The following is a 115,039-nucleotide window of genomic DNA, read 5'->3' on the forward strand; positions in this document are numbered from 1 at the left end:
AGGGATGTCGTTGCGGTTTACGGCCTGCCGGAGCAGGGTGAGCCGTTGGTGCTGAGCGAGCGGGGTCGGGTTGCTGGTGGAGCGGTGCGGAATGGCGGCGTTGATGACGGCCGTGGCGGAGGACGGCATCTCGGTGGTGTTCTCCTCCCACGTCGTTGCGGAGCTGGAGTTCGTAGTCGATCTCCGAGTAGCCGCAGACCTCGCGACTGAGTGCCTCGGCCTCGTCCAAGGTGGCCGTCGACAAGATGGCGCGAGCCAGTTCGTTGCGGCTCAGAGCGTCGTCCAGGTCGACTTCGTGGACGGTCGGGCCCTCGTCCGTGAGCGGGATGGGGAGTCCGGCGTCGGGGACTTCGCAGATGCGATCACGATGGACAGCAAAGAGGCCCGGGCCTCTGACCTGGGCCTTCTCCATGGAGCGGGTGACGAGAATCGAACTCGCGCTCTCAGCTTGGGAAGCTGATGTTCTACCATTAAACTACACCCGCGTAAGACGCCATACCGATTCGGCTGGTGTCCGAACGCTCGCTCACTGTACCTCATGTCGGACCCCCGGTGTCGCAGCCGTGGGGTCCGCTGTCGTTCCGGGGTGTGGATGGGGCTGCGAGGGGCGGGAGTTGGGGCTACGGTGAGGGAAGTGGAGAGGGGGCCAGTGCGGTCGGAGTGCCGCCTGGAGAGCCGCGCCTTTGATCCCGTAATGTGGCTTTCGTCGTCCGTCGCAGACGTGAGACGAAGGCTCTTGGGGAAGGGACTCAGAGGACTTGATGGAGCGCACCGTCGTCCGATGTGCCGAGGGGCACGTGTTCAGTACCGCTTCGTTCCCGATGCAGCAGGCCGAGCGCCTCGGACCCGGTCGGCTCGTCCGGTGTCCGCGTTGTGCCCGGCTCCGCAGCGCGGTGCCGGTGGCCTTGGAGAAGCAGTAGCGGTAGGCGCTGAGGGCGCGTGGAGTCGTCACGATTGGGGCGAGTCCACGCGCCTTGCGTATTCTCGGGACGTGCTTCTCTCAGACAAGGACATCCGGACCGAGATCGACAAGGGCCGGGTCGTGATCGACCCGTTCGATCCGACCATGGTGCAGCCCTCGAGCATCGACGTGCGGCTTGACCGCTACTTCCGGGTGTTCGAGAACCACAGATACCCGCATATCGACCCCTCGATCGAGCAGGTCGACCTGACCCGGCTCGTCGAGCCCGAGGGCGACGAGCCGTTCATCCTGCACCCCGGGGAGTTCGTGCTCGCCTCGACGTACGAGGTCATCTCGTTGCCCGACGATCTTGCGTCGAGGCTTGAGGGGAAGAGCTCCCTCGGGCGGCTGGGGCTCGTGACCCACTCCACCGCCGGGTTCATCGACCCCGGTTTCTCCGGGCATGTCACGCTCGAGCTGTCCAATCTCGCCACCCTGCCGATCAAGCTGTGGCCGGGCATGAAGATCGGGCAACTGTGCATGTTCAAGCTCAGCTCGCCGGCCGAGTACCCGTACGGCAGCGAGCGCTACGGCTCGCGTTACCAGGGCCAGCGCGGACCCACCGCCTCCCGCTCCTTCGTCAACTTCCATCGGACCCAGGTGTGAGCAGGACATGACCAACATACGGGAAAACCTGACCTACGAGGCCTTCGGGCGGGCCGTCCGCGAGCTCGCCCAGACTGTCGCCGACGACGGCTACGAGCCGGACATCGTGCTCACCATCGCGCGCGGCGGTGTGTTCGTGGCAGGCGGCCTCGCCTACGCCCTCGACTGCAAGAACATCCACCTGGTGAACGTCGAGTTCTACACCGGGGTGGGTACGACGCTCGAAATGCCGGTCATGCTCGCCCCCGTCCCCAACCTGATCGACTTCACCGACAAGAAGGTGCTGATCGCCGACGACGTGGCCGACACCGGCAAGACCCTGAAGCTGGTCCGCGACTTCTGCGTCGAGACCGTCGCCGAGGTCCGCTCAGCGGTGATCTATGAGAAGTCCCACTCGCTCGTGAAGTGCGAGTACGTGTGGAAGCGCACGGACGATTGGATCAACTTCCCGTGGAGTGTCCTGCCTCCTGTCGTCTCCCGGGCGGGGCAGGTCCTCGACGCCTGAGGGACGCGGGTGGCGCCGGTGGGCGGACCCCTGCGGTACGCGGAACGAGACGCGAGGAGGCCTCGTCGCCTGGGGCGACGGGGCCTCCTTCATGGGCTCGGGGGCGCCGGACGCGGTGCCGGCTAGAACGTGCCGAGCTTCACGATCGACAGGATCGCGATCAGCTGGATCGCCGACGCGCCCAGCGCCTTCGGCCACGGCAGGTCGTGGGACTTGGCGACCATCAGGGTCAGCAGCGCCCCCGCCGCCACCCAGGTCGCCCAGCCCAGGAGCTGCACGAAGGGGGCGTTGCCCCCGAAGAACATCGCGACGACCAGGCGCGGCGCGTCCGTGATGGCCATGATCAGCATGGAGAGGCCCACCGTGGGCTGCCAGGCGCCGTCGCCGCCGAGCTGGCGGGCCAGGGTGTGGGTGACCACGCCGAGGACGAAGGAGCTGACGACGAACGCCACGGCCGTCGTCAGGACGATCGGGATCGCGTTCGACAGCGCGGCGTTGATCACGTCCTGGCGTGCGCCGTCGAAGCCGAAGACCGCCAGCAGGCCGTAGAGGAAGGACACGATGAGGGCCGGGGCCCACATCGTGTAGTCCCGCATCTGGAGGAAGGTCTGGGTCGGGGAGAACACGAGGCCCCGCAGCAGGTCCTTCCAGTGCAGACGCGGGCCGATGGGCGGCGCCGGGGACTGGCCCGCGCGGTAGGTCCCGCCCTGGTTGTACGGATCCTCGCCGACGGAGAACGCCTGGGTGTGGCCCGGATTGTCGGCCGCGTACGGGTCCGGTGTCAGGGGATGGCCCTGACCGCCGCCGTCCCCGAAGTACTCCGGCTCGCCCTGGCCCTGCGGTGCACGCCACTGAGGCTGACCGCCGTAGGGCTGTGCACCGCCGTACTGCTGCTGCGGCGCGGAGGGGTAGCCGTACGACGGGCCCTGCGGCGCCTGCTGTCCGTACGGGGGTTGTTGCGGTCGCGCTTGAGGAGCGCCGTTGTCCCGGCCGCGTCCGTTCCTGAATCCAGCCACGTCTTCGAACGTACCTGGTCCCGGAGAGTGACATGCCGGGCCCGGCCCGACGGGACCGGCTTTGCTGCCGAGCTGTGACATCCCCTAAGGGGTCCTCGGGCGGGGAATCCGGGGAATCAAGGGGGCGCGGGAGGGTTACGGCATCGGGAGGGCCAGGGGGATCGGGAGGACCGGGGGGATCGGGGGGACCGGGAGAAATACGGGATCGCACCCGCCGTCCTCACCGAGCCCGAGCCCGCCCCCGCGCCCAGTGCGCGGCCGTGAGGGCGATGAACCGGGTGTTGCCCACGGCGTAGCGCAGGAACATGCGGCGTGGCTCCTGGGCCAGGCGGTGGAACCATTCGAGGCCGGTCCGCCGCATCCAGCGCGGTGCCCTGCTGCGCACTCCCGCCACCACGTCGAAGGAGCCGCCGACGCCGACGACCAGGGCACAGCCCAGCTCCTGCTGCCGGTGGGCGAGGAAGTACTCCTTGCGCGGGCTCGGCACGGCGAGGAACAGCAGGTCCGGGCGGGCCTCGCGGACGGCCGCCACCACCTCCGGCTCCTCGGTCTCGTCCCAGTAGCCGTCCCGGTGTCCGACGACGTCGACGCCCTGCCGGGCGGCGATGCGCGCGGTCTCCCGGACCACCTCCGGCTCCGCGCCCAGGAGGTAGACCCGGTATCCGCGGCGCGCGGCGCTGCGCCACATCGCCAGCATGAAGTCGATGCCGGCGACCCGCTCGGGCAGCACGCTGCCGAGGAGGCGGCCCGCCCACACGACCGACTGCCCGTCGGCGTTGACGAGCGCGCAGGAGCGGATGATGCCCGCGAGTTCGGGATCGTCGTGCGCCTGGACGATCTTGGCGGCGTTCAGCACGACATGCTGGTGGGGGCCGCCGTTCGCGATCAGCGCCTCGGCGGCCGCCACCGACTCCTCCAGGGTGAGCGGGTGGACGGGCAGCCCGCACACTGTCACCGTCCGGCCCGGACCCGTCGGTCCGGCCTGCGCTTTCTCGTGCACGAGCGGGGTCGTGGGCACGCCGTGTCTCCGTTCCGTCAACGATGCCGGGCCAGGCCCAGGTTCTGCCAGAACCGTACGAACTCCTCGGTGACGCGGCCGGGTTCGTACTGCGGGCGCAGTTCCTCCCAGGCTTTCTGCTGGCGTCCTCGGATGTCGTCGATGTCGTCCGCGCACGCCTTGAGGAACCCGGTCACGGACTCCACCGTCGGCCCGACCTGCTCCACGCAGCTCTGGCCGAACAGCTCGGCGCTCCCCGGCGACGGGGTCGCCGCGACGGCGCAGCCCGCCTGGAGTCCTTCGAGCAGGACGAAGGGAAGGCCCTCGACCCAGCGGGCCGGCAGGACGAACACGTCGGCCTTCGTCCAGAACGACAGGGCCTTGGAGAGGTCGAGGACCCCGAGGTCCTCGTCCACGCACGCCATCTGGCCGAGCGGTACGTCGTGCCGCATCCCGGCGACCCGGAACTCGACCGCGAGGCCCTGCCTCTTCAGCGCCTCGACCGCGCCGCACACGAGGTCGAACCCCTTGACCCGGCTCATCGTGCCGATCCAGCCGACGCGCAGCGTCCGGGACGGGGCGGAGTCCCGCGCGCGGGGGGCCGCCGGGGGTGCGGGGTTGCGCAGCACGGTGACCGACGCCGTACGGCAGCGGCTGGCCCGCACCTGCGCCGCCACCGCCTCGCTGAGCACGATCCAGTGGCATCCGCCCAGCGACGCGCGCAGCACCCTGCTCGCGGCGAGCCGGGCGGGCAGTTGCGCGCCATGGAGGTGCAGGACCGTGGTCGAGCCGGCCAGTTTGGCGAGCAGGACCAGGAGCACGTCGCGCAGCAGGGGCAGGCCCCACTGGGAGACCGGCAGATAGACGGCGCTCGGTGCCGTTCCGATCAGCAGGCAGGCGGCCTCGCCGAGGGCCGCGACGGTGGCCGAGGCCTTGGCGGACCAGGAGGCGGCCAGCCGGTCGGAGCCGGCTCGGCTCGCGGAGAGCGAGATGACCGCCCGCACCTGGCAGCGGCTGGTGAGAACGGGCGTGAAGAACTCGGCCGCCCGGCCCATTCCACCGAGACGCGGACTGTGTCGGAAAACGAGGACGGTCGGCCCGGCGGACTGCCGCCGAAAACGTGGAAGGACGGGAAACATTCCCTGTCTCCGGTCATGGGGTGCGGGATGGCGCGGCTCGGGTGAAAGGGCAGCGAATCAACCGAAGCACCTGCCCTGCGGGGAAGTCCAGTGCAACACGTCGGCACGCTTTCTTCATACGGTATCCGGGACCGGACTCATGGGGCGCGTCATCGCGCGGATCCGGTATTCCGGACCGGCGTGATATGAATCGACGGAGTTGGCGAAAGGGAGGGCTGTGAGCTTTTTCAACTCCACTCCTCAGTTTTATTCCGACTTCGCCGCGGTATGTGCCGCCGTCTGTGTCGTCTCCGTTCTGGCGCTGGCGGTGTGCCTGCGCGGGGCGGGCTGGCTGCTCTGGGCGGCCTGTCTCGTGCCGCTCTTCCTGCTGGGCAGGACGTATGCGACGGTGGGCGTCGCCCCGTTCTACGCCATGGATGTCCTGGCCGCCTTCGCGCTGCTCGCGACCCTGCACACCTGGGGGCCGCGGGTGTTCTCGGAGAAGCGGCTGCGCTGGTTCCGTGCCGCTGCCGTGGGCCTGGCGGTGATGACGTGCCAGGCGGTGTACCGGGGGATGGGTGCGGGGTATCCCGAGGCCCTCAAGGGCCTGATCCTGGGCCTGTATCCGGTCCTCGGGTGGTGTGCGGCGACCTGGTTCCTCACCCGGCCCGTGGACGAGGCCGTACGGTGGCGGTGGGTGCTGTACGTGCCGACCGCAGGGGTGTTGCTGACGTGGCTCCTCGACACCCCGCTGCCCGCCGCGGCCTGGGGCCTCTACCTGGCGATCGCCGGTGCGTTCGGTGCGCAGCTGAGGCTGCGGGGGAACAGCCGGCTGCTGCTGTGGACGCTGGGCGGAGCGGCCCTGATGACCTCCATCGCGAGCAAGCGGGGCCCGCTCCTGGCGGTGGTGGCGGCGATCGCGGCCACCACGGTGGCGGGGCGGGTGCACCGGGGGCGGGTCGTCCGCCTGCCGGTGCTGTCGTGGAGCATCGCCACGGTCGGGGTGCTCGGCGTGCTCGGATTCACCCTCTCCGGGCAGGACGTCTCCGGTATGCCCGTGGTCGGCGGTCTCGCGACCCGGGTGTCGCGGTCCCACGACGCCAGCACCGAGGCGGGCGCGAACGTCGAACTGCGGCTGGAGATGTGGCGGGAGGCCTTCCGGTCGGTCCGGGAGGACCCGCTGCTGGGCGCGGGGGCCGGACATCCCATCGAGGTGGTCGGACACGGCAGACACCTGAACGCCCCCAGAGCCGGCCCGCACAACTCGTTCGTCGGATACGTCTACTACCTGGGCTGGCCCGCGGGCATCGCCGTGGTCCTGCTCGTCGCCGCGACCCTGTGCCGGACCTGGCGGGCCCGGCGCCACCCCGCGGCCGCGTCCTGGTTCGGGGCGACGGTGGGGGTCGCCCTCACCGCGTCCACCAACGTCGCCTTCGAGACCACGTACATCGGTCTGCCCTCGTGGCTGGTGCTCGCCTGCGCCTACGCGCTGGTCGGCGTCCCACGCAGGGACGGGGAGGCCGTCGGCGGCTCCCGGGTCACGGTGCCGGCCGGCCGCGAAGTCCGGGCCGGCCGCCCCCGCCCCGGCAGGGGACTCCCATGGCCCGTGTCCCCGGCGGTGCCGGAGGTGCCCGCCGGGTCCGCGCACCCGGCGGTGCCTGTCTCCTCCTGAACCGGCGCACCCCGCCACACCGCCGCCGAGCCGCGCACGGAAATACCCGCGAACCCCGGTGAATACGGCCGCACGGGGGATGTGCGGCCATGACCGTGAGGGGATTGAGGAAATATTTCCCTAGGCTGTGCTCGGGGGAGGCGCGAACCGGCCGCCCGGAAAGGGAAATGAAAATACGGTCGGCCGCCGAATCGTCCCGCCTCACCACAGGGAGTGTGTGTGACAGTCAGAAAGGCGCTCATCACCGGGATCACCGGCCAGGACGGCTCCTATCTCGCCGAGTTGCTCCTGGAAAAGGGTTACATCGTTCACGGGATCGTCCGGCGTGCCTCCACATTCACCACGAGCCGTATCGAACACCTCTACCAGGACCCGCATGATCCGAAGGCCCGGCTGTTCCTGCACTACGGCGATCTGACGGACGGCAGCAGGGTCGCGGGCCTCCTCGAACGCGTGCGGCCCGACGAGGTGTACCACCTGGCCGCCCAGTCGCATGTGCGCGTCTCCTTCGACGAGCCCCTCTTCACCGGGGACACCACGGCGCTCGGCACCACCCGGCTGCTGGAGGCCATCCGCACCACCGGCCTGCCCTGCCGCTTCTACCAGGCGTCCAGTTCCGAGATGTTCGGCGCCTCGCCCCCGCCGCAGCATGAGGGAACCCCGTTCCACCCGCGCTCCCCGTACGGGGTCGCGAAGGTCTACGCGTACTGGATCACCCGCAACTACCGTGAGGCGTACGGTCTCCACGCGGTCAACGGCATCCTCTTCAACCACGAGTCGCCGCGCCGCGGACCCACCTTCGTCACCCGCAAGATCGCCGCCGCCGCGGCCCGGATCAAGGCCGGACTGCAGGACACCCTGTATCTGGGCAACCTCGACGCGCGACGGGACTGGGGCTACGCCGCCGAGTACGTCGAGGCGATGTGGCGGATGCTGCAACAGGACGAGCCCGACGACTACGTCGTCGCCACGGGCAGCAGCCACAGCGTGCGCGACTTCGTCGCGTACTCCTTCGCCCACGTCGGCCTCGACTGGCGCGCGCATGTGCGCTTCGACGAGCGGTATCTGCGCCCCAGTGAGGTCGACGACCTCGTCGGCGACGCGTCGAAGGCCGCGCGCGTTCTCGGCTGGCGGCCCACCGTCCGGGCACCGGAGCTGGCACGGCTCATGACCGACGCGGAACTCGACGTCCTGCGGGGCGGCGAACGGCCCCTGGCGGCGACGGTTCCCGCGCCGGCCCAGGCGCCGGCCGTCCACGGGCGTCAGGCGGGAGCGCCGTGACAGTCCCGCGCCCGCCGCGCGACCTGAGCCCGGCCGGGCGGCCGTCCGGGGCGGCGCAGGTTCCCGCGGCCCGCGCGCCCGAGGGCGCGGACGGCGCGCGCAGGCCGCGTTTCGCCGGTTCCGTCGTCCGGTCGGTCGGCGCGCGAGCCGTGACCCTCCCGGTCACCGCCGTGACCAACCTGGCCCTCGCGCACACCGTGGTCGGCGCGGTCGGGGTGCCCGGCTACGCGCAGTTCGCCCTGGTCACCACCCTGCCGGCGGTGCTGCCCCTGACGGACCTGGGTGCGGGAGCCGCCATCACGGAGGCCGTGGCCCGTGACACCTCGCGCGAACGGCGGCTGGTGCGCGGCGCGGTCCTCACGGCGGCGCGCAATCTGATGTGCGCGGGAGCCGTCATCGCCGTCCTGGGGGTGACGCTGGCCCTGTTCGGGATGTGGGGCACGCTGCTGGGGGAGGCGGCGCAGCCGGGGTCCGACCTCACGGTGGCCGTCGCCTCGGTGCTGTTCGGGTGCAGTATGCCGCTCGGGCTGAGCCGGTCCGTCCTGCTGGCCGTGAACCGCAACGACGTCGCGTTCCTGCTCCAGGGCGCCGGCAGCGCGCTGCTGTTCGCGCTCGTGCTGCTCGCCGCCCGACTGGGCGCTCCCACCGGCGCGTTCGTCGCGGCGGCCTTCCTGTCGCAGTGTCTGGTGAGCGCTGCCGGCGGGGTGCTCGCCGGCCGGTACGCCGGGATGCCGCTGCTCGGTATGACCGTGGGCAGCGTCCGGGCGTCGGCGGTGCGGGACCGGGTGCGGATCGCGCATCTCGCCCTGCCCATGACCGTCGTCACCGCGGCGACGGCCGTCGCCTACGCCACCGACCGGCTTGTCCTCAGTCATACGGCCGACGCGGCGGCGGTCGCCGGTTATTCGGCCGGTGCCCAGTTCTTCGCGCCGGCGAGCAGCCTGCTGGGCGCGGCCGGGCTGCCGCTGTGGGCCCTGTTCGCCCGCCGCAGGCGCGCGCCGGGCGCGCCCCGGCGGCAACTCGCCGGGTTCACCGTCTGCTTCGCGGCGGGCAGTCTGGTCGTGGGCGCGGGGATCACCGTGCTCGGGCCGGTCGCGGGCACCTGGATGATGCACGGGCGCATCCAGGTGGGCACCGGCCTGATGGCCGCGTTCGCCGCGCTGCTGTTCGTGCAGGCGGCCGCCTACCCGGCCACCATGTGGGCGACGGACGAGGCGGGGCTCCGCTTCCAGGCGGTCGCCTGCACGCTGATGGCCGCGGTGAACCTCGCCGTGTCCATTCCCCTGGCGCGGCTGGGAGCGGAGGGCCCCGTCATCGGCTCGGTCGCCTCCTACGCCGTCTTCGTGCTCGTCCCCACCCTGTTCCGAGCCTTCCGCCCCTGGACGGCGCCGCCGTCGGCGCGAGGGCACCACCGCGTGTCGCCGCAGAGGTCCTCACCGTGATCAAGCTGATCAAGTCCGCCTTCCACCGCGAGGCCGAGACCCGGCGCGCCCTCGCCGAGTTCGTGCTCCGCGGAGACGTGCTGAGCATGAACGAGCAGTGCCGGGCGTTCGAGCAGGCCTTCGCCGCCCGGCAGGGGCGGCGCCACGCCGTCTTCGTCGGCAACGGCAGCGTGGCCAACCTGCTGCTGATCCAGGCCCTGCTGAACGAGGGCCGGCTCCGCCGGGGAGACCGGGTCGGCTTCTCGGCCCTGACCTGGCCGACCAACGTGATGCCGCTCATCCAGCTCGGTCTTCAGCCGGTGGCGGTCGACTGCGAGCTGGACACGCTCAACGTCTCGCCGGGCACCCTCGAGCCGCATGTCGCCGGCCTGCGGGCGCTGTTCCTGACCAACGTCCTCGGGTTCTGCGACGATCTGCCCGCGCTGCGGGTGATGTGCGACGACCACGGCGTCCTGCTGCTGGAGGACAACTGCGAGGCCCTCGGGTCGCGTACGGCGGGCACGCTGCTCGGCAACTTCTCGCTCGCCGCCACGTTCTCCTTCTTCGTCGGCCACCATCTGTCCACCGTCGAGGGCGGGATGGTCTGCACCGACGACGAGGAACTGCACGAGCGGCTGGTGATCTCCCGGGCACACGGCTGGGACCGCGACCTGTCGCCGGAGCGGCAGGCGAGGCTGCGGGCCGACGCGGGCGTGGACGACTTCCACGCCCGGTACACGTTCCACGATCTGGCGTCGAACTTCCGGCCCACCGAGCTCAACGGGTTCATCGGCAACCGGCAGATCCGGTACTGGGACGAGATCGTGGACGCCCGCGCGGCCCACTTCGCGCGCTTCAGGCAGGCCATGGCGGGCAACGGGGACGTCCACCAGTACGACCTGTCCCACATGGACCTCGTGTCCAACTTCGCGATGCCGGTGGTCTGCCGGACGCCGGAGCTGGCCCGGAAGTACCGTGCCGAGTTCGAGGCGGCGGGGGTGGAGATCCGCCCGGTCATCGCGGGCGACATCACCCGGCAGCCGTTCTACCGCCGCCACGTCCGCGACTCGGCCGCGCGTCCGGTGGCCGGTCTCGTCCACACGGGCGGCTTCTACTTCGGCAACAACCCCGACCTCACCGAGGACGAGGTGGCCACGCTGTGCGAGCTGCTGGGCGGATGAGCGACGTCATGGACCGGCGAGCACGGATCTACGTGGCCGGGCACACCGGCATGGTGGGCGCCGCCGTCGTCCGGCGGCTGCGCGAGGAGGGGTACGACAACCTGGTGCTGCGCACCCGCGCGGAACTCGACCTCACCGACCAGGCGGCCGTACGGGACTTCATGGCGGCGCACCGGCCCGCGTACGTCGTCGACTGCGCGGCCAGGGTCGGCGGCATCAAGGCCAACATGACCCGTCCCGCGGAGTTCCTGTACGAGAACCTCCAGATCCAGAACAACCTGATCTGGTCGGCCCGGGACGCGGGGGTGGAGACGTTCCTCTTCCTCGGCAGCTCGTGCATCTACCCCCGGGGATGCCCGCAGCCGATGCGGGAGGAGTACTTCATGACGGGCCGCCCCGAGCCGACCAACGAGGCGTACGCCTACGCCAAGATCGCCGGGATGAAGCTGTGCGAGTACCTCCACGAGGAGTCCGGCAGGAACTTCGTCTCGTGCATGCCGACCAACATCTACGGCGAGGGGGACAACTTCGACCCGGAGACCTCCCATGTGATCCCGGCACTGCTGCGGCGCGTGCACGAGGCCCGCGAGGCGGGGGCGCCGGAGGTCGTGATCTGGGGGACCGGGGACAGTCGCAGGGAGTTCCTGCACGTCGACGATCTGGCCGACGCGGTGCTGTGGCTGCTGGGCCACCACCGCGCGAAGCGGTTCCTGAACGTGGGCACGGGCCAGGACATCTCCGTACGGGAGCTGGCGGAGCGGATCCGGCGCCTCGTCGGGTACGAGGGCGCGCTGGTCTTCGACGCGGCCAAGCCCGACGGCATGCCGAGGAAGGCGCTGGACGTGTCGGCGCTGCACGCGGCCGGCTGGCACCACCGGATCGGCTTCGAGGAGGGCCTGCGCCGTACGTACGACTGGTACCTCGCCCAGGTGGCCCGCACCGGGGTGCCGGCGTAGCCGGGGGCGGCGGCCGTGCCGGGCGCTGTCCCCCGGCGGGCGCTCGGAGCGGGGTCAGCAGCCCTGGGGGGCGCGTCGGCGGCCGGGCAGGCCGGCGGTGCGGCGTGCCGTGGCCTCGATCAGACCGGATCGCGTCGTCGCGCCCCACGCCTTGCTGACGACCTGCGCCAGGGGCCACCAGCACGACTCCAGGCGCAGCGCGGTGGGGCCCAGATAGCGGCGCATGACGCGGCGCCCCTCGTCGTCCGGGCTGGCGCAGGTCACCGTGAGGGAGGTGGAGTGGATCCGGAAGCATCCGAGGACCCGGGGCAGATACACCATGCCGCCGCCCTGCCGCAGCCGCAGATGCAGGTCGAAGTCCATGGCGTAGCGCAGTTCCGGATCGAGCATGCCCGCCTGCCGTACGGCGTCGCGGCGGTAGAGGGAGCCGGGCTGGCCGACGAAGTTCTGGCCGTACCGGGAGAGCCAGGAGGCGAAGGCGCCCGGGCGCAGCGTGTAGAGGGTCCGGTCGTCGGCGTCGATGACCCTCAGCCGCCCGTAGGCCATGGCGGCCCGGGGAGCCCGGTCCAGCGCCTCGCAGGCCGCGGTCAGGCTGTCCCCGGTGAGCAGGTCGTCGTCGCCGAGCCAGGCCAGATACTCGGTGGTGGCGCCCCGCCAGCCCTGGTTGACCGCGTTGCTGAGCCCCCGTCCCTCCTCCACGAGGAAGCGGCACCGGTGGCGTCGCGCCGCGGCGCGCAGGGCGCCCTCCGCGCGGGCGGGGCCGACGAGGACGACCTCCACGGCCTCGCGCTGCCGTCCGACGGAGGCGAGACACTGGTCCAGGTACGCGGGCCGCTCCCCGTTGGACGGCACCACCAGCCGGACTCGCGGAACGGTTCGGGAATTCATTTCCTCTGCGCCCTTTTCTGCTTGGCTTTTCTGCACGACCTGCTGCCGCTGTGCATACGTAGAGCTACACCGGATCGGACGGCCCGTGCGGCCGACACGGCCTGTGCCCGCCGAAAACGATGCGGTCGGAACATGCGCGGCGCGTTGGCGCCGGAAGGGGCGAGGGGCCGGGTCATCCTGTCCGATGCCTTTTCGTTTTCCGTGGCAGACCCTCAGTCAATTCACCTGCGGCACATTTCCGGAAAGGATTTCCACTGGTGTTCTCCACCGTGTGTGTGATCGGCCTCGGCTACATCGGACTGCCCACCGCCGCCGCGCTCGCCACGAACGGGATCGACGTCGTCGGCGTCGACGTGAACCCGTCGACCGTCGACCTCATCAACGCCGGCCGTGCCCCCTTCGTCGAACCGGACCTGGCCGTGGCCGTCAGCGGCGCCGTGGCCATGGGGCGGCTGCGTGCGACGGGGGCGCCCGAGCCCGCGGACGCCTTCATCATCGCCGTACCCACCCCGCTCCAGGACGACCACACGGCGGATCTGTCCTACGTACGGGCGGCCGCGGCCTCGGTGGCGACCGTGCTCAAGGCGGGTGACCTCGTGATCCTCGAGTCCACCTCGCCGCCCGGCACGACGGTGGAGCTGTCCCGGTGGCTCGGCAAGCACCGGCCCGATCTGTCGTTCCCGCACGAGTGCGCCGACGCGCCCGATGTGCGGGTCGCCCACTGCCCCGAGCGGGTGCTGCCGGGCCGCACGATGATCGAGATCGTCACCAACGACCGGGTCGTCGGCGGGGTCGGGGAGGGCTGTGCCGAGCGGGCGCGGGCGCTCTACGAGGTGTTCACCAAGGGGGAGTGCCTGCTGACCGACGCGACGACGGCGGAGATGGCCAAGCTCAGCGAGAACGCCTTCCGGGACGTCAACATCGCCTTCGCCAACGAACTGTCCATGGTCTGCGACCACCTCGGCATCGACGCCGGCGACGTCATCGCCCTGGCCAACCGCCACCCCCGGGTCGACATCCTGCGTCCGGGGCCCGGCGTGGGCGGGCACTGCATCGCCGTGGACCCCTGGTTCATCGTCGGCACCGCGCCCCGGCAGTCCCGGCTCATCCGCCTGGCCCGCGAGGTCAACGACGGCCGGCCGGACTATGTGCTCGGCGAGGTGGTCCGCACGGCCGCCCGGTTCAAGGACCCCGTGATCGCCTGCCTCGGCCTGGCCTTCAAGGCGAACATCGACGACCTGAGGGAGAGCCCCGCCCTGCACATCGTCACGCAACTGGCCGAACGCCAGGTCGGACGGCTGCTCGTCGCCGAGCCGCACATCAGGGAACTGCCGGACGCGCTGGCGCGCACGGGCACCGTCGGGCTCGTCGACGTCACCACCGCCGTGCGGGACGCGGACGTCGTGGTGCTGCTCGTGGACCACGACGCCTTCCGCGGCGTCAAACACACCGCGCTGCGCGGCAAGGCGGTGTTCGACACCCGCGGCTTCTGGCGCTGACGCCCGCCCGCCCGGGCGGGGGTCCGGCAGGGGCTGGGTCTCGCGGGGCCCGCGTCGGGGCGGCCCCGCGCACTCGGACGCGGGCCGGGTCGGGCGGGGGCGAGCCCCGGGCCGACCGCGCGGGCCGGACGTGGAGCCCGGGCGGGGTCCGGCGGGGGAGCGGACTGTGCGGGGGCGATCTACGTCAGGTCCGGCGCGGGAGCGGATCGCTCCGAGGGCCCCGGGGCCGGGCGGAACTCCGTGGGGGGCGGGCACAGCCCCAGCCAGTGCCCGACGGCCCGTACGGTGCGGTCCGCGGCGTGTCCGTCGCCGTACGGGTTGACGGCCTTCGCCATCGCGGCGTAGGCCGCCCGGTCGTGCAGGAGCCGGCGCACCTCCTTCACGATGCGCTCGCGGTCGGTGCCCACCAGCCGGGAGGTGCCCGCCCGCAGGGCCTCGGGACGTTCCGTGGTGTCCCGCATGACCAGCACCGGCTTGCCCAGCCCCGGCCCCTCCTCCTGGATGCCGCCGCTGTCGGTCAGGACGAGGTGCGCGCGGTTCATCAGCCGGGCGAAGGCACCGTACGGCAGCGGCTCGGTGAGACGTACGCCCGCAAGGCCCGCCAGGTGCGGCAGGATCGCGGCCCGTACCACCGGATTGGGGTGCAGCGGCAGCACGATGAGCAGGCCGGGCTCGCTGCGGGCGAGATCGGCCAGGGCCCCGCCGATGGACTCCATGCCGCCGCCCCACGACTCCCGGCGATGGGCCGTCACCAGCAGGACCCGGCGGGGGAGGTCGTCGAGGTCGGCGAGGGCCGGGTCCCCGTAGTGCGCCGTGCGCCCGACCGCCCAGCGCAGGGCGTCGACGACGGTGTTCCCGGTGACCACGACCGACGACGGCGGGACGCCCTCGCGCAGCAGGTTGTCCCGCGCGTGCGCGGTGGGCGCCAGATGGAGGGACGCCAGTCGGGTCGTGAGCCGGCGGTTGATCTCCTCGGGGAACGGCGCGTACCGGTCGTCGGTGCGCAGCCCCGCCTCCAGGTGCACCACCGGAATCCGGTGGTAGAAGGCGGCGAGCGCCCCGGCGAACGCGGTCGTGGTGTCCCCCTGGACCAGCACCGCGTCCGGCCGCTCCCGCTCCAGCACGGGGCACAGCCCGGCCAGGACCCGCACGGTGATGTCGGCGAGGGACTGGCGCTCGCTGAGGATGTCGAGGTCGTGGTCGGCGCGGATGCCGAACAACGCGTGCACCTGGTCGAGCAGTCCGCGGTGCTGGGCGGTCACCGTCACCGTCGGCCGGAAGAGCGGCGACCGGTCGAGGGCCTCGATGACGGGGGCCATCTTGATGGCCTCTGGTCTCGTTCCGTAGACGACCATCAGTCGTTTCACACCCGAGTCTCCTTCCGCACGGCGCCGGACCGCTGCCGGGACGGCACTGCACCGGCGGCCGGACCGCCCCGGAGCGGAAGAAGCGCTCATCGGGCACCAGCGAATCGCTGTTCCACGGCGCCGCCCGCCATGCCGGGGGCGTGTTCACCCGGTCGAATGGAGATGTTCGGCTGTCTGGTCCGCTCGGCGGGAGGGGGAACACGCTCCGTCACATCGCGTCCCTACAGTGCGCCGTGGCCCACGTACCGCTCCCGTGGCGGGCGTTTTCCCTCCCGTAAAGGCAGGAAATGAAAACAGTCCTCCTGTCCCCGCGCACCGGTGCCATCACGGTGGGAGACATTCCCGCCCCCGAAGCGGCCCCCGGGACGGTGGTGATCCGCAACGAGTGGTCGCTCATCAGCGCGGGTACGGAGCGGGCCACCGTCTCGACCGGCGCGCAGAGCCTGATCGGTAAGGCGCGGCAGCGCCCGGACCAGGTGGCGCAGGTGATCGACAGCGTGCGGCGCACCGGCCTCGCCGAGACCTACCGGACCGTCAGGGAGCGCCTGGACCGCCCGGTGCAGCTCGGCTACTCCTGCGCGGGCACGGTCCTCGGGACGGGCGAGGGCGCCCATGACATCCGTCCCGGGACGCGGGTCGCCGCGGCCGGGGCCCGCTACGCGTCGCACGCGGAGATCGTCGCCGTGCCCCGCAACCTCGTGGTCCCCGTGCCGGACGGGGTGGACACCCGGTGGGCCGCCTTCGCCACCGTCGGCGCGATCGCCCTCCAGGGCATCCACCAGGCGGAGGCGGTGCCGGGGTCACGGATCGCCGTCATCGGCCTCGGGCTGGTCGGCCAGATCACCCTTCAGCTGCTGCGCGCCTACGGCTACGACGCGGTCGGCATCGACCCCGACCCGGCCATGGTGGCGCTCGCCGGATCGGCGGGACTCGTGGCCTTCCCGCGCGGCGCGGACGGCCTGTCCGGCGCCGTGGTCCGGCACTGGGCGGGCGCCGGCGCGGACGCGGTGCTCATCACCGCCGCCACGGCCAGCTCCGACCCCGTGGAGTTCGCCGGTCAGCTCGCCCGGGACCGGGCCACCGTGGTCGTGGTCGGCGATGTGGGCGTGGCGCCGCCGCGGTCGTCGTACTACCACAAGGAACTGTCGATCCGTTATGCCCGCTCCTACGGCCCCGGCCGCTACGACCCCCGCTTCGAGGAGGGCGGCCACCCCTACCCCGAGGGGTATGTCCCGTGGACGGAACGCCGCAATCTCGCCGAGGTGCTGCGGCTGACGGCGGCGGGGGCGCTGGACCTCTCCCTGCTGAAACCGCGGATCTTCCCCGTCGAGGACGCGGCCGACGCGTACGAGGCGCTGAAGCCGTCGCCCGGCGGACGCGGTGTCGCCCTGCTGCTGCGCTACGCAGGGACCGCCGAGCTGCCGCCCCGGCCCGCCGCCCCGCCCGGCTCCGGCACCTGGACCGCCCCCCGGGGCACGCTGCGCCTCGCGGCGATCGGCGCGGGCAACTTCGCCACCAGGACGCTGTTTCCCGAGCTGAAGCGGGAACCCGGCGTCGCCTTCTCGTGGGTCGCGGGCGGACGGGGGCTGTCCGCCGCTCACCAGGGGCGGCGGTGGGGTTTTCGCACCGTCGCCGAGAGCGTCGAGGGCGCTCTCGCCTCCGGTGACGCCGACTGCGTGATGGTGCTCAGCCGCCACGACAGCCACGGCCGGTACGCGGCCCGGGTGCTGCGCGGCGGCGCCGCCCTGTACTGCGAGAAGCCCCTCGGCCTGACCGAGACGGAACTGGAGGACGTGGCCGACGCCTGGCTGGACTCGGGCGCCCCGGCGATGGCCGGGTTCAACCGGCGCTTCGCCCCCGCGGTGCGGGACCTGCGCGCCGCGCTCCCCGCCGGGGCGCCCCTGCAGGTGGTCTACCGGGTGTTCGCGGGCCGGCTCCCCGCCGACCACTGGTACTTCGACCCCCGGCAGGGCGGACGGCTGCTCGGCGAGGTCTGCCACTTCATCGACACGGCGGGCTTCCTCGTGCCCGGGGGACCGGTCGCGGTGCGGGCCGTCGGCGTGGACGGGAGGGACGCCGCGACCGCGCAGAGCGTCACCCTCCAGCTCACGTACGACGACGGCTCGGCCGCCTGTGTCGTGTACGGGGGACTGACCCCGCCCGGCGCCCCCAAGGAACTGCTGGAGGTCGCCGCCGACGGGGTGGCGGCCAGGATCGACGACTTCCGCTCGCTGACCGTGTGGAAGGGGGGCCGGGCGGCCACGACGGCCTACCGCGGCGGGCCCAAGGGGCACGCGGCCGAGATGCGGAGCCTCGTTGGGCTGGTACGGGGCGAGGTGCCGGGCGAGGCGGCGGCCGCCGCCGACTTCCCCTCGGCGCTGTGGAGTTCCCTGGTGGCCTGTCGCGCGGTCCGCTCGCTCACCGAGGACCGCGTCGTGGACACGGCCCCCGCCACACCCGCGCTGGCCCGGGCGCTGGGCTGCCCGGCGCCCGGTGCGGCGGCCGTACCGAAACCCGGCGGCCCCGCCGAGGCCACGGCGGCGCCCTGATGTGCGGCTTCGTCCTGCTGCTGAACCGGGCCGCGCGCCACCGGCCGCCGTCGCGGCCGGACCCGTGCGCGGTGCTCGCGCACCGCGGGCCCGACGCCGACGGCCATCTGGCGCTCGACGGGGGCGACTGGCGCGCGGAGCTGCACTTCCGCCGGCTGGCGGTGGTGGACCTCGACCCGCGCAGCGACCAGCCCTTCGGCATCCCCGAGCGGGGGGCGCTGGTCTACAACGGCGAGATCTACAACGCGCCGCGGCTGCGTGAGCTGCTGCGCGGGCGCGGGGTGGCGTTCACCACCGAGGGCGACACCGAGGTCCTCTACGAGCTTCTGCTGCAACCGGACGCCTCCCGCCTGCTCGACCAGGTGGACGGGATGTTCGCCTTCGCCCTCGTGCTGCCCGGCGGCGAGGTCCGCTACGGGCGCGACCGGCTGGGCGTCAAACCGCTGTACGCGGCGACGGACGCGGGGGGCCGGCTGGCCGCGCTCGCCAGCGAGATCGAACCGCTGCGGGCCGCCGGTCTGGCCGGTGACGCCGATCCGGTCGCGGTGGCCCAGGGCGCCATGTTCCTGTGGACACCGCCGCCGCGGACGGGCTGGCAGCGGGTGCGTGCCGTACCGGCCGGGACGGTGCTCGCCGCGCGCGCTCCCGGATATGACGAGGTGTCCGTGCACTGGCGGGCGGGTGCCGCCGCGCCCGCCGCGGACATCGGCGCCGCGGTCCGCACCTCGGTCGCCCGGCAGCTGCACGCGGATGTGACGGTGGGTCTGCTGCTGAGCGGGGGCCTGGACAGCACCTGGCTCGGCGTGGAGATGGCCCGGCACGGCTTCGCGGGGCCCTCCTTCGCCGCGCGGCCCCGCACCCCGGCGGCCGGCGCGGAGCCGTTCGAGGACGACGCGCCCTACGCGGCCCGGGTCGCCCGCCGGCTGGGCCTGCCGCTGACGTGGGTGGACCTCGACGTCGATGTGCTGCGCCGGATCCCGGACCTGGTCGCCACCACCGAGGTGCCCTTCGGGGATCCCGCCGCCGTCGCCCTCATGCAGCTCTCCCACGCCGCCCGCGGCGAGGCCACCGTGCTGCTGTCGGGGCTCGGGGTGGAGGAGCTGTTCCTCGGGTACGAGCGCTACCAGGCCGTCTGGCTGCTGCAACGCTTCCCGGCGTGGGCGCGCCCCGCCCTCGGCGCCACCAGCGCGGTCCCGGCGCCCCGGCGCTACCGGGGCCGCGCGGACAAGTTCGGGCGGCTGCTCCAGCTCGGCGCGCTCGACTGGTCCTGGGCGACACAGGCGTACTACTCCGGACGGGAGTGGGCGGCGCTGTCGCCGCTCGTCGGCCTCGACGCGGTCACCGAGCGGCACCGCGAGGTGGCGGGCGGCGTCCTGGACGCGGGCGGCACGCCGCTCACCGCGCTCGCGGAGTGCGACCGGCGGCTGTTCCTGCCGGGGCTGAACCTGCTGTACGCCGACCGGGCGTCGATGCGGGCGAGCGTGGAGCTGCGGGTGCCCTTCCTGGGGGAGCCGGTGGTGGCCGCCGCGCTCGGCGCCGTCGCCGAGGACCAGGTGCGGCTGGGCGACGGCAAGGCGCGTTTCCGCGCGGCGGCGGTGGCGTCCGGGGTGCCCGAGTTCGTCGCCCGGCGTCCCAAGACGGGGTTCGGGGCGCCGGTGCGGTCGCTGCTGCGGGAGCACGGAACCCGGCTGTGGCGGGAGGTACGGCGCTCTCCGCTGTTCGACGACGTCTTCGACCGGCGTACCGCGGACCGGCTGGTCGCCGAGCACGTCCAGGGCCGGCGGGACCGGGGGCTGGCGGTGTTCGGCCTGCTGTGCGCGGCCGTGTGGTGGGAGCGGAACGCGGTGGCGGGACCGGGACGGACCGCGGACGTCCTGTCGGGCTACGAGGCGGCCGCCGTCGGCTGATCCCCGGAGGCCGCCAGTCGCGGTCCGCCGCTCAGGGCGCGGTGCAGGGCGGTCAGCGCGTCCAGCAGGGGTGCGGCGCTCCAGCGCGGCGACTCCCACAGGGCCCGGTTCCTCCGGGGGCGCCCGGCCCGCCGGCCGGGGCCGAGGCCGGGATAGCGGTCCACGACGGCCGTCAGCACGGCACACGCGAAGCCGGGGGCGGCGAGGCCGCGTTGGGCCGCCCAGGCAGCCATTCGTACCGCCGTCGCGTCGTTGTTGGGGTCCCGGCGGGGCCGGCCGTTCGCGAAGTAGCGGGGCAGGGGCCCGTCGAACAGGTCCCGCAGATAGTGCCGCACCCCTCGGTCGAGAGGGGTCCGCACGTCCGTCCCGAGCCGTGTTCCCGCCTGGTGCAGGCGCAGCAGCACATATCCGGTGTGGAAGCCGTCCACCCAGTCCAGGTTCGGGCCCTCACCGTACGGCCAGGAGCCGTCGGCGCGCTGGCCCGCCAGGCCGACCTCGACCGCGTCGCGGGCGGCGGCGGCCAGGCGGTCCGCGAGGGCGTCCGGCAGGCTGCCGGTGCGGGACAGGCGGGCGGCGAGCGCGGCGCCCATGAGGTTGGCGTTGTGGACCAGGACGCCGCTGGTGGGGGTGTAGGTGAAGAACTCCCCGTTGTGCAGGTGCTCCAGCAGTGCGCGGGCGAGCGCGAGCACGGCCTTCTCGTCGAGCGTCCCGGTGTCCAGGCAGCCGTCCGCGCAGAAGGTGGTGGCGACCAGGTTGGGGACGGAGGCCGGGTAGTGGGCCCAGCGGGTCTGCACGTCGAACTCGTAACGCCACAGCCCGGCGTGGCGCCCGGAGAGCTGCTCGGCCGCCGTGTGCCGGCCCAGCCGCAGGGCGCGTTCCCGCCAGGCGGGGGAGCCGGCGAGCCGGGCGCAGGCGCTCGCGGCGGTGCCGGTGGCCGTCGCGGTGCGCAGCGGACGGATGCCGAGGGCGGGGCGCAGGTCGAGCGGGCTGCGCTTGACGGTCTGCAGCAGGCCCTGCCGGAGCACTCGGTGCACGGCCGCCCGTCCGAGCGGTCCGGTCAGCCCGTCGTACGGGTCGGGGCCCGCCCAGCCCCGGCTGTCGGCCCAGGCGAAGAGCCGTTCCGCGAGGGCGTGCACGTCCGCGCTGTCGTATCGGGGTGCGTCCGCGCTGTCGTACGGCGTGAGGAGTCCGGCTTCCGCGGCGGGCAGGCCGCGCCTCGGGGCGTCGGCGGAGGCGGTGGTCGACGGCATGGGCCCTCCCGGGTGGATCGCCGGTGCGGTGATGGGTGTCGATGCCGCTGTTCGGAGCTCTTAGTAGGCGCCGGTGCCCGCGAGCACGGCGCGCACCGTCCGCACGAGCACTCCGACGTCCACGGACAGCGACCAGTTGTCCACGTATCCGAGGTCCAGGGCGACGGTCTCGTCCCAGGACAGATCGGAGCGTCCGCTGACCTGCCACAGGCCGGTGAGCCCGGGTCTGACGGCCAGCCGGCGCAGTTCCATCTCGTCGTAGCGGGCGACCTCGTCGGGCAGCGGCGGCCTCGGGCCGACCAGGGACATGTCCCCGCGGACGACGTTGAACAGCTGGGGCAGCTCGTCCAGGGAGTAGCGGCGCAGCACCCGGCCGACCCGGGTGACCCGGGGGTCGCGGCGCATCTTGAACATGCGGCCGTCGTTCTCGTTGGTCTGGGCCAGCCGGTGTCTGAGCCGCTCCGCGTCGGCGACCATGGTGCGGAACTTGGCCATGGTGAAGGGCACCTGGCCGCGGCCGATACGGGTCTGCCGGTGGATGACGGGGCCCGGCGAGTCCAGCCGTACGGCGAGGGCCACCGCCGCGAACACCGGGGAGAGCAGCAGGATCAGCAGCGCCGCGCCCAGCCGGTCCGTCGCCGCCTTCAGCAGTGCGCGCGGTCCCCGGCCCACCGGCGGGGCCACGTTCAGCAGGGTGAGTCCGGCCACGGAGGAGACCCCGACCCGGCGTCGGGCCACCTCGGTCAGGCCCGGCACGACCACGAGCGGGCACTGGGCGCCGTGCAGGGCCCACGACAGCCGCCGCAGCCGGGCTCCGGTCAGGTGCGGTCCCGGTACGACGACGACCACGTCGACGCCGAGCCGCCGGGCCGCCTCGAGCACCGGTGCGGAGTCGGCCGACATGTGCGGCGGTGCCTGTCTGCGCAGCCGGGCGGCGACCGGGGCCAGGTCGTGCGGGTCCTCGTCGCCGATGGGGCACACCCCGACGACGACGAACTCGTGGTCGGTCCGTTTCGCGAGGTGGCTCACCAGACCGTCGACGGCCTCCGCCTCCCCGATCACCAGGGCCCGGCGGACGGCCTGGCCCGAGCGGCGCCGGATCAGCAGATGCCGGTGGATCAGCGTGTGCACGGCGGCGCTCGCCGGGGCGCACGGGACGAGGGCGGCCAGGGCGAGGAGGAAGGGGGACTCCTCGCCCGTCGCCGCCCGTACCACCGCGAGCAGTCCGACCAGCACCAGCCAGTCCTGCAGCGCGGGGCCGGCGGTGTCGCCCTCGCCGAGCCGGCGTTCGGCGTAGCGGTTCCGCGCGGCGCGCACCAGCAGCCAGGCCAGGGCCGCCACCGTCGCGTACGCCATCGCGTTCCTGCCGTCGGCCGGGGCGAAGGCCGCCCACACCGGTGCCCCGGCGGCGGTCGCGTCGCCGAGGACGGCCGCGGGCGCGTACCAGGCGGGCTTGCCGGTGGTGCGGCGCCCGGCGGGTGGCTGCTCCCGGATGACCTGCGTCCGTGCGGGTCTCGTCATTGGTGCGTGGGGCATTGTCTCCCCGAACAGCCACATGCGCCCTCCAAGAGGAGCGGAACGGACGAATCGAGTGTGTACGGCGGTCTGTGGGGGAGCGGGGCACGACGCGGGGGACGGGGAACTCTCACCCGATGAGCAGAACGTCGGGCCCGGTGCGCGGACGCCGGGGCACGCACGAGGGGCCGGGGTCGCCCGCTGGCGGCCCCGGCCCCTCGTCGGCGTTCGTACGCGGGCTACTTCACCGGCTCGGGCTCCGGCGCGTTCTCCGTCTCCGCCTCGCCCGCCGGGTCGGCCGGCGTCCTGACGGAGTCGAGCAGGAGCTGGGCCACGTCGACGACCTGGACGGACTCCTTGGCCTTGCCCTCGTTCTTCTTGCCGTTGACCGAGTCGGTCAGCATGACGAGGCAGAACGGGCAGGCCGTGGAGACGATGTCGGGGTTGAGGGAGAGGGCCTCGTCGACGCGCTCGTTGTTGATGCGCTTGCCGATCCGCTCCTCCATCCACATCCGGGCGCCGCCGGCGCCGCAGCAGAAGCCGCGCTCCTTGTGGCGGTGCATCTCCTCGTTGCGCAGGCCCGGGACCTTGCCGATGATCTCGCGCGGCGGCGTGTAGATCTTGTTGTGGCGGCCCAGGTAGCACGGGTCGTGGTAGGTGATGATGCCCTCGACCGGCGTGACCGGGACCAGCTTGCCCTCGTCGACGAGGTGCTGGAGGAGCTGGGTGTGGTGGATGACCTCGTAGTCGCCGCCGAGTTGCGGGTACTCGTTGCCGATCGTGTTGAGGCAGTGCGGGCAGGTCGCGACGATCTTCTTCGCCGACTTCGGCTTCTTCGACTCCGCCGTGACCTTGCCCTCGTCGTCCAGTTCCTCGCCGAACGCCGTGTTCAGGGCCATGACGTTCTCCATGCCGAGCTCCTGGAACAGGGGCTCGTTGCCCAGGCGGCGGGCGGAGTCACCGGTGCACTTCTCGTCGCCGCCCATGATCGCGAACTTCACGCCCGCCATGTGCAGCAGCTCGGCGAAGGCCTTCGTGGTCTTCTTGGCGCGGTCCTCCAGGGCGCCGGCGCAGCCGACCCAGTACAGGTACTCGACCTCGGTGAGGTCCTCGATGTCCCGGCCGACGACCGGCACCTCGAAGTCGACCTCCTTGGTCCACTCCAGGCGCTGCTTCTTCGCCAGGCCCCAGGGGTTGCCCTTCTTCTCCAGGTTCTTGAGCATCGTGCCCGCCTCGGACGGGAACGCGGACTCGATCATCACCTGGTAGCGGCGCATGTCGACGATGTGGTCGACGTGCTCGATGTCGACCGGGCACTGCTCGACGCAGGCGCCGCAGGTGGTGCAGGACCACAGGACGTCCGGGTCGATGACGCCGTTCTCCTCGACGGTGCCGATCAGCGGCCGCTCCGCCTCGGCGAGAGCCGCGGCGGGCACGCCCTTGAGCTGCTCGGCGGAGGCCTTCTCCTCGCCCTCCGCGGTCTTGCCGCCGCCGGCCAGCAGATAGGGGGCCTTGGCGTGCGCGTGGTCGCGCAGGGACATGATCAGCAGCTTCGGGGAGAGCGGCTTGCCGGTGTTCCAGGCCGGGCACTGCGACTGGCAGCGGCCGCACTCGGTGCAGGTGGAGAAGTCCAGCAGGCCCTTCCAGGAGAACTGCTCGACCTGGGAGACGCCGAAGACGTCGTCCTCGCCGGGGTCCTCGAAGTTGATCGGCTTGCCGCCGGAGGTCATCGGGAGCAGGGCGCCCAGGGAGGTCGCGCCGTCGGCGTTGCGCTTGAACCAGATGTTCGGGAACGCCAGGAAGCGGTGCCAGGCGACACCCATGTCGGTCTTCAGGGCGACCGTGATCATCCAGATGAAGGAGGTCGCGATCTTCAGGCCCGCGAAGAAGTAGGTGAGGGTCTGGAGCGTGGAGGTGTCCAGGCCCTCCAGCCAGGACACCACGGGGTACGAGAGGAAGAACGAGGCCTCGTAGCCGTCCACGTGGTGCTGGGCGCCCTCCAGCGCGTGCAGCATGAAGATGCAGACGCCGACGATGAGGATGACGGCCTCGACGAAGTACGCCTGACCGAAGTTGGAGCCGGCGAAGCGGGACTTGCGGCCCGGTTTGTTCGGCTTGCTGAGCTGACGGATCACGATCAGGACGGCGATGCCGAGCACCGTCATCGTGCCGATGAACTCGACGAAGACGTTGTACGGCGCCCACTCGCCGATGGCCGGCAGGAGCCAGTCGGCCTTGAACAACTGGCCGATGGCGTTGACGATCGTCAGCAGCAGCGAGAAGAAGCCCACCGCCACGAACCAGTGCGCGATGCCGACGATGCCCCAGCGGTTCATGCGGGTGTGGCCGAGGAACTCCCGGGCCACGGTGACGGTGCGCTGGAGGGGCTCGTCGGTGCGGGTGCCCGCGGGCACGTTCTGGCCGAGCCGCGTGAAGGTGTAGATCTGCAGGAGGGCGCGGGCGAACAGGGCCACGCCGACCACGATCAGGACCAGCGACACGATGATCGCGGCGAGTTGCATTTGGGGGCTCCTCGGGCCTGCGAGGGGGGCCTTTCGATGTACGTCCTGTGTACGCCGAAGGCGTGATTACTAAGCGGTAACTTATGGAGTCCGTCTGAGACTACCCACTTCTGTTGCCGCACTGTAGTGGCGTACGCGGTGATCTGCGTCGCTGTGGCCCTGCCGCCCGGACTCAGAGCTCAGTGGCCCGCGCCGCCGACCGGGGCGAACGTCACACGGAACATTCTGGGCCAGTACTTCCCGGTGATGAGGAACTGGTCCGTTCCGGGAACGGCCGCGATGCCGTTGAGCACGGCCCCGGCGGCGAGGGTGTCCGCCCGCACCAGCCCCGAGGCGTCGATGTCCGCGGTCACCGTGCCGGTGGCCGGGTCGATCCGCACGATCCGGTCGGTGGAGAACACATTGGCGTACACGGCGGCGCCGGCGCACTCCAGCTCGTTGAGCCGGGTCAGCGCGGCGCCGTCCTCGGTGACCGTGACCCGGCCCCTGGCCGCGAGCGTGCGCGGGTCGCGGAACGTCAGCCGGGCCGATCCGTCGCTCGTCACCAGCCGGTTGTGGTCCTTCTGGAAGCAGATCCCCCAGCCCTCGTCCGGGTAGCGGACGCGGCGCAGCTCCTTCAGGGTGGTGGCGTCGCGCTCGACGGCGATCCGGTCCCGCCAGGTGAGCTGCCACAGGGTCCGGCCGAGCACGGTGATCCCCTCGCCGAACAGGGGCCTGGACAGTTTCGCGCGCACCGTGGGCCCCCGGCCCGGGGGCCCTGCCTGCACCCAGGAGCCGCCGGAGATGCCGGTGCCCTCGTAGAGCGTGCGGCCGGCCAGTTCGAGGCCCTCGGTGAACGCCCCCGAATCGTGCGCGAGGACCTCCAGCACCTTGACCCGCAGACGCTCGGCCCGGTGCGCGGCGGGCGCTCCGGCGGCCGGCCGCGGGGGGTGGCCGCCGGCACGGTCCCCCGCGGCGCACGACACCGGCAGCAGCGCCGCCAGCAGCAGGGCCGCCCCGGACAGGACCGGTCTCGGGTCACGCATGGCAGGCACCGCCCGGTTTCAGGACCGCCCGCAGGGGTGTCACCAGGGGCTGGCGCAGCAGCGTGGGGGTGCGGTCGGCGTGGGGTTCCAGCAGATGCAGGACCAGGGTGCGCCGGGAGCGGGCGGGCAGCTCCAGGTCCAGCGTGAACACCGAGTGGCCGCGTTCGTCGGCGGGCGAGACCAGCACCGGGCGGCCGTCCAGCTCGGCGCCGGTGAGCAGGGCGCCGACACCCGCGTAGTACGAGACCAGGAGCCGGTTGTCGCCCGGCCGGGTGCGGTAGGGCGGGGAGTCCTCCCGCAGCGTGACATAGCCGGGCAGGCCGCTCGTCGGGGCCCGGTTGGCCAGGGTCACGGTGACGGTGACCGGGCGGTCGCCGCCGGGGCAGCCGTCCCCTTCCGCCTTCCACACCAGGCTCCGGTCGAGGTAGTAGTCCAGCTTGGAGCCCGCCGCGTTGTTCACCACCAGGCCCGCGAAGGGGCCCGGGGTGTCCGGGAGGGTCCCGGCGTACGGGCGTGACTGGAGGAGCCGCTGCTCCTGCGCGTGGGCGCTCCACACCTTCAGCCGTCCGTCCCGCTGGGCGTCGTGCGCGGCGAGCAGCAGTGCCGGCAGCATCCGGGGGTCGTCGGCCGCGGCCATCAGCCGCCCGGCGGCGGCCCGGGCCGCCTCCACGAAGAACGCCTTGCGCCGGGTGATGTCGTCGTAGCGCGCGTAGCTGGTCCGCTCGGTGAGGTCCACGACGTTGCCGGCGGTCAGCTCGGTGCCGTCGGCCGTCCGGGCGGGCCCGGTGACCTTCAGGAAGCGGCTCAGGGTGACCGGGTCGACGGCGATCACGCCGTCCACCCGCTCCCCGGTGTGCCCCTGCCAGGCCGCCGCCCAGATGCGGGCGGCGTAGGGGAAGTGCGGGCTCATGTTGGAGTTGGCCCACACCCGGGTGGGTGCGGCGCCCTGGTAGCGGGCCGTGAACTCGGGCCCGAGGTCGAGGTCCGCTGTGGCCGTGGTCATCTCGGTGTTGTTGCCGAACCGTTCGAAGGACAGCCGGCCCCGGTCGGCCCGCAGCACGGCGAAGGCCCCGGGCACCCCTCCGGTGCCGCGTGCCTCGGCGATGTTCTGGAAGGCGAGGAAATAGCGCCGCTCTCCCCGCGCGCCGAGCATGGGCGGCAGGACCCGGGCCGCCACGGAGACGTCGGTCATCACGGGTGCGAGGCGGTCGAGCTGCCGGGCGAGTTCGGCGCGGGCCCGGTCGGCGGCGGGCAGCCAGGTGGTCCCGGGCAGCCGGCGCACGTCGGCCCGTACCTCGGCCGTGACCTGTGCCGCCCGTACGAGCCGCGGCGCGTGCTGCCCGAGGGCGGTGAGGGCCTTTGCCATCCCGCCGCCGTGGCCGCCGGGGGCGGCCGTCGGCAGGACGCCCGCCAGCGGCGTCAGCACCTCGCCGGCCAGCCGGTCCGCCGCGTACGCGGCCCCGCGCACGGTGCTGACCGGCTCCCCGGCCACCGGCAGCAGGGTTGCCGCGTACCAGGCCGGGCCGCTGGTCAGGCGATGCGCCCGCGCGGCGTGCACGGCCGCGGAACGCACCGCCGCCAGCCGCTCCCGGGCGGAGCCGGAGGCCTGTGCGGACGCCGCCGACCGGCGCAGCGCGTCCAGGTCCCGCTGGGCCGCGACCAGCTCGGAGCGGGCGAAGACTCCGGTGACCCCGATCCAGACGGCGGCGGCCACCGGGAGCGCGACGACGGTCAGCAGGGCGGTCCTGAGCACGCGCCGGCGGACCCGGGCCGCCGTGCCGTCGGGGCCGTCCCCGGGCGCACGGACGCGGACGGCGTCCCGGCGGGGGCCGGGACGCCGTGGTGCCGCGGTACGGGTGTGCTCGTCCGTCATGAACTGCGGCGACGGCGTACGGCCAGCACCGTGCCGCCGCCGGCCGCGATCAGACCCGCCGCGGTGCCGCCGACGGCCAGGGCCTTCTCGCTGCCGGTGGCCGCGAGGCCCGGGCGGTGCTCGGAGCGTCCCGCAGCGTCGTGCCGGCCGGAGCCGCCGTGCCAGCCGGAGCCGCCGTGCCAGCCGGAGCCGCCGTGCCAGCCGGAGCCGCCGTGCCAGCCGGAGCCGCCGCCGAGCCGGAGCACCACCCGTAGACGGGTCCCGGCACTGCGCTGGGGGTCGCGCTCGACGACGCGGAACATGTGCCAGCCGGGGTGGACTCTCCACGGGATGGTCACGGTCCCGTCCACCGTTCCGTCGGCGTTGACCCGGTAGCGCCTGAGCACGATCGGACGCGACTCGATCTGCACCGTGACGAACCGCCCAGCGTAGAAGCCCGTGGCGTGGAAGGTCACCGTCCCTCCGATCGGCACCGTCGTCACGTTCAGAGTCAGGGTGGGGGGCGGCGGCGGATACTGCGCGTGGGCGGTCTGCGCCCCCACCAGCGGCGCGGCCACGAGCACAGCAGCCGATACTGCGGATGCCAGTGCGCACCGCCATCTGGGCGATGACGTCATTGTCTTCACTCTCCTCGGCTTCGGTCCGGGCCAGGCGGCTGCTGCGTCGGCCGTCATCAAGACCTAGATACATCGAATAAATGAGACATTTGGCCCCGACGGACCTGGTGCTGCCCAGAAGTCACCGGATGGGGGACCGCTCGTTCCCCCATGGCCCACGCGATCGTGCCGATGGGGTGACGGGGCGGGGGGTGTCGCCAAGGTCGTTCGCCGGGCCGATATGCGGTGCCTCCCCCGGTTGGCGCGCGCGAGTCCCTATCTTCGGCTGTGCGCACAGGGAACAGAACGCCTCAATCCGGGTGTTTCCCTTGGTTCTATGAGGGGTGCAGGTTGGATCTCCACGGATTCCTGAAGGCTCTTGCCCGACGCTGGCTGACCGTCGTGGTCTGTCTGGTGGCCGCGATCGGGGCGGCGCTCGCCGCGACCGCCCTGAGTGCGCCCGTCTACGAGGCCCGGACCCAGCTCTTCGTCGCCACCCGCACCGGCGACGACACCGCCCAGCTGAACCAGGGCCAGAGCTTCTCGCAGGCGCGTGTGCAGTCGTACGCCGCGATCGTGACGACCCGTCAGGTGACCGGGCCCGTGGTGAAGGAGCTGCACCTGCGCACCACGCCCGAGGAACTGGCGTCCCGGATCACCGCCAGCGCTCCGCTCAACACCGTGCTGATCGACATCACCGTCCGGGACACCGAGCCCCGGCGCGCGGCGCGCATCGCCAACGCGGTCGCCGAGCGGTTCGGCGATGTCGTCGAGCGACTGGAGACGCCGAGGCGCATGGCCGGAGCCGAGCGGTCCGGGAGGTACTCCTCGCGCGGCGACAGGGTGCCCGCCTCCCCCGTCTCGCTGGGCGTGACCCAGGAGGCCGTCCGTCCGGCCGCCCCCGTCTCGCCCCGCCCGGTGCTCAACCTGACCGCCGGGGTGCTGGCCGGTCTGCTGCTCGGTGCCGGGCTCGTCGCCGTGCGCGAGAACCTCGACACCACCCTCAAGACGAGCGGGGCGCTGGGCGAGTTCACCGCGCTGCCGGGCCTCGGCAGCATCCCCTACGACAAGAACGTGCCCAGACAGCCGCTGGTCAGCGCCGATGTGCATTCCGAGCGCGCCGAGGCCTTCCGCAAGCTGCGCACCAATCTGCAGTTCGCGCAGGTCGACGACCGCCCGCGGATCATCGTGGTGACGAGTTCCGTGCCCGGCGAGGGCAAGACCAACACCGCGGTGAACCTCGCCCTCTCGCTCGCCGAGGCGGGGGTCTCCACCTGCCTGGTCGACGGCGATCTGCGCCGTCCCTGCGTGGCCGGGGCCTTCGGCCTGGTCCAGGACGCCGGTCTGACCACGGTGCTCATCGGGCAGGCCCGGATCGAGGACGTGATGCAGGAGGCCGGCGGCCGGCTCGCGGTGCTCACCAGCGGTGCCCTGCCGCCGAACCCGACCGAGCTGCTCGCCTCGGCGCGTATGAAGGAGGTGCTGCGCGAGCTGGCGGACAGCTACGAGGTCGTGATCGTGGACACCGCGCCACTGCTGCCGGTCGCCGACACCGTCGGGCTCGCCTCGCTCGCCCAGGGCGCGCTGCTCGTCGTCCGCGCGGCGAGGACCGGCCGGGACCAGGTCCGCTCCGCCACCGAGTCGCTGGAGCGGGTGGGCGTCCGTGTCCTCGGCACCGTCTTCAACATGGCCCCGGCCCCCAAGGGCGACCACGGCGGCGCCTACGGGCGGTACGGCGAACTGCCCGGTCCCCGCACGTCGGCCCACCGGGGCGGCGCCGGTGCTCCCCCGGTGGGGCGGGGCGTGGGCGGACCGTGATCGCGGACGGTGGGACATGACCCGGGTCCTGTTCGTCTGTACGGGCAATGTGCACCGCTCGGCGCTGGCCGAGCGGCTGCTGGCCGCGCGGCTGCGGCCCGGCTCGGCCGTACGGCCCGAGAGCGCGGGCACCCAGGCGTGGCCCCGGCGCGATATGGAGCGCTCCACCCGGGCCGTGCTGGAGGAGCTGGGCGGTGACGGCTCGCGCTTCGCGGCCCGGCCGCTCACCCCGGGGCTGGTCGCGGACGCGGCGCTGGTCCTGGGGCTCGCCCGCGAGCACCGGGAGGCGGCGGTGAGGCTCGCCCCGGTGGCGCTGCGGCGCTGCTTCACCCTGAAGGAGTTCCTGCGGCTGGCGGCCGGGGCGGGCGTGCCGCCGGGGGCCGGCCGGATCGACGGCGTGGTGGCGGCCGTGGCCGCCCGGCGGGGCCGCGTCGCCCCGGTCGCGCCGCACGAGGACGACATCGCGGACCCCTGGGGCAGACCGCACACTGAGCTGTACGGGTGTGCCCGGGAGATCGACGGGCAGGTGACCCGGCTCGCGCGGCTGCTGGAGGGCGGCGGCGCGGACGCCTGAGCGCGGCCCTGTTTCGCTCGCCATCCCGGCCCTGACCTGCGACGTTCCCAGTATTGCCGTACTGCGGAGATGAAAGTTGAGTCGGCGTGACTCAGGTCTATTGACACCGCGCGATTCCTGATGCATCCTTGAGCCTGTTCCACTCAAGTCAGCAGGAGGAATCAAAATGGCACGTGCGGTCGGCATCGACCTGGGCACGACTAACTCCGTCGTCAGCGTTCTGGAGGGCGGCGAGCCCACCGTCATCACCAACGCCGAGGGTGCCCGGACCACGCCGTCCGTCGTCGCCTTCGCCAAGAACGGCGAGGTGCTGGTCGGTGAGGTGGCGAAGCGTCAGGCGGTCACCAACGTCGACCGGACCATCCGGTCCGTGAAGCGCCACATGGGCACCGACTGGAAGATCGAGCTCGACGGCAAGGTCTTCAACCCGCAGCAGATGTCCGCGTTCATCCTGCAGAAGCTGAAGCGGGATGCCGAGGCGTACCTGGGCGAGAAGGTGACCGACGCGGTCATCACCGTCCCGGCGTACTTCAACGACTCCGAGCGTCAGGCCACCAAGGAGGCCGGTGAGATCGCGGGTCTGAACGTCCTGCGCATCGTCAACGAGCCGACCGCGGCCGCGCTGGCCTACGGCCTCGACAAGGACGACCAGACCATCCTCGTCTTCGACCTCGGTGGCGGCACCTTCGACGTGTCCCTGCTGGAGATCGGCGACGGCGTCGTCGAGGTGAAGGCCACCAACGGTGACAACCACCTCGGTGGTGACGACTGGGACCAGCGTGTCGTCGACTACCTGGTCAAGCAGTTCCAGTCCGGTCACGGCGTGGACCTGAGCAAGGACAAGATGGCCCTCCAGCGCCTCCGCGAGGCCGCCGAGAAGGCCAAGATCGAGCTGTCCTCGTCCACCGAGACCTCGATCAACCTGCCGTACATCACCGCGTCCTCCGAGGGCCCGCTGCACCTGGACGAGAAGCTCACCCGGGCTCAGTTCCAGCAGCTCACGGCCGACCTGCTCGAGCGCTGCAAGACGCCGTTCCACAACGTCATCAAGGACGCCGGCATCTCGATCAACGAGATCGACCACGTCGTCCTCGTGGGTGGCTCGACCCGTATGCCCGCCGTCGCCGAACTGGTCAAGGGCCTGACCGGCGGCAAGGAGGCCAACAAGGGCGTGAACCCGGACGAGGTCGTCGCCATCGGCGCCTCGCTCCAGGCCGGTGTCCTCAAGGGCGAGGTCAAGGACGTCCTGCTCCTCGACGTGACCCCGCTGTCCCTCGGCATCGAGACCAAGGGCGGCATCATGACCAAGCTGATCGAGCGCAACACCACGATCCCGACCAAGCGGTCCGAGATCTTCACCACGGCCGAGGACAACCAGCCGTCCGTGCAGATCCAGGTCTACCAGGGCGAGCGCGAGATCGCGGCCTACAACAAGAAGCTCGGCATGTTCGAGCTGACCGGTCTGCCCCCGGCGCCGCGCGGCGTCCCGCAGGTCGAGGTCGCCTTCGACATCGACGCCAACGGCATCATGCACGTCACGGCGAAGGACCTCGGCACCGGCAAGGAGCAGAAGATGACCGTCACCGGCGGCTCCTCGCTCCCGAAGGACGAGGTCGACCGGATGCGCCAGGAGGCCGAGCAGTACGCGGAGGAGGACCACCGCCGCCGCGAGGCCGCCGAGAGCCGCAACCAGGGCGAGCAGCTCGTCTACCAGACCGAGAAGTTCCTCAAGGACAACGAGGACAAGGTCCCGGGCGAGGTCAAGACCGAGGTCGAGTCCGCCGTCGCCGAGCTGAAGGAGAAGCTCAAGGGCGAGGACACGACCGAGATCCGCAGCGCCACGGAGAAGGTCGCGGCCGTCTCGCAGAAGCTCGGCCAGGCCATGTACGCCGACGCCCAGGCCGGTCAGGCGGCCGGCGCGGGTGCCTCCGAGGCCAGGGCCGACGACGACGTGGTCGACGCCGAGATCGTGGACGACGAGCGCAAGGACGGTGCCGCGTGACGGAGGAGACCCCGGGCTTCGAGGAGAAGCCCGACGTCCCCTCCGGCGCCACCCCGAAGGACGCCGAGCCGCAGGCCGCTTCTTCCTCTTCGGAGGAGGCGGCGGCCCCGGCGGGGGACGCAAGCGCACAGAACACCGGCCTGGTGGCGCAGTTGGACCAGGTGCGCACGGCGCTCGGTGAGCGCACGGTGGACCTGCAGCGCCTCCAGGCGGAGTACCAGAACTACCGCCGCCGGGTCGAGCGCGACCGGATCGCGGTCAAGGAGATCGCCATCGCGAACCTCCTGACCGAGCTCCTGCCCGTGCTCGACGACATCGGCCGCGCACGGGAACACGGCGAGCTGGTCGGTGGTTTCAAGTCTGTCGCCGAGTCGCTGGAGACCGTCGCGGCGAAGATGGGTCTGCAGCAGTTCGGCAAGGAGGGCGAGCCCTTCGACCCGACGATCCACGAGGCCCTGATGCACAGCTACGCACCGGACGTCACCGAGACGACGTGCGTGGCGATTCTGCAGCCCGGTTATCGCTTCGGCGAGCGCACCATCCGCCCCGCGCGGGTGGCCGTGGCCGAGCCGCAGCCGGGGGCGCAGACGGTCAAGGCCGAGGAGAGCACCGAGGCGGCCGACGACAAGGAGAACGGTGGCCCGGACGAGGGCTGACGTACACCACCAACACGTAGGGAAGGAGGGGCGTCGGGGATGAGCACCAAGGACTTCATCGAGAAGGACTACTACAAGGTCCTCGGCGTCCCCAAGGACGCCACCGAGGCCGAGATCAAGAAGGCGTACCGGAAGCTCGCCCGCGAGTTCCACCCGGACGCCAACAAGGGCAACGCCAAGGCGGAGGAACGTTTCAAGGAGATCTCCGAGGCGAACGACATCCTCGGCGACACCAAGAAGCGCAAGGAGTATGACGAGGCCCGCGCCCTCTTCGGCAACGGCGGCTTCCGTCCCGGCCCCGGGGCGGGAGGCTCGTTCAACTTCGACCTCGGCGATCTCTTCGGCGGCCAGCCCGGCGCCGGAGGGAACTTCGGCGGGGGTCTCGGTGACGTCTTCGGGGGCCTGTTCAACCGTGGCGGCGGCGCGGGAACGCGTACGCAGCCACGGCGCGGCCAAGACATCGAGTCCGAGGTCACACTCAGTTTCATGGAGGCGGTGGACGGCGCGACGGTGCCGCTCCGCATGTCCTCGCAGGCGCCCTGCAAGGCCTGCTCGGGCACCGGCGACAAGAACGGCACGCCGCGTGTGTGCCCGACCTGTGTCGGCACCGGGCAGGTGTCGCGGGGCTCGGGCGGCGGCTTCTCGCTGACCGACCCCTGCCCCGACTGCAAGGGCCGCGGTCTGATCGCGGAGAACCCCTGCGAGGTCTGCCACGGCAGCGGCCGGGCGAAGTCGTCCCGGACGATGCAGGTGCGCATCCCCGCGGGAGTCTCCGACGGGCAGCGCATCCGGCTCCGTGGCAAGGGCGCGCCCGGCGAGCGGGGCGGCCCGGCCGGCGACCTGTACGTCGTCGTGCACGTGAACGCGCACCCGGTCTTCGGCCGCAAGGACGACAACCTGACGGTGTCCGTTCCGGTGACGTTCGCGGAGGCGGCGCTCGGCGCCGAGGTCCGGGTGCCCACCCTGGGCGGGTCCCCGGTGACCCTGAAGCTGCCTCCGGGCACGCCCAACGGGCGTACTCTGCGCGCCCGTGGCAAGGGCGCGGTCCGCAAGGACGGCACCCGCGGGGACCTGCTGGTCACCGTCGAGGTGAATGTCCCCAAGGACGTTTCGGGCAAGGCTCGTGACGCGCTGGAGGCGTATCGCGAGGCGACCGCGGGCGATGACCCGCGGGCGGAGCTGTTCCAGGCCGCGAAGGGAGCATGAGGAGATGGACGGCCGTCGACGTAACCCGTACGAACTGAGCGAGGACACTCCGGTCTACGTCATCTCGGTGGCGGCCCAGCTCTCCGGACTGCACCCGCAGACGCTGCGCCAGTACGACCGCCTGGGGCTGGTGTCCCCGGACCGCACCGCGGGCCGGGGCCGGCGCTACTCGGCCCGTGACATCGAACTGCTCCGCCAGGTGCAGCAGTTGTCGCAGGACGAGGGCATCAACCTGGCCGGCATCAAGCGCATCATCGAACTGGAGAACCAGGTGGCCGCGCTCCACTCCCGCGTGACGGAGCTGCAGACCGCGCTGGACGGCACCGCGGCGACGATGCGTCAGCGTGAGGCGGCGGTGCACGCCTCGTACCGCCGCGACCTGGTGCCGTACCAGGAGGTGCAGCAGACCAGCGCGCTGGTGGTGTGGCGGCCGAAGCGGCAGCAGCAGGCGGACTGACCCGCACCGGCCTGTCCCGCCTCCTGTCATGCTCCTCTCATGCCGAAGGGGCGGTACCGGATTCGTTCCGGTGCCGCCCCTTCGGCATGCGGTCAGAGCCAGGAGTCCCAGATGCCGTAGGCCTGGGACCGCGTGGCCGCCTCGGCGCCCGAGGAGTCCGTGTAGACGACGCGGTAGTAGTACAGGCCCAGCCGGTCCTCGTGCACGGTGGTGTCGAGGTAGCCGGCGCGGTCGCCGACCGTGCCCGAGGTGAGCACGGTCCACGCGCCCTGGGCGGGGTCCCAGCGCTCGACGCGGTAGCCGGCCAGGACGGAGCAGTCGCCGAGGCCCGAGCTCTCGGAGCAGTCGACGGACAGGTCCGGGTACTGGTCCTCGCGGATCCCGGTGCCGCTCCAGCCGGGCGGCCGGGTGTCGGGCAGGGTGACCGAGACCTCGGCGGTGTGGAAGAAGTCGGGGCCCTCGCGGTCGTACAGGCCGGAGCCGTCCGTGGCGGCCACCCGGTAGACGTGGGTCGCGCCGTCGGGGACCGTCGGGCAGAGGATCTCGGTCCTGGCCAGGGAGCTGCCGGTCCAGCAGTTCCTCCTCCAGACCGTCTCACCGGTGTCCGGGTCGGTGGTGCCCTGCCAGACGTAGTAGCCGGTGACGTCGTCGTCGGCGGGCGGCGTCCAGGTCAGGCGGACACCGAGCGGGATCCGCTCCGCGGTCAGGTTCTCGACCGCGGCCGGGCGCCGGGTGTCCGGCGTGGTCTCGGTGGCGGCCGGGCCGGGCTGTGCCTCGTGCCCGTACGGGTCGATCGTCACGATCCGGTACTCGTACGTCGTCTCGGACTCGCCCGAGACGTCCCAGCAGGTGCCGTCGATCTGTGTGCGGCCGGCGTACGCGGGGGCGTCGCTCCCCGCCCACGTCCGGTACGTCGAAGGGGGCTGGAGCGGCTCGTCCCACGGGCTGTTCGGCTTGCACGCGTCCACGACGGTGCTCCGGCCGGTCGCCGGGTCGGTACGGACGATCCGGTACGTGAGCAGCGGGCCCTCGTCGAAGGTCCACGGGTCGGTGCTGCTCCACGCGATCATCACGCCCTCGCCGAACCGGCTCGCGGTGGTCCGGAACACGGGGACGGCCTCGGGACGGTCGGCCATCGACAGCCTGATCTCCACCGGGGCGGCGGCGTTGCCCTTCGCGTCCAGCGCACGCACCGCGTACCGGTAGGTGTCGGCGACGGCGACGAGCTGCCGCGGTACGACGTCGGTGTCCGTGGTGGTGCCCTTCGCGGGCAGGGCGTCGAGATAGCCGCCGGTCGCCGGGTCGTACTGGAGGACCTGGTACGAGGCGGCTCCGGCGACGGGCGACCACACCAGGTGGGGCAGGCCCGAGCGGTACTCGACCCGGGCGTCGGCGGCGGTCGCCGGCGGCGTCAGATCGAAGGTGGTGAACGTGGTGGCGGCCGAGTACGCGGACCAGTTGCCGGCCGCGTCCCGGGCGCGGCCCCGGTAGGTGACCTTGCTGCCGTCGGCGGGGTACCCGGTGTCGCAGGTCGCGCCCTTGGTGCCGGTGTACACGGTGGTCCAGGTCTTCGTGGCGGGGTCGAGGCGCTGTAGCTCGTACCGGGCGATGTCGGCCGCGTTCTGTGCGGTGGTGACGAGCTCGGGGGCCGCGTAGGGCTGGTTGTCCGGGCAGAGGTCCATCTCGAGGAAGGGCGCGGCCGGCGGGGTCTTGTCGACGGTGGTGACGGAGGGGCCGGCGGTGCCGCCCGACTCGTTGCCCGCCTTGTCGTGGGCGCGGACCTCGTAGGAGAAGACCTGGCCGGTCGCCGGGGGCGCGTCGGTGTACGTCGCCGACGTCGTCGTGGTCAGCCTCGTCCAGGCGGTGCCGCCCTTCGCGCGGCGGTAGACGCGGTAGCCGGCGAGGTCCATCTCCTTGTTCCTCGTCCAGGAGACCTTCGTCCTGCGGGTCGTCCTGTCGTAGGCGGTCGTGACGCCGGCCGGGGCCAGCGGCTTGACCTTGTCGACGGTGGCGGAAGTCCTCGGGGCGTAGGTGAACTTGACGGTGGCCTTGCCGGTCCAGTTCACGTAGTCGATCCGCAGGGTGTGCGTCCCCCTGGGGACCGTGAGGTTGAGGGTCTTCGCGCGCGAACTCCCGGTGTCCGACCAGAGGTTGATCTTCCGGACGCCGTCGAGATGGACGCGGATCCCGTCGGTTCCGGAGGCGGTGAAGGCGAAGGGGCCGCCGGAGCCGAAGTCGCGGGTGACGGTCCAGCGGACGCCGAAGCGGTCCGCCGGCAGCCCGGAGGCCGGGGCGCCGCTCCAGCTCTGGTCGATGGCGCTGTCGCAGTCGGTCCTCTTCGGGGTGCCGGTCAGGCCGGTGTTCGCGAAGAACTGCCGTTTGTACACCGGGGAGGCGCAGGAGACGGCGGCGGAGGCGGGAGCGGCGGCGGTGAGCAGACCGCCCGCGGCGGCGAGCACCACGGCGGTGGCGGCCGCGGCGGTGGTGCATCGTCTGGCTGGGTTCATTCGGCCCTCTGATCGGATCAGGACGCGGAAAGGCGTTCCTGATCACGACACGTGAGGCACGCAAGAGGTTGTACAGATATTTACGACCTGACTACCTCTCCTTTGCCCGGGGTGTCCGTGGCGTCCGGAGGTCCGGTGGCGGACTCGGTGGACCCCGGCGCTGTCGTCGGCCGGGGGATGCGCGGCAAGGGCGAGCCGTCGCGAGGGGAGCGGCCGGCGACCCCTGTGCGCGTGACGCAGATCACGTTTGACTTCATGGCTGAACACCACCTGGGCGTATGGAAGTTGACGGAACATTGGGCGCTGAATCTCCGCAGGTGGCAGCCGGAACCTCCACCGCGCAAAGGTTTGGCGATGACCCTCGCGGGACACTTCCTTGGTCTTCACTTGACTTCCACTCAGATGCTGTTGCCATCTCGTTAACCGGTACTTCTTGACGCTGGACACCGTCGCCGCGTTGGCTTTCAGCCACCAGGGGCGCAATGCTGCTCCCCCGCCCGGAAGGCACCTGATGTGAACGCTCGTACCACCCGTAGGACTGCTGTGCGTCGAACCGCCATAGCCCTGGCCGCGTCCGTGGTGGGCGTCTCTCTCACCGCGTGCGGCGTCATCGACGGGGTCGGCGGGAGCAGCGGCTCCGCGTCTCCCAAGAAGGGCGACGACATCACGGTGGGCCTCCTTCTGCCGGAGAAGGAGAATCCGAGGTACGACAAGTTCGACTACCCGATCATCAAGGACCAGGTGCGCTCCCTCACCCACGGCAAGGGCAAGGTCGTCTACGCCAACGCCGACGCCCAGGCGGCCAAGCAGAGCGAGCAGCTCGACCAGATGATCGCCGACAGGGTGGACGTGCTGCTGGTGGACCCGGTGGACGCCAAGGCCATCGCACCGGGCGTGCAGAAGGCCAAGGACGCGGGCATCCCGGTCATCGCCTACGACCGGCTCGCCCAGGGGCCGATCGACGCGTACATCTCCTTCGACAACGAACTGGCCGGCCAGGTGCAGGGCCGCGCCCTCGTCGAGGCGCTCGGCAGCAGGGCGGCGACCAGCAAGATCGTCATGATGAACGGCTCGGTCACCGACCCGAACGCGGCACAGTTCAAGGACGGCGCGCTCAACGAACTCCAGGGCAAGGTCAACATCGTCAAGTCCTACGACACGAAGGACTGGAAGCCGGAGATCGCCAAGGCGAACATGGACGAGGCGATCCGGGCCGTCGGCCTGAGCAACATCGCGGGCGTCTACGCGGCCAACGACGGCATGGCCGGCGCCGTCATCGAGGCGCTGAAGGAGGCGGGCGTCGGCAAGGTCCCGCCGGTGACCGGGCAGGACGCGTCGCTGGACGCCGTGCAGCGGATCGTCTCGGGCGAGCAGTACATGAGCGTGTACAAGTCGTACCCCGAGGAGGCGAGCAACGCCGCGGAGATGGCGGTGTCCAAGGTCCAGGGCCGCTCGATCGAGTTCGACGCGCTGACCCGGGACAAGGTCGACAGCCCGACGGAGAAGCGGATCCCGTCGATGCTGATGCCGGTGGTCGCGCTCACCAAGGCCAACATCTCGGACACCGTGATCCAGGACAACATCTACACCGTCCAGGACATCTGCACCGCCCCGTACAAGGCGGCCTGTGCGGCGATCGGTCTGAAGTAGCGGGGGCCGCGGGAGCGTTCCCGAGTTTTCCGTGGGGCCGGCCATCCCCGGCCCCTGTCACCTGGGTGCGACCGGAACTTCCGGAGGGAGGGAGAATCCCGGACGTTCCCGGCAAGAGCGGGCGTTGGGGCGGCAAAGCCTTGTTGCGGAGGCGGGCCGGTCCGCGCATAGTTGCGCTGCAAAGACGCAGCAGGACGCTGGAGCCGGGAGTTGGAGCCAGGGGTGGAAGATGGCCGGGCACGGGACGGACGCGCATCCGCATGGCGCTGACCGGCTCTGCGAGTGGGGGAACCGGGTGTACTCCCGGGCCGTGCGCCGGGGCAGGGTGCCCCGTGCCGACGCCGCGTCGGTGCCCTGTCTGCTGGAACTCGCGCTGCTGCACCCGGACCCCGACGACATGGACTGGCTGGTGCCGACCTCCCCGCAGGAGGTCATGACCCGGCTGCTGCGCGGCGTCCACGAGGAGGTCAGCGCGAGCCAGGCGCGGGTCGGGGCGGCGGTGGCCGCGGTCGAGTGGTACGCCGGGCTCGACGGCCGTGAGCAGGGCCCCGCGGAGGGCGTGGCGATCCGCGTCCTGGACGGGCTGCCGCGGATCCGTGCCGCCATGGACGAGGCGACGCAGCGGTGCATGCGCGAGGTGCTGGCGGTGCAGCCGGGCGGCATCCGCCGCGAGGACGAACTCGCCGAGGGCCTGCACCGGGCGCTGGAGATGCGCCGCAGGGGCGTGCGCATGCGCGATCTGTACACGCACGTCGCCCGGCACGGCCAGGGGCTGCGCACCTACATGGAGCTGATGGGCGAGGCGGCCGAGGCCCGCACCCTGGACGAGGTGCCCGAGCGCCTGATCGTGTTCGACCGCGCGGTCGCGTTCATCCCGGCGAACTCCGACCGCACCATCGCGCTGGAGCTGCGCCACCCGGCCCTGGTCGACTATCTGGTGACCGTCTTCGAGCGTCTGTGGCGGCTGGCGATCCCGCTCTCGTCCCCGCTGCCGGAGACCGGCATCGACGGCATCACCCACCGGGAACGCTCGATCGCGGCGCTGCTCGCGGAGGGCCACCAGGACGCCGTGATCGCCGAACGGCTCGGCATCAGTGTGCGTACCTGCCGGGCGCACATCGCCCGGCTCTGCGAGACCCTGGGCGCGGCGAGCCGTACCCAACTGGGCGTCCGCATCGCCCAGGCGGGTCTGGACGGGCCCCCGCACGCGCCGGAACTGCAGCCGCTCACCGCTCCCGGCGCCCCGGAGTCTCCTGCCGGGCTATGAGCCCCCGTCACCGTGGGGTGCCGGGGTGCCTTCCGGTACCGGGTGGCTCTGGTCCTGGCTCTGGCTCTGGCTCAGGATCCCCGACTTCGCTATGAGATAGCCGAGCTGGGCGCGGCTGCCGCTGCCGAGGGCCGTGGCCAGCTTGGCTATGTGGGCGCGGCAGGTGCGTACGTTCATGCCCAGGCGGCGGGCGATGGCCTCGTCGACATGACCCTCCACCAGGAGTTTGGCGATGGAGAGCTGGATGTCCGTGATGCCGTCCGGATCGGTCTCGTAGGGGGTGCCCGCTCTCAGCGGCACCGCCCGGCCCCACATGAACTCGAAGACCTTCACCAGGTAGCGGACGAGGCCCGGGTGACGCAGCTCCAGGGCGACCTGGCGGTCGTCGCTGACGGGGATGAACGCGACGGTCTCGTCGCAGATGATGAGCCGCTCGACGAGTTCGTCGATGGTGCGGTACTCGGCCTTGCCGGCGCTGAACTGGTCCACGTAGGCCAGCCGTTCCGGGCTGTAGCGGGCCGTGTGCTGGTAGAGGGTCCGGATGCGCACCCCGCGCTCGATCAGCAGCCGGTCACGCTCCAGGCCCTCGATGAGCCGGCGCTCGGGGCGGTGGCCGCTCGGCTGGACCGTCATCATCTCGTTGCGGCACTGGGCCGTGGCCAGGTCGAGTGCCGCGTTGATCCGGTCGAGCCCCTCCAGCACCGTGATCGAGTGCGTGGGTGCGGTCGCCTGCGCGCTGAGGGCCATGAACGGCTCGAAGGTTTCGGCCAGGTCGGTCGACAGCCGCCTGCGCTCCGATATCTCACGCTCTATCGGGTTCAGCCGCTGGGCCAGGGCGACCGAAGGGGGCACGGGGCGCAGCCAGTTCGCATCGTCCGGATCGGGATGCAGGAGGGCGAACTCCATCAGGCACGGAGCCTCCTCCGCGTCCACGCGGGCGACACGTCCTGTGCACAGGGCGTTCGCGTACAGGCGCGCACCCTCCGCGCACAGTTCGGTCAAGGCGTGGGGATGTGTCGCTTTAGCCCGAATAGTTGTCAAATCTCCACCCCCCAGGGTCCTGAACATGCAGGAACATGATGCACCGATTGTGTGGCCATGACGTGCCCGAATGAGCCATCGTCTTACTCGAACGGGGGAAGAGGGGACCTTCACGTGAGGACGAAGCCGACTATGAGTAAGAGAATGCTTCGCTCGGTGCTTGTCGCCACCTTCTCCGCCGTTGTGGCCTTCGGAGCACTGAGTGGCCTCTCCGGCACGCAGAAGGACGTGCGAGCGGACAGCGTCTGGTCGTTGACACCCGCGTCGTCGGCGTCCGGCGATACGCCCGTCAGCCCGGATGACAGCGTGTGGAGCTGATGTGACCACTCCACCGGACGACCGCACCTTTCGTCGCGAGATGGCCACGGCCTACCGCTCCGGCTGGCACTTCATCGACCTGGTCACCGCCCTGCCGCACAGGGGTGACTCGCTGATGGTGACCGTGTTCGGGGAGCCCGTGGTCGTCACCCGTGACGACGACGAGGATGTGCGGGCCTACCGGCTTCTGCGGCGGCCTCGGGGGGCGCCGCAGCCTGTCCGGTGCGCCATACGGTACGGAATGATCTTTGTGAACCTGGACCAGCGTGACCACCGGCTGGTCGAACCGGAGGTCCCGGCCACGCGGACCGTCTCGGCCACCCCCCGCAGTGCCTGACGCGATTCCCCCGTCGTAACAGATCGCTCAGGTACTTCCCCCCCGCAGCGGCGTCACCGTGACCTGAACACGGTGACGCCGCTGCAGTTTGCGCGGAAACTCCGGGTGTGCCCCGATGTCACGGTGGCTTGAATCAGTCGTTACCCGAGGTTCGCCTGGTCCCTCTGAGGGCGGTCGTCCACCGTTCGTGACGGTTCGGCCGCCCGTCGTAGCCCGCCGTGGGCCCGCCGAGCGACGGGTGCGCCCCTCCCTGCCGCGTGCCGCCGCCCACGGCGAGCGAGCCGCCTGCTCGCCCGGCCGCTCCCCGGCCAATTCCCGGCCTCCCTGCCCGGAGGTGTCAGGACGTGTTCGATCGTCGGCGGATCCGGTGATCAAGAAGAGGCCTGATGGGCTGTCAGCAGCGGGGACCGTCCGTGATCCGGATCTTGTCGACGGTTCCGATGGAGCGCAGATCGTTGCGCGAGTCGCCGGGTCCCAGGCACACCTGTTTGCCGTTGGTGAAGTGGAGCAGAGCCCCGTCGTCGTTGCGCGTGTTCCAGGCTCCGGTGGCATTCTTGCTCGAGGTCAGGGTCTGCCAGCCGGAGGTGATGTCGGCGAAGGACCCGGTGCGTTCGTAGCCCTTGAAGAAGCACACTGCCGGGTAGGTGCACGCCCATTCGTCGGCGTGGGCCGTGGGCGCGGCCAGCGCGGCCAGTCCGACGGTCGTGAGCGCGGCGGTGGTGACCAGGCTCAGTGATCGCTTGAGGTTCATCGTGTTTCCGCCTTCCTTGCCTGTCGTTCAGGGCACAGTTGGAGTGTCGGCTGCCGTCAGCAGCGGGCGTGGTAGGAGTAGGCGTCGTTCAGGCGGGCCCACGTCTTCGGGCCGATGACGCCGTCCTTGGTCAGCCCGCACTGCGCCTGGAACTTCTTGGTTGCGTTCTGCGTCGCGCTGCCGAAGGCGCCGTCGATCGTGAGGCCGGCACCGATGACGCCGTTGAGTTCGCACTGCGCCTGCTTGACGATGGGCCCCGAACTCCCGTACGAGATCGTCGGTCGGTCACCGTAGAAGTAGTCGCACACGACATCGGAACGCGTGTGTGCCGCGGCGAAGGCCGTCCTTGGAGGGGCGGCGGATGCGTCGGCGCCGGTGGACACAAGAGCACCGGCCAGGGCCAGCCCGACGGCGACCGCGGTGGCTTTCGGGCGATTGCTGATCAGATTGCTGATCACGTTCACGGACTCCTTGGGGTCGCCGAGCTCAGTGCACGTAGAGCGTGCGGGGATCGGGGTAACTGGCCTGGAGGTCGCGGAGCGCACGAATGTCGGAGGGCTTGAGCTTGATGCAGCCGTTGGACTTGTAGTCGCTGGCGCCGTCCCACCGGTACGGCTCGGAGCTGCCCGCGCTCCCGCTGGGGAGCATCTCGCTGTGGATGAACAGGTCGGTGCGCCAGTGGCCGCTGTGGCACCTGTGGTCCCCGAGGTACCAGGCGATGCCGTTGACGCCGTGAGGCCCGCCGTTGTGATGCGGGTAGAACGCCTTGATGCTGTAGCTGCCGTTGGGCAGCCATCCGGCGTTGCTCGCGCAGGTGTTCTTGCTGCCGTTGCCCGAGCCGGCCCGCCAGCTGCCGACGGTGTGGCTGTGGGGGTGGTCGGGATTCGAGGCCTGTACGTAGACGAAGTACAGACGCGAGTTCTGCGGATTCGACCCCTTCTTGAACTCCAGGTAGCTGTAGTTGGCGCTCGCGGCCCGGGCCGAGGTGTGACCGGCGCTCGGCCCGGCCGCGGGAAGTGCCGTCGACTGGGCCTGAGCCTGCGGAACGGCCGTCAGGCCGCCGCTCAATGCCGCGGCCGCCGCGCACAGCAGGATGCGGCTCTTTCGTGTGGTCATGGATCTCACTCCTGTCGTGGTGAAGCCCGAGCGCGGCCGGCGGACGAACCGGTCGTGGGGCGGTAATCCATCGTGCCGAGGCGGACAGGGACGGAGACAGGACAGGGCGGCAGGACGGGCAAAGGCGGGACGTCAAGGCCCTGACCTGCTGTTCTTCGGTGACCGTTGACGCATCTCTGGGACGTCTCTCACCTGCCGATGACCGAAAACGGCACCGGAAAGCGCACACCGAATCGGGGCTCGTGCGCCATCGTGGGGAGGGAGACCACCGCATGCCAGGGGGACAGCATGGGACAGTGGAAGCCGTTGGCCGGCGAACTCGAACCGGCGATGCGCCGGTTGGCCGTCCGGCTACGGCAACTCAAGGACCAGATGGGTGTCAGTACCACGACTCTGGCGACCAAGACCGCATACAGCAGGTCGTCATGGGAGCGGTACCTCAACGGCAGGGCGCTGCCGCCGCGTCAGGCCGTCGAAGCCATGGGCAGGGTGTCCGGAACCGACATGGCACAACTGCTCGCCCTGTGGGAACTGGCCGAGCACGCACGGACGCAGGAACAGCAGGCCGACGAGCCCTCGCGCGACGGACACCGTCCGCGCCGTCCGCGCACCGCCGTGATCGCGGTCGTCGCCACGGCGACGCTGGCCGTGTCGGCCGTGGCCGTCTGGAAGACGGCACGCGTCGACTCCTCATCGGCACCGCCCGGAAAACAGCAGACGCGCGCCGCCGTACAGCCGTCCGGCCTCGCCTGCCATTACACCCGGCGAAACGGCCGTCTCCTCGCGGGCCACAGTGCGACCGATCCGCTCGTCGTGCTGAACGCCGGTGGCGAGCAGGTGGTCGAGGTGCAGTGTTTGCTCGCCCACCACAAGTATTCACCCGGCCGGATCGACGGTCTCTTCGGTGAGCACACGGAACAGGCCGTCAAGGAACTCCAGCGCGCCGGTGGAGCTGCCGTCGACGGGAAGGTGGGCCCGCAGACCTGGGCCCTGCTGCGGGCGTGAGCGGTGCCCCCCGGCGGCCGCTGCCGCCGTCCCTCGATCCGCAGACCGCCTATCTGGTCGGGGTGCTGCGGGAGCTGAAGGACCGCACCGGACTCAGCCTGACCGCCCTGGCCGCCCGGACGCCGTACAGCAGGTCGTCATGGGACCGCTACCTGGGAGGGGTGAAGTTCCCTCCGCGGGACGCGGTCGAAATGCTCGGCCGGCTCGCCGGAGAGCCGACCGAGCGGCTGGTGGCGCTGTGGCAGCAGGCCGAGGCCAGGTCGAGCGGGCGTGATGCCCGACCCGCGACCGGCGCGGACACACCGGCGAACACCGCACGACAGGACGCTGCCGCGCCGCGGCCTGTCTCCGGCGCCGGGGGCCGTTCCGCGGTCACCCACCGGTTCCGTCTCGGGGTGATCGTGGCGGCGGTCGTGGCCGCGGTGGCCTGGGCCTGCGCACAGGTCTTCGGCCCGCCGCCGGACCCCGCGCCGTCTGCCGGGTCCGGGCCGTTCAAGCCGGTCCCCCTGACCGTCGGTTGCCGGGGTGACCAGTGCAGGGGCCGGGAGGCGAGCGCGATGGCGTGTGACGTGGACGCGGCTTCGTACGCCGACCTGCGGATAGGCCGGAGTCGCGTGGAACTCAGAATGAGCCCCAACTGCGCAGCGGCCTGGGCGCGCGTTTCGTACTCCTCCGTCGGCGACCGGGTGACGGTGCAGGATCGCGCAGGGCGTGGCGAGACCGCGACCGTCAGCGACGAGGCGTCGACTGAGCAATACGTCGTCACTCACATGCTCCCCGTCCACTCACCCACCCAGGTGCGCGCCTGTTGGCAGCCCCGCGCGGGCGGCCGCCGCTGCACTCCCTGGGGCCGAACGCCGCCTCCGTGACCCGTAGCGGCAGGCCCTCCCCCGGATCTTCTTCAGCTCGGCGTTCAGCTCCCGCATCAGGGGAAACGAGGACCAGGGATCACACAGCGCATCCCTCTCCCATTCCACGCCTTGAGTGGAATAGACTCAACTTTATGTACGTTGCTCTCGGCAGAGTGACGGATTGACGAAACTGAGCGCGGTCGACGCAAGGAGGAGATCGGGAACGTGGACGCCGAGCTGACCAACAGGAGCCGGGACGCGATCAACGCGGCCGGCAGCCGGGCCGTCGCGGACGGTCACCCGGACCTGACCCCTGCCCATCTGCTCCTCGCGCTGCTGGAGGGGCAGGACAACGAGAACATCATCGACCTGCTGGCCGCCGTGGACGCCGACCAGGCCTCCGTGCGGGCCGGCACCGAGCGCGTGCTCGGCGGTCTGCCCAGCGTGACCGGGTCGACCGTCGCACCGCCCCAGCCCAACCGCGAGCTGCTGGCCGTGATCGCCGACGCGAACAAGCGCGCCAAGGACCTCGGCGACGACTTCCTCTCCACCGAGCACTTGCTCATCGGCATCGCCGCCAAGGGCGGCGCCGCGGGGGAGGTCCTGTCCCGCCAGGGCGCGGACGCCAAGAAGCTCCTCGACGCGTTCCAGAAGACAAGGGGAGGACGCCGGGTGACGACCCCGGACCCGGAGGGCCAGTACAAGGCCCTCGAGAAATTCGGCACCGACTTCACCGCCGCCGCCCGTGACGGCAAGCTGGACCCGGTCATCGGCCGGGACCAGGAGATCCGCCGCGTGGTGCAGGTGCTGTCCCGCCGCACGAAGAACAACCCGGTCCTCATCGGTGAGCCCGGCGTCGGTAAGACCGCCGTCGTGGAGGGGCTCGCCCAGCGGATCGTGAAGGGCGACGTGCCCGAGTCCCTCAAGGACAAGCGGCTGGTCTCGCTGGACCTCGGAGCCATGGTCGCGGGCGCCAAGTACCGCGGCGAGTTCGAGGAGCGCCTGAAGACCGTCCTGGCCGAGATCAAGGAGTCCGACGGCCAGATCATCACCTTCATCGACGAGCTGCACACCGTGGTGGGCGCCGGTGCCGGCGGAGACTCCGCCATGGACGCCGGCAACATGCTCAAGCCGATGCTGGCGCGCGGCGAGCTGCGCATGGTCGGTGCGACGACCCTCGACGAGTACCGCGAGCGGATCGAGAAGGACCCGGCGCTGGAGCGCCGCTTCCAGCAGGTGCTGGTCGCCGAGCCGACCGTCGAGGACACCATCGCGATCCTGCGCGGCCTCAAGGGCCGCTACGAGGCTCACCACAAGGTGCAGATCGCGGACAGCGCGCTGGTGGCCGCGGCCACCCTCTCCGACCGGTACATCACCTCCCGCTTCCTGCCGGACAAGGCCATCGACCTCGTCGACGAGTCCGCCTCGCGGCTGCGCATGGAGATCGACTCGTCCCCGGTCGAGATCGACGAGCTCCAGCGTGCCGTGGACCGGCTGCGCATGGAGGAGCTGGCGCTCAGCAAGGAGACCGACCAGGCCTCCAAGGAGCGGCTGGAGAAGCTGCGCCGCGACCTCGCCGACAAGGAGGAGGAGCTGCGGGGCCTGACCGCCCGCTGGGAGAAGGAGAAGCAGTCCCTCAACCGCGTCGGTGAGCTGAAGGAGACCCTCGACGACCTGCGCGGTCAGGCCGAGCGTGCCCAGCGCGACGGCGACTTCGACACCGCCTCCAAGCTGCTGTACGGGCAGATCCCGGGCGTGGAGAAGGAGCTGGAGGCCGCCTCGCAGGCCGAGGAGGAGGCCGCCAGGGGCACCATGGTCAAGGACGAGGTCGGCCCCGACGACATCGCGGACGTCGTCGCCGCCTGGACGGGCATCCCCGCCGGACGCCTCCTGGAGGGCGAGACGCAGAAGCTGCTGCGGATGGAGGAGGAGCTGGGCCGGCGCCTCATCGGCCAGACCGAGGCCGTACGGGCCGTCTCCGACGCCGTGCGCCGCAGCCGGGCCGGTATCGCCGACCCGGACCGCCCGACCGGCTCGTTCCTCTTCCTCGGCCCGACGGGCGTCGGCAAGACCGAACTGGCCAAGGCGCTCGCCGACTTCCTCTTCGACGACGAGCGGGCGATGGTCCGCATCGACATGTCGGAGTACGGCGAGAAGCACAGCGTGGCCCGGCTGGTCGGCGCGCCGCCCGGATACGTCGGCTACGAGGAGGGCGGCCAGCTCACGGAGGCGGTGCGCCGTCGCCCGTACAGCGTGGTGCTCCTCGACGAGGTGGAGAAGGCGCACCCGGAGGTCTTCGACATCCTCCTCCAGGTGCTGGACGACGGCCGTCTCACGGACGGGCAGGGCCGCACGGTCGACTTCCGCAATGTGATCCTCGTGCTGACCTCGAACCTGGGCAGCCAGTTCCTGGTCGATCCGGTCTCCACCGAGGAGGAGAAGAAGCAGCAGGTCCTGGAGGTGGTCCGCGCCTCCTTCAAGCCGGAGTTCCTGAACCGGCTCGACGACCTGGTGGTCTTCTCGGCGCTGAACAAGGACGAGCTGGGCCGTATCGCCCGGCTCCAGATCGACCGCCTGGCCAAGCGGCTGGCCGAACGGCGCCTCACCCTGGAGGTCACGCCGGAGGCCCTGGCCTGGCTCGCGGAGGAGGGCAACGACCCGGCGTACGGCGCCCGTCCGCTGCGCCGTCTCGTCCAGACCGCCATCGGCGACCGCCTCGCCAGGGAGATCCTGTCGGGCGAGGTCAAGGACGGCGACACGGTCCGGGTGGACACCTTCGGTGAGGGGCTCCTCGTGGGTCCGGCGTCCGGCAAGACGCTCTGACCGCCGGTCCGCCGGCAGGGCTTGGTCGGCCCGGGTAGGTACCGTGGTGGACGAGGGCGGTGTCCCCGTCCTCGTCCACCCCGGTCGGTTCGACCTCGTCGACTCCGGCCGGCGTCGACCGGGCAGATCAGGTCAGCCCCGGCGGACACGACCCGTGCAGGGTTGCCACCCCCCTCCCCGGATGAGGGAGGATGGCGGAATCCGTACGAAGGGAAGAACACGGTGAGCATCGACCCGTCCTCGATTCCGAACTTCGGGGGCCAGCCCGAGCCGCAGCCGCCGGCCGGCCCCGTGGTTCCGGATCAGGACCTCGTGAAGCAGCTCCTTGACCAGATGGAGCTCAAGCACCTCGTTGACGAAGAGGGAGACCTCGTCGCACCGTGGGAGCAGTTCCGTACGTACTTCATGTTCCGCGGCGAGGACGACCAGGCCGTCTTCTCCGTGCGGACGTTCTACGACCGTCCCCACCAGATCGACGAGAAGCCGCAGCTGCTGGAGTCCATCGACGACTGGAACCGGCGCACCCTGTGGCCCAAGGTCTACACCCACACGCACGACGACGGCACCGTCCGCCTCATCGGTGAGGCCCAGATGCTGATCGGCACCGGCGTGAGCCTGGAGCACTTCGTCTCGTCGACCGTGAGCTGGGTGCGCGCCGCCCTCGAGTTCGACCGGTGGCTCGTCGAACAGCTCGGCCTCACGGAGGACGTCGACGACGCGGAGAAGCCCGAGGACGACGGAGAGTAGACCCGGCCGGCTAGAGGGGCGAACGGGCCAGTACCACCAGATACGCCCCGTAGACGAAGGAGAGCCCGGCCAGGGCGCTCGCCACGATGGTGGCGTGCCACGGCCGGGCTCTCGCCGTCCGTACCAGCGCTCGCGCCACCACGATCAGCAGCGGGAACGCCGGCAGCAGGAAGCGCGGCTTGGACTCGAAGAACCCGGAGCCGCCGAGCGCGATCACCAGCAGCACGCCGCTGTAGACGACGAGCGGCAGCGGGGCGCGGTCCGCGATCAGCAGGGCGAAGAGCACGCTGCTCACCCCGAGGATCACCAGGGCCATCGGGAACAGCAGCCGGGTGCCGTGCAGCAGCATGTGCACGGTGAAGAGCAGCGCGCCGTGCCCGAAGTCGAACCGCGAGCCCCACAGGCGCTGCACGGTGAAGTAGCCGCCGAGCGGATCGCCCCTGCGGTGGCCGACCCACAGCACGTAGCCGCCCCACCCGAGGGGCGCCAGCGCCGCGCCCGTCCACAGCCTGTGGGAAACTCCGTGCCCGCGCGCCCGCCACCCCTCGTGCGCCGCCGCCGCGAGGACCGCCACGGCCACCGAGCAGCCGTTGGGCCGGGACAGCCCGGCGAGCGCCGCCAGCGTCCCCGCCCACACCCAGCGCCGGGTCAGGACCGCGTACAGCGACCAGGCGGCGCACGCCGTCAGCACGGGCTCCGTGTAGGCCATCGACAGCACGACGGAGTGCGGCAGCAGCCCCCAGAGCGCGACGAGGACGGTGGCCACGGCGGGGCCGTGCAGCCATGCGCCGAGCAGGTAGATCCCGTACGCGGCGACCGCGGCGGCCGTCCACGACACCAGCAGGCCCGCCTTGACGCCATCGAGCGGGGCGAGGGTGGTGACCGCGCGGACCAGCCCCGGGTAGAGCGGGAAGAACGCCAGGTCGCTGTGGATGCCGGTGCTGTTGCGCAGGGTGAGCCCGTAGCCGTGCGCGGCGATCCGCAGATACCAGACGGAGTCCCAGGAGTGGCCGAGCAGAAGCAGGGGGTGCTTGCCCACGGACCGGGCGACGAGGGCGAGCACGAGGCCGCCGCACAGCCGGGTGACGAAGAACAGCCCGAGGGCCCCCACGGCCGTCGTCGGCAGCCGCCGGCCGGCCCCGGCCGGACGGACACGGTCGCTGTGCCCCGGACCCCGCGCGGTGGGGGCCGAGACGGTCCTGGCGTCGGTCACACCGGAACCATGCGTCCATCGCGCCCGATGTGCGAACATTGTGCGGCCATTCGGGTGTGAATTCCCGCGTGGGGGCGCCGCCGGACGATGGAACCGGGCGCGCCCCGCCCCTGCATGGCGGCCGACGTGCTCGACGAACTCCGACCTATACGGCCGTCGATGCCTCGACGGGCACCTCTGCCCATACCGTCTTGCCCACGGGCCGGCGGGGCGCCGACCCCCAGCGCACGGCCAGGACGTCCACCAGGAGCAGTCCTCGGCCGGACTCACCGTCGGGGTACGACGACGGCGGAGCCGTGGGTGGCCGCTTCGCGGAGTCGGCGTCCGCGACCTCGATACGAACCAGGCCCGCAGCCGCGTCGAGGGCGAGCCGGAGGCCGAAGTCCCGTCCGGGGACTCGGCCGTGCTGCACGGCGTTCGCCGCGAGTTCGCCGACGACGAGGGCCACCGCGCACGACGCGTCCGAGGACGGCGAGTGGCCCCACTCCTCCATGCACCGGACGGCGAGACGACGGGCGAGCTGCGCACCTCGCGGTGAGGAGACGAACTGCTCCGCGAACGCGGGAAGTTCGCGTGTCCTGTCGGCGAGCGGGACGGTTTGCACCGCAAGGGGCGCGGTGCTCCGCCGTGGCTCGTCTCCCGGGGTGGTCGTTCCTGTCGGCACGGCTTGTCCGTCCTTGTCTGTCGAGCGCGAGGAATTCCATGACGTAAGCGAGTCATCACGTTCCGTACTCAAGGATCGTCTGATCGCCCTACGCCCAACAGGTGACACAGCCTTACTTTTCAGCCCGTAAGGAACGGAAGTGACGCTTTGGCCAAAGGAATTGACCCCAGTACGTCGATGGCGGCGCTCTTCGGCGCGCGGGTGCGCAGGCTCCGCGTGGCGAAGGGACTGACCCAGGCCGAACTCGGGGACATCACGCACGTGGTGAGCACGCGGATCACACAGATCGAGCGGGCGTCCGGAGCGAAGCCGACACTGGAGCTGGCACGTGCGCTGGACGTGGCTCTCGGTGCGGACGATCTGCTGGTCGAGTTGTGGCCGTACGTGTACCGGGAGGCGTTTCCGGACTGGTCGCGGACGTTCATGGAGTACTCGGAGCGGGCGGTGGCCATCAGGCAGTACGCGGCTCATGTGGTGCCGGGTCTGTTGCAGACGGAGGACTACGCGCGGGCCGTTCTCAGCCTGGACGCTCTGTTGGACGGCGAAGACCAGATGGAAGAGCGCGTCACAGCCCGATTGGGACGGCAGGAACGCCTGAGTTCGCCTGATCGGCCGGAGCTGTGGGTGATCCTGGATGAGGCGGTACTGAGGCGTCCGATCGGCGGCCATGCCGTGATGCGTCAGCAGTTGGCACGACTTCTCGATGCGGCAGCGGAACGTCATATCACCGTGCAGGTGCTGCCGTTCGATCAAGGCGGGCACGAGGCGATGGGCGGCTCGCTGACGATCCTGGCCCTGCCGGACGGCTCGGAAGTGGCCTACACAGAGGGTTCGGACTACGGCCAACTCATCGAGGAACCGGCCAACGTCAGTCGCTACAAGGTGATTTACGATCGGCTACGGGCGGCAGCCCTGCCCCCGCTCATGTCACTCGACATGATCCGGTCCACGATGGAGGGCAACTACCGTGGCGCGAATCTCCCGTCCCGATCTGAACGGCGCCGCCTGGCGCAAGAGCAGTTACAGCAATCAGGCGGGGGGCGACTGCGTGGAGGTGGCCGACGGATTCCGGGCCGTCGTCCCCGTCCGTGACAGCAAGGTCCCGCACGGTCCGGCGCTGTGCTTCGAAGCGGCCGCCTGGGCCGCTCTCATAGGCGAGTTGAAGGCTGGGCACCACCGTCCCTGAGGTGACCGTCCGTCTTCCGGGCTCACCGGGCCCTTGTCCGCGAGGGCCCGGCGCGCCGCTGATGATTCGATCCGTGATGGAGGACAACCACCGTGGAGCGAACGTCCCGTCCCGATCTGAACGGCGCCGCCTGGCGCAAGAGCAGTTACAGCAATCAGGCGGGGGGCGACTGCGTGGAGGTGGCCGACGGATTCCGGGCCGTCGTCCCCGTCCGTGACAGCAAGGTCCCGCACGGTCCGGCGCTGTGCTTCGAAGCGGCCGCCTGGGCCGCTCTCATAGGCGAGTTGAAGGCTGGGCACCACCGTCCCTGAGGTGACCGTCCGTCTTCCGGGCTCACCGGGCCCTTGTCCGCGAGGGCCCGGCGCGCCGCTGACCTCCTGAAAGAACCGGGGGAAAGAACTACCCGCCCACCCACCCTCCCCCGCCAGGAAGCCCGCGTCACCCGTCCGGGTGACCGGCTTGCAGGAGCGGGATACGGACGGTTACGTTCGCCGCGCAACCCCACACAGACGACGGCCCCCGGCCGGGACGGCAATCCCGATCGAGGGCCTGACCGATCAGGAAGCGAAGCCCCTTCCCGATGGCTGACCCGCAGTCTAACGCGCTCCTGCGCGCCGCCGCCGGAGCTCCGACCTCCGGCGTGATCCACATCCGCACCCGGCTCACCGCCGACTTCACCGTGATCTCCAACGCCCTCGCCCAGCGACGCGGCAGCGCGGTCACCGTCGGCGTCGCGGCGTACATCGCCTCCCTGCCCGACGGCTCCCGCGTGAGCATCGCCGCCCTCTGCGAGCACTTCACCGAGGGCGAGATCCTGATCTCCCGCGCCCTCAGAGAGCTGGAGGAGGCCGGATACCTGGAGCGTCGCCGCGAGCGAACGCCCACCGGGCAGGTCCGTACCCGAACGTACTTCTACGACGTACCCGGCGACGATCCCGATCCGGACCCGGACGGGCCTCCCGAGCCGCCGAAGCCGCGTCGGCCCCGAAGGCATGCCACCGCCGCTGCGGTCCCACCCGTGTCCGAGCCTGCGGAGGAAACGGTGGCCGCGCCCGTACCGGCCGAGACGAAGACACCGATCTCGCTCGCCGACGCCGACCCCCGAGCCATCGCCGTACTCACCGCCCTGCGCCGGGTGGACCCCCGCCTCATCCTGTCCGCGCAGGAAGCCGCCCGCCTCGCCCCGGCCGTCACTCGGTGGCTCGCGGCAGGCCTCCTGCCCACACACATCACGGACCACCTCACCGCGGGGCTCCCGGACCACTTCCTGACCCGCCCGGCCGGCATCCTCGCCTACCGGCTCAAGGAGACTCCCCTTCCCCTGCCCGCACCGTCCCGAAGCCCAGAGCCCTCCGTACATCCGGCGGTCGTCCCCATGCGGAACTGCGACGGCTGCGACCGGGGGTTCCGTGCGACGGAGCCCGGCCGTTGCCGGGACTGCCGGACCGGGGGCCAACTCCGTGCGGCCGGCTGAGCCAATGACCGAGTGTGCGGTCCACCCGCAGGTGGGAGGCTTGATGTGGCACGATGCGGAATCCGGCGCCAAGAGGAGGTGGGGCATGGCCGACCGGTTCAAGGACGGACTTCTGACGCCCGTAGAGACCGCCTCCTGCCTTGAGATTCCGCAGTCGACCCTCACCTCGTGGCTGAAGGGCAGGGCCGCCGGAGCGCCACTGGTCCACCAGGTCGAGCCGGTGCGGAAGGGGCAGCCCTCGGTGCCGTTCATCGCCGTGGCCGAGGCGCACGTTCTTCGTTCTCTGCGTTCCCTGGGGCTCCGCATGAGCGAGATCAGGGAGGCGGCCGCCGCCGTACGGGACGCCTTCGACACCCCCTATGGCCTCGTTTCGAAGCGGATCGCCACGGATGGCGTGGACATCTTCATCGAGCACGGTTGGGGGGATCTTCGCAGAGCCCGCGACGGCCAGGTCCCCATCCAGGAAGTGGTCTCCGACTATCTCCGCTACCTCACCTGGGAGCCGGGTGACGACTTCCCCTCCAGCCTGCGACTGAGGCAGTATCCGGACTCGGTCCCGGTCGTGATCGATCCGAGGTTCGGCCACGGTCTCCCCGTGGTGGCCGCCAACCGCGTCACGGTCCAGGCCATCACCGACCTGTGGGAGGCCGGGGAGACCGTCGAGGACATCGCGTACGACTACGACATGACGCCTGAGCAGGTGGATGCGCTCTGCAGGGCTGTGGTGCACCTTGCCGCCTGAGTTCTTCCTCGACCGGAACCTCGGTCGCCGTGTCGCGGAAGGACTCAGAACCTGCGGGTGGACGGTTCACCGCATCGGGGACGTCTTTCCTGACGACGGGCAGGACGTTCCAGATGAGGAGTGGATCACTTACGGTCTCGACCGGTCCTGGGTCCCGCTGTCGAAGGACGGGCGGATCAAGACCCGGGACCTGGAGATCCGGCCCGTCCTGGAGCGTGAGGCGGTGCTGTTCTACCTGGACAACCAGCAGCTTCGCAGCGTCGAGATGGTCGAGCGGCTTGTCGCACGCCGCGACGCGATCCACCGGGCCGTCGAGAAGGGCGGTCCAGCAGCCTACGCCGTACGGCACGACCGGGTTGAGCGCACCTGGCCGTGACGGGCGGCGCCCCTGAGGGCACCTGCCCGTATGCGTTGCTGCTTCGCAGCGGGCGCCCACAGGGCGACAGCCTCGGCAACCGAACCTCATTCGGGACGAAGAGGCCGTGAGTCGGCCGGCCGGACTCGCCCCAAGCTCTCCGCATCGGCGTCTCGATGGCCGCGGGCGCCGGGCGGACGGGAGCCGGACGCGTCGGTGAAACGGCTCGTTCCTGAGCGACCGTGAGTACGATCTTGCCCTGGCTGTGCCCTCGGGCGGCGTGCCTTCCGTGCCCCTACCGCTCTCCAGGCGGCTCACCTTCGACTGGTGTCTTGGCAACGGGTGAAACGAGCCTTGTTGCCGACAGTCGTTCACGTGTCTCGGCCACTCTGACCGCTGAGCCTGCGCTGCGTGATGCTGGGGCCGGCAGCGGCTGTGCTCGGTCCTTGAGTCCTGTCAGCTCTCGTAGTGATAGCGGCACTGTGCGATCAGGACGCCATCCTCGGTGGCCTTGTAGATCAGTCGGTGCTCGTCGTTGATGCGGCGCGACCAGTAGCCCTGGAACCCGTGCCTGAGCGGTTCCGGTTTACCGATCCCCTCGTTGCCGTTCCGGGCGATGTCCGCGATGAGTGTGTTGATGCGCTTCAGGATCTTCCGGTCCTGAAGCTGCCACCACAGGTAGTCCTCCCAGGCACGGGAGGAGAAGGTGATCTTCAACTCGCGGCCTCTATTCGTCGGTCGCCAGCTCGCGTACGGTGCCACCGCCGTTTTCCAGCTCGTCGATGGACGCGAGCAGACGCCGGGCGTTCGCCGGGCTCCGCAGCAGGTACGCCGTCTCCTTCAGCGACTCGTAGTCCTCAAGGGAGACGATGACGACCGGCTCATGCCCGGCCCGGGTGATGACGACCTCTTCGCGGTCGTCGGTGACGGAGTTGAGCACCTCGGCGTACCGCGCGCGCGACTCGGAATACGTCATGGTCTTCATGATCAACCCTCCTTGAACGTACAAGAAATTGTACGTCTCTCCTTGTGGTGCGGCAAGCGCCGGCTTGGCCCGCAGGCCGTCGCGGAAGGCCGTGAAGTAGGCGTCGGGCAGGCGCAGGGACTCGCCGACGGCGTACTGGAAGGGCCCGGAGGCGACTTACGTCTCCCTCGCCCGGAGCCTGAGGCGGACGCCCGCTGACAAGGGGCTCCCGGCGCTGCTGTCGTCGGACGTGGTGGTTGCGCCGAGGAGGACGCGTGCTTCGGGCGGCCCGGGGACCGGAGCACTGCCGTACACCGGCGGTGTCGAGCAGGTGTCCGTCCCTCATAATCCCTGCGTGTCCGAGATCCCCTCACCGATACCGTCCTGCGCTGTTCCCGCAGGCACACCCGCATGGTCCTCCGAGGACACCGTCCGGTGGTCGCGCGCCCGCAGCGCGCCCTGGGCACGGCCGCTGTGGTCGGTCTGGGCGCTGCTGATCACGGTGGTGTGGGCCAACGCGGCGACGCCGGACCGGCCTTGCAGCGATGCCGCGCCGTGCGGCGCGGACTGGCTGGGTATGGCGGAGACGGGCCTGGCGGTGGGGCTTGTGTACTGGTTGGCCCGGCTGCCGGAGCTGACGCTGGTCGCCGCACCCGCCCTGGCGGCCGTCGTGGCGTGGCTGGAGCTGCCGGGCGCGGGGTCGATGACCATGGTCGCGAACCTCTCCGTGCTCGTGGCCCTGGGATTCGGCTGGGCCACCGCCCGCGAACGGATCGCTGCCCGTCACCGGCAGCGAGACTCGGCGCAGCGTGCAGCGGGCGTGCGGCACTCGCTGCCCGGCCCGGTGGGCCCGCTGTTGCGCGGGACGATCCCGATCAGCGCGGGGCTGCTGCTTCTCGGGGTGGCCGTCTTCTGCGTGACTCAGGGACTTGACGGCGTCCACACGGACCAGCACCGCGCGGAGCGTGCCGTGCGTACCACGGCGAAGGTGGTCGGCCGGGGCGATGCGGTGGTCCGGGTGCGCACCGACGACGCGCGGAGCCTGACCCTCGGTGCGTCCTATCCGGAGGACTACCGCATCGGCGAGACCGTGACCGTGCTGGAGGACGGGGCAGGGCGGAGCCTGGCAGCCGAACCGTACGACGCCCTCGGCTGGCAGTTGTCGGCCCTGGCCGCCGGTCTGCCGGGGGGCTCCATGCTTCTCACCGGTCTCCTCGCCCGACGCCGCGCCGCCACGCTGCGCCGCGCGCCCGTCCCGGTCCTGCGCGTGCTGGAACGCTCCGACGATGCCGGGCGGATCTGGATCTACGCGGGCGATGACACAGCCGGCCGTACGCCGGTCTTCGCTGGCCTCTTCGCGGCGGATCGGCCCGACACGGACGAGCCCGGGTCGCCGCATCGGGATGACGAGGTGGACGAGGAAGAGCCTTTCGCCGTCGATACGCGGCTGCGCGAGGCCGTCATGTTCGGCTCTCCCTATGAGGGCGGCGAACTGGTTCTCGCCACCACGGACCGGGACACCCGCCCCGTCGTCATCCGTACGGCCGGCCCCATTCGGCTGCCTCGCCCCGGCAAGGGACCGGCGCTCGCCACCCAAGCACCGACGGGCACCGCCCCCGTGGTCTTGGACGGCGGAGCCGGGACCGAGGCGGACCATGTCCCCGCGAACCTGGTTCCGACGGGACAGCCGTTGCGCTGGGGACCCGGCGCCCTGGCGCGCGCGAGTGGCGTGGCCCTGGCCCTGAGCCTCATGGCGGGCGTCACTTTCGTCAGCCGCTCACTCGTGACGGAAGGATTCGGCTGGAGAGCGGTTCTCCTGCCCGGCCTGCTGGCATGGAGCAGATCTGCCGCCGAGCTGCTCAATTGGCGTGTCACCGCAGACAGTTCGGGGCTGTGGCTGGCAGGGGGATGGAAGGTGCGGCAGGTGTCCTGGGAACGCTTGCGGTCGGCCCGTTACACGGACGAAGGGAGCGTAGAGATAACGACGGCGGACGGCAGCGCCTGGAGACTGCGGGGAATGGGGCTGCCCAAGGCGGAACGCCGGCTCGGCCTCCACCCTTCGTACGTCCGCATGGTCGAGGAGGTGACCGCCCTGCACGCACACCCGGAACTACGCCCTGCCGAACCCGTCCCACCCCGCGACCGCGGCTTCCCGCTGGGCCCTGGACTGCTCGTCCTCACGATCCTCGTGGCTGGTGCCTGGACTTTCCGCTGAGCACGGCGGGCGAACCATCTCCCGAGCCGACGCTGCCGTCCGGCAGAGCCGTGTGATGCGCCGCGAGCTCAGGGCACGAGCCGTCGCAGCCGACTGGCTGCCTCGGCCAGCACCTCGTCCCTTTTGCAGAACGCGAAGCGGACCTGGCTGCGGCCGGCGTCGGGGTCGTCGTAGAAGACGGAGTTGGGGATGGCGACGACGCCGCAGCGTTCGGGGAGGGCTCGGCAGAAGGCGTAGGCGTCCTTCTCGCCGAAGGGGGTGATGTCGGTGGTGATGAAGTACGTGCCCTGCGGCTGGTAGACCTCGAACCCGGCCGCGCGCAGGCCGTCGCCGAGCAGGTCGCGCTTGCGGCGGAGGTCGGCGCGGAAGTCGTCGAAGTAGGAGTCCGGCAGGCGCAGCGCCTCGGCGATCGCGTACTGGAAGGGGCCCGCGCTGACGTAGGTCAGGTACTGCTTGGCCGTCCGGACGGCAGAGACGAGCGGACCGTGCGCCGTGACCCAGCCGACCTTCCATCCGGTGAAGGAGAAGGTCTTCCCGGCGGACGAGATGGAGACGGTCCGCTCGCGCATGCCCGGGAAGGCCGCGAGCGGCACGTGCTCGGCGTCGTCGAACACCAGGTGCTCGTACACCTCGTCCGTGACGACGAGCAGATCCCGTTCGACGGCCAGCCCGGCGATCGCGGCCAGTTCCTCGCGGGTGAGCACGGTGCCGGTCGGGTTGTGCGGTGTGTTGATCAGCAGCAGCCGGGTGCGGTCGGTGACGGCGGCGCGCAGCTCGTCCAGGTCGAGGCGGAAGCGCGCGCCCCCGTCGCGGTGCGGCCGCAGGGTGACCGGTACGCGCCGGCCGCCCGCCATGGCGATGCAGGCGGCGTAGGAGTCGTAGTACGGCTCCAGCGCGATCACCTCGTCGCCGGGTTCCAGCAGCGCCAGCAGGGTCGCGGCGATCGCCTCGGTCGCTCCCGCGGTGACCAGCACCTCGGTGTCGGGGTCGTAGGCGAGGCCGTAGCGCCGCTGCTGGTGCGCGGCGATCGCGGTGCGCAGCTCGGGGACGCCGGGACCCGGCGGGTACTGGTTGCCGCGCCCGTCGCGCAGCGCCCGCACGGCGGCCTCGCGGACCTGCTCCGGGCCGTCGGTGTCCGGGAAGCCCTGGCCCAGGTTGATGGATCCGGTGCTCAGGGCGAGGGCGGACATCTCGGCGAAGATCGTCGTCCCGAACTCGGCGAGCCGACGGTTGAGGAAGGGGCGCACGCTGGAGGTCATGGCCGCCATCCTGCGCCGAAGCTCTGGAGTTCCTCAACTGACGTTCACGGATGAGCACCTGCGCCGGCACTCGCGCGCCCTGCGTGGTTGCTGGTGTCACCGGTCTCCTGCGGTCGCGAGGCGATCCGTGGCGGTGCAGTGTGGAAGGCGTGGGCTCCGGGACGGGACGTGTGGGTCTCGGGCAGCCGTGGCAGCCGAGCCGCGTGTTGCCACTGGTCCCTGTTGTGCTCATCGTTGTGATCACTGCCGCGGACGTCGCGTCTGGGCCGAGCATCACTCTCGGCCCCCTGCTGGTGGTCGCGCCCACGCTCACCGCGTGGTTCGCGGGCCCCTGGACGACGGGCGGCATCGGGGTCCTGGCCATGGCGGGCGAGGTGGTCAGCGGCTGGCGCACCGGATCGCTGGCTTCGCGGAACGTGGTGGTGGAGGTGATCGCTATAGCGGTGATCACCTCGTTGATCGTGTTCCTGTGTGCGGTGCGTGACCGGCGAGCACGCCAGCTGGCCCGGGTCCGGTCCGTCGCCGAGGCCGCCCAGCAGGTGCTGATGTGGCCGTTGCCGAGCCGGCTCGGCCCGCTGCGGCTCGCCTGTGTCTATCTGGCTTCCGAGGAGGAGGCCGAGGTCGGCGGCGACCTGTATGCCGCCACCCGCACCGACAGCGCGGCCCGCGTGATGATCGGCGACGTACGGGGCAAGGGCCTGCCCGCCCTGGGTGAGGCCGCCCTCCTGCTCGGCGCCTTTCGCGAGGCCGCCCACCACCACGCCTCCCTGCCCGACCTGGCCGTTTCCCTGGAACGCAGCATGACCCGCTACCTCGCCGACCTCGAACCGGAGGACGAGGCGGGAGAACGCTTCGTGACCGCTCTTCTGGTCGAGATCGCCGACGCCGAGCCCCTGGTCCGCATGACCAGCTGCGGCCACCCGGCACCCCTGCTGCTCGGCCCGGACAACACGGTCACCGTTCCCCGCCTCCACCCCGCGCCGCCACTCGGCGTCTGCGTCACGGATCCCGGCAACCACGCGGTCGATGTCCTGCCCTTCGGCCCTGGGGACACGTTGCTCCTGTACACCGACGGTGTCATCGAAGCCCGTGACCACCACGGCGTCTTCTACCCGTTCGCGGAACGTGCAGCCCAGTGGACCGGCCAACCCCCAGAGGCGCTGCTCCACCGCATCGAACGCGACCTGCTCGCCCACACCGGCGGACGCTTCGGCGACGACGTCGCCCTCCTCGCCGTCCACCGGGCCCCCATCCCCCACCACCCCGGCGACCACCTTCAGCGCGTCCAGCGCGGACATGCCGGCGTCAGCTCCGTCGGAGGGAGGCACGCGCTCGACCTTCGCCGCAAAGAGACACAAGATCGCGATCTGCAGCTGGAGCGCTAAGGGCTGTCCCGTAACTACCGACTCGGGTTAAATGGTCTTGCTGTGACTGGTGTGATCACGGCGTCCGAGCCGTCCTGGATAGCTGGCCGTCGCGACAGCCTGGGTTGATAACCTGTGGCGATGGACGAGGCATTGGACGAGGGGCCGTTCTTTCACGGCACAAAGGCCGAGCTGCGGGTCGGAGATCACCTCACCGCCGGTTTCCGTTCCAACTACCGGCCCGAAATCGTGATGAACCACATCTACTTCACCGCGCTGCGCGACGGCGCGGGACTCGCCGCCGAACTCGCCGCAGGCGACGGAGCCCCGCGAGTGTACGTCGTCGAACCGACCGGGGAGTTCGAGAACGATCCAAACGTCACCGACAAGAAGTTCCCTGGCAACCCCACCCGCTCCTATCGCAGCAGAGAACCGCTCCGGATCATTGGTGAGGTCACCGACTGGACGCGACAGACACCCGAAGCTCTCCAGGTGTGGCGAGACCGGCTGGCTGCAATCCGCATGGATGACCGCGCCGAAATCATCAACTAAGGATCGTTCCTCAACTACTGGTTCACGGCGAGATGATCTTGCTGTGGCTGGTGTGATCACGGCGTCCGAGCCGTCCTGGATAGCCCCGTTCACTGGGCTGAGCCCGCGCTACTTCGGCACGTTGGTGACCGCACTGCGCAGCGAGGGCGCTGACGAGGTGCGGCGCGGACGGCCGTGGGGCCTGCCTCTGGAGGACCGGGTGCTGCTGGTCGCGGCGTACTGGCGCACGAACTTGACGCTGCGCCAGCTGGCCCCGCTGTTCGGCGTCTCGAAGTCCGCCGCGGACCGCGTTATCGCCCAGCTCGGGCCGCTACTCGCGCTCCAACCGCGTCAACGGTTCCGCAACGACACCGTGCTCATCGTGGACGGCGCCCTGGTCCCTACCCGCGACCACACGATTGCCGAGCAGTCCCAGACATCTCATGTCGCTGGCGAGTCAAGTCGAGCCCATTAGCCGACCCCAGGTGGACGTTGCTCCCGCGCGGTCGCGCGCCGGGCGACGCGGTAGCGTCCTGGGCATGGTGGATGGTCCTGATGTGTCGGTGGCGCTGGGGGGCGGGGTGACCGACCGCTCGCAGGCCTGGGGCCTTGTGCGCTGGTTCAGTGGTGAGTGGATCGGCCGTCCTCTGCGGCCCGAGGACGGTTGTGCTGCGGACGAGCTGATGGCCGCGGAGAGTGTTCTCGGCTTCGAACTCCCCGCAGCCTTGCGCGAGGGATACGCGCTCTTGGGCCGCCGAGACGACCTGACCCGACAACAGGACCCCTTGGTCCCGCCGGCCGGGCTCTATGTCGACGACGCCCTTGGCGGAGTCCTGGTTTTCCGCCGCGAGAACCAGGACTGTGCGGCATGGGCGATTCCCCTCACCGCGATCGAGCAGGACGACCCTCCGGTGGTGGTGGAGTCACACCGGGGTTGGATTCCGTTCCTCGACCGGATGTCCCCGGCATGGGTCGAGTTGGTGCTGAGCGAATCGCTCTTCGCCGTAGGCAGCCTGTACGACGCCTGCGAGTTGCCAGACGCGCTGGTGCCCAGCCTCCAGGCTCGCTACGCCCGCATCGACCTGCCTGACCATCCGATGTGGGCGAGCGAAGAGGATTCACCCGTGCGCTGGTATGCGGCTCCTGGTCGATTGCTGCGCCGGGACGGCTTGCAGGATCACTGCTGGATCCATGCACGCGGTCACGCAGTCACCGATCTTGAGATCATCCGCGCAGACCTCCCCACCTCTTGGGTGGGCTGACCTCTTTGACGCAGTTCCGACTGCGCCGTGGATGGTCATGCGACCAAGGTGACGGAGCTGGCGAAGGCATGTTCGGGGTCGTAGAGCGTGCCGGCTTGCAGGCAGTGGTAGAGGCAGCCGAGCAGCTTGTTGAACAGGTTCCGAAGGGCGGCGGTGTGGCGTTCACCGCCGTCACGCCGGCGGTCGTAGTGGGCCCGCGGCCCTGCCGATCGGAGAGCCGCGAAGGCCCACATGTGACCGGCTCCGGCCAAGCGTTGATTCTTCACCGTGCGGGCTACGACGACGTGGCTGCGGCCGGAAGCTCGTGTCACCGGAACGGGGGCAGGCTTCCACCTCGCACAGCGGACCCTTGCACTCCCGCGCTCGGGCTCACCGGTGAGCTATTAGAACTACCGGTACTCCACTAACCATCAGGTCGTCATCGACGCCGACAGCCGCCTGGTCGTCGTGGTCGGCCGGCCCCTGCCCGGCAACCGCAATGACTGCAAGGCACGGGAGGAATCCGGCGCCAAGGACGCAGTCGGCAACACGAGGGCGATCGCGGACGGCGGTTATCCGGGCACCGGCCTGGTCATGCCCCACCGTCGCCGCCCGGGTGAGGAACTGCCCGACTGGAAAGTCGCACACAACACCTCCCACAAACAGGGCAGAGCCCGCGTCGAGCACGTCTTCGCCCGCATGAAGTGCTGGAAGATCCTGCGGGACTGCCGTCTCAAGGGAGAAGGGGTTCACCACGCCATGCGCGGCGTCGCCCGCCTGCACAACCTTAAACCTCGCGCCTTCACCGGCCGGGGTGTCCGAGGCGTGATCGGACAAGCGGGGAGTGCCTCTGATCTGGGGCGATGGGGCTTGTCCAGGGTCCGGTTCGTCGTCAGGGAAGCTGCACTCCTCAGGTGAAGAAGAGCATCGGGGTACCCGCGTGTCCGTGTCGGGATGATGGTCATGGAGTGGTTTCGCAGGGCGGTGCTCTGGGCGGGCACTGACTTGCGGACATCGGCGTGCTGCGGGCCAGTTGCCTCCGTTCGGCCGCATCCCGTCTGATCTGATCGGCGTGCTGCCCGCAGCCGGTCCTCGTGTACTTACCGCCGTCTGCCGTCGGGGACGTGCACCCCGCGACCGACGACCCGAAAGTCGTACGCACGGTGCGACGAGTAGACCCTATGATCACTCCGCCCCAGCATCCATCCGCTGCGGCCACACACGCCTCCGAGACAGGCCAAGACGATGACGAGCACCGCCCGCAAAGCTCCCTGGATCCTTGCCCGCTCCGCGCAGGCAGCGATAGTGGCGGCCGCCGTGGCGGACGCGTTCCGCTCGGCGGCAGTCCGGGATCACTATCTGCACCACACGGATGCGTCCCTGCACAAGTCGGGCTTCATCTCCATGATCTTCCTCTATCTGATGAATCTTGCGATCGTGCTGTTCCTCGTGTGGCTCGCCCGGTCCCGGCGCAACGCCCAGGAGCTGTCCCCCCAGGCCTCGGTCCCGAGTCGGGGCTGGACGATCGGCGCGTGGTTCATACCAGTGGTCAACTTCTTTGTCCCGCGCCGGTTCGTCCTCGACATCGGGCGCGCGAGTTCCGCGTCGTGGGAGCAGAAGCGAGACACGACACTGGTGAACCTGTGGTGGGTCGCCTGGATCACGCACGCGGTGGTGCTCGTGGTGGGGGGCTGGGTGGCCCCGGGGTCGACGGCCTTCCTCGTGGTGGCGGAGGCGCTCATGATCGCGGCGGCCGTGCTGCTGGGGCTCGTCATCGAGCGCATCACGGCGTTGCAGAGCGCCGCGCTCGGCGCCACCGTTCCGGTCGCACCTCTCGCCCAGGCGTGAGGCAGTTCCCCCGATGCACTCCCCCACAGCGACGTGCTGTGCTGCGCGCGTGACCGGCAATTACCTGGCCTCGTGGAACCCGGCGCCCACCCGACGTGACAACCGGGCCGTCAACCTGCCCCAGCCCCGGAAAGACCGCACCTCGACGCAAACACAGAGTCCCCGTCAGCACACCGACGAGGACTCATGAACGATCGAGGCTAGGCTGAAGACATGGACTGGGGGCCCTTGCTCGGCACGGCACTTGGCGCGCTTGTGGGCGTCGGCTCGACCGTGATCGTCGATCGTGTCCGGTGGCAGCGTGATCAGACGGCACGGCAGCGGGACATAAAACGTCAGCTCTACGGCGAATACTTGGCCGCACTGATGCGGACGAGGAATCAGTTGAAAGACATCGCGTCATCATCTCTCGGCGCAGAGGATCGTGCCCTACAGGCTGCAGAATCATTCCGCGAGGGCGGGGCCTACGAGCTGCGATATCAGATGTCCATCACCGCTTCCGCGGTCGTCGTCGAGCACTCAGATGCTTCCCTCAGGCGACTGCGAGAGGTACGGAACCAGATCCAAGAGGGCGTCACTGGCGATGACCTCAAAGAGGCCTACAGCATAATGATGACCACTGTCAAGGCACTCTGGGACGCGATGCGCTCGGACCTCGAAGCAGGCGAATGACATCCGTCCATCGCGCGAGCACGGGACGCGCGCCCTGCGGCACTTCTCTGCATTCGCGTTGCTGGACGCGGGCGAGAGCATCAAGGCCGTCAGCGAGTACATGGGACATGCTGACCCGGCACTGACGCTGCGGGTGTACGCCCACCTGATGCCCGACAGCCGCGAGCGTGCCCGTCGCGCCATTGACTCGGTGTTTCAGAGCATCTTCCACGAAGATCACGGCCCACAGACGGTCCAGTGCGGCACGGATGGCCCCTCGACTGCATTTCTGTACAGGTCAGGGGACGTTTTCCTAGAGGGACCCTCAGAAGTTCCTCAACTCTGCTTTGGCCGGTGGAAGACGAGGGCATCCCCCGTTCACCCGGGAAAACGGAGGGGCTTTTCGGGGCCGCCCGGGGGGATACGGAAGGGGGACGAGGTCATGATTGTCGGCATCGGTGTGGTGATCGTCTGCATCGCCATCGTGGTGAGCCTCGTGAGGGACCGCCGCAGGCGCGGCCGGAAGGCCGCTTCGCGGGCGACGGCCCGAGGGGCGCGGACGCGGGGGTTCTCGCGCACCAGCGGCGGCAGCAGTGGTAGTAGCAGCAGCGGCAGCAGCAGTGACAGCGGCAGCAGTTGGTGGGCCGGCGACTCCTCCTCGGGCGGTCACCACTCCGGGGGGCACCACTCCTGTGGAGGGGGCCACTCCTGCGGCGGCCACTCGTCCTGCGGGTCGTCGTGCGGCGGGGGCGGATGCGGCGGAGGCAACTGACACGGGGGGCAACTGATGCGGGGGACGCGGCCGACACGGGGGACGTCGCCAACCCGGGGGACGGCTGATACGGGGGATGCGGCCGACCCGGGGGCGCGGACGGGGGAGGGGGCGGCCGGCGGGAGGGGGACGGCCGGCGAGAGGGAGGCCGGTGAGGGGGGGCCGGTCTCCCGCGGGGGTCACGCAGCCGGGTCGCGTGTGCCCGTCGGGATGTTCTCCCGGCGGGCACGCGGCAGGAGGCCTGCCGGCGGGAGCGACGTGAGCGACACGGGGGAGCGTCACCCGGCCGAGGGGGCGCGCGGATGCGTGACGTCCGTATCGTGCGCTACCGCGCGCCCGACCGGGGCTGAAGGGGCGCATCCGTCAGCCGCGCCAATGCCCCTGGCGTACGCCGTAGTTGAACAGATGCGCTGTTGAGCCCTCGGGGGGATGGAAACCGTGCGCTCTTGGGTAAAAACGCTGTGGCGACGCCGCAGTTCGTGATTCCCTCTCAACCACCGAAGCAGCCCGCGGACGCCCTTCGGACACCTGTCCCGCAAGCGTCCTCCCCACCGGGCCGACCGGACGTACCACCCGACTGGCCGGGCCGGCCTCGTCCGCCAGTGCCACGACCGGGGTGCGCCGGACCCACTCCTCACCTTGCGTGCCAGCGGAGCCGACCCATGCTCACGACCCTGAACACCTCGTACACCGACACGCGTGCGGCCGACCTCGCCTGGACCATGGGCCGTGAGCCGCTGCCCGCGCTCGCCGCACTCGACCTCGAACTGTTAGGCACACGGCTGCAGTTGAGACTGCTCGGTGCCTCCCACCAGGTACTTCTCGAGGAGGAGCGGGGCATCTGTTCGGAGACGGTGGCGTGCATCGCGGGCTCCAGCGCCCCGCTGCCGCTGGGCGTGGCCAAACGGGTCGACGACTGGGAGTACGAGTTCGCGGCCCAGGTCGAGGTCCTCTCGCCCCGTTCTTTCGCGGACCGCGCCCAGGAGTTGCTGGCCCTGGTCTCCGACCACCCCCATGGCCTGGTCGGCGTCTTCCCCGGAAGCCCGTACGCGTTCACGGCGATGGTGGCCCGGCACCACGAGGGCCAGGTCCACTGGCGCACCTGGCACGCCTATCCGCAGGACGGCCAGTTGGTCGCGACCCGGACCCGGGTCGGGATGAGGACACCGGCGGCGCGGGCCGACGACGCCCCGTCCCGGCTCAGCCCCTCCCTGGTGTGAGGAGGCGACGGTTCCACCGATGCGGTCCCCTACGTCCTGTTCCACAGGTGCAGTTCCCTCCGTGCGGTTCCCTCCGGGCAGTTCCACACGTGTGGGTGACAAAGCCCGCCGCGCCCCTGACGTAGCGTTCCCAGCGTGATCGAACCGCACGCGCCCGCACCACCCGGCGTGCCGCGCTCCTGGGGCGAGGGCGGCACGGCCGAGGCGCGGCTGCCCGTGCGCCCCGGCACCGGACGGTTCCTCGTCCTCGTCGGCGTGCTCGTCTGCGCGGCCTGCGGACTCGTGTACGAACTCGAACTCGTCGCCCTGTCCTCGTACGTGCTCGGGGACTCCGTCACCCAGGCCTCCGTCGTGCTCTCGGTGATGGTCTTCGCGATGGGCATCGGCTCGCTCGCCGCGAAGCGGCTCCGCTTCCGCGCCGCCGCCGGTTTCGGCGCGGTGGAGGCGGTGCTCGCGCTCGTCGGCGGTTCGAGTGCCATGGCCCTGTACGCGGTCTTCGCCTGGACCGGTGACTGGGGCGGCGTCTGGTCCGGCGGACCGCGCTGTCTGCTGGTCGGCTTCTCGCTCGCGATCGGCCTGCTCATCGGTGCCGAGGTGCCCCTGCTGATGGAGCTGATCCAGCGCATCCGCCGCCAGGACGCGGGCGGTGTGGTCGCGGACCTCTTCGCCGCGGACTACGTAGGTGCGCTGGTCGGCGGCCTCGCCTTCCCCTTCCTGCTGCTCCCGCAGCTCGGGCAGCTCACCGGCGCCCTGCTCACCGGGGCGGTCAACGCGGTCGCGGGCGGTGCCCTGGTCCTCGGCCTGTTCCGGCGGGACCTGAGCCGCCGCGGCCGCTGGCTGCTGCTGACGGCCAACGTCGTCGTGCTGGTGCTGCTCGGCACGGCGGCCGCCCTGGTGGGCGACTTCGAGCGGGCCGCACGCCAGGCGGTGTACGGGGGCCACGTCCGGGTCGCGGCGCGCGGCGAGGCCCAGGAGGCGGTGCTCACCGGCGGCACCCAAGGCCGCCCCCTGGACCTCTTCCTCGGCGGCCGGCTGCGGGTGGACGGCAGCGACGAGCGTCTCTACCACCAGGCGCTGGTGCACCCCGCGATGAGCGGCGGACCGCACGCGCGCGTGCTCGTGCTCGGCGGCGGCGACGGCCTCGCGGTGCGCGAGGTGCTGAGCCGGCCCGGGGTGCGGCGGGTCGACGTGGTCGAACCGGACCCGGCGGTGGTCCTGCTGGCCCGCCGCGACCGGGCCCTGTCCGCGCTGAACGGCCACGCCTTCGCCGACCCGCGGGTCCGGGTGCGGACGGCGGACCCGTTCTGCTGGCTCAGACGCCCCCGGGGGACGTACGACGTGGTGATCGCGGACCTCCCGGACCCGGGCATCGCGGAGAGCACGAAGCTGTACGCACAGGAGTTCTACGGCCTGGCCCGCCGCGTGCTCGCGCCGGACGGCCGTCTGGTGGTGCACGCGGGCCCGGTGGTCTCCCGCCCGCGCGTCTTCTGGACGGTGGAGGCGACGGTGCGGGCGGCGGGCCTGCGTACGGTCCCGTACCGCGTCCCCGCCCGCGCCGCCGCCGGCGACGGGCAGTCCGCGGGCGGCCCGGACGGCACCGGGCGTTCCGCGGGTCTGTCCCAAGCCCCGGACGACTGGGGTTTCGTGCTCGCGGCCCGGACCCGCCCGGTGCTGACCCTGGACCCGCGCACGCCGCGCCTGCCGGCGCTGACCCCGGCGTCCCTGCGGGCGGACGCACGGGAGGCGGCGCGCACCCGGCTGCCGGACCTGCCGCCCTCGACGCTGCTGCACCCGCGGTACACACACTGAGGCCCCCCGTCCTCCACCCTTCTCGGCCGTGTGAATCCTGCGCCGTACGGGTGCGGTTCGGGCTGTGCTGGGTAGGCTCGGCAGACATGGAGCATGAGGTGTTCGTTCCGGTTCCCCTCGATCGGCTCGGCCGGGCGTTGGCCGATCCCGCACGGGTGGCGCGTGCGATCCCCGGCCTCCAGCAGGACGCCGGCACGGACCCCGTGGCCGGCCGGCTGAAGGTCCGGGTCGGCGGCCACACGATCACCTACCGCGGCACGCTGCGGATCGCGGGGCAGGACGACGGCTCGTACCTGGTGGAGGGCGAGGCCGCCGAGGTCCGCGGCACCGGCGCGGTGAAGCTGTCCCTGTCCGTACGTCTGCGCCCGGCCGAGGGCGGCACCACGGTCGTGTTCACCGGAACGGCCGCGGGGGACGGCCGGATCGCGGAACTGCCCGCGGACGCGGTGGCGTCGGCGGGGACACGGCTGCTGAGCCGGTGCGCGGAGAACCTGGGGGAGGCCCTGCCGCCCGCTGGGGCGGAGACGGGGCGCGCGGCGGAGCACCTGGCCGAGGCGGCCTCCTCGGGGCCCGGCGCCGAGGTGTTCGAGGAGTCGGCGGAGGAGACGGGCGAGGCGGCGGCTGAGGGGACGGGCGAGGCGGCGGGCAAGGAGACGGGCGAAGAGCCGGCTGAGGGGACGGGCGGCGCGTCTTCGGGGGCGGAGGAGCCCAGGGCTCCCGGGGCCCCCGCGTCCCCCGCGCGTCCCTCGGTCTTCGACGCCGACATCCCCCCGTCGTCCCTCGATCCGTTCGCGGACGACGAGGACGAGGACGAGGACGACGACGAGGACGAGGACGAGGACGGCTTCGAGGGCGACGACGAGCCTCCGGCCGAGGCGGCGCACGCCCGGCGCACGATGATCGGTCGTAGCGCCGAGGAAGTCGACCACGCGCCCCCGCGCGGCCGCTACGCGCCCGTTCCGGCCCCGGAGACCACGACCGTCACCATCACCCTGCGCTGGGCCGCCCCGGCGGCAGCCCTGCTCGTGGCCTCGGCCGTCGTGGCGGGCCGCCTGCTGCGCCGCCGCCGGTGACGGGCGACGGCATGTCCTCTTGATCGGGGAAGTAGGGTCGGCCTCGTGAGTAACGACGAGATCACGTTGGCCGCGGGAGACGCGGAAGTCGTGCTGGCGCCGGCGAACGGCGGGCGGGTGCGGAGCCTGAGCGTCGGCGGCACGGAGCTGCTGCGGCAGGGCGAGCGGTACGGGTGCTTCCCGATGGTCCCCTGGTGCGGGCGCATCCGGAACGGCATGTTCCGCGACGGCGGCACGGTCTACCAGATGCCCCTCAACGCCCCGCCGCACGCCATCCACGGCACCGCCCGCGACGGCGCCTGGAGCGTGGCCCGCGCCGAGCGGACCGAGGCCGTCCTCACCTACGACCTGGTCGCCCCCTGGCCGTATGCGGGCCGGGTCACCCAGCTCGCCTCGCTCACCCCCGACGCGCTCACGCTGACCATGTCGGTCGAGACGTACGACTCCTCCTTCCCGGCCCAGGTCGGCTGGCACCCGTGGTTCCACCGCACCCTCGGCGGCGAGGACGTGCGCCTCGGCTTCGCCCCCGCCTGGCAGGAGGAGCGCGGCGAGGACCACCTGCCCACCGGCAACCGCATCGACCCCGAGCCCGGCCCCTGGGACGACTGCTTCGGCATGCCCGGCGGCGTCGACGTCACCCTCACCTGGCCGGGAGTGCTGGAACTGCGGGTCACCAGCCGCGAGGAGTGGGTCGTGGTGTACGACGAGCAGCCGGAGGCGGTGTGTGTGGAACCGCAGACCGGCCCGCCGAACGGCCTCAACACCCTTCCGCGCCTGGTCACCCCCATCGAGCCGCTGGAGGCCACGACGACCTGGACCTGGCGCCGCCCTTAAGCTGACGGGCATGAGTGACGTACGCGGTGAGCTGTTGCAGCAGATCAAGGACAAGGCCGTGGTGCACGGCAAGGTGACCCTGTCGTCGGGCAAGGAAGCCGACTACTACGTCGACCTGCGCCGCATCACGCTCGACGGGGTGGCCGCCCCGCTGGTCGGTCAGGTCATGCTCGACCTGACCGCCGACCTGGACTACGAGGCGGTCGGCGGCCTGACCCTGGGCGCCGACCCGGTGGCCACCGCGATGCTGCACGCCTCCGCCGCGCGCGGGAGGACGCTCGACGCGTTCGTCGTCCGCAAGGCCGGCAAGGCGCACGGCCTGCAGCGGCGTATCGAGGGCACCGAGGTCGCCGGCCGGCGGGTGCTGGCCGTCGAGGACACCTCCACCACCGGCGGCTCGGTGCTGACCGCCGTCGAGGCGCTGCGGGAGGCCGGTGCCGAGGTCGTCGCGGTCGCCACGATCGTGGACCGGGCGACCGGCGCGGCCGAGGCGGTCGCCGAGAAAGCGGGGGTGCCGTACCTGTTCGCGTACTCCAAGGACGAACTGGGCCTGGACTGAGGCAGGAGTTTTCCACAGGCTGGACACGGTGTCCGGAGGCATCCGGCTCCGTCTGCGAAGATGGGGCCGACGATGACGTCACTCCCTAGGTCAGGGCCGTACGCACGCAGAACGCAACCCGCAGAACAAGGAGCGGACAGATGCCCATCGCAACCCCCGAGGTCTACAACGAGATGCTCGACCGGGCGAAGGCAGGCAAGTTCGCCTACCCGGCCATCAACGTGACGTCCTCCCAGACCCTGCACGCGGCCCTGCGCGGTTTCGCGGAGGCGGAGAGCGACGGCATCGTCCAGATCTCGACGGGTGGCGCCGAGTTCCTGGGCGGTCAGTACAGCAAGGACATGGTCAGCGGTGCCATGGGCCTGGCCGAGTTCGCGCACATCGTCGCCGAGAAGTACCCGGTCAACATCGCGCTGCACACCGACCACTGCCCGAAGGACAAGCTCGACGGGTATGTGCGTCCGCTGCTGGCGATCTCCGAGGAGCGGGTCAGGGCCGGCCGCAACCCGCTGTTCCAGTCCCACATGTGGGACGGCTCGGCGGAGACCCTCGCCGACAACCTGAAGATCGCTCAGGAGCTGCTGGAGCGCGCCCGGGCCGCGAAGATCATCCTCGAGGTGGAGATCACCCCGACCGGCGGCGAGGAGGACGGCGTCTCCCACGAGATCAACGACTCCCTCTACACGACGGTCGACGACGCGATCCGCACGGCCGAGGCGCTCGGCCTCGGCGAGAAGGGCCGCTACCTGCTGGCCGCGTCCTTCGGCAACGTGCACGGCGTGTACAAGCCGGGCAACGTCGTCCTGCGCCCCGAGCTGCTGAAGGAGCTGAGCGAGGGCGTCGCCGCCAAGTTCGGCCGCCCCGCCGACAGCAAGCCGTTCAACTTCGTCTTCCACGGCGGCTCCGGCTCCACCGAGCAGGAGATCCGGACGGCGCTGGAAAACGGCGTGGTCAAGATGAACATCGACACCGACACGCAGTACGCCTTCACCCGCCCCATCGCCGACCACATGTTCAAGAACTACGACGGCGTCCTGAAGGTCGACGGCGAGGTCGGCTCCAAGAAGACCTACGACCCGCGCACCTGGGGCAAGGTGGCCGAGGCGTCGATGGCCAAGCGCGTCGTGGAGGCCTGCGGCCACCTCCGCTCGACCGGCAACAAGATCAAGTAGCCGCGGTTCCCGAAGAATTCGGCGGATGACCGACGGGCCCGGCCACCGGGCCCGTCACCCCTCTGGCCCTGGAGCGGCCGACGCGGGATGATCTCCCCATGGCTGTCACCGCACGTCAGGCCCCCGCCGTCCGGGTGGGTTCCCCGCAGGGCACATGGATCCTCTTGACGACCGTGCTCGGCTCCAGCATGGCGCTGCTGGACTCCACCGTCGTCAACGTCGCCCTCCCCCGCATCGGCCGCGACTTCGACGCGAGCCTCTCCGCCCTGCAGTGGACCGTCAACGCCTACATGGTCACGCTGGCCGGTCTGATCCTCCTCGGCGGCGCCCTCGGTGACCGCTTCGGCCGCCGCAGGATCTTCGTCCTCGGGGTGGTGTGGTTCGCGAGCGCGTCCTTGCTGTGCGGCCTCGCCCCCACCCCGGGCGTCCTCATCGCCGCACGCGCCCTGCAGGGCATCGGCGGCGCCCTGCTGACCCCCGGCTCGCTCGCCCTCATCCAGGCGTCGTTCCACCCGGACGACCGTGCGCGGGCGGTAGGCCTGTGGTCCGGCTTCGGCGGAATCGGCGCCGCCATCGGCCCGTTCGTCGGCGGCTGGCTGGTGGACGGGCCGGGCTGGCGCTGGGTCTTCCTCCTCAACGTCCCGCTGGCGCTGCTCTGTGTGCCCATCGCCCTGCGGCACGTCCCCGAGTCCGCCGACGGAGGCGAGCACGGCCGCTTCGACGTCCTCGGCGCCGTCCTCGGCGCCCTGTCCCTCGCCCTGGTGACGTACGCCCTGATCGAGGCCCGCTCCGGTTCCCCGGCCGTGCCCGTCCTGGGGGTCGCGGGCGTCGCCGCGGGCATCGCCTTCGGGTACGTCGAGAAGCACCGCGCCGACCCGATGATGCCGCCCGACATCTTCTCCTCCCGCCAGTTCACATCGGTCAATCTGGTGACCCTCTGCGTCTACGCGGCCTTCGGCGGCTTCTTCTTCCTCACCGCCCTCCAGCTCCAGGTGGTGTCGGGGTACTCGCCGCTGGGGGCCGGTACGGCACTGCTGCCCACCACCGTCCTCATGCTCCTGTTCTCGGCCCGCTCCGGCGCCCTGGCCGAGCGCATCGGGCCACGCATCCCGCTCACCGTCGGCCCGCTGCTGTGCGCGGCGGGCATGCTGCTGATGCTGCGCGTCGGCAAGGACGCCTCGTACGCGGCCGACGTCCTGCCCGCGCTGCTGGTGATGGGGGCGGGCATGGTCACCCTGGTCGCCCCGCTGACCGCGACCGTGCTCGCCTCGGTGGACACCGCCCGGGCGGGCCTGGCCAGCGGCATCAACAACGCGGCGGCCCGCGCGGCCGGACTGGTCGCGGTGGCCGCGCTGCCGCTGCTGACCGGCATGGGCCCGGAGGCCTACCGCGCGGCGGACGCGTTCGACGCCGCCTTCCGCCGTGCGATGCCGCTGTGCGCGGGCATCCTGGCGGTCGGCGCGGTGCTCGCCTTCGCGACCGTGCGCCGCCCGGGGGCGGACTCCCAGCACCCCGAGTGCCGCACACACGGCTGGCTGACGTCCCCACCCCTGGAAACCCCGCGCGAGACCGGCACCCCCGGCACCGACGCGACGCCGTGACGGCGTGCGCGCCGCCACCGTTCCCGGGCGTGGTGACGGGGTGCGCGCCACGGGGCGGGCGGGTGCGGTGCCCCTGTCTCCGCCGCGCTCCGGCGGGGTGAGGGCAGCCGGTGCCGGTCATGGGTGATGGCGCACACTGGGACCCATGACCCTTCACGAGAACCTCCTCGGGGGCCCGCCCCCGACCCGTCTGCCCGACGACCCCGAGCCGCGCGAACTCCTCGCGAACGGCGTGGCGCCCGCCGAGGTCGCGGCCAGGTACCCGGCCTCCTCGCTCGCCTGGGCACAGCTCGCCGACGACGCGTTCGCGCGGGACTCGGTCGTCGAGTCGTACGCCTACGCCCGGACGGGCTACCACCGCGGCCTGGACGCCCTGCGCCGCAGCGGCTGGAAGGGCCACGGACCCGTGCCCTGGGAGCACGAGCCGAACCGCGGCTTTCTGCGTGCCCTGCACGCCCTCGCGCGCGCCGCGCACGCCATCGGTGAGCAGGACGAGTACGAGCGCTGCACACAGTTCCTGAAGGACTCCTCGCCGACCGCGGCCCAGACGCTCGGCTAGCGGCGAAGCAGCGGCGAAGACGCCCCGGGCCGGCGGCGAGGGTCCGGGACGGTGGCGAAAGAGTGGGCGAGGCCCGCCTGTGACCAGGCGGGCCTTGCGGGGCCCGGGTGCCTCACGCAGGATGCGGGTGGGGACCGGGGCCCCCGTGCCGGCATCGGCAGGGGCGGACCGCTACCCGGAGCACATCACAGGAGACAGCGATGTCCCAGCAGGCTCATCGGTCCGAGGAGACTCAGGAGCCCGAGACCCCGCATCTCGATTTCCAGGGCACGACGCCGTACGAGGACTACGTCAAGGCGGACGTGCTCACCCACCTCCAGCACACCCTCTCCGACGACCCGGGAGAGATGGTCTTCCTCGTCACGACCCAGGTGATGGAGCTGTGGTTCACGGTGATCGTCCACGAGTGGGAATCCGCGGCCCGCGCTCTGCGCGAGGACCAGGTGCCGACGGCGGTCGACGCGCTGAAGAGGTCCGTACGGGAGCTGCACGCGCTCAACGAGTCCTGGTGGCCCCTCGCGCAGCTGACGCCCGCGCAGTTCAACTCCTACCGCTCCGCCCTCGGCGAGGGTTCCGGCTTCCAGTCGGTGATGTACCGCCGTATGGAGTTCCTGCTCGGCGAGAAGTCCTCGTCCATGCTGGTCCCGCACCGGGGCGCGCCGCGCGCGTACGCCGAACTGGAGAAGGCGCTGCACGAGCCGAGCCTGTACGACGAGGTGCTGCGGCTCCTCGCGCGGCGCGGGCACCCGGTCCCGGATGCGGTGCTGCACCGTGACGTCTCCCTGCGCTACGAGCCCTCGGAGCAGGTGGAGGCGGTGTGGACCGCCCTGTACTCCGGGGATCCGGCGGACGAACTCGCCCGGCTGGGCGAGGTGCTGACCGATGTGGCGGAACTGGTGTGGCGCTGGCGCAACGACCATCTGCTGGCCACCCGGCGCGCGATGGGCGCCAAGCCCGGCACCGGCGGTTCCGCCGGGGTGGCCTGGCTGGAGAAGCGGGCGCAGAAGAACGTCTTCCCCGAGCTGTGGACGGCGAGGTCCCATGTCTGATCAGGCCGAGAAGGCAAGGAACCTGGACGCGGCGGACGACCTGGCCGCGCTGCGGGCGAAGTTCGTCCTCGACGAGGCCGTCTACCTGGACGGGAACTCGCTGGGCGCCCTCCCGGCGGCCGTGCCCGGCCGGATGGAGGACGTCGTCCGCAGACAGTGGGGGCGCTTGCGGATCCGCTCCTGGGACGAGAGCGGCTGGTGGACCGCGCCGGAGCGGATCGGCGACCGGATCGCCCCGCTGGTCGGGGCGGCGCCCGGGCAGATCGTGGTGGGCGACTCGACCAGCGTCAACGTCTTCAAGGCGTTGGTGGCGGCCGTGCGCATGGCCGCGCGGGACGGGGACGGCCGGGACGAGATCCTGGTCGACGCGACGACGTTCCCGACGGACGGTTACCTCGCCCAGTCGGCGGCGCGGATGACCGGCTGCACCCTGCGCCCGGTGGTCCCGGCCGAGGTACCGGGCGCCCTGACCGGCCGTACGGCGGCGGTGCTGCTGAACCACGTCGACTACCGCACGGGCCGGCTGCACGATCTGCCCGGCCTGACGGCCGCGGTGCACGCGGCGGGCGCGGTGTCGGTCTGGGACCTGTGCCACAGCGCGGGCGCCCTGCCCGTCGGCCTGGACGCGCACGGCGTCGACCTGGCGGTCGGCTGCACCTACAAGTATCTGAACGGCGGCCCGGGCGCACCCGCCTACCTGTATGTGCGGCGGGAGCTGCAGGACCGCTTCGACTCCCCGCTGCCGGGCTGGAACTCGCATGCGGAGCCGTTCGGTATGCACAGCGCGTACGAGCCGGCGGCGGGCGCGCCGCGCGGCCGTGTCGGCACCCCGGACATCCTGTCCATGCTGGCCCTGGAGGCGGCACTCGAGGTGTGGGACGGGGTGTCGATCGACGCGGTGCGCGCCAAGTCCCTCGCGCTCACGGACTTCTTCCTGGAGTGCGTGGCGGCGTACGTCCCCGAGGGCCGGGTGGAGTCGCTGACCCCGGGGGCCCACGCGGAGCGCGGCAGCCAGGTCGCGCTGCGGTGCGAGGGCGCGGGCGACGTGATGAAGCGGCTGATCGCGGGCGGTGTGGTCGGCGACTTCCGTCCGCCGGACGTGCTGCGCTTCGGGTTCACCCCGCTGTACGTGGGCTTCGCGGACGTGGAGCGGGCGGCGCGGGTGCTGGCGGAGGTGGTGTCCTGACCCTGGAGTGAGCCCGGCGGCGGCACCGTCAAGGTCACCTGTGGCGGGCCGGCCGGTGGCCCCGCACACCGCGGTGCCACCGGCCCTCTCCGCACCTCACCGAGGTCCCTCACCGAGCGTGACAACCCCGTGTGGACGCGCGTCACCCGCCTGATACCGTCCCCGCCAACGGCCGGTTTCCTGACGGCCGATGCGTACGCATCCCCGTTTCACCGCTGAGAGGTTGGAGCATGCCGGACGACGCCCCCCCGCGATCCCGCAGAGCCGGACGACGCGTCCGCCGCGGAGGAGGCGTCCGCCTTCTCGCACCCGCCGGTTGACCCCGATGCCACCGCCGCCTATGGCGACCACCCCGACCAGGTGATCGACTTCTACGCGCCCCGGCAGACGGACCCGGCGGGCGCGGGCGCCACGGTCCCCGCCCCCCTGGTCGTCGTGGTGCACGGCGGCGCGTGGCGGGCGCCGTACGACCGCCGGCACATCACCCCGTTCGCGGACTTCCTGGCCCGCCGGGGCTTCGCCGTGGCCAACGTCGAGTACCGCAGGGGAGCGCTCCTCCCGTCCCAGTCCGACGGCTCCGCGGGCCCGGGTGGCATGGGGCCGGTGGCGGGCCGCTGGCCGGACACCTTCGAGGACATCGCGGCGGCGTTCGACGCGCTCCCGGCGCTCGTACGCGAGGCGCTGCCGCAGTCCGACCAGCGCCGCACGGTGATCACCGGGCACTCCGCGGGCGGTCACCTCGCGCTGTGGGCGGCGGCCCGCCATGTGCTGCCGGCGGACTCCCCCTGGCGCACGGACCGCCCGGCTCCGCTGCGCGGCGTCGTGGCACTCGCCCCGATCGCGGACTTCCACATCGCCGAGAAGCTGGATGTGTGCGGCGGGGCGGCGGTCCAACTCCTCGGTGGCGCGGGCTCGTTCGCCGAGCGCCGGCCGTACGCGGACCCGGCTCTGCTGCTGCCCACCGGCATCGCCACGACCATTGTCCAGGGCCGCCGGGACATCGAGGTCCCGCTGGCGGTCGCCGAGTCGTACGCGGAGGCGGCGGCGAAGGCGGGCGAGGTCGTGGGCCTCACGCTGCTGGAGGACGTGGGCCACTTCCCGCTGATCGACCCGGCGGCGGACGCGTGCGCGGTGGTGGCGGAGGAGATCGCACAACTGGCGTGGTAGCCCCCGGTCCCGGTCCGGGTCATACCCGTCATACCTGAGAGCCAGTTCCCGGATGGGCTCCCTGGCGTGACGCCGACGACGGATCACGCTCCGTAACTTCCTTCTCGTGACGGCCTGATGAGCGGGCCGTCGGGAGGGGAAGGGCGCCATGGGAGTCCGGGGGACAGGGACGGTCGCGGTCGCGTACGCCGACGGGAGGGGGAGCGGCGGCGGGGACCGGAGCGGCAGGGACCGGAGCGGCGACGGGCGCCGGGAGCGGGGCGGGATCGCTCGTCCGGGAAGCCCCGGCCGGCCGTTGCTCGGGCGTCTGCGCCGGGCCCTGCTCGCCGTGCTGATCACGGGGGCCGTCGTGGTGCCCCTGTCGGCCGCCGTGCACCCCCGGATCCCGGCCCCGCCGCCGGCCCGGCTCGCCCCCCTGTCGGCGGTCACGCTCGCCGGGACGTACGACGCCAACCGCGCCGACGCCGCCGAGGCGTCCCGGATGGCCGCAGCGCACGGCGACCGGGGGCGTGCCGCGGTGGACCGCGCCCTGGCCTCCCCCTCCCGAGACCTCCTGGCCTTCGACGGCCGGGGAGCCGGCCGGGTGACCGAGGTCCTCGGCGACCTGACCGCGGCGGAGCACATCGCGGTCCTGGTCCCGGGTTCCGACACGACCCTGGACACCTACGCCCGGTTCCGCGCGGGCGCGCTCGCCCTGCACCGCGCCACGGGTCCGCGTACCGCGGTGATCGCCTGGCTCGGCTACGACACGCCCCGCATGCTCAGCACCGCCGCGCTCACGACGAGCCGCGCCGAGCGGGGCGCGCGCGGGCTGGACCGGTTCGTGGGCGAACTCCGGGCGGCGGTGGGCCGGTTGCCGGACATCTCCCTCCTCTGCCACTCCTACGGCACCGTGGTCTGCGCCCGGGCGGCCGCCGCCGCGGACGTCCAGGACATCGCCCTCGTCGGCAGTCCCGGCACGGGAGCGGACTCCGCCGCCGCCCTGCACACCCGCGCCCGGGTCTGGGCGGCCCGCGGCGGCGGCGACTGGATCGCGGACGTGCCCCATGTGCGCACGGACCTGTTCGGCACGGCCGTCGGCTTCGGCACCGACCCGGTGTCCCCGGCCTACGGCGCCCGGGTCTTCGCCGCGGGCGGCGGCGGCCACAGCGACTACTTCGCACCCGGCTCGGTCTCGCTGGCCAACCTGGCCCGGATCGTGCTCGGCAGGACGTCGGAGGTGACCCATGCGTGAGCGGACGTCACAGAAGCCGGCGCCACGCAATCCGACGTCGCAGAAGCTGTCACCGCGCAATCCGAGGCCACGGAAGCCGGCGCTTGCGGGCCGCGTGCGGGCCCTCGCACACCAGGTGGCCGCCGCCACTCCCGCCGAGCGGGACCGCGCCGTAGACGCCCTGCGCGCCGTCGCGATCCTCGGTGTCGTCCTCGGCCACTGGCTGGTGACCGCGCTGGTCGCGGACGGCGGTGCGCTGCGCACCGCGAGCCCGCTGCACTTCATGCCCTGGCTGGCCCCGGTCTCCTGGGTCTTCCAGACGCTCGCCGTGTTCTTCCTGGTGGGCCGTCATGTGGCGACGAAGGGCCTGGCGTCGGCCCGCGCGCGGGGTGACTCGTACGGGCGGTGGCTGCGCGCCCGGCTGGCCCGGCTGTTCCGGCCCGCCCTGGCCCTGCCGGCCCTGTGGACCGTCGCGGCCTGCGCCCTGCTCGCGGGCGGTGCCGACGCCGGGACCGTGCACACCCTGGTGAAACTGGCCCTGTCCCCGCTGTGGTTCCTGCTGGTCCTCGCGGCCCTGACCGCGGCGACCCCGTTGGTCGGACGCCTCAACCCGCTGTGGCCGCTGGCCGTCGTTCTCCATGTGGACCTCATACGGTTCGGACTCGGCGGCCCCGGCTGGCTGGGCTGGGTGAACCTGCCGGCGGCCTGGCTCGTGCCGTACACGCTGGGCGCGGCCTGGACGCGCGGCGAGCTGGACGGCCGCCGCGCGGGCTGGGTGCTGCTCGCGGGCGGTGCGGCGGCGACGGCGGGGCTGGTGGCGTGGGGCGGGTACCCGGCGTCGATGGTCGGCGTGCCCGGCGCCGCGGTCTCCAACCTCGACCCGCCGACCCTGGCCGCGGTCACCTTCGGCATGGCCCAGTGCGGGCTGGCGCTGCTGCTGCGGACACGGCTGCGCCGTGCCATGCGCCGGCCCCTCGCCTGGGCGGCGGTGGCCCTGGTGAACCTCTCCGCGCTGACGATATTCCTGTGGCACCAGACGGCCCTGATGGCGACCACCGCGACCGGTCTGCTCGCCGGCCGCCTGCCGGGGCTGCACACAGTCCCGGACGACCTGGCCTGGGCGGCGGCCCGTCTGGCCTGGCTCCCGGTCTTCGCTCTCGTCCTGACGGTGTGCTGGGCGGCCTTCCGCGCCTGCGAACAGCGCGGCGACCGGCGTCCTTCCCGCGTGGTCCGCTCTCGCCGGCCCGAGACCGCCCGCACCCCAGGTCCTAGGGTGGACGCGTGATGCGGAGGGGGAACGGCGTCCGGCGAGGGCTGCGGGTGCTGCGCGACGACCTGTGGACCGTGCGGGCGGATCCGCTGCCCCCGTCCGTCTGGCTGCGCTGGCTGCCGCACGGAATCGTGTACCTGGCCGCGTTCGGGGTTCTGATCGGCGCCGTGGCCCAGCTCCAGGACAACGGTCATGTGGGCTCCGGATTCGCCTTCCTCATCGGGTTCGGCCAGAGCGGGGCCATGGTGCTGGCCCTGTGGCGGCCGGTCCCGGCGTGGTGGCTGTCGACGACGGCGACGCTGTTCGGGGCGGTCGCGGTGCACGGCCCGTTGCTCGCGGGCTCGGCGAAGGACTTCACCTGGCCGTGGACCGCGGCCGGGATCATCGCCCAGATGTGCGTGCTGCTGTTGCTCGCCCTGAGGGTCCGCACCCGCGTCGCCGCGGAGGCGCTGGTCCTGACCGTGCTGGTCACCTATGTCCTCCAGGGCCTGTGGGGCGCGTCGGACTACCAGTCCACCGGCGTGCCCGCGGTGGTGCTGTCCGCGGTCGTGGTGGTGCTCGGCACCGCGCTGCGCGGCCGCCGTGAGGCCCGCGCGGAGCTGGTGCAGCAGACGACGCTCACCGCGGAGGAGCGGTCCCGCCGCACCCTGCTGGAGGAGCGCAGCCGCATCGCCCGGGAACTGCACGACGTGGTCGCCCACCACATGTCGGTCATCTCCATCCAGGCGCAGGTGGCCGCGCATCTGGCGGAGAACCCCTCCGACGAGCTGACGGAGAACCTCGCGGGCATCCGGCAGAACGCCCTGGAGGCGCTCACCGAACTGCGCCGGGTGCTCGGCGTGCTCCGCTCGGCCGACCCCGAGGCCCCCTACGGCCTCGGGGAGTCGGGCACCCGGGCCGCCCCGGGGGCCCCGCAGCCCACCCTCGACCGCCTCGACGCCCTGGTGGAGAACACGCGCGCCGCCGGACTCGCGGTCACCGTGGACATCGGCGACACTCGGCGCGCGGTGCAGCCGTATCCGCCCGGGGTGGAGCTGTCGGCGTACCGGATCGTCCAGGAGGCGTTGAGCAACGCCCTGCGGCACGCTCCGGGTTCGACGGTCCGCGTGGAAGTGACCCATGTCCCCGACGGGTTGCACCTGAGCGTCGTCAACTCCCGCCCGAAGCGACCCGCCCCGCCGTCCCCGGGCGCCGGGCACGGCCTGCTCGGGATGCGGGAGCGGGCGGCGATGCTGGGCGGCTACGTCACCGCGGCCAGGACGTCGCACGGTGGCTTCTCGGTCTCCGCGTTCCTGCCCCGTGACGGCAGCGCCCCGCTCGCCGACCCCGCGCCGCCCGCCCCGCGTGACGCCTCCACCGACCCCGCGCAGCCCGCCCGGCCCGACGCCTCCACCGGCCCCGCCGACGCACCCGTCGTCCCCCTCGCACCACCGGCCGCGCCCACCGTCCGGCAGGACGTCTCCGCTGCCGGTTCACCGCCCCCGACAGGAGAAGAGACCCCATGACGAGCGGCAGCATCCGGGTACTGATCGCCGACGACCAGACGGTGGTGCGGCAGGGCTTCACCGTGCTGCTCGACGCCCAGCCCGACATCGAGGTGGTCGGGCAGGCCGAGCACGGCAAGGACGCGATCGCGAAGGCCGCCGAACTCGCCCCGGACGTCGTACTGATGGACATCCGCATGCCGGAGCTGAGCGGCATCGAGGCGACCCGCAGCATCACCGAGGACAGCCCCCATCCCAAGGTCCTGGTGCTCACCACCTTCGACCTCGACGAGTACGTGTACGACGCGCTGCGCGCCGGCGCCTCCGGCTTTCTGCTGAAGGACGCCTCCGCCGACCAACTCGCCGACGCCGTAAGGGTGGTGGCCGCGGGCGACGCGCTTCTCGCGCCCGGGATCACCCGGCGTCTGATCGCGGAGTTCTCCCGCCTCGGCCGCGCGCCCCGGACCCCGCTGAAGGACCGCGTCGGCGACCTCACCGAGCGGGAGACGGAGGTCCTCACCCTCATCGCCCAGGGCCTGTCGAACGCGGAGATCGCCGCACACCTCGTCGTGGCCGAGCAGACCGTGAAGACCCATGTGGGCCGCATCCTGGTGAAGCTCGGGTTGCGGGACCGGACGCAGGCGGCGGTGTTCGCCTACGAGTCGGGGCTGGTCCGCCCGTCGGGATACTGACTCCGCCCCGCGGATGGAAGCGGGCCCGGTCTGTGGACGGAAGCGGGCCCGGCCCGTAGTACTTGAGACGGATCCCCGAGGACCCCCCTCACTGGTGACGACTCCGCCCCGTTCGCGGGCCTACCGTCTTCACGTGACCGAGACGACCCAGACGCAGACGACGCCGGACGACGCGTTCCGCCCGTACATCCCGCGCAGCCCGGAGTACCGGGCGGCCGTGGAGGCCCTGCGCGGGCTGCGGCAGGACCTGTTCCACGACGCGTTCGCCTACCGCCCGCTGCCGCCGAAGAGCGTCGACGGGCCGCCGCGCGGGCGGCTGTCCGGCCGTATGCGCGGGTACAGGGCCTGGAGCCGGCACATCGTGGTGGCGGGTGCCGGAGCGGTGGCGATGCTGGCCGCCCTGGCCGGCGGCGACGGGGGCATGACCGGACCGCTGAGCGCTCTGCTGGCCCTGGTCCCCGTGCTGCTGACACTGGTCCGCCCGGTCGGGGCGTTCTGGCTGTCCTTCGCGGCGACCACGGCCTCCGCCGTCGTGGGCTCCTACTGGAGCGCCTGGCCCTGGTCGCCCGGCAGCTTCCTCTCCCATCTGACGGTGCTGACGGTGGTGGCGATACGCACCCGGCCGCGCACGGCGGCGTGGATGTGGCTGGTCACCGCGGCCTACGGCTTCACCGCCCAGACCGGCTTCGGCTGGAACCACTTCGGCGGCGACACGTCGGCCATGCTGGTGGTCTCCGCCCTCGCCCTGCTGGCCGTCACCGTCTGGCACGTCCGCCGGGACGCGGAGCAGGAGGTGACCGCCCAGCAGACCGAGACCGCGCACGAGCGCTCCCGGCGCACCCTGCTGGAGGAGCGCACCACGATCGCCCGCGAGCTGCACGATGTGGTCGCCCACCATATGTCGGTGGTGGCCATCCAGGCGGAGGCCGCGCCCTACCGGGTGGAGAACCCGCCGCCGGAGCTGGAGAAGGCCTTCGCCACCATCCGGGAGAACGCGGTGGCGGCCCTCACCGAGCTGCGCCGGGTGCTGGGCGTCGTACGGGCGGAGGACTACGAGGCCCCGGACGCCCCGCAGCCGACCCTGGCCGATCTGGACGCCCTGCTGGCGAATGTGCGGGAGGCCGGCCCGGCCGTGGACAAGGTGGTCACGGGCGCGGTGCGGGAGCTTCCGCAGGGCGTCGAGCTGTCGGCGTACCGCATCGTCCAGGAGGCCCTCAGCAACACCCTGCGGCACGCACCGGGCGCCACGGCCCGCGTGGAGCTGGGCTATGTGCTCGGCGGGCTGGGCCTGCGCATCGTCAACGGCCAGGCGGCGCACGTTCCGCTGAAGAAGTCGACGCACGGCGCGGGGCACGGCATCACGGGCATGCGCGAGCGGGTCTCGATGCTGAACGGGGAGATGACGGCGGGGGAGACGGACGACGGAGGGTACGAGGTGACGGTGTTCCTGCCGGTGCCGACGGCGGAGGGCGCCGCGTGACCAGGGGGACCATCCGGGTACTGATCGCCGACGACCAGATGATGGTCCGGGAGGGTTTCTCGGTGCTGCTCGGGGCGATGCCCGACATCGAGGTCGTCGGGGAGGCGGTCAACGGCAGGGAGGCGGTCGAGCGGGTCCGCGAACTGTCCCCGGACGTCGTGCTGATGGACATCCGTATGCCGGAGCTGAACGGCATCGAGGCGACCCGGCAGATCGTCGCCGCGGACGGCACGGCGAAGGTGCTGGTGCTGACGACGTTCGACCTCGACGAGTATGTGTACCAGGCGCTGCGGGCGGGGGCCTCCGGCTTCCTGCTCAAGGACGCCTCGGCCCGGCAGCTCGCCGACGGGGTCCGTGTGGTGGCCTCCGGCGAGGCCCTGCTGGCGCCCTCGGTGACCAAGCGGCTGATCGCGGAGTTCGCGAAGCTGTCCGGGAAACCGCGCCCGGCCCCCGCCGGGCAGGGGGCGTACGGGGATCTGACCGACCGGGAGACGGAGGTTCTGGTGCTGATCGCGCAGGGCCTGTCGAACGCGGAGATCGCCGAGCGCCTGGTGGTCGCCGAGTCGACGATCAAGACCCATGTGAGCCGCATCCTCGTGAAACTGGGCCTGCGGGACCGCACCCAGGCGGCGGTGTTCGCGTACGAGGCGAGACTGGTGACACCGGGATGACCCCGCCGGGGCCGCGGCCGGTGAGACACGGACACCTCTGGTCAGACAGGGGCGGACCGGGCTAGCGTCCGGGCATGGCAGCTCCAACCGACCTCGCGTTCGACCCGTGGGACCCGGCGTTCCTCGCCGACCCGTACCCCGCCTACGCCGAGCTGCGCGCGCTCGGCCGGGTGTTCTACTACGAGCCCACCGACCAGTGGCTGGTCCCGCACCACCGGGAGGTGTCGGCACTGCTGCGCGACCGGCGCCTGGGCCGGACGTACCAGCACCGCTTCACCCACGAGGACTTCGGCCGGACGGCGCCGCCGCCCGAGCACGAGCCGTTCCACACCCTCAACGACCACGGCATGCTCGACCTGGAGCCGCCGGACCACACCCGCATCCGGCGGCTGGTGTCGAAGGCGTTCACGCCGCGGACGGTGGAGCGGCTGGGACCGTATGTGCGGGAGCTGGCCGGCGAGCTGGTGTCCCGGCTGGTGGAAGCGGGCGGCGGCGACCTGCTGAGGGATGTCGCCGAGCCGCTGCCGGTCGCGGTGATCGCCGAGATGCTGGGCGTCCCGGAGGAGGACCGCGCGCTGCTGCGGCCCTGGTCGGCGGACATCTGCGGGATGTACGAGCTGAACCCGTCGCAGGAGACGGCGCACAAGGCGGTGCGGGCGTCGGTCGAGTTCTCCGACTATCTCCGCGAGCTGATCGCGGCGCGGCGGAAGGACCCCGGCGAGGACCTGATCTCGGGTCTGATCGCGGCGCACGACGAGGGGGACCGGCTCACCGAGCAGGAGATGATCTCGACCTGTGTGCTGCTGCTGAACGCGGGACACGAGGCGACGGTGAACGCGACGGTGAACGGCTGGTGGGCACTGTTCCGCCACCCGGACCAGCTCGCGGCCCTGCGCGCCGACCACTCGCTCGTCCCGTCGGCGGTGGAGGAGCTGATGCGCTACGACACCCCGCTCCAGCTCTTCGAGCGCTGGGTGCTGGACGAGATCGAGATCGACGGCACGACCGTCCCCCGGGGCGCGGAGATCGCGATGCTGTTCGGCTCCGCGAACCATGATCCGGCGGTGTTCGACGCGCCCGAGAAACTGGACCTGACCCGCCGGGACAACCCGCACATCTCCTTCAGCGCGGGCATCCACTACTGCATCGGCGCGCCGCTCGCCCGGATCGAACTGGTGGCGTCGATGACGGCTTTGCTGGACAAGGCGCCGACGCTGCGGCCGGCGGCGGAGCCGGAGCGGAAGCCGAACTTCGTGATCCGGGGGCTTCAGGGGCTGAGCGTGGAGATCGGCTGATCACCCGTTCGGATGATCATGTGGGTGATCCGGGGCGGTGGCCATCGGCGGCCCGGCAGGCTGGTGCGTGCCTGCGGAGGGAGGCACCATGACGGTTATGGCAGAGCACGCGTTGTCTCAGATGCCGGTGGACTTGTTTGAGCGCATCGCCGAATTCACCGCCCGTGAGGACGAGACCGTCAGGTTCGAACTCATCGACGGACGGATCGGACTCAAGAAGGTGACGAACGGCAACCACGGCGAGATCATCATGTGGCTGATCCGCCAGTGCATGCAGTCCCGGCCCGAGCTCAACCTCAACCCGACTCAGGGGTTGCAGGTGGAGGCCTATCGCAAGGGCCGGGCGCTGCCCGATGCGGTGCTGACACCGGTGGGGCACTTCACGGGGCAGGGCGACTGGGCGGACCCCGAAGGCGTACTGATGGCGGTCGAGGTCACGTCGTACGACTCGGATACGCACAATCGCGACCGTGTGGAGAAGCCTCGCGCCTACGCGGAGGTAGGCATCCCCGTCTACTTGCTGATCGATCGGGACTACCTCTCAGTTGTCGTGCACAGCCACCCCGACCCGGAGGACGGATACCGGGTCACTCATACGGTGAAGTTCGGCGAGAAAGTCACCCTTCCCGCCCCCGTCGGCATCGAACTCGATACCGAGGAGCTGAAGCGCTGGGCCGACTGACGGCCCCCTCAGCCGCTCAGGTCCCGCCTCCGCAACCCCGCCAGCCCCCCGGCCACCAGCACCACCGCGAGGCCCGTCAGCACGAGCACCGGCGGCCAGTTCATCTCCCCGCCCGGCAGCTTCGGCAGATGTCCGAAGGGGGAGAGGTCCAGCACCGCCTGCGGAAGGTTCAGCGCGGGTCCCACCCAGCCGATCAGCAGCGCCGCGCCCGCCAGGCCCCACGCCGCGACCGCGCCCCGCGGCAGTACCCCGTACAGCAGGACCGCCAGCCCGCCGATCACCCACACCGCCGGGAGCTGCACCAGGCAGGCGCCCAGGATCGGACCGGTCTCCTTGCCGTAGCCCGCCGCGAAGCCCAGGCCCGCCAGCAGCATGAGCAGCGCCGCGCCGCCGAAGGCGATCACCAGATGACCGGCGGCCCAGCGCAGCCGTCCCACCGCGTTCGCCAGCACCGCCTCCGCCCGCCCCGAGGTCTCCTCGCCGTTCAGCCGCAGGACCGAGGCGACGATGTACAGGGACGCGACCAGGCCCATCAAGCCGACCAGTGCGGCGAGGAACGTGTCCGTCAGTCCGGCCTGGCCGCCCATGCGCCGGAAGATCTCGCGGGCCTTGTCGTTGTCGCCGACCAGCTGTGTCGCGCCGTCCGTCATCCCGCCGTAGACGACCCCGGCGAGGAGGAAGCCGAGGCTCCAGCCCAGCACGCCGCCGCGCTGCAGCCGCCAGGCCAGAGCGGCGGCCGAGCCGAGGCGGCCCGTGGCCGGCCCGGGCCGCACGGTCAGGAAGCCCATGCCGATGTCCCGGCGCCCGGCGAGGGCGTACGCCACCGCGCACTGGACGAGAACCGCCCCGGCGAACAGCAGGAGCACCCACCAGCGTTCGGCGGCGTAGGGCCGTAGGTTCTCCAGCCAGCCGAGCGGAGAGAGCCAGGTCAGCACGGACGAGCCGTCGCTTGATCCGGCGTCGCCCGCCGCGCGCAGCACGAAGGCCGCGCCCAGCACCGCGCTCGTCAGCCCGCGCGCCAGGCGTGCGCTCTCCGTCAGCTGCGCGATGATCGCCGTCATCGTGGCGAACACCAGCCCGACTCCGGCGACGCCCAGCCCCAGCGCCAGCGCTCCCGCGGCGCCCTGCCCCGCGAGACCGGCGGTGATCACCAGGGCCAGGGCGGCGCACGCGACCGCCGCCGCGAGCAGCGCCGCCGTCAGCGGGGCGCGCCGCCCCACCATCGCCGACGAGATCAGCTCCTGGCGTCCGCTCTCCTCCTCGTCGCGGGTGTGCCGTACGACGACCAGCAGGGTCGTCACCGCGGCCAGCAGCCCGGCGTAGACGCCGATGCGCCAGGCGGTGAGCGCGCCGAGCGACTGGCCGAAGACCGGTCCGACCATCGCGCGCAGCGAGCTGTTCGCGGTCATCTGGGCGGCCAGGCCGGCGCGTTCGGCCGCCGTGCCGTACAGGCCCTTGAGGGTGCCCGGCATCGACAGCACCATCAGGGCGTTGACCGCGACCCAGAGGGGGATCATCAGCCGGTCCCGGCGCAGGGCGAACCTCAGCAGCGTTCCGGTACCGGCCAGTTGACGCGATCCGCCGGTCCGTGCCGCGAACGTCGTCGTCACGGTGGTCATCGCTCCCCCAGGCGCTCGGCGGTGCGTGAACGGGCCGGTGCTTCCACCGTCTCCTCGGCGGCGGCCGGTTCGTTCTGGTAGTGCCGCAGGAACAACTCCTCCAGCGTCGGCGGCGTCGACGTCAGAGACCGCACCCCCGACTCGCTCAGCGACCGCAGCACCGCGTCCAGTTTGTCCGTGTCGACCTGGAGCCTGACCCGGTGGCCCTGCACGTCGAGGTCGTGGACGCCGGGCAGGCGGGCCAGTCCGCCCGGCGGCCCGGCGAGTTCGGCTTGGACGCTGGTACGGGTCAGATGGCGCAGGTCGGCGAGCGAGCCGCTCTCGACCGTCCGGCCCTTGCGGATGATGCTCACCCGGTCGCAGAGCTGCTCGACCTCGCTGAGGATGTGCGAGGACAGCAGGATCGTCCGGCCGCGCGCCCGCTCCTCCTCGACGCACGTCTGGAAGACCTCCTCCATCAGCGGATCGAGGCCCGACGTCGGCTCGTCCAGGATCAGCAGGTCCACGTCCGAGGCGAAGGCGGCGACCAGGGCGACCTTCTGCCGGTTGCCCTTGGAGTACGTCCGCCCCTTCTTGGTCGGATCCAGTTCGAACCGTTCGATCAGCTCCGCCCGGCGCTCCCGGTCGAGCCCGCCGCGCAGCCGGCCGAACAGGTCGATGACCTCTCCGCCGGAGAGATTGCGCCACAGGGTGACGTCCCCGGGGACGTAGGCGATCCGGCGGTGCAGTTCGACGGTGTCCGCCCACGGGTCGCGGCCGAGGACCCGGGCGGCGCCCGAGTCGGTCCGCAGCAGGCCCAGCAGGACTCGGATGGTGGTGGACTTCCCGGCGCCGTTCGGGCCGAGGAAGCCGTGGACCTCGCCGGCCTCGACGGCCAGGTCGAGACCGTCCAGCGCGTGGGTCCTGCCGAACGACTTGTGCAGTCCGGATACCTCGATGGCGAGGTTGGCCTTCGTCATGCTCCGGAACGTACGCTATCTTCAGAAAATTGTGAAGTTAAGGAAGGCTGTAAATTCTCGGTAGACTCGGTGACGGTGCCGGCCAGGGGAGATGATCCAGGGATGACGGAGCCGAAGGCGGTGGAGCGGGATCCGGAGTCGGTCTCGCGGTTCGTGGAACAGTTCGCCGCGCAGCTCGTCGAGGCGGGCATGCCGCGCATGCCGGGCCGGGTCTTCGGTGCGCTGCTCGCCTCCGACACCGGCACCCTCACCTCGGCTGAGCTGGGCGAGCAGTTGCGGATCAGCCCGGCGGCGGTGTCCGGGGCGGTGCGCTATCTGGCGCAGGTGCATCTGGTGTCGCGAGAGCGGGAGCCCGGTTCGCGCCGGGAGCGGTACCGGGTGCACAGCGACCAGTGGTACGAGGCGCTGACCAATCGCGAGGCCGTCGTGAAGCGCTGGGAGGGGGCCCTGCGCGAGGGGGTCACCAGCCTGGGCGCCGACACCCCGGCGGGTATGCGGCTTGCGGAGACCCTCGCCTTCTTCGAGTTCGTCGAGGGCGAGATCGAGGCGATGATGGAACGCTGGCAGGTGCACCGGGACAGGACGTTCGGCCGGGACTGAGGGAAACCGGATGTGTCCTCGGCACCGACGGCTTCCAGGCCCCCGACGGGCCGGCTACGAAGAAGCCGGCACCGTGAGCACCCAGGCCCCCTCCCACACCGTCCACGTCCGCCTGCGCACCGGCCCGCGCACCACCGCGTCCGCCCGGTAGCGGAAGTCCGCCCCGGAGACCGTCACGATCCGCCCCCGCGCCGATAGCGGTGACGCCTGCGCGCCCACCGACGCCGGCTGTACCTCCACGAGCGCCGCCCCGGAGGAGTCCGGCGTCACCGACAGCCCGGCCACCGGCTGGTCCAGATCCACCAGCGTCCGCCCGTCGACCTCGACCCGCAGCCGGGCGGGCCCGGGAGAGGGCGGGGAGGCGGGCCGGGGCGGGCGGGCCAGTGTCCGTACCAGCGACTGGCGCATGCGCACCCACGGCCGCGCGGACGCGGCCTCCTCGCCGAGGTGCGCCCCGTCGTACGGGGACGGCACCGACGGCACGGCCGGTATCCGCAGTTCCCCGAGCACCACCCCGTCGCTGTCGTCGGCCAGCAGGTCCAGCCGCCGCTCCGCTCCGTCCAGAACGGCCCGGGCCGCCGCCACCGCCCCCGTCGGCACCCCGAGGGTCCGCGCCAGCGACAGCGCGGCCCCGACCGGGACCAGCGACAGGGCCGTGGTGCCCAGCTCCCGCCGCCGGTGCAGCAGGGTCACCGCGCGCAGCAGTGCCCGGTCGTCGCCCACGACCACCGGCCGCCGCGAGCCCCGGCGATCCAGTGCCCGGGCGAATTCCTCCGGACCGTCCGGGAGGCACACCTTCGTCGCCACACGTGCGCTGAGCACGTCTTTCGCGATCCGTACGGACTCGCCGTCGCTGTGACGGGCGACCGGGTCGATGACCACGAGGAGCTGGTCGGAAGTCGCCACCTCGGTCCTGCCTCGCTTCCTCGGGTAGCATCTTTGTGCAAGAGCCCCTTGCGCTATTGCGCCAGGGGCTTCGTCTATTCCGGGGCATCCGGTCCGACGGTTTGCGGCCAACGACGGCCGCGGTGCACACGGCGGTGGACCCTCCGTGTGCGCCCCAGACCTTGGACATGCCCCGCCCGGAAGGGGTGTACGCGCGTGCCCGCACTTGTGCTGCTCGGTGCTCAGTGGGGTGACGAGGGCAAGGGGAAGGCCACCGACCTGCTCGGTGGCTCGGTGGACTATGTAGTGCGCTACCAGGGTGGCAACAACGCCGGCCACACGGTCGTCGTGGGCGACCAGAAGTATGCGCTGCACCTCCTTCCCTCCGGAATCCTGTCGCCCGGATGTACGCCCGTCATCGGCAACGGCGTCGTCGTCGACCCGTCGGTCCTGCTCTCCGAGCTGAGCGGTCTGAACGAGCGCGGCGTCGACACGTCCAAGCTCCTGATCAGCGGTAACGCGCACATCATCACTCCGTACAACGTCACCGTCGACAAGGTGACGGAGCGCTTCCTCGGAAAGCGCAAGATCGGCACCACCGGCCGGGGTATCGGTCCGACCTACGCCGACAAGATCAACCGCATCGGCATCCGGGTCCAGGATCTCTACGACGAGTCGATCCTGACCCAGAAGGTGGAGGCGGCCCTCGAGGTCAAGAACCAGGTCCTCACCAAGCTGTACAACCGGCGCGCGATCGCCGTGGACCAGGTGGTCGAGGAGCTGCTGGGCTACGCCGACAAGATCAGGCCCTACGTCGCCGACACGGTCCTGCTCCTCAACCAGGCGCTCGACGACGACAAGGTGGTCCTGTTCGAGGGCGGCCAGGGCACCCTGCTGGACATCGACCACGGCACGTATCCCTTCGTCACCTCGTCGAACCCGACCGCGGGCGGCGCCTGCACGGGCTCCGGCGTCGGCCCGACGAAGATCAGCCGGGTCATCGGCATTCTGAAGGCGTACACGACCCGAGTCGGTTCCGGCCCCTTCCCGACCGAGCTCTTCGACGAGGACGGCGAGGCTCTGCGCCGCATCGGCGGCGAGCGCGGTGTCACCACCGGCCGGGACCGCCGCTGCGGCTGGTTCGACGCGGTGATCGCCCGCTACGCGACCCGGGTCAACGGCCTGACGGACTTCTTCCTCACCAAGCTCGACGTGCTGACCGGCTGGGAGCGGATCCCGGTCTGCGTCGCGTACGAGATCGACGGCAAGCGGGTCGAGGAGCTCCCCTACTCGCAGACGGACTTCCACCACGCGAAGCCGGTCTACGAGTACCTCCCCGGCTGGCAGGAGGACATCACGAAGGCCAAGACCTTCGCCGACCTCCCCAAGAACGCCCAGGGATACGTGAGGGCCCTGGAGGAGATGTCGGGCGCCCCGATCTCGGCGATCGGCGTAGGCCCGGGCCGCGACGAGACGATCGAGATCAACTCGTTCCTGTAGAGCGCGCGTCAGGCCCCTGCGCCCCCGGCCGGTCCCGGACCGCCGGGGGCGCACCGCTGCCCTCGACGTCGTCGTAGCAGTAGGACGACCGTGCCGATCTGCAACCGTGGCGTCCTTCTCGCCGGGCTTCGCCCGGGATACGAGGTCCAGCCGCCGACGGCCCCGGCCCCGGCCCCGGAACCTCCCTGCGCTGCTCAGCCTGTGGTTTCACCACACCGGGCAGCCGCAAGGCCCTGCGCCTGGACCTGCTGACGCGGGACGGGGCGGCGGTGTTCTAGCGGGCCGGACCGTCCGCGCAGTCCGGGCAGCAGGGCGGGAGACCGAGGCAGGAGTGCAGGGCCGGACTCAGCCGTCGGTCGACGGCCTCGCGCTCCGCGGCGGGATCCGGGATCTCGGGCGGTGGCGTGAGCGCGTAGGGCAGGGCGGTGGTGAGGACGGCGAGCGTGACCGCGTCCTGCGTGGGGCCCGCGGGCAGGTGTCCGGTCGCGTGCCGGCGCAGCCAGTTCCAGGCGGTCCGGTGCCAGACGGTCGTCGGACACAGGACGGCGGCGTGCACCAGCTCCGGGGCGGTCAGGGCCATGGTCCTCACCACCGGGTGCTCTCGCAGCAGACGCGCCGCACGCACCACGACGAGGACGGCGAGACATCGCGGCGGCGGCAGCGGGCCGGGTGCCTCGCAGGCCGCATGGAGCAGGCGCTGGAGCTCGGCCAGCGTGGCGTCACGGATCAGGACCTGGGGGCCGGCCCAGTTCCGGTAGAGGTAGGAGCGGTTGCAGCGGGCCAGGCGGGCGACGTGCGTCACGCCGACGCGTCGGGGGCCGTACTGGGCCAGCGCGTCCAGGGTCGCGCGATACACCGTGCCCGTCCCGGGCTGCCAGACGGAGGGGGTCGATCGGCTCATGCCGGGCAGCATGGCAAGGGCGGGGGTAGTACCCGGCAGGAAAAGTGCGACAGATCTGGAGAAAGTGTCGCAGTTTTTCGGGCTATTGGGTGAGGGACGCCGCCCGCGGAGGTTCACCCGGTCGGCAACCCGCCGAACCAGCGGCGCTGGTCGCCGCCAGGCAGCCGTCGGTGGGGGCGCGCACCATGTGTCCCGGGGCGGCGAGGCAGTTGTGGGTGAGCTTCCGGGTGGCGGCCTCGATGACGTCGTCGGGGGACGGACGCGGCGGTGCGGTCGCATTCACCGCACAGGTGCTTCCTCGTCCCGGCCGGCAGTACGTCCCACCGCTCCTGGCCCGACGGGGTCACGCGCCTCACTGCCGGCCCGCACCCCCTCTCGTCCCTTCCGGCCCCGGCGCTCCACGGCTTCACCCGGCCGCCGAGTTGGCGCTACCGCCCCCGGCCGCCGACGACCTCGTCCACACGCCGCTCCTGCGGACCGCGCTTCACTCCCCGGAGTCACATACGCGAACGGCCGCCCAGGAAGAGCCGAGTCCAGCGTGCATCCGTCGCTCGCCGACTGGAGTGCTCAAGCCCCGTCACGCTCTCCAGCCCGATCCGCCAGAAGGCCCTAATCGGCGGCCCGTACGGCGGGCCCGAGGTCGCCCCTGAGCACGGTGCGGACGATCTGCGGGCGGTCCCACAGCGCCAGGATCTCGTTGGCCAGGTCCACGGTCGGCAGCACATCCTGCCGGCCGTGGACCGTGATGGAGGCGGCCGACAGGCTGCGCGGGACCGCCCCGGCGTCGAGCAGCACCCGCCACTCCTGTGGGCCGAGCCGCAGGAACTCGAGGCCGCTGAGCCGGGCGATCTCCATCGGGTCGGCGAGCGTGCCGGGGTAGGCGCACAGCGTGCGCAGCCGCGGCAGTCCGACGACCGGGGCGAGACTGACCGGTGCGTCGTCCCACACCCCGATGGACAGCACCTCCAGGCCGGGATGGGCAGCGGCCTCGACGCTCGCCGTGCCGCGGATGTTGACGTGCGCCACGACGGGCGGCTGCTCGCCGTGCCAACCCCGCGGTGTGCCGTGCGACCGGCCGAGCACCAGGTCCGTAAGGGAGTCCGCGACGATCTCCGCGCCGACGGACTCCTCGTGGCCGATCAGAATGATCTGTCCGATGTGCCCGCGTGGGCCCGGCGTCAGGTCGACCGCAAGACGGTCGCCCCCGCCGTTGTCCCCGAACACGATCCAGCCCGGCGAGCCGACCAGGCCCTGCACGGCGGCATCGGGCTCGGTGACGACCGCCTCCATGGCGCCGTGGTCCCAGGGGGAGGGACGTGACGCGGCGTCGGCGACGTAGAAGGAGTCCAGCGGGAAGAGCTCCCCCCCGACCGCCCTGCCGATCCGCTCCGCCACCTCGTAACCGGCCTCCGAGCCGTGCTCCCACTTCGGGTGGGCGACTTGGTAGAGCGCCTTCAGCTCCTCGGGCAGTGCGACGCCGAGCCGTGCCTCCGTGGCGGCGATCTCCGCGTCGGTCGCGCCGACAGCGTCCGGCACCCGCTCGCGCACCGTGCGAGCCAGCAGCGCCGGGTCCGCCGTCGGGGCCGGCACCGCGCCGGGCACCGGATCCGGCAGCCGGCGCCAGGGCTCGGGCACCGCGCCGTCGACCAGGATCAACGCCCCCGGCTGCGCGGTGCCGCTGCCGGACTCGACGGCGGGGCTCGGCCCTGTCACACGGAGCGTCGTCTGCCCGGTCGGCGCGAAGTCCACGGAGAAGGACACGTCGTCGACCCCGGCCGCCTCGAGTGCGTCACGCACCCGCCCCACCGCATCGAACTCCTCCTGGCGGTCCTCTGCCTGAACGGCACTCCCGGGCCTGGGCCGCGGCCACTCCAGCGGCAGGCTCCAACTGCTCCGGCCTATGCGCCCCGTCGCGCGCGCGGCGGCATCGGAGCGCTGACCGGCGCCGTGGTCCCGCAACAGCCGCAACACCGGGGCCCAGGTGGCGAAGTCGTGCAGTCCCGCGGCAGTGAGTCTCTGATCAACCATGCGGTGACCCTAGGGACCGCCACTGACAATGTCGCCGCCAGGACGCTGTCCGCTGAATGCGAACAGCTGCGACAGCACGCCGACACGTCGCTGAGAACGTCGAGCGCCAGCGGGAGGCGACGCGCTGCGAGGCACTCAGACGCGTGCAGCGCGGACATGCCCCTCGTGCGGACCGTCAAGCTGCCGGGTCAGGGGTGATCAGCGGTCGGGCCCGGGCACCCGCCCGGGTGCCCGGGCCCGGCCTCAGCTGAAGACGATCATCGAGCCCTGGGCGAGGCTCCGGGTCGCGGCCGCGTGCAGGCCCAGCCACACATGCCGCTCCCGGGCGAAGGGGCTCGGGTCGTAGGGGGCGGGGAGCGCCGGCTCCTCCAGCGCCGTGGGGGCGAGCGGCGTGTCCGGGGGCGCGGGCGGGTTCGCCGGGTCGATGCCGATCGACGGAGCGACGAACTCCAGCTCCCGCAGCAGCGCTTGGGAGGAACCCAACGGGCCGCCGCCCGCGAGGAGTTCGTCGTTCGACAGGGGGCGCGGGAAGTCCACCGGGACATAGGCGCCCGCATGGTCGTAGTGCCACACCAGGTGCGACTGCTGGGCCGTCGACTCGAACATCTCCAGGAGCTGCTCGTAGTCGCCGCCGAGTTCGTCGACCGGGGTCACGGCGAGCCCGCACACCTGGAGCAGATAGGCGCGGCGCAGGAAGTGCAGCGCGTCGTAGTCGAAACCCGCGACCGGCGCCACCTCACCGGTCAGGCCCGGCATGTACTGGTACACCGGCACCGGCGGCAGCCCCGCCGCACCCAGCGCCTTGTCGTAGAGGGCGAGTTCCTCGGCGAACGGGTTGTCGGGCGTATGGCACAGCACGTCGACGAGCGGGACCAGCCACAGGTCACAGGCCAACGGTAAGCTCCTCGGGTCATCGGTGTGGTGCAGGAAGCGTAGTGCGCGCGGGGGCCGGACGCCCGTCGTCGTGCAGGTCCCATACCCACACCCCGCCGACCCACTTCCCGGGCCGCCCCACCAGTTGGTCCACGGTCTCACGCAACCGGTCCTGGTACTGCTGCGGGGCCAGCACCAGGACCCCCGCGTGCCAGTACGCGAAGTCGGTGCGTGCCTGCGCCTGCCAGTTCTTGCCGATCACGGGCGCCACCCCGGTGAAGCTGATGTCGCGCAGCATGCTGGAGGTGTAGCGGGGGGAGGCACCGTAGATGCCGAGGCGCTCACTGCCGTAGGGGCCGTTGAAGTAACCGCCGGGCAGCCGGAACTCCAGGCCCGCCGCGGTCTGCCAGTGCAGAGCCTCCGCGTTGCCCGAGTCGGGCAACGGGACCGGCACCAGCGTCTCGCCCTCACCGACGTACGCCCGCCATGTCCCGTCCGCGATGAAAGCCGGGACCCGGGCCCGCTCCACCGACTTCAGCGGGGCCGGAACGATCGGGATGAGCGCCGCGGCGACCGCCGTGAGGCCCACGAACCGGCGGCCGAGACGCGGAGTGTGCGCCAGCCGCTCCACCGCCACGGCCAGCAGCATGCCGAGAGCGGGCGCGCACACCATCGCGACCCGGCCTTCGATGACCGACTCGAACAGGGGCTTGTCCGCGAGCAGCGCCCAGGGGCCCGGGACCGTCATGTCGGTGAGGGGGATCCCGAACCGCGGGCCCAGGGAGAGGAGCGCGGCCGCCCCCGCCGTGAAGGCCAGCGCCTTGACCAGCGCGTGCTCCCACAGCCGTACGACGAACGCGAACGCCAGCAGCGCCAGCGGCCAGCCGTAGAAGGCGTTCTGCTCAGTGGGGTTCGGGGAGAGCGCGTCCGCCGTCGCCCTGTCACCCGCGATCAGTGAGCGCTCGGCGAAGGACAGCAGGGCCCGGGGGCTGTTGCCCATGTCGCCGACGTGCAGCACCCGGGTGTAGCTCTGCGGGCCGAAGAACTGCCAGTACAGCGGTAGCGCGACCAGCGGGAGGCACACCGCGGCGGCGATCGCCACCCCCTTCAGCAGCGGGCGCACGGCCGTCTTCGCCACCTGAGGGCGCAACCCCGCGTACGCGCCCGCGAACAGCACCATGCCGAGCGCCGCCAGCAACAGCGGCTCCTCGCCCAGGAAGATCTGGTACGCGGCCATCAGCCCGAGGACGATCCCGTTCCGCACCACCCGCGCGCCCGCGCACAGCCGCAGCGACCGCTCGACGATCAGCGGGATCATGAACAGCACGACGAAGTTCGGATGCGCGTTGGCGTGGCTGACCATCGGGGGAGCGAAGGCGGCGAGCGCCGCACCGGTGAAAGCCGCGCCCCGGTGCCGTACGACGTGCCGGACGATCAGCCGGTACCAGGCGGTGGCGGTGGCGGCCAGCCCGAGCGTCATCACCAGGGCGAGGGACACCGCGGGGCCGAGGGCGAGGGTGACCGGTGCGAAGGGCACGGTCAGCCCCAGCATGACCGTGTTGGCCATGAGGTTCACCCCGTCGGGGAACCCCTGGAGGGTGGTGAAGAGGGGGTTGCGGAAATGGGCCACGTTGTCGGCCGTCACCGCGAAGAACCACTCCCACTGGTTCTGGTCCTGCATCGAGTCCGCGAGGTAGCGGTGGTTCGGGTCCGCCCAGCGGCCCGCGTACAGGACCACCGCCATCAGCAGGAACGCGGCGGCCGCGAGGAGGTCGGCGGGGCGGACCGAGCGGAGCTTGAGCGCGGTCAGTTCGGCGAGGACACGGAGGTAGTCCAGCGGGCGGACCTTGGAGCCGGGCTGGTGCGCCCAGCGCACCGGCACCTCGGTCACGGGCCAGTCCGAGCGCCGGAAGTGCTGGAGTATCTCCACGTCGATGCCCCAGCCGCTGAGCCGGGACGCGGCGAACGCCTCGCGGGCCCGGTCGCCGTCGAAGAGCTTGAAACCGCACTGCGTGTCGCGGACGCCGGGCACGGCGATCCGGCGTATCAGCAGGTTCCCGGCCCGCCCGAGCAGCTCGCGGGCGCGGTTCTGGTGCCGTTCGATGGTCGCGCCCGGTGCCGAGCGGGAGCCGACCGCCGCCGAGTACCCCTCGGCCAGCGCCTTGTCGAGCACCTCCAACTGCTCGATCGGGGCGGCCAGATCAGCGTCCGTGACCAGGACCCGGCGGCCCGCCGAGGCGAGCACGCCGAGGCGCAGGGCGTGGCCCTTGCCGCGGTTGCGGGGGCTGCTGACGAGCCGGACGCGCCGGTCGCGGGCCGAGGCGGCGGTGACGACGTCCCGGGTGCCGTCGGTGGACCCGTCGTCGACGACGAGGACCTCCCACGCGCCGAAGCGGTTCCCGTTGTCGCGCAGGTACCCGGTGATCGCGTCGAGGGTGGGACCGAGCCGCCCCTCCTCGTTGTAGGCGGGGACGACGACGGACAGATCGAGGCAGACGGCCGGCATGTTCTCCAGGACGTCCGAGGCTTCGGCCCGGGTCATCCGTCGGCCAGCCGCTCGAGCAGGGCGAGGGAGTGCGTGTTGTACGCGGCGACCTCGGCCCGCGCCGCGGCGGTGTCGCAGCGGGCGAGCGCGTCGACGACCCCGGTGTACCCGGACCAGAGGCGGCCGCCGAGCCGGGTGACCCGGCGCAGGTGCTGGACCGCGCACACCCAGGACTGCACCCGCAGCCGGTGCAGGAAGTCGGCGAGGTAGGGATTGCTGTACAGGACGGCCAGCTCCCGCCAGAAACGCAGGTCGTAGCCGATGAGGATGTGCAGGTCCCCGGCGGCGGCGGCGCGCTGTGCCTCCTCGCCGCGGCGGCGCGCGGCGGCGAGGGCGGCGGTGAGGGCGGGGCCCTCCAGCGGGGCTTTGCCGCCGTTGTCGAGGAGGCGGCGGAACAGGCCGTCCGTGACCAGGGAGCGGGCCTCGATCATGCCGCGGTAGTCGTCGAGGGAGAAGGCGCGCACCTCGAAGCCGCGGTGCTGCACGGCCTCCAGGAGACCCTGGGCCGACAGATCCACCAGGGCCTCGCGGACCGGGGTCGCGGAGACGCCGTACTGTTCGGCGATCTCCTTCACCGTGAACTCCTGCCCCGGCTGGAGCCGGCCGGCCAGCACCTCGTCGCGGAGCGCGCCCGCGACCTGCTGCCGCAGGGTGCTGCGGGTCACGGCGCCGTTGCCGGTGCTGCCGGGCATGGTCCGGTATCTCCCTCGTCACGTACGGGTGGCGTGCTCGAATACGTCTACGAGCACGCCACCTTACGCGTTCGGGGACCCGGGGATCCCTTTCTACTCCGTGTACTCGTCCGCCACGGACAGCGCCGCGTCCAGCGCCCCGAGCCCCTCCTTCAGCTCGGCCTCCGTCACATTGCACGGTGGTACGACGTGCGTGCGGTTCATGTTCACGAACGGCCACACACCGTTCGCCTTCGCGGCGGCGGCGAACGCGGCCATCGGCGCGGCCGCCTCCCCGGCAGCGTTGTAGGGCACGAGCGGCTCCCGGGTCTCCTTGTTCCTCACCAGGTCCAGGGCCCAGAACATGCCGACCCCGCGCACCTCGCCGACGCTCGGGTGGCGCTCGGCCAGTCGGCGCAGGCCCGGCTCCACGACGGACGCGCCCAGCTCCGCCGCGTTCTCGACGATGCCCTCCTCGGCCATCAGGTTGATCGTCGCGACGGCCGCCGCGCACGCCAGCGGATGCCCCGAGTACGTCAGCCCGCCCGGATACGCCCGCTTCCCGAACGTCTCCGCGATCCGCCCGGAGATGGCGACGCCGCCGAGCGGCACATAGCCGGAGTTCACGCCCTTGGCGAAGGTCATCAGATCCGGGACGACGTCGAACAGGTCCGCCGCGAACCACCGGCCGGTGCGCCCGAAGCCGGCCATCACCTCGTCGAGGATGAAGACGATCCCGTACTTGTCGCACAGCTCGCGCACGCCCGCGAGGTAGCCGGGCGGCGGGACCATGATCCCGGCGGTGCCGGGGATGGTCTCCAGGATGATCGCGGCGATCGTCCCCGGCCCCTCGAAGGCGATGGTCGCCTCCAGGTGCTCCAGCGCCCGCTCGCACTCCTGCTGCTCGGTCTCCGCGTAGAAGCGGGAGCGGTACAGGAACGGCGCCCAGAAGTGCACCACGCCCGCGGTACCGCTGTCGGAGGCCCAGCGGCGCGGGTCGCCGGTGATGTTGACGGCCTGCTGGGTGCCGCCGTGGTACGAGCGGTAGGCGGACAGCACCTTGGGGCGGCCGGTGTGGATCCGCGCCATGCGCACGGCGTGCTCCACCGCGTCGGCGCCGCCGTTGGTGAAGAAGATCTTGTCGAGGTCGCCGGGGGTGCGCTCGGCGATCAGCCGGGCCGCTTCCGAGCGCGCCTCGACGGCGAAGGCGGGCGCGAACGTGACCAAGGAGGCGGCCTGCTCCTGGGTCGCGGCGACGACCTTCGGGTGCTGGTAGCCGATGTTCGTGAAGACGAGTCCGCTCGTGAGGTCGAGGTAGCGGTTGCCGTCGAAGTCCCAGAAGTACGACCCCTCCGCACCGGCGACGGCGAGCGGGTCGATGAGCTCCTGCGCTGACCAGGAGTGGAAGACATGCGCACGGTCCGCGGCCTTGACGGCGGCGCCGGCCTGGGGGTCGGTCTGAGGGGTCATGCGCCTGAGCCTAGGAGTCCGGCACCCGGACGCGACAACCGGCGTCCTGTCTGCGGTCGGGCCCGGAACGCGACAGTCTGTCGACAGGGCGGTCCCGGGGGCGGAGTGCTGCGGGCCGCTCGGTTCGTCGGCGGGGAGTTCCGGGGCGGAGTGCTGCGGGCCGTCCGGTCCGTCGGCGGGGCGGTCACGGGGCGGAGCGCTACGGAGGCGCCCGTTCCGTCCCGTGACGGAACCGGGGCGGCGCCGTGGCCGACTCCTCGCGGGGCGGCGACGTTCTCTGGTTATTCTCTGGCTGTCTGTCGCACACGCAGGGGGGTAGGTGAGGCGGCGATGGAGAAGCCGGGGGGCGGGGATCCGCTGGGGATCCCCCCGGGCTTGCGGCTCCGGGGGAACGCCGGGGCTTATCGGCTGCTCGCCCGGCTCGGGGCAGGCGGCATGGGGAACGTGTATCTGGCCCGGTCCGACCGGGGACGTACCGTCGCGGTGAAACTCGTCCGGCGGGAGCTGGCCGAACAGGAGGAGTTCCGGGCGCGCTTCCGGCGGGAGGTGCAGGCCGCGCGCCGGGTCGGCGGACACTGGACCGCGCCCGTCCTCGACGCGGACACCGAGGCCGACATCCCCTGGGTCGCCACCGGCTATGTCGCGGGCCCCACCCTGCAGAGCGTTGTCTCCCGGGACCACGGCGCCCTGCCGGAGCGGTCCGTCCGCGTCCTGGCCGCCGGGCTCGCCCACGCCCTGCGGGACATCCACGCCGCCGGGCTCATCCACCGCGACCTCAAGCCCTCCAATGTGCTGGTGACCATCGACGGGCCCCGGGTCATCGACTTCGGTATCGCCCGCGCGCTGGAATCCCCCGGCGGCGCGGGGCTCACCCGTACCGGCGCGCTGGTCGGGTCGCCCGGGTTCATGGCGCCCGAGCAGGTGCGCGGCGACCGCGTCACGCCCGCGTGCGACGTGTTCTGCCTGGGATCCGTCCTCGCGTACGCCGCCACGGGCGCCCTGCCCTTCGGCGGCGGGGGCAGCGGGGCGCACGCGCTGATGTTCCGTATCGCCCAGGAGGAACCGGACCTGGCGGGCGTGCCCGAGAGCCTCAGCGATCTCGTCCGGGACTGTCTGCGCAAGGACCCCGCGGCCCGCCCCACCCCGGCGGAGATCCTGGAACGGGCCGGCGCCGAGGACACGGTCTTCGACGGCCGCACCCGTGACCCCTGGCTGCCCGGCGCCCTGGTCGCCCAACTGGGCCGCCACGCCGTGCGGTTGCTGGACGCCGAGGACCCGGAGGAGACCGCGATGAGGGTGGCTCAGGAGGGTGGCGCGGGGCGCGCGCCGGGTGGGACGGACTCGGGCGACGGTACGGGCCCCGCGGACGCCGCGGCTGCCGGGTCTGCCGCGAGCCCCGCCGGGACGGTCAGGCCGGTCGGGGATCCTGTCCGGTCCGCAGTAGGCCCGGGGGCCGGGCCCGCCCCGGCGCCCGGTGCGGGCACCCCCCGGGCCTCGGTGGACCTCACCAAACGGCCCCCGGCAGTTCCCGCGGCTCCCGTGGTTCCCGAGGTGTCGCCCGAGCACGCGCCCGCCTCCGACCTGCCGTACGGTGCCGCCCCGCCTCCGCCCGGCCGGCCCGCCTCCCCCGGTGGCCCGCCCGGCCAGGCCGGCCCCGACGGGCCGCCCCCGCCGCCCGCCGCGTACGGCTACCCCCAGCAGCACCCCCAGCCCGGGTACGGCCATGGCGGCTTCGGCCCCGCCCTCGGCCCGACCCATCCCCTCGGCCCGACCCATCCCCACGGCCCGTACCCCTACGGCGGCCCGGGCCCGCAGGAGCCGCGGCGCAGAAGCGGCCGCTCCACCGCCGCGCTGATGGTCGCCGCCCTGGTGGTCGCGCTCGGCGCGGGCGGCTCGGTGTACGCGCTGATGCGCGGCGACGTGACCGGGACGAGTGGCGGTGGCCGCGGCCACGCGCACCACTCCGCCGCGCCCGCCACCCCCGCCCCGGACACCCCCGCGGGCTCCGCACCGGCCACCGCGAGCCCCACCGCGCGGGCGTCCGCGGCCGGCGCCGTGCCCGACGCCTTCCTCGGCACCTGGACCGCCGCCATCGACACCACGAACGGCCACCACACCCGCCGGCTGGTCATCGAGCAGGGCGACGTGGGGGACACGGTGCTCTCGCTGACCGCGGACGGCCCGTCCGGCAACGGCACGTACCACTGCGTCTTCCGGGCCGGGCTGACCGGAGCGCCCGGCGCGGGCGGCCCACTGGACATCGGTGCCTCCACGGTCGTGGAGGGCCGCCCCGCGTCCGCCTGCACCCCGGGCGCCGCCACGGAGCTGACGATCCTTCCGGACGGCCGCCTGCGCCGCGTGACCATGAGCGGCGGCGAGTCCCTCACATACACCAGGCGAGGCTGAAGTCCCTTTACCCACAGGCAAGTTGAGCGTCACGCGAACTTAGGCGGCCGTCCCCTGCCCGGTGCCGCCGCCGGCCCGTACGGTGACCCCACAATCGGCTCCGGGGAAAATCGGGGGACCCGCGGTGCAGTGGTTGAGTCCAGAGAACATCGTGGCCGTGGGAACCGCGGTCCTCGGTATCGTCGCGTCCGGTGCCATGGTCTGGTACGAACGCCGGGTGCCGCACCACAAGCGCATCGGCTACCGCGTCCAGATGGACAGCCCGATCGGTGACGGCTCCGACCGCGCCAACAGACGCCTCGGCCTCTTCGCCGAGACCCCGGGCATGGTGGACGCGACACTCGTCCTGCTACGCATCGAGAACGACGGCTCGCAGGGCATCGACGGCGGTGACTACACCGGCCCCGAACGCCATGGCCTGACCGCGGTGTTCACCGATCGCACCATTCGCGGTGTGTCGGTCACACAAACGACCGACAACGACCACCTGATGGACCACTTCACCGCGGAGCGCGGCTTCGGCTACGAGGGCAACCGGCTGCACATCCCGCGCGTCCCGCTCAACCACGGCGACCACTTCAAACTGCTGGTGGTGCTGTCCGGCGGCGATGTGGGCCGTGAGATACGGCTCAGAGGCGGTATCCGCAACGGCCAGGTGCACCCCAACCGCAGTGCCACCCCGGACGACGAGCCGCCCCTGTTCAGCCGGGCCGCCCGGCTGATCAGCATCACGCTCACACTCAGCGTCCTCACGCTCGCCGGCATCGTCATCGCCCGCGACGACCATCCGCTCCCCATCGACTGCGCCCGCGGCAGCCTGACGGTCACCGGCTCGACGGCCTTCGCCCCCGTGGTGCAGGATCTGGCGAAGCAGTACGAGAAGAAGTGCGAGGGCTCCGACATCACGGTGGACGCCCGCGGCAGCGAGGCGGGGGTCGGGGACCTCATCTCCCTGGGCTCCCGGTCGAAAGGCGCCCCCGCCATGCTCGCGTTCTCCGACGGTCGCACCCCCAGGGCCGACGGGGCCTCTGATCTCAGAGGTACCCCGGTCGCCGTGTCCGTCTTCACCCTGGTCGTCAACGAGGACGTCGACCTGGGGCGCGGGCTCTCCCTGGCGGACGTGCGCCGCGTCTACAGCGGGAAGATCAGCCGCTGGAAGCAGCTCGACCCCCGTCTGCCCGACCTGCCCGTGGTGCTCGTCAGCCGCAACGCCGACTCCGGCACCCGGCAGATCTTCCAGCAGCGGGTGCTCGGCACCTGGGAGCGGGCCCCCAGCACATCGCTGGACTGTGTCCACCAGAACGACCGGTCCGCGCCCGTCATGCGCTGCGAACTCGACTCCACGCAAAAGGTGCTGGACGCGGTGGCCAAGATCCCCGGGGCCATCGGCTACAGCGAACTCAACCTCGCCCGTCACCCGGGCCTGCGCCGGGTGCCCCTGGACGGCGCCGCGGCCTCCACCCAGGACATCGAGTCCCGCATCGGCAACTACCCCTACCGCGGCGTCGAGTACGCCTACACCTACCAGCGCCCGCCCCTCGGCTCCCTCACCGCCGACTTCCTCGCCTACGTCCAGCAGCGCACCGGCGAGAGCCAGATCCGGGACCACGACCATCTGCCGTGCTCCGCGCCGACGGTGCAGCCGCTCTGCGCGGACGACGGCGGCTGAGCGAGGACGACCGACGGCGGCTGAGCGCGGACGACGGTCGCCGGGGACCGACGCCGGGCCCGTTCCCGCCGCACCGGCGCCGGTCCCCCGGGGGACGGCCGTCTCACCGGGGATCCGGCGGCCGTTGTCTCGGCATGTTCGGCCGGGCCCCCGAGGGCGGGGCGAACCGCCCCGGCGCCACCCCTTCGGCCCGTGGCGCGGCGGCCCCCACCGACTGGAGCACCAGCGGCGCGGACCCCCTGCGGAACTCCGCCATCCAGTCCGCGGTCTCCGCCCGCATCAGCTCCGTCACGTCCTCGCTGAACCGCCGCAGCACCGAGAGGCACCGCTCCGCCGCCTCGCCCGCGGTCCCCTCCGTCGGCCCGAGCACCTCCCGCACGCTCTCGGCCGCCCAGTCGAACTGGAGCGTCTGCAACCGCCGTTGCAGAGCCTGGGCGGTCGCCACGTCCCGCATCCACCCGGAGGTCACCCCGAAGAACCGGTCCCCGGCGACGCACGCCATCCCCAGCAGCAGCGACAGATACGCCCACGGCAGGGCGCCGTCCGTGACCCCGGTCAGATCGAGCAGCGGCAGCGCGGCCCCGCACCCGACCCCGGCCGCCGTGCCCACGCGCAGCGCCCGCGCGGCCCGGCGTTTCCACACCCGGTTCGCGAGGTACCAGGCCGCCGTCTCCAGCGCCCGGCGCTCCACCCACCGGTACAGCTCGTCCAGCCGCTCCGCGGGCTCCCCCCAGTCACCGTGCGGGAACGGCCGCCCCCCGAGGTCGCCGGGCCGAAGTCCTGCCACGCCGTCGCCCCGCCCGTCCTGGAGCGGACCTTCGGGCTGCATCTCCGGCTGACTCACCCGGCACTCCCTACGTACGGCTCTGACGTTCCGCGATGGTCACTTCGCGGTGTGCGCCCGCCTACACGGCACACGCTCCGCCACGTGTTCGTGACGCATGGTGCTGAAGCGCCGAACCCTTCCTACCGTCCCCCGGGCGACGCGGGCCCGGGTTTCACCGCTTTTCCGCCCGGAAGGAGGCCGTGGCCGGGGGAGGACGCCCCGCAAAGCCACCCGAACGAGTGCCGCCGCGTGCCGCGCCTTGAGTCCGGACGGACTACCGGAGCGGTCGTCCCGGTGACCACGTAGGCTCGTGCCAGGCGGCAAACCCCGCCCTGACAGCCGTACGCGACCTGCCAGCCGTACCCGTACGAGACCAGGAGCTGATCGTGATTCCCGGTGGTGGCCAGCCCAATATGCAGCAGTTGCTCCAGCAGGCCCAGAAGATGCAGCAGGACCTCGCCAGGGCGCAGGAGGAGCTGGCGCGGACCGAGGTCGACGGCCAGGCGGGCGGTGGTCTGGTGAAGGCCACGGTCACCGGCGCCGGTGAGCTGCGTGCCCTGGTGATCGACCCGAAGGCGGTGGACCCGGAGGACACGGAGACGCTCGCCGATCTGGTCGTCGCGGCCGTCCAGGCGGCCAACGAGAACGCGCAGGCCCTCCAGCAGCAGAAGCTCGGCCCGCTGGCCCAGGGGCTGGGCGGCGGGCTCCCCGGCCTGCCGTTCTGAGTCCACCGGTCCGTCCCTTCTGCGCAAGGCGAGGGCCAACTACCGTACGTACCAAGAAACCGAGCGCGGCTACGGTACGTGCCGAAGCTCTTCAGGAAAGGCAGTCCGTTGTACGAAGGCGTGGTCCAGGACCTCATCGACGAGCTGGGGCGGCTGCCCGGCGTCGGTCCCAAGAGCGCCCAGCGGATCGCCTTCCACATCCTGCAGGCCGAGCCGGCGGACGTCCGCCGGCTCGCCCAGGCGCTGCTCGAGGTGAAGGCGAAGGTCCGCTTCTGCGCGACCTGTGGCAACGTGGCGCAGGAGGAACTGTGCGGCATCTGCCGTGACGCGCGCCGCGACCCGTCGGTGATCTGCGTGGTGGAGGAGCCGAAGGACGTCGTCGCGGTCGAGCGCACCCGCGAGTTCCGCGGCCGCTACCACGTCCTGGGCGGCGCGATCAGCCCCATCGAGGGCGTGGGCCCGGACGACCTGCGCATCAGGGAGCTGCTCGCCAGGCTGGCCGACGGCACGGTCACCGAGCTGATCCTGGCCACGGACCCCAACCTGGAGGGCGAGGCCACGGCCACGTATCTCGCCCGGATGATCAAGCCCATGGGCCTGAAGGTCACCCGCCTGGCCAGCGGCCTCCCGGTGGGTGGCGACCTGGAATACGCGGACGAGGTCACCCTCGGCCGCGCCTTCGAGGGGAGACGACTCCTAGATGTCTGACGCCACGCTGCACTCCACGACGCAGGACCCGGACGACTTCGCCGTTCAGATCGCGGATCAGGTCGAGAGTTTCCTGGTCGCCGTCACCGAGGTCGCGAAGGGCGACGAGCCGGACTCGGCCGTCCCCTTCCTCCTGCTGGAGGTCTCCCAGCTGCTGCTCGCGGGCGGCCGTCTGGGCGCACACGAGGACATCGTGCCCGAGGAGCGCTACGAGCCGGACACGGGCCCGGACGCGGACGCGGACGAGCTGCGCGAGCGCTTCGCCGCCATGCTGGACCCGATCGACGTCTACTCGGAGGTCTTCGACCCGTACGAGCCGCGCAGGGCCCCGGTCCCGGCCCGTATCTCCGACGATCTGGCGGACATCATCACGGATCTGCGCCACGGCATGGCCCACTACCGCGCCGGCCGCACCACGGAGGCGCTGTGGTGGTGGCAGTTCTCGTACTTCTCCAACTGGGGCTCGACCGCCTCCGCGGCCCTGCGGGCCCTGCAGTCCGTGGTCGCGCACGTACGGCTGAACCAGCCCCTGGCGGAGCTGGACGGCCTCGACACCGACCAGGACCTCGGCGACGACGTCCTCGCGGAGGAGGCGGGGCGGGTCATGGTCCGGGAGATCGCGCGACCGCTCGGACTGCGGCCGGTCACGTAGCCGTCCGGCGGCCCCTGTGACACGTGGCACGTTTCCGAGTACGGGGTGCGCGGCGGGGGCAGGTGCCGTGCGGAGCGGCCTGGTCTCCCCGCGGGGAGCGGCGGTGAAAGCCGTCGTGCGTCCGTCCCGGATCCGGAGAAAACCGGGAGGGTCCCAAGGTGAGCGGGACATCTCACCATGCGGTATCCCGGAAGGGGAATCCGGTCCCTCGATAGACTGAGCCGACCGCACCGGCACTGCGCGGGTGCGGAAAGAGACGGATTGAGCGAGGAGCGCACGTGGGCCTTGTCGTGCAGAAGTACGGAGGCTCCTCCGTAGCCGATGCCGAAGGCATCAAGCGCGTCGCCAAGCGGATCGTGGAAGCGAAGAAGAACGGCAACCAGGTGGTTGTCGTCGTTTCCGCGATGGGCGACACGACGGACGAGCTGATCGATCTCGCCGAGCAGGTTTCCCCGATGCCTGCCGGGCGTGAGTTCGACATGCTGCTGACCGCCGGAGAGCGGATCTCCATGGCCCTGCTGGCCATGGCGATCAAAAACCTGGGCCACGAGGCGCAGAGCTTCACCGGCAGCCAGGCAGGCGTCATCACCGACTCCGTCCACAACAAAGCCCGGATCATCGACGTCACGCCCGGCCGCATCCGCACCGCGCTGGACGAGGGCAACATCGCGATCGTCGCCGGTTTCCAGGGCGTGAGCCAGGACAAGAAGGACATCACGACCCTGGGCCGGGGTGGTTCCGACACGACCGCCGTGGCACTGGCCGCCGCCCTCGACGCCGAGGTGTGCGAGATCTACACCGACGTCGACGGCGTGTTCACCGCCGACCCGCGTGTGGTGAAGAAGGCCCGGAAGGTCGACTGGATCTCCTTCGAGGACATGCTGGAGCTGGCCTCGTCCGGGTCCAAGGTGCTGCTCCACCGCTGTGTGGAGTACGCGCGCCGCTACAACATCCCGATCCACGTCCGCTCCTCCTTCAGCGGGCTGCAGGGCACGTGGGTCAGCAGCGAGCCGAACGAGCAGAAGGACAAGCAGGTGGAGCAGGCCATCATCTCCGGTGTCGCGCACGACACCTCCGAGGCCAAGATCACGGTCGTCGGTGTGCCGGACAAGCCGGGCGAGGCCGCCTCGATCTTCCGCGCCATCGCCGACGCCGAGATCAACATCGACATGGTCGTGCAGAACGTCTCGGCCGCGTCGACCGGCCTCACGGACATCTCCTTCACGCTCCCGAAGACCGAGGGACGCAAGGCGATCGACGCCCTGGAGAAGGGCAAGACCGCGATCGGCTACGACTCCCTGCGCTACGACGACCAGATCGGCAAGATCTCCCTCGTCGGCGCGGGCATGAAGACGAACCCGGGCGTCACGGCCTCCTTCTTCGAGGCGCTGAGCGACGCGGGCGTGAACATCGAGCTGATCTCGACCTCCGAGATCCGCATCTCGGTGGTGACGCGCGCGGACGACGTCCCGGAGGCGGTGCGCGCGGTGCACAGCGCGTTCGGCCTGGACTCCGAGAGCGACGAGGCCGTCGTCTACGGCGGCACCGGGCGATGACCGGCCTCCCCCGCGGGGGCGCGGACCGCAAGGGGTCCACGCGCCCGGGCCGTACCGGGCGTGCGCGCCGTACGGGGACCGGGCCGGCCGCGCCTCCCGTGCGGCGGGCCGGTCTGCCGGGCCCGGGCGTGCCCCGTGGGGAGCGCCCGTGACGGCGCGGACCGGGCGGCCGACACTCGCGGTCGTGGGAGCGACCGGGTCCGTCGGCTCCGTCATGCTTCAGATCCTGTCCCAGCACGCGGACGTCTGGGGCGAGATCCGTCTGATCGCCTCGCCCCGCTCGGCCGGCCGCAAGCTGACCGTGCGCGGTGAGGAGGTCGAGGTCGTCGCGCTCGACGAGGAGGCGCTGTCCGGCGTCGACGTGGCGATGTTCGACGTGCCCAGCGAGGTCGCGCGGCAGTGGGCGCCGGTCGCCGCCGCGCGGGGCACGGTCGTGGTGGACAACTCGGGTGCGTTCCGGATGGACCCGGAGGTCCCGCTGGTCGTGCCGGAGGTCAACCCGCACACCGTCCGGGTGCGCCCGCGCGGCATCATCGCCAACCCCCGCTGCACCACGCTCGCGATGATCGTGCCGCTCGGCGCGCTGCACGCCGAGTTCGGGCTCAGCGAGCTGGTCGTGTCCTCGTACCAGGCCGTGAGCGACGCGGGACACGCGGGCATCGAGACCCTGCGGCAGCAGCTCTCGCTGGTCGCGGGGACGGAGCTGGGGACGAGCCCCGGTGACGTACGGCGCGCGGTGGGCGACAACACCGGGCCCTTCCCGGAGCCGGTGGCGCTGAACGTCGTCCCGTGGGCCGGGTCCCCGAGCGAGGACGGCTGGTCCTCCGAGGAGATGACGATCCGCGACGAGTCCCGCAAGATCCTGGGGCTGCCCCGGCTGCCGGTGGCGGTCACCTGCGTCCGCGTGCCCGTGGTCACCGCGCACTCCCTCACCGTGCACGCCCGCTTCGAGGGCGAGGTCACGGTCGACCGCGCGCGGGACATCCTCGCCACCGCGCCCGGAGTCGTCCTCTTCGACGACCCGGCCGCGGGCGAGTTCCCCACGCCCGCCGACGTGGTCGGCACGGACCCGACCTGGGCGGGCCGGGTACGCCGCTCCCTCGACGACCCGACCGCGCTGGAACTGTTCCTGTGCGGGGACAACCTGCGCAAGGGCTCGGCGCTGAACACGACGCAGATCGCGGAACTGGTCGCGGCGGAACGGACGGCTCCATAGCCCGCAGGTTCTTCGGCCGCGGTCCCACCAGGCGGGGAATTTCCTGGTCGGCGGCCAGAACGTTTGTAGGATCTCTATCAGTCCTGTCGGCCGGTCCATGATCTGGACCACTTGATCGAATCCTTCGGGTGTTCGAAGATTTCCCTCCCCGCCCCGCAACCGCTTGCGGAGCGGGGAGCGTCTTTGGGGTCGCCCTACGGGGGGCGGGCGCCATCACCATGGGGCATTAGGGGAAGAGCTGGTACGCATGAGGGCACAAGACGCACGGTCCGCGGCGCTGGGGGGCGCACGAGGGCAGGTGCAGACGGACGTGCTGTCTGACGCGAAGGCGATGCCAGTCGCGTACAACCCTCAGGGGGTGAGGCGTGTCCAACTGGCGTGGCAGAGGTACTCGAATTCACCGCGGTACGGGCGAGGGGCACGGCCCTTCGCCCGCCCCGCCGCACCCGCGTGCCCGGCGGCATGCCGGTGATCGCCCCCATGCCCACAGCGCGGCGTGCCCGCATACCCAGCCAGCGCGAGAGCGCTGAGGAGACGACGGCCGCCGGCACCACGGTGGACCATCTGACCGAGACCTACCGTGCCCACTACCGCTCCCTCCTCGGGCTCGCGGCGCTCCTCCTCGACGACACCGCGTCCTGCGAGGACGTCGTCCAGGAGGCCTTCATCCGCGTCCACTCGGCGCGCAAGCGCGTCCGCGACCCGGAGAAGACGCTCGCCTATCTGCGCCAGACGGTCGTCAACCTCTCGCGTTCGGCGTTGCGCCGCCGCATCCTCGGTCTCAAGCTGCTCTCCAAGCCGATGCCGGACATGGCGAGCGCGGAGGAGGGCGCGTACGACCAGCTGGAGCGCGACTCGCTGATCCGGGCCATGAAGGGTCTGCAGCGCCGTCAGCGCGAGGTGCTGGTGCTGCGCTACTTCGCGGACATGACCGAGGCCCAGGTCGCCGAGACGCTGGGGATATCGCTGGGGTCGGTGAAGGCGTACGGATCGCGCGGCATCGCGGCGCTGCGCATCGCCATGGGAGCGTCGGCATGAGCGAGTACGAGGAGCGGCGCCCCGCCGTCCCGGGACGCGGCTCCCACGAACGACACGAGCCCGATATGTGGCACGAGCCGACGGACCGGTCGGCGCCCCACGAGGACGACCACGAACAGCATGCTGGGAACCGAACTGTGAACCACCACCCCGACGACCAGGGCCGACAGGAAGCCCGGCCGGACCGCGCCGCTCCCGACACGTCCGCCGCCGACCGCTTCGCACGGGGGCCCGGCGGTTTCGAGGACCGTGCGGACGGGTCGGGTGCCGGGCGGGACGGCCTGGCGGCCGAGGGGCTCGGTCCGGACGAACAGGCGCTCCGGCGGATACTCCACCAGGCGGTGGACGACATCGAGCCGAGCGACGGCACCCTGGAGCATCTGCGGCGCGCGGTGCCCGCCCGGCGGGCGCGCAAGCGGCAGGCCCTGGTCGGCATGGCGGCCGCCGCCCTGTTCGTCGGCACGGCGATCCCGGCCCTCGTCCATGTCTCCCACGCCACCTCCGACCCCGACCCCTCCATCGCCGGTCAGGCCTCGCAGGCCCAGCAGGGCACCGCGCAGAACAAGAACCCGGACGGGGGCGTCGGCAGCGGCTCGGTCGGCTCCTCCGGCACGGTCAAGAACGGGGACCAGGGCGGCCAGAAGAGCCCGGAGAACAAGGGCAAGGACGTGACCGGCGGCGCCACCGGCGGGGCCGGCCCGACGGCCTCCGCGCAGAGCACCCCCGTATGCACGGCGGCCCAGCTCGGCGGTGCGACCGCCACCGCCGGCGCACCGGACTCCAGCGGCACGGTCTACGGCGCCTTCCGCATCGCCAACGTCTCCGCCACGAGCTGTACGGTCTCGGGCGGCGGCAGTGTCACTCCGGCCCCCCAGGGCGCGGCGGACCCCGCCAAGATCAGCGTGGTGGACCATGTCGCGGGCGACGCGGCCACCGGGCTGCCCGCCCCGTCCGGGGAGGCCGGCTCGCTGGTGCTCAAGCCCGGTGCGGCCTACGAGGTCAAGTTCGCCTGGGTCCCGTCGGAGACCTGCCCCACCACGGGTGGCGGCACCGGCGAACCCTCCCCGGACCCGAGCCCTTCGGAGAGCACCGGCACGATCACCGACACGACCTCGGGGGGCGGTGGCACGGCACCGCAGCTGATGACGGAGGACGGCGTGGCCGACGGCAGCGTGGTGGTCTCCTACACGCCGGTGACCGGCTCCGGCACCGCCACGACGATCTCCGACGCCTGCGCCGGCACGGTCTACCGCACGGGGATGCTGCCTGCGTCCTGAACTGTGCTCGGGTGTACTGAACCGTGCCCCGGCGTACTGAACCAGGGTCCCCGTGTCCTGAAGCCTGCGCCGGGAGCTCACGGTGCCGGGCTTGCGTTCCGTGCCGGGCTGCCGGGCTGCCGGGCTGCCGGGCGCGCCCGCGTCCGGCACGGTCCGGGCGCCCGGGCCTCAGGTCGCGGCGGTGCGGGGCGCGCTCTCGGCGGCGCTCTTCCCGTTCCCGGCCGCCTCTGTTCCCGCCCCTGCTTCTGCTTCTGCCGGGGACGCCGGGGTCCTGGCCTCCGGTCCCTCCGTGACGAGACCCAGCTCCGCGTCCCGGGCGTACTCCACCTCGCGTCGCAGCAGGCGGAACCACATGAAGACCGTGAAGCCCGCGAAGACGAACCACTCGCCCGTGTAGCCCAGGTTCTGGAACGCCTTCAGATCCAGTCCGGTGCCCTGCGGTGCCGTCGCCGGTACCGCCCGCATCCCGCTGTCGGCCTTGTCGAGCGTGATCCAGGCGTCGTAGAGACGGTAGGGCACGAGGTTCACCAGCGACGCCGCGCTGATCGCCGCGGTCTGGTCGGTGGGGAGCCCCCCGCCCCCTCCCGCCCCGTTCGCCCCCGGGCTCTCCGACGCCTGCAGCGCACCCGTGACGGTGACCTCACCGGCCGGTGCGGCCGGTGCCTTCGCGGAGTCCGCGTCGCCCGGCAGCCAGCCCCGCACGACCGGCAGGGCCATGCCCTGGTCGGTGCGCAGCATGGTCAGCACATAGAACCCGTTCCTGCCGTCCAGCTCCCGGTCCGGCACCAGCAACTGCTTCCCGTACCGCCCGGTGGCCGTGGCCCGCTTCCCGGACGTGTTCTTGTCGACGGGCAGCAGTTCCCGAAGCGGCCGGGCCGCCTCCGTGCGGGCCGCCGTGGCCTGCTCGTTCGCTCTCTGCTGCTCGTGCATCCGGGACTCGAACCGGCTCAGCTGCCATGACCCCATGAAGATGCAGAAGGGGATGGCCAGCAGCACGAAGACGTTGATCCCCCACCAGCGGGGCGTCAGCAGAAACCGGTACACGCCCTCCACGGTACGGTGCCGCCCTCGCAGACCCGCCCGTGGGGCCCGGCGTACGAGGCACCCCTCCCCGTACGCCGGTCCGGCCAACGCACGCCTGCCCCGCAGCCTGCCCCGTCCGCCGGCGGCCGGCCACGCCGCCGGTTCCGGCCCGGTCCACCGGACGGTCAGGCGCGCCGCCCGTCCTGGTCCCGTCCACGGGACGGCCAGCCACGCCGCCCGTCCCGGTCCCGTCCACCGGGCGGTCGGCCACGCCGTCCGTCCCGCCCGCCGTCCGGGCCGTCGCTCCTCTCGGCTCTCCACGCTCTCCAGATGCCGGCTCTCCAGGTGTCAGCTCTCCAGATCCCGGCCCTCCAGATGGCGCGCCGCGAAGTCCAGCTCCAGCCGCACCTGCTTGATCCGCTCGTCGACCACCAGGGAGCCGTGTCCCGCGTCGTACCGGTACACCTCGTGTGCCGCCTCCCGTGCGGTGAGCCGGTCCACATAGTTGTCGACCTGGTGGATCGGGCAGCGCGGGTCGTTCACCCCCGCCGAGATGTACACCGGCG

At 71.8% G+C, this 115,039-nt stretch carries 99 protein-coding genes, 1 tRNA gene and 5 pseudogenes (1 of these 105 cut by a window edge); 68 read left to right on the top strand and 37 right to left on the bottom strand.

From position 1 onward, the window contains the following. Positions 1-169: 169 nt before the first annotated feature. Both ACWD5Q_RS11050 and ACWD5Q_RS11055 read right to left on the bottom strand, forming a co-directional pair. Positions 170-358 (bottom strand): annotated as a pseudogene (locus ACWD5Q_RS11050) (DUF1152 domain-containing protein); the annotation flags it as partial. Positions 359-411: 53 nt separating this feature from the next. Next, a tRNA-Gly gene (locus ACWD5Q_RS11055) sits at positions 412-485 on the bottom strand. Between the two features lie 506 nt (positions 486-991). Here ACWD5Q_RS11055 and dcd point away from each other — a divergent pair. Together dcd and ACWD5Q_RS11065 are read left to right on the top strand one after the other, a co-directional pair. Further along, entirely contained in the window at positions 992-1,567 is a 576-nt protein-coding gene (gene dcd / locus ACWD5Q_RS11060) for a dCTP deaminase (RefSeq protein ID WP_451426731.1), read from the top strand. A gap of 7 nt (positions 1,568-1,574) precedes the next feature. Continuing rightward, positions 1,575-2,072 carry a phosphoribosyltransferase gene (locus ACWD5Q_RS11065; protein ID WP_451426732.1) on the top strand — a complete coding sequence of 166 codons (498 nt, stop codon included), beginning with the start codon at positions 1,575-1,577 and terminating at the stop codon, positions 2,070-2,072. A 122-nt stretch (positions 2,073-2,194) separates the two neighbouring features. On the opposite strand, the gene ACWD5Q_RS11070 is transcribed toward ACWD5Q_RS11065, so the two are convergent. The 3 genes from ACWD5Q_RS11070 to ACWD5Q_RS11080 form a co-directional block, all read right to left on the bottom strand. Further along, a complete protein-coding gene (locus ACWD5Q_RS11070; RefSeq protein ID WP_451426733.1) occupies positions 2,195-3,169 on the bottom strand; it encodes a YIP1 family protein in 975 nt (324 codons plus the stop codon). Between the two features lie 139 nt (positions 3,170-3,308). Continuing rightward, complete coding sequence (locus tag ACWD5Q_RS11075; RefSeq protein WP_451426734.1) at positions 3,309-4,106, bottom strand: WecB/TagA/CpsF family glycosyltransferase; 798 nt, start codon at positions 4,104-4,106, stop codon at positions 3,309-3,311. Between the two features lie 17 nt (positions 4,107-4,123). Continuing rightward, complete coding sequence (locus ACWD5Q_RS11080; protein WP_451426735.1) at positions 4,124-5,140, bottom strand: glycosyltransferase family 4 protein; 1,017 nt, start codon at positions 5,138-5,140, stop codon at positions 4,124-4,126. Positions 5,141-5,441: 301 nt separating this feature from the next. Here ACWD5Q_RS11080 and ACWD5Q_RS11085 point away from each other — a divergent pair, with 301 nt between their 5' ends. The 5 genes from ACWD5Q_RS11085 to ACWD5Q_RS11105 all read left to right on the top strand — a co-directional run bounded on the left by ACWD5Q_RS11085 (position 5,442) and on the right by ACWD5Q_RS11105 (position 11,714). Further along, entirely contained in the window at positions 5,442-6,875 is a 1,434-nt protein-coding gene (locus ACWD5Q_RS11085) for an O-antigen ligase family protein (RefSeq protein WP_451426736.1), read from the top strand. A gap of 219 nt (positions 6,876-7,094) precedes the next feature. Further along, the gene (gene gmd, locus ACWD5Q_RS11090) at positions 7,095-8,156 is read left to right on the top strand and encodes a GDP-mannose 4,6-dehydratase (protein WP_451426737.1); all 1,062 of its coding nucleotides are present in this window, start codon (positions 7,095-7,097) and stop codon (positions 8,154-8,156) included. After that, positions 8,153-9,598 carry a lipopolysaccharide biosynthesis protein gene (locus ACWD5Q_RS11095; protein WP_451426738.1) on the top strand — a complete coding sequence of 482 codons (1,446 nt, stop codon included), beginning with the start codon at positions 8,153-8,155 and terminating at the stop codon, positions 9,596-9,598. Before gmd ends, ACWD5Q_RS11095 begins: the two co-directional genes overlap by 4 nt. Then, the gene (locus ACWD5Q_RS11100; RefSeq protein ID WP_451426739.1) at positions 9,595-10,758 is read left to right on the top strand and encodes a DegT/DnrJ/EryC1/StrS family aminotransferase; all 1,164 of its coding nucleotides are present in this window, start codon (positions 9,595-9,597) and stop codon (positions 10,756-10,758) included. The genes ACWD5Q_RS11095 and ACWD5Q_RS11100 overlap by 4 nt, the downstream gene beginning before the upstream one ends. Before the next feature lie 8 nt (positions 10,759-10,766). Then, a complete protein-coding gene (locus ACWD5Q_RS11105) occupies positions 10,767-11,714 on the top strand; it encodes a GDP-L-fucose synthase family protein (protein WP_451426740.1) in 948 nt (315 codons plus the stop codon). A gap of 54 nt (positions 11,715-11,768) precedes the next feature. Here the strand turns inward: ACWD5Q_RS11105 and ACWD5Q_RS11110 are convergent, their stop codons facing one another. Continuing rightward, a complete protein-coding gene (locus ACWD5Q_RS11110; protein WP_451426741.1) occupies positions 11,769-12,602 on the bottom strand; it encodes a glycosyltransferase in 834 nt (277 codons plus the stop codon). A 257-nt stretch (positions 12,603-12,859) separates the two neighbouring features. Between ACWD5Q_RS11110 and wecC the strand changes: the two genes are divergently transcribed. Further along, positions 12,860-14,101: a UDP-N-acetyl-D-mannosamine dehydrogenase gene (gene wecC / locus ACWD5Q_RS11115; RefSeq protein ID WP_451426742.1), complete on the top strand. Its 1,242-nt coding sequence runs from the start codon at positions 12,860-12,862 to the stop codon at positions 14,099-14,101. A 179-nt stretch (positions 14,102-14,280) separates the two neighbouring features. On the opposite strand, the gene wecB is transcribed toward wecC, so the two are convergent. Continuing rightward, positions 14,281-15,468 carry a non-hydrolyzing UDP-N-acetylglucosamine 2-epimerase gene (wecB, locus tag ACWD5Q_RS11120; protein WP_451426743.1) on the bottom strand — a complete coding sequence of 396 codons (1,188 nt, stop codon included), beginning with the start codon at positions 15,466-15,468 and terminating at the stop codon, positions 14,281-14,283. Positions 15,469-15,755: 287 nt separating this feature from the next. Between wecB and ACWD5Q_RS11125 the strand changes: the two genes are divergently transcribed. Beyond that, a complete protein-coding gene (locus ACWD5Q_RS11125) occupies positions 15,756-18,017 on the top strand; it encodes a bi-domain-containing oxidoreductase (RefSeq protein ID WP_451426744.1) in 2,262 nt (753 codons plus the stop codon). After that, complete coding sequence (locus tag ACWD5Q_RS11130; RefSeq protein WP_451426745.1) at positions 18,017-19,924, top strand: asparagine synthetase B family protein; 1,908 nt, start codon at positions 18,017-18,019, stop codon at positions 19,922-19,924. The genes ACWD5Q_RS11125 and ACWD5Q_RS11130 overlap by 1 nt, the downstream gene beginning before the upstream one ends. Here ACWD5Q_RS11130 and ACWD5Q_RS11135 read toward each other — a convergent pair. The 6 genes from ACWD5Q_RS11135 to ACWD5Q_RS11160 all read right to left on the bottom strand — a co-directional run bounded on the left by ACWD5Q_RS11135 (position 19,900) and on the right by ACWD5Q_RS11160 (position 28,726). Then, positions 19,900-21,174 (bottom strand): hypothetical protein, encoded by a 1,275-nt coding sequence (locus tag ACWD5Q_RS11135; RefSeq protein ID WP_451426746.1) that lies wholly within the window; start codon positions 21,172-21,174, stop codon positions 19,900-19,902. The genes ACWD5Q_RS11130 and ACWD5Q_RS11135 overlap by 25 nt on opposite strands. A gap of 60 nt (positions 21,175-21,234) precedes the next feature. Beyond that, positions 21,235-22,695: a sugar transferase gene (locus tag ACWD5Q_RS11140; protein WP_451426747.1), complete on the bottom strand. Its 1,461-nt coding sequence runs from the start codon at positions 22,693-22,695 to the stop codon at positions 21,235-21,237. A gap of 233 nt (positions 22,696-22,928) precedes the next feature. Further along, on the bottom strand, positions 22,929-25,211 hold the full coding sequence (locus tag ACWD5Q_RS11145) for a (Fe-S)-binding protein (protein WP_451426748.1): 2,283 nt from the start codon (positions 25,209-25,211) through the stop codon (positions 22,929-22,931). 179 nt (positions 25,212-25,390) lie between these two features. Continuing rightward, positions 25,391-26,236, bottom strand: coding sequence for a glutaminyl-peptide cyclotransferase (locus tag ACWD5Q_RS11150; RefSeq protein WP_451426749.1), 846 nt, complete (start codon positions 26,234-26,236; stop codon positions 25,391-25,393). Next, a complete protein-coding gene (locus tag ACWD5Q_RS11155) occupies positions 26,229-28,109 on the bottom strand; it encodes a DUF4012 domain-containing protein (RefSeq protein WP_451426750.1) in 1,881 nt (626 codons plus the stop codon). The genes ACWD5Q_RS11150 and ACWD5Q_RS11155 overlap by 8 nt, the downstream gene beginning before the upstream one ends. Next, the gene (locus ACWD5Q_RS11160) at positions 28,106-28,726 is read right to left on the bottom strand and encodes a hypothetical protein (protein ID WP_451426751.1); all 621 of its coding nucleotides are present in this window, start codon (positions 28,724-28,726) and stop codon (positions 28,106-28,108) included. The genes ACWD5Q_RS11155 and ACWD5Q_RS11160 overlap by 4 nt, the downstream gene beginning before the upstream one ends. A gap of 330 nt (positions 28,727-29,056) precedes the next feature. On the opposite strand from ACWD5Q_RS11160, the gene ACWD5Q_RS11165 reads away from it, so the two are divergent. The 6 genes from ACWD5Q_RS11165 to ACWD5Q_RS11190 all read left to right on the top strand — a co-directional run bounded on the left by ACWD5Q_RS11165 (position 29,057) and on the right by ACWD5Q_RS11190 (position 35,418). After that, positions 29,057-30,523 carry a polysaccharide biosynthesis tyrosine autokinase gene (locus ACWD5Q_RS11165; RefSeq protein ID WP_451426752.1) on the top strand — a complete coding sequence of 489 codons (1,467 nt, stop codon included), beginning with the start codon at positions 29,057-29,059 and terminating at the stop codon, positions 30,521-30,523. Between the two features lie 16 nt (positions 30,524-30,539). Next, positions 30,540-31,097 carry an arsenate reductase/protein-tyrosine-phosphatase family protein gene (locus ACWD5Q_RS11170; RefSeq protein ID WP_451426753.1) on the top strand — a complete coding sequence of 186 codons (558 nt, stop codon included), beginning with the start codon at positions 30,540-30,542 and terminating at the stop codon, positions 31,095-31,097. Between the two features lie 166 nt (positions 31,098-31,263). After that, on the top strand, positions 31,264-33,099 hold the full coding sequence (dnaK, locus tag ACWD5Q_RS11175; protein WP_451426754.1) for a molecular chaperone DnaK: 1,836 nt from the start codon (positions 31,264-31,266) through the stop codon (positions 33,097-33,099). Further along, positions 33,096-33,755, top strand: a complete 660-nt coding sequence (gene grpE, locus ACWD5Q_RS11180; protein WP_451426755.1) for a nucleotide exchange factor GrpE — start codon at positions 33,096-33,098, stop codon at positions 33,753-33,755. Before dnaK ends, grpE begins: the two co-directional genes overlap by 4 nt. A gap of 39 nt (positions 33,756-33,794) precedes the next feature. After that, a complete protein-coding gene (gene dnaJ, locus ACWD5Q_RS11185; protein ID WP_451426756.1) occupies positions 33,795-34,961 on the top strand; it encodes a molecular chaperone DnaJ in 1,167 nt (388 codons plus the stop codon). Between the two features lie 4 nt (positions 34,962-34,965). Continuing rightward, positions 34,966-35,418, top strand: a complete 453-nt coding sequence (locus ACWD5Q_RS11190; RefSeq protein WP_451426757.1) for a heat shock protein transcriptional repressor HspR — start codon at positions 34,966-34,968, stop codon at positions 35,416-35,418. Positions 35,419-35,510: 92 nt separating this feature from the next. Here the strand turns inward: ACWD5Q_RS11190 and ACWD5Q_RS11195 are convergent, their stop codons facing one another. Beyond that, complete coding sequence (locus ACWD5Q_RS11195) at positions 35,511-37,925, bottom strand: PA14 domain-containing protein (RefSeq protein WP_451426758.1); 2,415 nt, start codon at positions 37,923-37,925, stop codon at positions 35,511-35,513. 543 nt (positions 37,926-38,468) lie between these two features. Between ACWD5Q_RS11195 and ACWD5Q_RS11200 the strand changes: the two genes are divergently transcribed. After that, entirely contained in the window at positions 38,469-39,575 is a 1,107-nt protein-coding gene (locus ACWD5Q_RS11200; RefSeq protein WP_451426759.1) for a sugar ABC transporter substrate-binding protein, read from the top strand. Positions 39,576-39,804: 229 nt separating this feature from the next. Then, positions 39,805-40,842 carry a LuxR C-terminal-related transcriptional regulator gene (locus ACWD5Q_RS11205; RefSeq protein ID WP_451426760.1) on the top strand — a complete coding sequence of 346 codons (1,038 nt, stop codon included), beginning with the start codon at positions 39,805-39,807 and terminating at the stop codon, positions 40,840-40,842. Here ACWD5Q_RS11205 and ACWD5Q_RS11210 read toward each other — a convergent pair. Continuing rightward, the gene (locus ACWD5Q_RS11210) at positions 40,837-41,910 is read right to left on the bottom strand and encodes a helix-turn-helix transcriptional regulator (protein WP_451426761.1); all 1,074 of its coding nucleotides are present in this window, start codon (positions 41,908-41,910) and stop codon (positions 40,837-40,839) included. The genes ACWD5Q_RS11205 and ACWD5Q_RS11210 overlap by 6 nt on opposite strands. A 292-nt stretch (positions 41,911-42,202) precedes the next feature. On the opposite strand from ACWD5Q_RS11210, the gene ACWD5Q_RS11215 reads away from it, so the two are divergent. Beyond that, positions 42,203-42,538 carry a hypothetical protein gene (locus ACWD5Q_RS11215; RefSeq protein ID WP_451426762.1) on the top strand — a complete coding sequence of 112 codons (336 nt, stop codon included), beginning with the start codon at positions 42,203-42,205 and terminating at the stop codon, positions 42,536-42,538. Positions 42,539-42,932: 394 nt separating this feature from the next. Here ACWD5Q_RS11215 and ACWD5Q_RS11220 read toward each other — a convergent pair whose 3' ends face one another. Genes ACWD5Q_RS11220 through ACWD5Q_RS11230 form a run of 3 tightly spaced genes read right to left on the bottom strand, consistent with a single transcriptional unit; the run spans position 42,933 to position 44,405 of the window. Continuing rightward, positions 42,933-43,289, bottom strand: coding sequence for a hypothetical protein (locus ACWD5Q_RS11220; RefSeq protein WP_451426763.1), 357 nt, complete (start codon positions 43,287-43,289; stop codon positions 42,933-42,935). A gap of 56 nt (positions 43,290-43,345) precedes the next feature. After that, a complete protein-coding gene (locus ACWD5Q_RS11225; RefSeq protein ID WP_451426764.1) occupies positions 43,346-43,747 on the bottom strand; it encodes a peptidoglycan-binding domain-containing protein in 402 nt (133 codons plus the stop codon). Between the two features lie 28 nt (positions 43,748-43,775). Then, positions 43,776-44,405, bottom strand: a complete 630-nt coding sequence (locus ACWD5Q_RS11230; RefSeq protein ID WP_451426765.1) for a L,D-transpeptidase — start codon at positions 44,403-44,405, stop codon at positions 43,776-43,778. Positions 44,406-44,693: 288 nt separating this feature from the next. On the opposite strand from ACWD5Q_RS11230, the gene ACWD5Q_RS11235 reads away from it, so the two are divergent. From ACWD5Q_RS11235 to ACWD5Q_RS11250, 4 genes are all read left to right on the top strand, one after another. Further along, on the top strand, positions 44,694-45,410 hold the full coding sequence (locus tag ACWD5Q_RS11235; protein ID WP_451426766.1) for a peptidoglycan-binding protein: 717 nt from the start codon (positions 44,694-44,696) through the stop codon (positions 45,408-45,410). Further along, positions 45,407-46,279 carry a DUF2690 domain-containing protein gene (locus tag ACWD5Q_RS11240; RefSeq protein WP_451426767.1) on the top strand — a complete coding sequence of 291 codons (873 nt, stop codon included), beginning with the start codon at positions 45,407-45,409 and terminating at the stop codon, positions 46,277-46,279. The genes ACWD5Q_RS11235 and ACWD5Q_RS11240 overlap by 4 nt, the downstream gene beginning before the upstream one ends. A gap of 207 nt (positions 46,280-46,486) precedes the next feature. Then, positions 46,487-49,084, top strand: coding sequence for an ATP-dependent chaperone ClpB (clpB, locus tag ACWD5Q_RS11245; protein WP_451426768.1), 2,598 nt, complete (start codon positions 46,487-46,489; stop codon positions 49,082-49,084). A 222-nt stretch (positions 49,085-49,306) separates the two neighbouring features. Next, on the top strand, positions 49,307-49,831 hold the full coding sequence (locus ACWD5Q_RS11250; RefSeq protein ID WP_451426769.1) for a YbjN domain-containing protein: 525 nt from the start codon (positions 49,307-49,309) through the stop codon (positions 49,829-49,831). Positions 49,832-49,841: 10 nt separating this feature from the next. Here the strand turns inward: ACWD5Q_RS11250 and ACWD5Q_RS11255 are convergent, their stop codons facing one another. After that, positions 49,842-51,044, bottom strand: coding sequence for a hypothetical protein (locus tag ACWD5Q_RS11255; protein ID WP_451426770.1), 1,203 nt, complete (start codon positions 51,042-51,044; stop codon positions 49,842-49,844). A gap of 145 nt (positions 51,045-51,189) precedes the next feature. Beyond that, positions 51,190-51,708 (bottom strand): ATP-binding protein, encoded by a 519-nt coding sequence (locus tag ACWD5Q_RS11260; RefSeq protein ID WP_451426771.1) that lies wholly within the window; start codon positions 51,706-51,708, stop codon positions 51,190-51,192. Positions 51,709-51,885: 177 nt separating this feature from the next. Between ACWD5Q_RS11260 and ACWD5Q_RS11265 the strand changes: the two genes are divergently transcribed. From ACWD5Q_RS11265 to ACWD5Q_RS11290, 6 genes are all read left to right on the top strand, one after another. Next, the gene (locus ACWD5Q_RS11265; RefSeq protein WP_451426772.1) at positions 51,886-52,800 is read left to right on the top strand and encodes a helix-turn-helix domain-containing protein; all 915 of its coding nucleotides are present in this window, start codon (positions 51,886-51,888) and stop codon (positions 52,798-52,800) included. Then, on the top strand, positions 52,763-52,894 hold the full coding sequence (locus ACWD5Q_RS11270; RefSeq protein ID WP_451426773.1) for a DUF397 domain-containing protein: 132 nt from the start codon (positions 52,763-52,765) through the stop codon (positions 52,892-52,894). The genes ACWD5Q_RS11265 and ACWD5Q_RS11270 overlap by 38 nt, the downstream gene beginning before the upstream one ends. 92 nt (positions 52,895-52,986) lie before the next feature. After that, the gene (locus tag ACWD5Q_RS11275) at positions 52,987-53,205 is read left to right on the top strand and encodes a DUF397 domain-containing protein (protein ID WP_451426774.1); all 219 of its coding nucleotides are present in this window, start codon (positions 52,987-52,989) and stop codon (positions 53,203-53,205) included. Positions 53,206-53,474: 269 nt separating this feature from the next. Then, positions 53,475-54,368, top strand: coding sequence for a hypothetical protein (locus ACWD5Q_RS11280; protein ID WP_451426775.1), 894 nt, complete (start codon positions 53,475-53,477; stop codon positions 54,366-54,368). An 85-nt stretch (positions 54,369-54,453) separates the two neighbouring features. Then, a complete protein-coding gene (locus ACWD5Q_RS11285; RefSeq protein ID WP_451426776.1) occupies positions 54,454-55,110 on the top strand; it encodes a DUF433 domain-containing protein in 657 nt (218 codons plus the stop codon). Further along, positions 55,100-55,486 carry a PIN-like domain-containing protein gene (locus tag ACWD5Q_RS11290; protein WP_451426777.1) on the top strand — a complete coding sequence of 129 codons (387 nt, stop codon included), beginning with the start codon at positions 55,100-55,102 and terminating at the stop codon, positions 55,484-55,486. The genes ACWD5Q_RS11285 and ACWD5Q_RS11290 overlap by 11 nt, the downstream gene beginning before the upstream one ends. Before the next feature lie 435 nt (positions 55,487-55,921). On the opposite strand, the gene ACWD5Q_RS11295 is transcribed toward ACWD5Q_RS11290, so the two are convergent. Together ACWD5Q_RS11295 and ACWD5Q_RS11300 are read right to left on the bottom strand one after the other, a co-directional pair. Further along, positions 55,922-56,182 (bottom strand): Txe/YoeB family addiction module toxin, encoded by a 261-nt coding sequence (locus tag ACWD5Q_RS11295; protein WP_451426778.1) that lies wholly within the window; start codon positions 56,180-56,182, stop codon positions 55,922-55,924. Positions 56,183-56,192: 10 nt separating this feature from the next. Further along, positions 56,193-56,450, bottom strand: coding sequence for a type II toxin-antitoxin system Phd/YefM family antitoxin (locus ACWD5Q_RS11300; RefSeq protein WP_037676836.1), 258 nt, complete (start codon positions 56,448-56,450; stop codon positions 56,193-56,195). A 334-nt stretch (positions 56,451-56,784) separates the two neighbouring features. Between ACWD5Q_RS11300 and ACWD5Q_RS11305 the strand changes: the two genes are divergently transcribed. Beyond that, complete coding sequence (locus ACWD5Q_RS11305) at positions 56,785-58,644, top strand: hypothetical protein (protein WP_451426779.1); 1,860 nt, start codon at positions 56,785-56,787, stop codon at positions 58,642-58,644. A gap of 68 nt (positions 58,645-58,712) precedes the next feature. Here the strand turns inward: ACWD5Q_RS11305 and ACWD5Q_RS11310 are convergent, their stop codons facing one another. Then, entirely contained in the window at positions 58,713-59,912 is a 1,200-nt protein-coding gene (locus ACWD5Q_RS11310) for a pyridoxal phosphate-dependent aminotransferase (RefSeq protein WP_451426780.1), read from the bottom strand. 221 nt (positions 59,913-60,133) lie between these two features. Here ACWD5Q_RS11310 and ACWD5Q_RS11315 point away from each other — a divergent pair, with 221 nt between their 5' ends. The 4 genes and pseudogenes from ACWD5Q_RS11315 to ACWD5Q_RS11330 all read left to right on the top strand — a co-directional run bounded on the left by ACWD5Q_RS11315 (position 60,134) and on the right by ACWD5Q_RS11330 (position 63,060). Continuing rightward, positions 60,134-61,288, top strand: a complete 1,155-nt coding sequence (locus ACWD5Q_RS11315) for a PP2C family protein-serine/threonine phosphatase (RefSeq protein WP_451426843.1) — start codon at positions 60,134-60,136, stop codon at positions 61,286-61,288. Between the two features lie 120 nt (positions 61,289-61,408). Further along, entirely contained in the window at positions 61,409-61,819 is a 411-nt protein-coding gene (gene arr, locus ACWD5Q_RS11320; RefSeq protein WP_451426781.1) for an NAD(+)--rifampin ADP-ribosyltransferase, read from the top strand. Between the two features lie 43 nt (positions 61,820-61,862). Next, positions 61,863-62,234: pseudogene (locus tag ACWD5Q_RS11325) on the top strand (helix-turn-helix domain-containing protein); the annotation flags it as partial. 103 nt (positions 62,235-62,337) lie between these two features. Beyond that, positions 62,338-63,060 carry an SMI1/KNR4 family protein gene (locus ACWD5Q_RS11330; protein ID WP_451426782.1) on the top strand — a complete coding sequence of 241 codons (723 nt, stop codon included), beginning with the start codon at positions 62,338-62,340 and terminating at the stop codon, positions 63,058-63,060. Positions 63,061-63,095: 35 nt separating this feature from the next. Here ACWD5Q_RS11330 and ACWD5Q_RS11335 read toward each other — a convergent pair. Continuing rightward, positions 63,096-63,374, bottom strand: a pseudogene (locus ACWD5Q_RS11335) (IS110 family transposase); the annotation flags it as partial. A 73-nt stretch (positions 63,375-63,447) separates the two neighbouring features. Here ACWD5Q_RS11335 and ACWD5Q_RS11340 point away from each other — a divergent pair. The 23 genes and pseudogenes from ACWD5Q_RS11340 to ACWD5Q_RS11450 form a co-directional block, all read left to right on the top strand. Continuing rightward, a pseudogene (locus ACWD5Q_RS11340) lies at positions 63,448-63,828 on the top strand (transposase family protein); the annotation flags it as partial. A 456-nt stretch (positions 63,829-64,284) separates the two neighbouring features. Next, positions 64,285-64,887, top strand: a complete 603-nt coding sequence (locus ACWD5Q_RS11345; RefSeq protein WP_451426783.1) for a DUF4328 domain-containing protein — start codon at positions 64,285-64,287, stop codon at positions 64,885-64,887. A 213-nt stretch (positions 64,888-65,100) separates the two neighbouring features. Beyond that, on the top strand, positions 65,101-65,559 hold the full coding sequence (locus ACWD5Q_RS11350) for a hypothetical protein (RefSeq protein ID WP_451426784.1): 459 nt from the start codon (positions 65,101-65,103) through the stop codon (positions 65,557-65,559). Positions 65,560-65,569: 10 nt separating this feature from the next. Beyond that, a pseudogene (locus ACWD5Q_RS11355) lies at positions 65,570-65,755 on the top strand (tyrosine-type recombinase/integrase); the annotation flags it as partial. Positions 65,756-66,972: 1,217 nt separating this feature from the next. Beyond that, the gene (locus ACWD5Q_RS11360) at positions 66,973-67,530 is read left to right on the top strand and encodes a DUF2617 family protein (RefSeq protein WP_451426785.1); all 558 of its coding nucleotides are present in this window, start codon (positions 66,973-66,975) and stop codon (positions 67,528-67,530) included. A 135-nt stretch (positions 67,531-67,665) separates the two neighbouring features. Next, positions 67,666-69,339 carry a polyamine aminopropyltransferase gene (locus tag ACWD5Q_RS11365; RefSeq protein ID WP_451426786.1) on the top strand — a complete coding sequence of 558 codons (1,674 nt, stop codon included), beginning with the start codon at positions 67,666-67,668 and terminating at the stop codon, positions 69,337-69,339. Positions 69,340-69,425: 86 nt separating this feature from the next. Beyond that, complete coding sequence (locus tag ACWD5Q_RS11370) at positions 69,426-70,412, top strand: SRPBCC family protein (protein ID WP_451426787.1); 987 nt, start codon at positions 69,426-69,428, stop codon at positions 70,410-70,412. A gap of 45 nt (positions 70,413-70,457) precedes the next feature. Continuing rightward, positions 70,458-71,246, top strand: coding sequence for an aldose epimerase family protein (locus tag ACWD5Q_RS11375; protein WP_451426788.1), 789 nt, complete (start codon positions 70,458-70,460; stop codon positions 71,244-71,246). Between the two features lie 10 nt (positions 71,247-71,256). Next, the gene (gene pyrE / locus ACWD5Q_RS11380) at positions 71,257-71,805 is read left to right on the top strand and encodes an orotate phosphoribosyltransferase (protein ID WP_451426789.1); all 549 of its coding nucleotides are present in this window, start codon (positions 71,257-71,259) and stop codon (positions 71,803-71,805) included. 140 nt (positions 71,806-71,945) lie between these two features. Further along, positions 71,946-72,977 carry a class II fructose-bisphosphate aldolase gene (gene fbaA / locus ACWD5Q_RS11385; RefSeq protein WP_451426790.1) on the top strand — a complete coding sequence of 344 codons (1,032 nt, stop codon included), beginning with the start codon at positions 71,946-71,948 and terminating at the stop codon, positions 72,975-72,977. Positions 72,978-73,075: 98 nt separating this feature from the next. Beyond that, positions 73,076-74,578 (top strand): MFS transporter, encoded by a 1,503-nt coding sequence (locus ACWD5Q_RS11390; RefSeq protein WP_451426791.1) that lies wholly within the window; start codon positions 73,076-73,078, stop codon positions 74,576-74,578. Between the two features lie 145 nt (positions 74,579-74,723). Further along, positions 74,724-75,137, top strand: coding sequence for a DUF3151 domain-containing protein (locus ACWD5Q_RS11395; protein WP_451426792.1), 414 nt, complete (start codon positions 74,724-74,726; stop codon positions 75,135-75,137). A gap of 200 nt (positions 75,138-75,337) precedes the next feature. Then, positions 75,338-76,186 carry a tryptophan 2,3-dioxygenase family protein gene (locus tag ACWD5Q_RS11400; protein ID WP_451426793.1) on the top strand — a complete coding sequence of 283 codons (849 nt, stop codon included), beginning with the start codon at positions 75,338-75,340 and terminating at the stop codon, positions 76,184-76,186. Continuing rightward, complete coding sequence (kynU, locus tag ACWD5Q_RS11405; protein ID WP_451426794.1) at positions 76,179-77,372, top strand: kynureninase; 1,194 nt, start codon at positions 76,179-76,181, stop codon at positions 77,370-77,372. The genes ACWD5Q_RS11400 and kynU overlap by 8 nt, the downstream gene beginning before the upstream one ends. A gap of 360 nt (positions 77,373-77,732) precedes the next feature. Then, a complete protein-coding gene (locus ACWD5Q_RS11410) occupies positions 77,733-78,539 on the top strand; it encodes an alpha/beta hydrolase family protein (RefSeq protein ID WP_451426795.1) in 807 nt (268 codons plus the stop codon). Positions 78,540-78,687: 148 nt separating this feature from the next. Then, the gene (locus ACWD5Q_RS11415; protein WP_451426796.1) at positions 78,688-79,773 is read left to right on the top strand and encodes an alpha/beta hydrolase; all 1,086 of its coding nucleotides are present in this window, start codon (positions 78,688-78,690) and stop codon (positions 79,771-79,773) included. Then, positions 79,766-81,037: an acyltransferase family protein gene (locus ACWD5Q_RS11420; protein ID WP_451426797.1), complete on the top strand. Its 1,272-nt coding sequence runs from the start codon at positions 79,766-79,768 to the stop codon at positions 81,035-81,037. Before ACWD5Q_RS11415 ends, ACWD5Q_RS11420 begins: the two co-directional genes overlap by 8 nt. After that, positions 81,037-82,527, top strand: a complete 1,491-nt coding sequence (locus ACWD5Q_RS11425; RefSeq protein ID WP_451426844.1) for a sensor histidine kinase — start codon at positions 81,037-81,039, stop codon at positions 82,525-82,527. Before ACWD5Q_RS11420 ends, ACWD5Q_RS11425 begins: the two co-directional genes overlap by 1 nt. Next, entirely contained in the window at positions 82,524-83,198 is a 675-nt protein-coding gene (locus ACWD5Q_RS11430; protein WP_451426798.1) for a response regulator, read from the top strand. The genes ACWD5Q_RS11425 and ACWD5Q_RS11430 overlap by 4 nt, the downstream gene beginning before the upstream one ends. Before the next feature lie 133 nt (positions 83,199-83,331). Beyond that, a complete protein-coding gene (locus ACWD5Q_RS11435; protein WP_451426799.1) occupies positions 83,332-84,678 on the top strand; it encodes a sensor histidine kinase in 1,347 nt (448 codons plus the stop codon). Next, a complete protein-coding gene (locus ACWD5Q_RS11440; RefSeq protein ID WP_451426800.1) occupies positions 84,675-85,349 on the top strand; it encodes a response regulator in 675 nt (224 codons plus the stop codon). The genes ACWD5Q_RS11435 and ACWD5Q_RS11440 overlap by 4 nt, the downstream gene beginning before the upstream one ends. Before the next feature lie 74 nt (positions 85,350-85,423). After that, on the top strand, positions 85,424-86,644 hold the full coding sequence (locus tag ACWD5Q_RS11445; RefSeq protein WP_451426801.1) for a cytochrome P450: 1,221 nt from the start codon (positions 85,424-85,426) through the stop codon (positions 86,642-86,644). Positions 86,645-86,732: 88 nt separating this feature from the next. Continuing rightward, positions 86,733-87,326 carry a Uma2 family endonuclease gene (locus ACWD5Q_RS11450; RefSeq protein ID WP_451426845.1) on the top strand — a complete coding sequence of 198 codons (594 nt, stop codon included), beginning with the start codon at positions 86,733-86,735 and terminating at the stop codon, positions 87,324-87,326. A gap of 8 nt (positions 87,327-87,334) precedes the next feature. Here the strand turns inward: ACWD5Q_RS11450 and ACWD5Q_RS11455 are convergent, their stop codons facing one another. Beyond that, on the bottom strand, positions 87,335-88,945 hold the full coding sequence (locus ACWD5Q_RS11455) for an ABC transporter permease (protein ID WP_451426802.1): 1,611 nt from the start codon (positions 88,943-88,945) through the stop codon (positions 87,335-87,337). Then, on the bottom strand, positions 88,942-89,904 hold the full coding sequence (locus ACWD5Q_RS11460) for an ABC transporter ATP-binding protein (protein ID WP_451426803.1): 963 nt from the start codon (positions 89,902-89,904) through the stop codon (positions 88,942-88,944). The genes ACWD5Q_RS11455 and ACWD5Q_RS11460 overlap by 4 nt, the downstream gene beginning before the upstream one ends. Positions 89,905-90,006: 102 nt before the next feature. On the opposite strand from ACWD5Q_RS11460, the gene ACWD5Q_RS11465 reads away from it, so the two are divergent. Further along, positions 90,007-90,504 carry a GbsR/MarR family transcriptional regulator gene (locus ACWD5Q_RS11465; protein ID WP_451426804.1) on the top strand — a complete coding sequence of 166 codons (498 nt, stop codon included), beginning with the start codon at positions 90,007-90,009 and terminating at the stop codon, positions 90,502-90,504. A gap of 54 nt (positions 90,505-90,558) precedes the next feature. Here ACWD5Q_RS11465 and ACWD5Q_RS11470 read toward each other — a convergent pair whose 3' ends face one another. After that, complete coding sequence (locus ACWD5Q_RS11470) at positions 90,559-91,410, bottom strand: diacylglycerol kinase family protein (protein WP_451426805.1); 852 nt, start codon at positions 91,408-91,410, stop codon at positions 90,559-90,561. A gap of 195 nt (positions 91,411-91,605) precedes the next feature. On the opposite strand from ACWD5Q_RS11470, the gene ACWD5Q_RS11475 reads away from it, so the two are divergent. After that, positions 91,606-92,889: an adenylosuccinate synthase gene (locus ACWD5Q_RS11475; RefSeq protein ID WP_451426806.1), complete on the top strand. Its 1,284-nt coding sequence runs from the start codon at positions 91,606-91,608 to the stop codon at positions 92,887-92,889. Positions 92,890-93,163: 274 nt separating this feature from the next. On the opposite strand, the gene ACWD5Q_RS11480 is transcribed toward ACWD5Q_RS11475, so the two are convergent. The 7 genes from ACWD5Q_RS11480 to ACWD5Q_RS11510 form a co-directional block, all read right to left on the bottom strand. Further along, positions 93,164-93,790, bottom strand: a complete 627-nt coding sequence (locus tag ACWD5Q_RS11480; RefSeq protein ID WP_451426807.1) for a TetR/AcrR family transcriptional regulator — start codon at positions 93,788-93,790, stop codon at positions 93,164-93,166. A gap of 82 nt (positions 93,791-93,872) precedes the next feature. Further along, entirely contained in the window at positions 93,873-94,073 is a 201-nt protein-coding gene (locus ACWD5Q_RS11485; protein WP_451426808.1) for a hypothetical protein, read from the bottom strand. A gap of 326 nt (positions 94,074-94,399) precedes the next feature. Further along, entirely contained in the window at positions 94,400-95,818 is a 1,419-nt protein-coding gene (locus tag ACWD5Q_RS11490) for an SMI1/KNR4 family protein (protein WP_451426809.1), read from the bottom strand. Between the two features lie 243 nt (positions 95,819-96,061). Then, positions 96,062-96,712 (bottom strand): hypothetical protein, encoded by a 651-nt coding sequence (locus tag ACWD5Q_RS11495; RefSeq protein ID WP_451426810.1) that lies wholly within the window; start codon positions 96,710-96,712, stop codon positions 96,062-96,064. 16 nt (positions 96,713-96,728) lie between these two features. Next, positions 96,729-99,233 (bottom strand): dolichyl-phosphate beta-glucosyltransferase, encoded by a 2,505-nt coding sequence (locus ACWD5Q_RS11500; RefSeq protein ID WP_451426811.1) that lies wholly within the window; start codon positions 99,231-99,233, stop codon positions 96,729-96,731. Further along, on the bottom strand, positions 99,230-99,928 hold the full coding sequence (locus ACWD5Q_RS11505) for a GntR family transcriptional regulator (protein WP_451426812.1): 699 nt from the start codon (positions 99,926-99,928) through the stop codon (positions 99,230-99,232). The genes ACWD5Q_RS11500 and ACWD5Q_RS11505 overlap by 4 nt, the downstream gene beginning before the upstream one ends. Positions 99,929-100,021: 93 nt before the next feature. Next, positions 100,022-101,377: an aminotransferase class III-fold pyridoxal phosphate-dependent enzyme gene (locus ACWD5Q_RS11510; RefSeq protein ID WP_451426813.1), complete on the bottom strand. Its 1,356-nt coding sequence runs from the start codon at positions 101,375-101,377 to the stop codon at positions 100,022-100,024. 330 nt (positions 101,378-101,707) lie between these two features. Here ACWD5Q_RS11510 and ACWD5Q_RS11515 point away from each other — a divergent pair, with 330 nt between their 5' ends. After that, on the top strand, positions 101,708-103,783 hold the full coding sequence (locus ACWD5Q_RS11515; RefSeq protein WP_451426814.1) for a serine/threonine-protein kinase: 2,076 nt from the start codon (positions 101,708-101,710) through the stop codon (positions 103,781-103,783). Between the two features lie 124 nt (positions 103,784-103,907). Further along, entirely contained in the window at positions 103,908-105,452 is a 1,545-nt protein-coding gene (locus ACWD5Q_RS11520; RefSeq protein WP_451426815.1) for a PstS family phosphate ABC transporter substrate-binding protein, read from the top strand. 103 nt (positions 105,453-105,555) lie between these two features. Here the strand turns inward: ACWD5Q_RS11520 and ACWD5Q_RS11525 are convergent, their stop codons facing one another. Beyond that, the gene (locus tag ACWD5Q_RS11525) at positions 105,556-106,296 is read right to left on the bottom strand and encodes an SLATT domain-containing protein (RefSeq protein WP_451426816.1); all 741 of its coding nucleotides are present in this window, start codon (positions 106,294-106,296) and stop codon (positions 105,556-105,558) included. A gap of 368 nt (positions 106,297-106,664) precedes the next feature. On the opposite strand from ACWD5Q_RS11525, the gene ACWD5Q_RS11530 reads away from it, so the two are divergent. From ACWD5Q_RS11530 to ACWD5Q_RS11560, 7 genes are all read left to right on the top strand, one after another. After that, positions 106,665-107,003 (top strand): YbaB/EbfC family nucleoid-associated protein, encoded by a 339-nt coding sequence (locus tag ACWD5Q_RS11530; protein ID WP_451426817.1) that lies wholly within the window; start codon positions 106,665-106,667, stop codon positions 107,001-107,003. A gap of 108 nt (positions 107,004-107,111) precedes the next feature. Beyond that, positions 107,112-107,711 carry a recombination mediator RecR gene (recR, locus tag ACWD5Q_RS11535; protein WP_451426818.1) on the top strand — a complete coding sequence of 200 codons (600 nt, stop codon included), beginning with the start codon at positions 107,112-107,114 and terminating at the stop codon, positions 107,709-107,711. Further along, positions 107,704-108,363: a DUF5063 domain-containing protein gene (locus ACWD5Q_RS11540; protein ID WP_451426819.1), complete on the top strand. Its 660-nt coding sequence runs from the start codon at positions 107,704-107,706 to the stop codon at positions 108,361-108,363. The genes recR and ACWD5Q_RS11540 overlap by 8 nt, the downstream gene beginning before the upstream one ends. Positions 108,364-108,641: 278 nt before the next feature. After that, positions 108,642-109,919, top strand: a complete 1,278-nt coding sequence (locus tag ACWD5Q_RS11545) for an aspartate kinase (RefSeq protein ID WP_451426820.1) — start codon at positions 108,642-108,644, stop codon at positions 109,917-109,919. Between the two features lie 148 nt (positions 109,920-110,067). Next, complete coding sequence (locus ACWD5Q_RS11550) at positions 110,068-111,135, top strand: aspartate-semialdehyde dehydrogenase (protein ID WP_451426821.1); 1,068 nt, start codon at positions 110,068-110,070, stop codon at positions 111,133-111,135. Positions 111,136-111,513: 378 nt separating this feature from the next. Continuing rightward, on the top strand, positions 111,514-112,173 hold the full coding sequence (locus tag ACWD5Q_RS11555; RefSeq protein ID WP_451426822.1) for a SigE family RNA polymerase sigma factor: 660 nt from the start codon (positions 111,514-111,516) through the stop codon (positions 112,171-112,173). Beyond that, positions 112,170-113,450: a hypothetical protein gene (locus ACWD5Q_RS11560; RefSeq protein ID WP_451426823.1), complete on the top strand. Its 1,281-nt coding sequence runs from the start codon at positions 112,170-112,172 to the stop codon at positions 113,448-113,450. The genes ACWD5Q_RS11555 and ACWD5Q_RS11560 overlap by 4 nt, the downstream gene beginning before the upstream one ends. 168 nt (positions 113,451-113,618) lie before the next feature. On the opposite strand, the gene ACWD5Q_RS11565 is transcribed toward ACWD5Q_RS11560, so the two are convergent. After that, positions 113,619-114,494 carry an SURF1 family protein gene (locus ACWD5Q_RS11565; RefSeq protein ID WP_451426824.1) on the bottom strand — a complete coding sequence of 292 codons (876 nt, stop codon included), beginning with the start codon at positions 114,492-114,494 and terminating at the stop codon, positions 113,619-113,621. A gap of 327 nt (positions 114,495-114,821) precedes the next feature. Next, positions 114,822-115,039 carry the 3' end of a prolyl oligopeptidase family serine peptidase gene (locus ACWD5Q_RS11570; RefSeq protein ID WP_451426825.1) on the bottom strand. 1,636 nt of this gene lie beyond the right edge of the window, so the window shows 218 of its 1,854 coding nt (coding positions 1,637-1,854); the start codon falls outside the window, past its right edge; the stop codon is at positions 114,822-114,824.

The sequence above is a fragment of the Streptomyces sp. NPDC002513 genome (assembly GCF_053595355.1).

Bases quoted from the DNA above. Each gene is read 5' to 3' on its own strand.
- ACWD5Q_RS11425 (WP_451426844.1), top strand. From the start codon at position 81,037: ATGCGGAGGGGGAACGGCGTCCGGCGAGGGCTGCGGGTGCTGCGCGAC.
- ACWD5Q_RS11125 (WP_451426744.1), top strand. From the start codon at position 15,756: ATGAAAACAGTCCTCCTGTCCCCGCGCACCGGTGCCATCACGGTGGGA.
- ACWD5Q_RS11360 (WP_451426785.1), top strand. From the start codon at position 66,973: ATGCTCACGACCCTGAACACCTCGTACACCGACACGCGTGCGGCCGAC.
- ACWD5Q_RS11195 (WP_451426758.1), bottom strand. From the start codon at position 37,925: ATGAACCCAGCCAGACGATGCACCACCGCCGCGGCCGCCACCGCCGTG.
- ACWD5Q_RS11415 (WP_451426796.1), top strand. From the start codon at position 78,688: ATGGGAGTCCGGGGGACAGGGACGGTCGCGGTCGCGTACGCCGACGGG.
- ACWD5Q_RS11155 (WP_451426750.1), bottom strand. From the start codon at position 28,109: ATGACGGACGAGCACACCCGTACCGCGGCACCACGGCGTCCCGGCCCC.
- ACWD5Q_RS11330 (WP_451426782.1), top strand. From the start codon at position 62,338: ATGGTGGATGGTCCTGATGTGTCGGTGGCGCTGGGGGGCGGGGTGACC.
- ACWD5Q_RS11280 (WP_451426775.1), top strand. From the start codon at position 53,475: ATGGCTGACCCGCAGTCTAACGCGCTCCTGCGCGCCGCCGCCGGAGCT.
- arr (WP_451426781.1), top strand. From the start codon at position 61,409: ATGGACGAGGCATTGGACGAGGGGCCGTTCTTTCACGGCACAAAGGCC.
- ACWD5Q_RS11285 (WP_451426776.1), top strand. From the start codon at position 54,454: ATGGCCGACCGGTTCAAGGACGGACTTCTGACGCCCGTAGAGACCGCC.
- ACWD5Q_RS11505 (WP_451426812.1), bottom strand. From the start codon at position 99,928: ATGCCCGGCAGCACCGGCAACGGCGCCGTGACCCGCAGCACCCTGCGG.
- ACWD5Q_RS11420 (WP_451426797.1), top strand. From the start codon at position 79,766: ATGCGTGAGCGGACGTCACAGAAGCCGGCGCCACGCAATCCGACGTCG.
- ACWD5Q_RS11510 (WP_451426813.1), bottom strand. From the start codon at position 101,377: ATGACCCCTCAGACCGACCCCCAGGCCGGCGCCGCCGTCAAGGCCGCG.
- ACWD5Q_RS11220 (WP_451426763.1), bottom strand. From the start codon at position 43,289: ATGAACCTCAAGCGATCACTGAGCCTGGTCACCACCGCCGCGCTCACG.
- ACWD5Q_RS11460 (WP_451426803.1), bottom strand. From the start codon at position 89,904: ATGACGAAGGCCAACCTCGCCATCGAGGTATCCGGACTGCACAAGTCG.
- ACWD5Q_RS11500 (WP_451426811.1), bottom strand. From the start codon at position 99,233: ATGACCCGGGCCGAAGCCTCGGACGTCCTGGAGAACATGCCGGCCGTC.
- ACWD5Q_RS11515 (WP_451426814.1), top strand. From the start codon at position 101,708: ATGGAGAAGCCGGGGGGCGGGGATCCGCTGGGGATCCCCCCGGGCTTG.
- ACWD5Q_RS11400 (WP_451426793.1), top strand. From the start codon at position 75,338: ATGTCCCAGCAGGCTCATCGGTCCGAGGAGACTCAGGAGCCCGAGACC.
- ACWD5Q_RS11490 (WP_451426809.1), bottom strand. From the start codon at position 95,818: ATGGTTGATCAGAGACTCACTGCCGCGGGACTGCACGACTTCGCCACC.
- ACWD5Q_RS11105 (WP_451426740.1), top strand. From the start codon at position 10,767: ATGGACCGGCGAGCACGGATCTACGTGGCCGGGCACACCGGCATGGTG.
- ACWD5Q_RS11235 (WP_451426766.1), top strand. From the start codon at position 44,694: ATGGGACAGTGGAAGCCGTTGGCCGGCGAACTCGAACCGGCGATGCGC.
- ACWD5Q_RS11150 (WP_451426749.1), bottom strand. From the start codon at position 26,236: ATGCGTGACCCGAGACCGGTCCTGTCCGGGGCGGCCCTGCTGCTGGCG.
- ACWD5Q_RS11145 (WP_451426748.1), bottom strand. From the start codon at position 25,211: ATGCAACTCGCCGCGATCATCGTGTCGCTGGTCCTGATCGTGGTCGGC.
- ACWD5Q_RS11070 (WP_451426733.1), bottom strand. From the start codon at position 3,169: ATGTCACAGCTCGGCAGCAAAGCCGGTCCCGTCGGGCCGGGCCCGGCA.
- dnaJ (WP_451426756.1), top strand. From the start codon at position 33,795: ATGAGCACCAAGGACTTCATCGAGAAGGACTACTACAAGGTCCTCGGC.
- ACWD5Q_RS11230 (WP_451426765.1), bottom strand. From the start codon at position 44,405: ATGACCACACGAAAGAGCCGCATCCTGCTGTGCGCGGCGGCCGCGGCA.
- ACWD5Q_RS11370 (WP_451426787.1), top strand. From the start codon at position 69,426: ATGGAGCATGAGGTGTTCGTTCCGGTTCCCCTCGATCGGCTCGGCCGG.
- ACWD5Q_RS11190 (WP_451426757.1), top strand. From the start codon at position 34,966: ATGGACGGCCGTCGACGTAACCCGTACGAACTGAGCGAGGACACTCCG.
- pyrE (WP_451426789.1), top strand. From the start codon at position 71,257: ATGAGTGACGTACGCGGTGAGCTGTTGCAGCAGATCAAGGACAAGGCC.
- ACWD5Q_RS11130 (WP_451426745.1), top strand. From the start codon at position 18,017: ATGTGCGGCTTCGTCCTGCTGCTGAACCGGGCCGCGCGCCACCGGCCG.
- ACWD5Q_RS11300 (WP_037676836.1), bottom strand. From the start codon at position 56,450: ATGAAGACCATGACGTATTCCGAGTCGCGCGCGCGGTACGCCGAGGTG.
- ACWD5Q_RS11210 (WP_451426761.1), bottom strand. From the start codon at position 41,910: ATGTTCAGGACCCTGGGGGGTGGAGATTTGACAACTATTCGGGCTAAA.
- ACWD5Q_RS11080 (WP_451426735.1), bottom strand. From the start codon at position 5,140: ATGGGCCGGGCGGCCGAGTTCTTCACGCCCGTTCTCACCAGCCGCTGC.
- ACWD5Q_RS11455 (WP_451426802.1), bottom strand. From the start codon at position 88,945: ATGACCACCGTGACGACGACGTTCGCGGCACGGACCGGCGGATCGCGT.
- dnaK (WP_451426754.1), top strand. From the start codon at position 31,264: ATGGCACGTGCGGTCGGCATCGACCTGGGCACGACTAACTCCGTCGTC.
- ACWD5Q_RS11465 (WP_451426804.1), top strand. From the start codon at position 90,007: ATGACGGAGCCGAAGGCGGTGGAGCGGGATCCGGAGTCGGTCTCGCGG.
- ACWD5Q_RS11560 (WP_451426823.1), top strand. From the start codon at position 112,170: ATGAGCGAGTACGAGGAGCGGCGCCCCGCCGTCCCGGGACGCGGCTCC.
- ACWD5Q_RS11350 (WP_451426784.1), top strand. From the start codon at position 65,101: ATGGACTGGGGGCCCTTGCTCGGCACGGCACTTGGCGCGCTTGTGGGC.
- ACWD5Q_RS11395 (WP_451426792.1), top strand. From the start codon at position 74,724: ATGACCCTTCACGAGAACCTCCTCGGGGGCCCGCCCCCGACCCGTCTG.
- ACWD5Q_RS11390 (WP_451426791.1), top strand. From the start codon at position 73,076: ATGGCTGTCACCGCACGTCAGGCCCCCGCCGTCCGGGTGGGTTCCCCG.
- ACWD5Q_RS11110 (WP_451426741.1), bottom strand. From the start codon at position 12,602: ATGAATTCCCGAACCGTTCCGCGAGTCCGGCTGGTGGTGCCGTCCAAC.
- kynU (WP_451426794.1), top strand. From the start codon at position 76,179: ATGTCTGATCAGGCCGAGAAGGCAAGGAACCTGGACGCGGCGGACGAC.
- ACWD5Q_RS11170 (WP_451426753.1), top strand. From the start codon at position 30,540: ATGACCCGGGTCCTGTTCGTCTGTACGGGCAATGTGCACCGCTCGGCG.
- ACWD5Q_RS11205 (WP_451426760.1), top strand. From the start codon at position 39,805: ATGGCCGGGCACGGGACGGACGCGCATCCGCATGGCGCTGACCGGCTC.
- fbaA (WP_451426790.1), top strand. From the start codon at position 71,946: ATGCCCATCGCAACCCCCGAGGTCTACAACGAGATGCTCGACCGGGCG.
- ACWD5Q_RS11065 (WP_451426732.1), top strand. From the start codon at position 1,575: ATGACCAACATACGGGAAAACCTGACCTACGAGGCCTTCGGGCGGGCC.
- ACWD5Q_RS11540 (WP_451426819.1), top strand. From the start codon at position 107,704: ATGTCTGACGCCACGCTGCACTCCACGACGCAGGACCCGGACGACTTC.
- ACWD5Q_RS11345 (WP_451426783.1), top strand. From the start codon at position 64,285: ATGACGAGCACCGCCCGCAAAGCTCCCTGGATCCTTGCCCGCTCCGCG.
- ACWD5Q_RS11160 (WP_451426751.1), bottom strand. From the start codon at position 28,726: ATGACGTCATCGCCCAGATGGCGGTGCGCACTGGCATCCGCAGTATCG.
- ACWD5Q_RS11480 (WP_451426807.1), bottom strand. From the start codon at position 93,790: ATGAGCCGATCGACCCCCTCCGTCTGGCAGCCCGGGACGGGCACGGTG.
- ACWD5Q_RS11430 (WP_451426798.1), top strand. From the start codon at position 82,524: ATGACGAGCGGCAGCATCCGGGTACTGATCGCCGACGACCAGACGGTG.
- ACWD5Q_RS11265 (WP_451426772.1), top strand. From the start codon at position 51,886: ATGGCGGCGCTCTTCGGCGCGCGGGTGCGCAGGCTCCGCGTGGCGAAG.
- ACWD5Q_RS11310 (WP_451426780.1), bottom strand. From the start codon at position 59,912: ATGGCGGCCATGACCTCCAGCGTGCGCCCCTTCCTCAACCGTCGGCTC.
- ACWD5Q_RS11445 (WP_451426801.1), top strand. From the start codon at position 85,424: ATGGCAGCTCCAACCGACCTCGCGTTCGACCCGTGGGACCCGGCGTTC.
- ACWD5Q_RS11140 (WP_451426747.1), bottom strand. From the start codon at position 22,695: ATGACGAGACCCGCACGGACGCAGGTCATCCGGGAGCAGCCACCCGCC.
- ACWD5Q_RS11135 (WP_451426746.1), bottom strand. From the start codon at position 21,174: ATGCCGTCGACCACCGCCTCCGCCGACGCCCCGAGGCGCGGCCTGCCC.
- ACWD5Q_RS11450 (WP_451426845.1), top strand. From the start codon at position 86,733: ATGACGGTTATGGCAGAGCACGCGTTGTCTCAGATGCCGGTGGACTTG.